Below are 110,211 nucleotides of genomic sequence, written 5' to 3'. Positions count from 1 at the left end.
GTGCCCCGGACCGCGACGAGGACGTCCTCGGGCGGCCGAGTCGAGTTCGGGACGAGGACGGCCAGACAGTCGTGTTCCGCGATCGTTCGGTCGATCGTCTGCTGGCCGTCGTGGGTGAAGACGAGGCGTCGCTCCGTGGTCGCGCCGACGCTCTCGAACAGCGACTCGAACTCGTCGAGGCGCTCGGTCGCCCGGTCCTCGAACTGCAGCCGGGCCTGACCGGGGGCAGTCTGTTCGGGTACGACGTGATATCCCAGCAATACGACGTGGGCGTTCGCGAGCAGTTCGGGCACGCCGTCGGGAATCGGTTCGCCTTCCAGTACGCGGATCGGGACGAGTATCGGTGGTCTGGTCATGTTAGACAGCTCCTTTGAGGGATACGTCACCGGCGTAGTACCGGTACCAGCCGTACGAGACGACCATGATCGCGACCCCGATCACGATCGAGGCCGGTTGCATGAACGCGATCAGTGCGACACTCGCGAGCGCGCCCAGTGCCGGCACGACCGGGTAGCCGGGGACCGTGTAGCTGGGCGTGTACCAGGGGGGATCTCGCCGTCGCAACACGAGTAACGCGACACACAGCAACGCGTACATGACGAGATGGAGGAACGAGGCGACCTCCGCCAGTAGCTCTACCTGCCCGGTGGCGACGAGCACGAGAATGGGGCCACCGGCGGCCAGCAGCGCCACGTGGGGCGTTCCGTACCGGAGGTTGATCTCGCTGGCCTTGCGGGGCAACAGGGCGTCCCGGCTCAGTGCGTACACGGCCCGTGACGCACTGAGGATCGAAGCGTTCGCGCTCGAAAACGTCGCCAGCAGGCCGGCAAAGAGGATCGCGATCGCACCGGGCACGCCCAGGAAGTCCCGAGCGACCTCCACCATCGCCGTCTCCCCGAACCGACCGAGCTGCTCGGCTCCGAACGCGCTCGTCGCGACGAAGATCGTCACCACGTAGAAGACGGTGACGATCACGACCGAGCCGACCATCGCGAGCGGGAGGTTTCGCTCCGGGTCCTTGATCTCGCCCGCGACGGTCGCGACCTGTGCGAACCCGAGGTAGGACGTAAACACGAGGGCGGCCGTCGAGAACACCGCCGGGAAGATCCCCTGTGAGAAGAACTGCTCCGGGGCGCTCTCTCTGCCGAAGACGCCGACCGCGTCGAGGACGCCGTAGGTGAGAAAGACGGTCAACACGACGAGCAAGATGCCGACCACGGCGTTTTGCAGCGTCGCCGTGTTCTCGGTCCCGCCGATACTCAGCGCGGTCAGCGCGACGCCGAACACCAGCCCGACGGCGATGACCGGATTCACCGAGAGGACGACGCCGACTTCCGCGAGGACGGCGGTCGCGTAGTGGCCGAGACCGACGAGGTAAAACGCCGAGGCAAACACCAGCCCGAGCCACAGCCCCAGCCCGACGACCGAGCCGTAGGCCGTCCCCAGCCCCCGAGAGATGAAGTAGTAGCCCCCACCGCTGCGGGGCATCGCCGTGGCCAGCTCCGAGGTCGGCAGCGCCACCAGGAGCGCGACGACGCCGCCGATGGCAAAGGAGAGCGTGGCCGCCAGCCCGGCGTTCTGTGCGGCGAGGCCGGGAAAGACGAAGATCCCCGCTCCGATCATGGTCCCGATCCCGATGGCGAGTCCGCCGACCAGACCGATCGTCCGCTCCAGTTCGGTGTCGTCGTGGACCGTCGTCTCGTCGGTCACTCGCTCCGGTGGTGCCGTCGGTGACTCCCCGTCGACGTTCGCACCGCTCGCCTCGTCTCCCGGACCAGGCTCGCCCATACGTGGACTGTCTCCCAGATAGCTGATAAATCTGGTCCCGGTGCGTGACGTTCAAAGCCGCCCAGTGCCAACGACACTGCGATGGACGCGACCGGGGTCCGCGAGGCCGCCGACGCCCTGCCCCGAGAGCCCGGGGTCTACCACTTCGTCGCCGATCGCGTGCTGTACGTCGGCAAGGCAGTCGACCTGCGCGACCGGGTCCGCTCCTACGCCGACCCGCGGTCCGCGCGAATCGCACAGATGGTCGAGCGCGCCGAGTCGATCGAGTTCAGCGTCACCGACACGGAGACGCAGGCGCTCTTGCTGGAGGCGAACCTGATCAAGCGCCACCAGCCGCCGTACAACGTCCGGCTCAAAGACGACAAGTCGTATCCGCTCGTCCAGCTCACCGACCACCCGGTGCCCCGGATCGAGGTCACCCGCGACCCCGACGAGGGCGCGACCGTCTACGGCCCGTTCACCGACAAAGGCCGGGTCGAGACCGTCGTCAAGGCCCTGCGCGAGACCTACGGCCTCCGGGGGTGTTCCGACCACAAGTACGAGGGCCGCGACCGGCCGTGTCTGGACTACGAGATGGGGCTCTGCACCGCGCCCTGTACCGGCGAGATCGGTCCCGCCGACTACGCAGAAGACGTGGCGAGCGTCGAGCGCTTTTTCGGCGGCGAGACCGGCGTGCTGGCCGATCCGCTCCGCCGGGAGATGGCCGCCGCGTCGGAGGCCCAGGAGTTCGAGCGCGCGGCCAACTGCCGGGACAAGCTCGAAGCCGTCGAGGCGTTCCACGGCGACGCCGACGACGCGGTCCAGACGACCCGCGACGAGCGGGCCGTCGACGTACTGGGAGCCGTCCGCGAGGGCGAACGCGCGACCGTCGCCCGCCTGCACGCCGCCGACGGCCAGCTGGTCGATCGCGAGCGCCACGGGCTCGACGCGCCCGACGGCGACGGCGTCGGCGAGGTCCTCTCGGCGTTTATCACCCAGTACTACGCCGAACGCGAGTTTCCGGAGGCGGTGCTGTGCTCGGAACGCCCCGGCGAGGACGTCGTCGAGTGGCTCGCGGGCGAGGGCGTCGACGTGCGCGTCCCCGGTGCGGGACGCGAGGCGACGCTGGTCGATCTCGCGCTGAAGAACGCCCGCCGTGGCGGCCCGGCACGCGACGACACCGCCGCGCTGGCCGACGCGCTCTCGATCGACGCCGCCGACCGGATCGAGGGGTTCGACGTGAGCCACGCACAGGGGCGGGCCGTCGTCGGGTCGAACGTCACCTTCGTCGACGGCGACGCCGCCAAGCGCGACTACCGCCGCAAGAAGCTCACGGAGCGCAACGACGACTACGCCAACATGCGGGAGCTGGTTCGCTGGCGGGCCGAGCGAGCGATCGAGGGGCGGGACGACCGCCCCGACCCCGACCTCCTCCTGATCGACGGCGGCGACGGCCAGCTCGGCGCGGCGCGGGACGCGCTGGCCGAGACCGGCTGGGACGTGCCGGCCGTCGCGCTCGCCAAGGACGAGGAGCTGGTCGTGACTCCCACCGGCACCCGCGACTGGGACGACGACGACCCGAAGCTCCACCTCTGTCAGCGAGTGCGCGACGAGGCCCACCGCTTTGCCGTCCAGTACCACCAGACCGTCCGCGACGAGGTCGCGACGGCGCTGGACGAGGTCCCCGGCGTCGGTCCCGAGACCCGCAAGCGACTGCTCAGGCGTTTCGGGAGCGTCGACAACGTCAGAACCGCCTCGACCGAGGAGCTGCTGGCCGTCGAGGGCGTCGGCGAAGCGACCGCGGCGACGCTCCAGTCGCGACTGTCGTGAACGTTTTTTGAGGATCGAGACGACGAACGGCGTTCTACAGCGTTGTACCGGGGAGAGTGACTTCCGTAAGATGGGTATTCTGCACTGATCCAGCTATAGTAGCCATTGAAAATCAATGCACACCCGATCGCACGACAGCAGTGCGATCGGTGTGTAAATCGTTTCAATTGTTACTATAGTTGCCTACTTCCCGGATCAGGATAGTAGCCGAAAACGCGACAACGAGACCAGTGACGAGTATACCAACCACAAAATATGGATTGGAGAGGTCAAGGTCTATCAGAAATAGCGCCAATATGAACGTTGAACCCAGTAGGGTAGTCCACAATGCTCGAACGTCGGGATCGTACATGTTGTGGAGAGTCTCTGACATCAATCTGGACGTTCGTATCATCCTGATGTAATATTTTCGTACGGGCTCGTAGATCGAGAATCACCTTCGATTCCTGCACGGCGCAGGACCCATCGATCGTCACGGGACATTCCCAGCACCAAAGACTGCAAGCTGTGTATATGCCTATCTGTCTTCCTCGGCTCACGCTTTTCCGGTTTCAGGCCGTAATGAGCCACTTCTCTACCGGGCCGGCCGTTCGAGTTCGCCGGCCACGTCCAGGTGCAAGGTCCCCTTCGCGTACCCCTCGGTCGTGCCGTCCGGTCGCATCCGGAAGACGACGGCGGGTTCGTGGCCCACGTCTGGGCGCTCGCCGAGAATGCGTCGCCAGTCGTCGTCGGGGAACGACGAGCAGTCGACGAACAGCGCGGCGTTGCCGTGGATCGCGATCTGGTCGCGGGTCTTGGCGTCGCCGCTGGCCTTGACCGCGTGGATCGGCGAGTCGATCTTGCGGCGGTTCGTCGGCTGGGGACGGGTCACCTCGACGAGGATGTCGTCGACCTGGAAGTCCAGCGCGTGGCCCGACCCCAGTTCGACCTCGGGCTCGAAGTCGTGGCCCGCGTCGGCGAGCAGCTTGGCGGCGTTGAACTCGCCCATCGTCGCCTGCATTCTGGTCAGGTCGACGCCATCGCTGGTCCCGAGCTTGCTCGCCATCGTGTAGCGGTGGTCGTCGAGCAGCCCCGTCGAGAGCAGCTCCTCGTAGAAAGACAGCGCCGCCTCGCGGTCGGCGTCGGGGAACCCACCGGCGTGGTCCCGGAAGAACGCTCGCGTCGACTCCCGGCCGTCCTTCGAGAAGAAGACCGGCAGGAAGAACCACGCCAGGTGGTCGTATTCGGCCAGCCACGGGTCCTCCTGTTCGAGCTGGGCGAGCAGTTCGCGCTTCCCCCAGCGGGCGACCCCGTGTGATGCTTCCTCGAAAGTACACTTGTTCGTCCGCCACAGCGTCTTCGGCGTCTCGGTGTTGCCCAGCCAGTAGGCGTCGGCGTCGGACCAACAGAACAGCGCGAGGTCGCCGTTGTCCATCGCGATGCGGCGCGCTTCGTAGCCGTCGGGCGGGCGGTACCACGGATCGGCCATGGTCGCGCCGAACTTCGCGTCGAGGGGCTGGTAGAGGGCGTCGTGTACTCGTCCCGCGTTCCAGCGTTCGGACGAGTGTCGGAATCGAATCGGGCCTGCCACGGATCACCGTACGCGCCCAGCCCGTTTGAGGGTTCTGCATGGGCGCAACTGTCAACAGTATTTCAGCCGACCGTTACATTGATAACTACTACCACATTACATTGAGTGTGGTAAGCAATGTCGATGGGCGCATATGACGAAGACGAACACGAACGCCGCGAGCGCAAGAACAGCGACGTCGATCTGAGCGAAGACGACGACCGGACAGCGTACCACGGCGAAGTCGAGTACGACTCCAGCGATTCGACCGAAGAACTGCTCGATCAGTTCGAGCAGATCAAATCCTCGTAGCTACGCCGTCGTCTGTCGGCCGAGCAGAAACACCGACAGTGACATCACGACCGTCACCGCGACGACGTGTGCCACGACGGCCGCGAGCAGTACCCGAAACTCCAGGACGAATGGGACCAACACGAGCTGGAGCAGTCCGAACCCGAGGATCTCCAGGTCCGCCCGGCGCAACACGGCGGCGGTCTCCGGGTCGAACCGGTAGCGTGCCGACCGCCACAGCGACGTGATCGCGGCCCACCAGCCGGTGCCGATCCGGTAACACACGTCCCACAGCACCAGCAACATCAGGTAGACGACCAGTATCGGCTGGTCTGGGCCGAACAGTCGCCCGACCAGCGTCTCCCCGCCCTGCTGGGGATCGAAGACGAACAGGTGGGTCACCAGCGCGATGTAGGCGAGCACCGAGAGGACGACCTCGACGTTCGAGCTAAAGAGGAGGTCGCGGTAGTCGCCGGGAACGTCGATCCGACGGACCAGCGTCCCGATCCGCAGCATCTCGACGCTGCCGATCGCGGCGACGACGACCGCCGCCGTGCCGGCGACCGCGGCCGCCCAGAGGTCGTAGTACGCCGCCAGAACGAGCACGCCGAGTTCGAAGACGAGCAACTGGATGGCGACGGCGGCCCACGCCGGCAGGCTGATCCCCGGTAGCGCCCCGACGATGCTCTCGTAGACCCACGTCTCTCCGTACCGGAGCGGTCGCGGGTCCTCGCTCACCGGGACCGGACCTCCGCCGGGAGCTGCTCGACGGCCAGCCGGGCCTCGCGCTGGCCCAGTGCCCGCTCGACCGCGGTCTCGAACGGCGTCAACTCGACGGGCAGCAGTTCGCGGATCGGCTCGTCGTTGGCGACGACGGGATTTTTCAGCCCCTCGATCAGCGGCCGTGCGACGCTGGTGGGCACGTCGGTGACGAAGCCGATCCAGTACGAGGACAGCCGCGGCGAGAGGACCGGGATCGGGATGATGTAGGGCTCGCCGGTGCCCATCACCTTGCCGGTCCGCTTGAGGATCTCCGCGTAGGAAAGTACCTCCGGCCCGCCGATGTCGTAGGTCTCGCCCGCGGTCTCGGGCACGTCCAGTACCCCGACGAGGTAGGCGATCACGTCGTCGATGGCGATGGGGTGACTGGGCGTCTCGACCCACTGTGGCGTCGTCATCACCGGCAGCCGGCGGTCCATCTGGCGCACCATCTCGAAGCTCGCCGAGCCGTCGCCGATGATGATCGCCGCCCGCAGCGTCGTCAGGTCGTAGTCGCCGTCTCGCAACAGCTGTTCGACCTCCCGTCGCGATTCGAGGTGCGAGGAGAGCTTCGTTGTCTCCTCACCGAGGCCGCCGAGGTAGACGACGCGGTCGACGCCCGCCTCGCTGGCCGCGTCGGCGAAGTTCCGCGCCGCGGTCCGGTCGCGCTCCTCGAAGTCCTCGCCGGCCCGCATCGAGTGGACGAGGTAGTACGCGGCGTCGATCCCGTCGAGCGCGTCGTCGAAACTGCCCGGTTCCAGCAGGTCGCCGACGGCGACCTCGACCCCGTCGGGGCCGTCGTACCCCGTCGGATCCCGAACGAGTGCCCGGACCTCGTGGCCCCGCTCCAGCAACGCGGGCACGAGGTTCCCGCCGACGAAGCCGGTCGCACCGGTGACCAGAACGTGCATGGTCCTACTGTGTGCCAGGCTACCGTAACTGTTGGGCCTGCCCCCTCACTCGTCGGGGAAGGGCACGTCGATCCGGCGGCCGTCGTCGGGGACGAAGGCCTCGCCGTCGAAGGCCTCGCGGGCGTCGTCGAGGATCGGCCGGGGGTTGCCGCCGTAACGCGTCGAGATGTGGGTGAGCGCGAGTCGCTTCGCGCCGGCCTCCTGTGCGACCTCGCCGGCCTCGCGGCCGGTCGCGTGTGCCGTCGTGCGCGCTCGCTCCGCCCAGTCGTCGGCGAAGGTGGCGTCGTGGACCAGCAGGTCGGCGTCCTCGCTGGCTTCGACGACGGCGTCGGTCGGGCGGGTGTCGCCGGTGTAGACCAGCGTCCGGCCGGGTCGGTCCGGACCGACGACTTCCTCGGGCTGGATCGTCCGGCCCTCGTGTTCGACCGGCTCGCCGCGGTGGAGCTTCGAGTACTTCGGGCCGGGCTCGATCCCGAGTTGCTCCTCGGCTTTCTCGCGGTCGAACCGGCCCTTGCGGTCGTCCTCGACGACGGCGTAGCCGACCGACTGACAGCGGTGCTGGGTGCGGATCGCCCGCACGTCGTAGCCGTCGCCGTCGAGTACGGTATCGCCCGCCGAGACCTGCGTGATCCGGACCGGGAACGAGGGCGTGTCGCCGGTGACCGAGACGAGGTCTTCGATGGTGCCTCGCGTCCCGGCGGGGGCGTGGATCGCCAGGGGCTCCTCGCGGTCGTTGAAGTCGAACGTCTGGAGGAGGCCGGAGATCCCCAGCACGTGGTCGCCGTGGGTGTGCGTGACGAAGAGGTGGTCGACGGCGAAACCGGTCCCAAAGCGCATCATCTGGCGCTGGGTCCCCTCACCGCAGTCGAACAGGAGCTTGTCACCGTCTCTGTTGACGAAGAGCGCGCTGGGGTTGCGCTCCGTCGTCGGCACCGCTCCGCTCGTTCCGAGAAACGTCACGCGCATGCTCTGGTTCTGGGTGAGCGTGGATAAACCCGTGTCGAATTTCGAAACGCTCCGTGGGTCCGCGGGGGAGAAGCCCGCCGATCAGTCGTCGGCCGGAGCCGTCCCCGTCTCGTCCAAGTCCTCGCCGCCGACGGAGGAGCGAAGCTGGTCCATCCCGTCGTCGCGATCGATGCCGAAGTTGTCCGCGTACAGCTCCTGGACGCGCTCGTACTCCGCGTCGGACAGCGCCGGGGTGGCCGGCGCGCCAGCCCACTCGTCGATGTCGGCGGCGGTCCGGAACGTCGGCGTGACGCTCGCGACTTCGTCGTGGTACAGGAGCCACTGGAGGGCGGCCTGGGCCATCGTTCGCTGGCCGTCGGCGTGGTCTGGGTCTTCGAGGAACCGGACGCTGTCGACTTTCTCCCAGCCGGTCTCGTACCACTCGGTCGGGCGGTGAGAGCGGTGGTCGCCCTCGCCGAGTTCGGTGTCGGGCGTGACCTGCTCGTTGAGCAGTCCCGAGGAGTGGGGCACGCGGGCGATGACGGAGGTGTCGGCGTCCAGTTCCCGGATGGTGTCGAGGAAGTGCTGGCCCGGCACCTGCTCGAACATGTTGAAGACCGTCTGGAGGGCGTCGAACTCGTTTTGTACAGCGGCGTCGCCGTCGGCCAGCCAGCCGATCGAGGGGCCGAGCGCCCAGCCGATCGCCTCGACTGTGCCCTCCTCTCGGAGCTCGTCGAGCGTCGCCAGCACGTCCGCGTCGACCTCGTCGGCGTTGGCGTTGTGCAACATGAGCAGGTCGACGTAGTCCATGTCGAGTCGCTCAAGAGAGTTGTCCAACGCCTCGCGGATCCACTCGCCGTCGATCCGCTTGGGGAGTTCGCCGTGGCCGGCCTGTGGGTTGTTGTAGAAGTCGTAGCCGACCTTCGTCGAGACCGTCACGTCCTCGCGGTGCTGGGACAGCGCCTCGCCGATCAGTTCCTCACTCGCCCCGTGGCCGTACACGTCGCCGGTGTCGAAGTAGGTGACGCCCTGGTCGATGGCGTGCTGGACCATCTCGATGGCCTGGTCGCGGCTGCGGTCGCCCCACCAGTCGGTGCCGACGACCCAGGCCCCGAAACCGATCTCCGAAACCTCGACGCCAGACGTTCCGAGTTCCCGCTCGTTCATGTTCCGACGTTACGGATGCGCGTACTTAGCCCTCTTGGTCCCGGCACACCCGAGGACACCGGCGCTGCTTGGGTCTCATACTGCCGGCCGTACGTCTGTCACGAATGTTGCGACCCCGTGGTCGCGAATCGCTCCCAACAGTGACAGCCGGCAGTATCACTCGGGCCGGGGCGGATCGCGCAGATCGGGGTCGGCGATGTCGGTCCGGAAACGCACTGGGCCGTCCACTCGGCGGACCCACCACCAGGTGAGCGCGATCCCGACCGCGAGCCCGAGATAGAGGATCAGTCCGCCCTCCGGGCCGAACGTGCCACCGGTCACTACGTCGGCACCGGTCTGGCGGACCGAGAGGACGGTCCCCGGCATCGCGAGTCCGCTGACTGGGAAGCCGTACAGCGAGGACAGCGAGAAGTTCCACGTGATGTGGATCCCGATCGGGATGCCCAGATCGTCGGTGACGACGTAGGTCGCGGCGAAAAACAGGCCGACGACGGTGATGTTGAGCGTCGAGAACAGCGTCGTGCTGGGGTTTGTCAGGTGCAACAGGCCGAAGACGGCGCTGGTCAGGGCCGCCGCAACCGCGATCGCGCCCCGCTTGCCGATCGGTCCGACACCGCTCAGTCCCTCGGCGACGTTGTTCAGGAGGTAGCCACGCGTCAGCACCTCCTCGAAGACGCCGACACCGACGAAAAAGAGGAGCGTGACGGGAACGGCGACCAGCGCCGGCAGGGCGACGCCGAGCTGGTTCGGTTGTCTCGCGACGAGCACGCCGTCGACGGCGATCAGCCCCAGGCTCAACTCGACGAGGAAGATCGTCGTCGTCATCGCGACCCCGACGAGGAGTCCGAACCCGAGGTTGCGCCACCAGCCGTCGCCGCCCAGTCCCAGTCCCGCGAGGGTCCGCCCGCCGAGCCACCACGAGAGCCCGATCAGCGTGCCCGTCCCGGCACCGTAGGACAACAGCGCCCCCGCCAGGACGGCCCCGCCCGCGAGCACTGGCACCGTGAGCGGTGCGGCCTGTAACGCCCGCTGACCGACGCCCGCGACCGCCAGCACGAACAGGAGCACCGGCAGTCCGACGAGCAGTCGCCACCCCGCTCGCAGGCGTCGTTCCTGCGGGTTCACGAGCACGCGGCGTACGTCCATGATGAGATCCGATCGCGCCATTGGCCGACGGTGCGGGCGGCGAGGGCAAAGTAGCTCCCCTTCTCGGAACCCCACATTCTTCGGGCCCAATCGCCACGTTACGGCTACGTCGCCGGGTTACTCGGCGGTAACGGCGACGCAACGGAAACCCATATCAGCGGGCATCGCTATCCTCGCAGTATGACGAAGCGCCACGTCTCGCTGCCGCCGCTGGCCGAGGAGGGACTGCGCGCGTTCATCTCCGAGGTCGACGAGCGCCTCGCGAGCGACGAGGACACCTGCGACGTCGTCGAGGACGTACTCGTCGACCTCCACGGCGACCGGGAGGCCTACGAGCGATGGCAGTCGGGCGAGGACGTGTCGCCGGCCGAACGGGTCCGTCTGCAGGGGTACGACCCCTGTAACGCGACCCTGGAGAGCGAGTACTACGCGGAGAAAGACGAGGACGCGTTCACCGAGTCGAAGTACCTCCAGTGGCTCTGGCGGCAGTTCGACGCGACGCCGATGGCCGACAACGTCGAGTTCGCGCTGCGCTTTCGCCGGATGATCGCGGAGCACCTCTTCGAGGAAGTCGGCGACGGCTGTCGATTTTTCAAGGGGATCACGTTCACCTACGGCCACAACATCACCGTCGGTGACAACGTCGTGATCCACGACGACGTACACCTGGACGACCGCGGACGGTTGACGATCGGTGACCGCGTCTCCATCTCCGACGACGCCCACGTCTACACCCACGACCACGATTCGGTCGACCAGACCCACGTCGACAACTACCACACGATCGTCGAAGACGACGCTCGGGTCACCTACGACTCGATGGTCCGGGCCGGCGTCCGACTGGGCGAGAACTCGATTCTCGCGGCCAAGTCGTCGGTCAGTCGCGACGTGCCCGCCCACCACATCGCGGCCGGCACCCCCGCGGAGAGCGTCGCCATCAAGGACGGCTGGGAGTCCGTCGCCGACTCGCTCGACGGTGCCAACGTCGACCGGCGCGACCAGCGCAAACTCGACACGACGGTCCCCGACGACGTCACGCAGTTCGACGAGTTCGGTCGCGATCTGTCCCCGCCCGATCGGTGAGGAATCCGTTCGACGGGATCCGTCGAAATATCACTCCCGAGAACTCGGCGAAACAGCCAAGTTCCTCGGTACCGAATCACACGGTATGGACGTGGTGTTCTGGCTCGTCGCGTACGTCCTCGGGTTCGGGCTGGTGCAGTTGCTGCTCTACCGGTACTTCCAGCGTGACGATCCCGCGCCCGACACGACGCCGAGCAGAGTGGACACCGCCGCACCGGCGTCTGTCGACCCCGCTGCCGGTGGCGGTCGCTGTCGCGAGTGTGGCACGCACAACGAGGACGACCCGGCGTTCGTCTACTGCCGGCAGTGTGGAGCCCGTCTCCAGTGACCGACGAGGTCGGCCATCGTCGCTCCGACCGACGTGACCGTCGACGCCCGCGCCTTCGTTCGGTTCACGTCTGTGAGTTATCAGGCGTGAAAACGGAGCGAAAACACCTATTACGTGATTCGCTGTGACTAGCGGTATGCGACTCGAGAGTGGTGTGCCGGGATTCGACGAACTCGTGGAAGGTGGGTTGCTGGAGAATCGGCTCTACGTGATCAGCGGTCCGCCCGGGAGCGGCAAGACGACGTTCAGCGCACAGTTCATCACACAGGGAGCCAAGCGGGGCGAGGACTGCCTCTACGTGACGATGCACGAGACCAAAGAGGAGCTGATGCAGGACATGGCCGGCTACGACTTCGGCTTCGACCGCGCGATGCAGTCCGACGCGATCCAGTTTCTCAACCTCGTCACCGAGAGCGGCAAGCGGACGATCACCCAGTTCGGTTCCGAGGGCGGACTGACGAGTCGCCTCGTCGCCTTCATCGAGCAGAACAACGTCGAACGGGTCGTCGTCGACTCGACGATGTTGCTCCAGCACTTTCTGACGGACGTCTCCGAAGAGATCACCGGCTTTCTCTCGGCGCTGAAACAGACCGACGCGACCGTCTTGCTCATCTCCGAGATGACCGACCCCACGTCGTACTCCGACGAGCACTACCTCGCCCACGGCGTCGTCTTCTTCCACAACTTCCTCGACAGCGGAAGCATGACCCGCGGGCTTCAGGTCATCAAGATGCGGGGCACCGCCATCGACTGTGACATCCGCCGGATCAGCTTCTCCGACACCGGTCTCCGGGTCCACCCGAGCGAGAAAGTGGAATCATGAGCCTGTACCACGCCGAGTACGACGAGTGGGACGCCCTCGACAAGGACGAGGCCACCGAGCGGGCCTACGCCATCGGCGTCGCAGAGCGACTCGGCGAGTACAACCGCGAGGAACTGGAGGCCATCTACGACGAGATGGGGACCAACTACAACCGGAGCATGGTCGAACTCGCCTACCGAGAGGGCCGCCAGGAAGCCCGTGCGGCCGCCGAGTCGACGGACGCCGACGGCGACGCGGTCTGGGCCGACCTCGTCGAGGGCGAGACGATCCTCGTCGACCCCGACGAGCGCCCGACCGGCGGTCGCGACGGGCTCCCCTCGGCGCTCGATCCGACCGAACTCCTCGATCGGCAAGACGTCGACAGCACCGAGGCGCTCGATCTGCCGGACTTTCTCGATCGCTAACGCTCTTAGGAGCGCCGGACCGAACGGTTGGTGTCTTTCTGTGGGAGATACACCACGAGGTACGCGACGAAGAACACGCCCGTGACGCTGCCGAGCACGAGGTAGATCCGTACGTCCAGCGCGAGCAGCAGGGCCGCGATCTCGTCGGCGGTCGCGAGCGGATCGGCGAGCCCGTAGACGTGGACGTACGCGGCCAGCGACACCCCGACGACGAGTAGCAGGTCGAAGACGTCCCGTTCGTCCATCACCCGCATTCGGTGAGGCAGGTAGTTAGCTCTTGTTGCCGAGCTGGTCGGCCACGATCTCGTCGGCGGCGTCGACGAAGGCCTGCTCTTTGCCCGCCGGGACAGTCGCGCCGGCCGCGATGTCGTGGCCGCCGCCGTCGCCGCCGACCGAACGAGCCGCCTCGCGCATCACCGTCGAGAGGTCCAGGCCACGCCCCACGAGCGGGCCGGTGCCGCGCGAGGAGACTTTCGTCTCGTCGTCGTCCTTGCTGGCGAACGCGAGGATCGGCTTGTCGGCGTCCACGCCGGCCGTCCCCAGCGCCATGCCGGCGACGATACCGACGATCGTCTCGCGGATCGCCGAGCCCGCGTCGAACCACTGGACGTTGTCCTCGTGGGTCACGCCCCGCTCCTGGATCAGCGTCAGTCCCTCCGAGAGGTTCCGCCGGTGGTTCGAGAGCAGCGTCTGGGCGCGGTCGAGCGCGGCCTCGCGGTCGCCACGACACACCGCCAGGCCCACGTCGGCACGCTCGTAGCGGGCGGTCGCGTTCAGCAGCGTCGAGAACTCGCTGGCGTCGCGCAGCTCCGTCCCCGTCGGCTCCTCGGTCAGCGTGTACGTCGTCCCGATCAGCGTCTGGATGTCGTCGGCGGGCACGCCCCGCTCGACGGCCCGCTGGACCAGCGCGCTGGCGACGGTCTGGCGTTCGTCGTCGGTGAGGTCCGCCCACGTGCGCCACTCGCCGGACCGCTTCAGGTCGAGCCCGAGCGATTCGAGAAACCGGATCGCGCCGGCCTCGTCGTTGGAGATGCCGGGGATCGGGACCTCCGTGGCGTACTCCAGTAGCTTCGGCAGCGGGCGGGTCTGCTTGCCGTACAGCGTCAGGTCGGTCCCCTCTTCGAGGACGCCGGCCGCGACGCCCTCCTCGACGATGTCGGTGTTCGCGCCGACGAGTTCGCCGTCGACGGCCTGCATGTCGCCGACAGCGCCGACGACGGCCAGGCCGGCCAGATCCCGGTTCCCGTCGGGTGGCTCGGTCTCGCCGACCTCGGCCAGCGCCCGCGCGAGGACGTAGCTCGCGCCCGCACCCGACAGCTCCGAGGCCCCGTCGAGGCCGACGAGCAGCGGGTTCAGGTGAAACTCCGTCTCGGCAGCGCGGGACTCCGTTCCACTGGCAGACGGGCTCTGCCCGTCGACGACGGCCGGCTGGTGGTGGTCGGCGATCACGGGCTCGAAGTCGCCCGCTCGCTCGTGCTCGCTGATCACGTCGAGTTGCCCGCTGCCGAAGTCGGTAAACAGGACGGTGTCGTACTCGCGGGCGGCGATCGAGGCGATTTCGGTCTCGTCGAGTTGCTTCTTGAACACAACCTCGAAGGGGATCCCCGCCCGCTCCAGTGCCAGCGAGGCGACGGCGGCACTGGTCAGGCCGTCGGCGTCGATGTGTGACGCCAACAGTACGCGGTCCGCGCGACAGAGGCGCTGAGCGCACGCGGTCGCAGCGTCGTCGAGGTCGGGAACTGGTCCCATCGGCGCGAGGTTGGTCCCTGATCGGGTTTAAATCTCCGGTCCACTCCTCGCGAGAGACGACAGCGAGACGACCGCCGACCGTGGCGTGGGAGCCCCCTGGCCGTCGTCTGGCACGAGTGTCGCGTACTCGGAGCCGCGAACGGTTCCCGACGAGCGGCGAAAGAGTGGAGACGCTGGCCGACGAAGGGGGCGTATGGGTTTCGGAAAGCACCTCGTCAACGGAATCGTCTCACTGGTCGTCAGCGTCGGCGTCACGGTCGCATTGGCCGACGACGACGACGGACCGTGGGGACTGGGCGACATGGCGCTGGCAGTCGCCATCTCGTCGTTCCTCTCGGGCTTTTTCACCAGCTACTTCGCCGAGTAGTCGCGGGTAGGCGAGACGGTCGCGACGGGCCGTCTCGCGTCGGCTGTCTGTCCGTGACGAATAGTTGTAGCGGTGCCGGCCGACAGATTAGTCGTCGGCCGGGGCCGTCCCGTCGGAGTGGGTGCCGAGGGTCGGCTGTCCGACGACGTCCTGGTTCGCAGCGACCCAGCGCAACAGCAGGAAGGCGAAGAGGTACTTCGCGCCGATGTCCAGCGCCGAGTACCCCCACGACGTGAGCCCGACCGACTGGACCAGCGCCAGCCCTTCGATACCGACGGCCCAGATGATCGGGTAGCCGAGCCACAGGACCACCGTCAGGGCTCGCAGCGTCCCGAAGATCTCGTCGGTACCCGCCGCCGTCGCGCTCTGTGGCCACTCGACCAGGATGGCGTACAGCACGACGAGGAAGAAGGCACAGCTGACGAGGTAGAACGCCCACCGGAGCCCGTAGGAGGACGTGATCAGCGCCGCGGCCAGCCCGGTCACGCACATGCCGATATCGGCCGCGATCACGACGAACAGGTCACCGACGTCGACGTCCGCCAGGAGCCCCAGCGCCAGCAGGATCATCGGCGTCGACAGCGCCCACGTGAGGTAGCGCCCCCACTGGCTCATGACCTCCTCGCCGGCCAGTGCGTGTCCCGCCGGCATCTCGATGAATCCGACGGTGAGCCCCGAGAGCAGGCCGAGGTAACTGGAGATCGACACCAGCGGGATCAGCAGCGTCGCCCCCCAGATGAGCTTCGCCCGCGGGGCCTCGACGTTGCGTCCCATGTACACGAACAGCAGGATCGCCAGCCCGGCGAGGGCGACGTTCGCCCACAGCGACGAACTCAACAGTACGTCGTTCTCGATCGCCGTGACCGCCTCCGACTGTGTGGCCTGCAAGAGGGTGGTGGTTGCTGGCATGTGTGTATCAGTGTCGTCCGGCTGACTTAAGTAGGCGATACCAAACCGGCAGTATCGGGCGCGTATTTTTCCCGTTCGGGGATCGGAGCTACCCGTCGATGGCGACGAGGTGGTCCTCGTGTCTCCGGGAAGGGCAGCACACAGCGGACGGAGCCGTCGGCGACAACGCGGTGACGGACCACCACAAGACGTTTGCCGCTGGTAGCCGGGTTGTGTTTAGTTAAGCGTGGAAAGTGGGGCGGACGGATTTCTTGGTGTCCACGCCAGAAATCAGCCGCTTCAGCGGTGGTAAAGACTAGATCGATTTGGATTTTGTGGGGCGCGACGACACCTGAACCGGCGACGGCGCTGGGTATTCAATCGCACTGAGCAGGACTTTCACTGTCGAATACCGTCAATCTGCTCGCTCCTTTCGGTGTCCAACGAAGTCGGAAAGTCATCTATGACTGGGTTCAGAAGGCCGATCGACAGCCAGATTCTGGTCGGTCTCCGAATCAGGTCGCGCTGGACGAAACCATGATTCGGATCAACGACCGGCAATTCTGGCTGTACGCCGCCGCAGATCCCCCCACAAACGACTTGCTTCACGTCCGCGTCTTTGCGACGACGGCCACCGTTCTCACCGATATCTGTTCTCCGTGAACTGCAGCAAAAACACGACATCGAAGCTGCCATCTTCCTCGTCGACGACGCTCAACACCTCCAGACCCCACTCCAACGATCAGGACTCCGGTTTCCAGATATCTCGCCACGGAAATCGGAATGCTGACGAACGAATCTTCCCAGAGCTGAAGCCCCGTATCTCGTCCTTTTCGAACTGCTTTAGCCACGTTGAACAAGAAACAGCCGAAAATTGGCTCGGGGCCTTCGCCAACTGGCACAATGCTCCAAACTAAACACTACCGCGCTCGTTGTCCAAACGTCTTGATCGGCCGTTTCTAACGTTTCTCTGAGCAGGTCTGCGAGTTCCATGATCAGTTCTCGCTACGGCCTGCTCATTCCTCAAACCCTCAACTAGGCAGTGCCAAAAAGCTCATCCAACTGTGAAATTACATGAAAAACATGAGCAAGACTGAATCCAGATCGTTCGGCGGAGGGTCAATTAAACCGCCGCTTCAGGTTGGCCTCCTTTTGGGACTGGCCCTTGGGATCATCCGCCGAGCATTTCTTTTCGATCTCAAAACGGTTGGGATAGCTGCGGTTATTTTTGGTGTAATTCTCTATCAATTCGGGGACGATGACCAGTTTGCCGTTAGTCAAGCAATGATATTCACTGGAGGTTTTGGTATAATATCACATAATCTACTTATTCTTATTTTGAGCTAAACGAACTCGGCGCGGATAGGTGGGACGTCGCCGCCCCGATCACCGACAAGACCGGCGAGACGGTCAGTCTCCTGCTCCAGCGCGAGATGTAGGGACGACCCCGGCCGGGCGTCTCGGCGTGTCCCGCCGAAGGGGTCACACACAACCGATTGTCCTTTAGTCCCGGCGTCGCTGTAGTCGGGTATGGACCGCTTCGCCCCCGTCGACGACCAGTACGACCCCGCCGCAGTCGAAGAGCGGGTCTTCGAGTACTGGGACAATGTCGACGCCTACGAGAAGACAGTGGAGCACCGGGCCGACGGCGAGGACTTCTTCTTCGTCGACGGACCGCCCTACACCTCGGGCTCGGCCCACATGGGCCACGCCTGGAACAAGAGCCTCAAAGACGTGTACATCCGCTACAAGCGGATGTGTGGCTACGACGTGACCGACCGGCCGGGCTACGACATGCACGGCCTGCCCATCGAGACCAAAGTCGAGGAGGAGAAAGACTTCCGGAACAAGAAAGACATCGAGGCGTTCGGCGTCGAGAACTTCGTCGACGCCTGCCGGGAGTTCGCCGAGAACAGCCTCGAAGGCCTGCAAGAGGACTTCAAGTCGTTCGGCGTCTGGATGGACTGGGACGATCCCTACCGGACGGTCGAACCCGAGTACATGGAAGCCGCCTGGTGGGGCTTCGCCAGCGCTCACGAGCGCGATCTCGTCGAGCAGGGCCAGCGCTCGATCACCCAGTGTCCCCGCTGTGAGACCGCCATCGCCAACAACGAGGTCGAGTACGAGGACGTGGAGGACCCGTCGATCTACGTGAAGTTCGACCTCGCCGACCGGGAGGGGAACCTGGTCGTCTGGACGACGACGCCGTGGACGATCCCGGCCAACACCTTCGTCGCGGTCGACGGCGAGGGGAGTTACGTCGGCGTCGAGGCGACACAGAACGGCGAGACCGAACTGCTGTACGTCGCCGAGCCGAAAGTCGACGAGGTGCTCCGGGCGGGTCGGTACGACGACTACGAGATCGTCGAGGAGCTGAGCGGCGAGGAGCTGCTCGGCTGGGAGTACGACCACCCGCTTCGCGAGGAAGTGCCCGACGCACCCGACGGCGAGGGTGCGGGACAGGTGTACGAAGCGCCGTACGTCGACACCGAGGGCGAGGGGACCGGGCTGGTCCACTCTGCACCGGGCCACGGCGAGGAGGACTTCGAGCGCGGGCGCGAACTCGGGCTGGAGATCTTCTGTCCCGTCGGTCCCGACGGCGTCTACGACGAGGCCGCCGGCACGTACGAAGGTCAGTTCGTCAAAGACGCCGACGAGCAGATCATCGACGACCTCGAAGCCCGCGGCCGGATGCTGGCCGCCGAGACGACGACACACAGCTACGGCCACTGCTGGCGCTGTGACACGGGCATCGTCCAGATCGTCACCGACCAGTGGTTCATCACGATCACGGACATCAAAGACGACCTGCTGGACAACATCGACGACTCGGAGTGGTACCCCCACGAGGCCCGCGAGAACCGGTTCCGGAACTTCGTCGAGGAGGCCCCCGACTGGAACGTCTCCCGCCAGCGCTACTGGGGGACGCCCGTCCCGATCTGGCTGCCCAGCGAGGACGCCGACGGCGAGCCCGTCGAGTGGAGCGGCGACATGGACGACGCCATCGTCGTCGGCGACCGCGAGCAACTGGCCGAGCGCGTCGACCAGGAGATCGACCCCGAGACCGTCGACCTCCACAAGGACACCGTCGACGACCTGACGATCACCGAAGACGGGATCACCTACGAGCGGGTGCCGGACGTGTTCGACGTGTGGCTCGACTCCGCCGTCGCGACGTGGGGGACGATCGACTACCCCTCCGAGAGCGAGGCCTTCGACGAGCTGTGGCCCGCCGACCTCATCATCGAGGCCCACGACCAGACCCGCGGGTGGTTCTGGTCCCAGCTCGGGATAGGGACGGCGGCGGTCGGCGCGAGTCCCTACGAGCGCGTCGTGATGCACGGCCACGCGCTGATGCCCGACGGGCGCGCGATGAGCAAGTCCAAGGACATCCGCGTCGATCCCGGCGAGGTCATCGACGACTACGGCGCGGACCCGATGCGAGCATTCCTCCTGTCGCTCGCGGCCCGCGGAGAGGACATGAACTTCTCGTACGACGGGACCCAGGAGATGCAGCGACGGCTCAACATCCTCTGGAACGTCTTTCGCTTCCCGCTGCCGTACATGCGGATGGACGGGTTCGACCCGGAGGCGACGACCGTCGACGACCTGACGCTGGACCTGGCCGACGAGTGGGTGCTCTCGCGGCTCCAGACGGTCGAGGCCGAAGCGACGGAGGCGATGGAGGAGTTCCGGCAGGACGACGCCATCGAGGGCGTCCTCGAGTTCGTCGTCGAAGACGTGTCCCGCTACTACGTCCAGCTGGTCCGCGAGCGCATGTGGGAAGAGGACGACAGCGAGTCCAAGCGAGCCGCCTACGCGACGCTGTACCGCGTGCTCCGCGAGGTCGTCGCGCTGCTGGCACCGTTCACGCCGTTCGTCGCCGAGGAGATCTACGGCACGCTCACCGGCGAGACCGGGCATCCGACGGTCCACATGTGCGACTGGCCGACGGCCGACGACGACCTGCGAGATCCCACCCTCGAAGACGAGGTCGCCGTCGCCCGCGCCGTCGAGGAGGCCGGCTCGAACGCCCGCCAGCAGGCCGAGCGCAAGCTCCGCTGGCCGGTCACGCGCGTCGTGATCGACACCGACAGCGACGACGTGACCGATGCCATCGAGGCCCACACCGACCTCGTCGCCGACCGGCTCAACGCCCGCACCGTCGAAATCGTCGGCGGCGGCGACGCCTGGGGCGAACTGGCCTACTCCGCAGAAGCCGACATGAGCGAACTCGGCCCGGCGTTCGGCGACGACGCCGGCCGCGTGATGAACGCACTCAACGAGGCCCGCGTCGAGGAGGCCAGCCTCGAAACGCTGGAAGCAGCCGTCTCGGACGCGCTCGGCGAGTCGATCGAGCTCACCGACGAGATGGTGTCGTTCCGCCGCGAGACTCCGGAAGGCGTCGCGAGCACCGACTTCGAGGCACTGAGCGGCCACGGCGTCGTCTACGTCGACACCACGCTGACCGAGGACATCGAGAGCGAGGGGTACGCACGCGAGGTCATCCGCCGCGTCCAGGAGATGCGCAAGGACCTGGAACTGGACCTCGAAGAGCGGATCCGGCTGGATCTGGCAGTGGCCGACGACCGCATCGACGACCTCGTCCGGGAACACGAGACGCTCATCGCCGAGGAAGTTCGTGCCGACGAGTTCGCGACCGTCGACGACGGTCACCGCAAGACCTGGGACGTCGAAGGCGTCGAGATGGAAATCGCAATCGAGGCAATCGCCGCGGCCGACGCGAGCGACTAGCACAGCACCCGACCACCGAGAGCGTGCTGCTTTTTCGCCCACGTTTTTGCGCGAGTGGTTCGAGAGCAAAGCGAGCGAACCCGAAGCGGAAAAAGGTGGATGCGAGATCACAATCGAGGCAATCGCCGCGGCCGACGCAAGCGACTAGCACAGCACGCGACCACCGGGAGCGTGCTGCTTTCGTCGCCGCCTGCGAAGACGAACGACTCGGAGAGTTAGCGGCGGCCCAGAGGAGGGATCGGTCGGAACGTGGTGGAGGGGAGGCGTCAGCGGTTGCGAGCGGCTATGGGGGCGTCGACCGATCGTCGGTCGCGATACGCAGGGAGTAGGCGATCAAGAGGAGTCCGCCAAACTGGAGCAGGCGGACGATCAGCCGGAACACGTTCTGGTAGCGGATCGGAGCGATGCGGAACATGAAGAGTCCCTGTCCAGCCACCGCCAAGACGTACGTCACGCCGAAGAGCAGGATCATCCCGATCGAGAGGTACCGCATGGAGGGGTCGTCGTTGCGTCGGAGCCCGCGATAGGCCTGGCCGCCGATGTAGAGGCCAACGAGGGCAGAGCCGGTCGCTGCCACCCCGGCAGCGAGGCCGACAATACCGAAGAGGTCGGTGAGCGCGCTGAAGAGGTCCATCTCAGAGTTTTCCCCACATACGCGAGAGTTCGTCGGCCGGATCGCTCTCTGCCCGGTCGATCGTCCAGTCCAGTTCGCCGTCGCGGATCGTCAGCTCGAACCGATCGAGCGTCGAGACGTACACCGTCTCGTGGTGGCCGTCGCGGCGCGGTCGCGTTCGCTCGATAAGCAGATCACAGTCACAGAGTTCGTCGACCCGTCGATAGATCGACGACACCGAGAGATCGCAGCGCTCGCCGAGTTCCTTGGCCGACAGCGGTTCCCCACTCGTCGCGACGAGGATCGACCGAACGTGCTCGTCGTCCAGCAGAGCGACGATGTCGGCAACGTCTGGGTCCTCGTCCACAGCGTCGTCTGACATACGTGGAACAAGTATCTTGTCCTCGGCTGTCCGAGGGCGTGCCGCTTGCGAGGGTGTGAGACGTGGCGCGATCGTGGCGCTCATCGGTCGTCCTCCAGTGGCAGCGTGAATAGCATTCGGAAGCTAACGTCGTCTTGCGGACCGTACACCACGCTGATTCCCTCTGCGGTGGGCTCGTCGCTCAGGTCGACGGTCGTCTCGTCACCGGCACTCACGGTGTGCTGGTCCGGCCAGAGCGGTTTCTTCTCGACCTCTCCCCTGTCCTCGGGCGTGTCGATGTCGTAGCAGATCAGATCCGAATCGGCCGACTCACCGGCCTCGTGACGAAGGGTGACGGTTCGAGTCGCGGCATCGAAGCGTCCACCCCACGTGATCTGAGGCGGGTCGTCCATCGGATCACGCTCGCCACCCGGCCGGGTCGGTACCCGAGCAGTGACCGTCGTGAAGTGGCCGTCGTCCTTGATATCGATAGTTTTTGCCTCCTTCGTGAGTTCGTGTTGCTGCTGTTCGAGGGCACGCTGCATCTGATCTTCGGAGCCTGTGCTGGCGTTTTCGTACCATTCGATCAACAGCTGGTAGGCGACACCGTCGTCGATCCGAAACGCGTCGGCACCGAGTTCGGCGATGCCGGAGTTGAGTCCCGGATGGGTGCCGCCGATGTACAGCAGTCGGCTCGCGCCGACCGCGTCGGTGACCGCCGCGAACGCCTCACTCGCTTCGTGGTACTGGCGACTGTGGCCGTGTCCGGCTTCGATCGTCGCCTCGATGTCGGGGTCGTCGTGTCTGTACGCACTCGCCCACACGATGACACCGTCGCGTATTGCAGCCCGTCTGCGCACGTCCGAACGGGCGTACACGTCGTAGCCGCGATACGAGCCGTCCGGCTCGTAGCCGGTGTCCGCGAGCGTCGACGCCACGTCGTCGGCCGTGAAATCCGCCTCGATCACCGTGGCGAGGTTCGTAGTCGTGAGGCTGTCGTAGTTCTCGTAGCCGATCCCGAAGTGGTCCAGTTCCATCTTGAGGAACCCTCGTCTGGCGACGAACTCCTCTGGAACGGGGCCGTCGAATGGACCGGGTTCGGCGTAGGTGACGATCCAGCCCTCGTCGGTTTCGCTACCCCGCTCTGCTGGGACCCAGCGACGGTACTTCGGTGGACCGGCGTCGGGAACATCGACGTTTCCGTACCGGAGCTTGCTGCTGAGCGGTGGTAAGTTGCCAGTGCAACCACTCAGAGCAGTAGACACACCGATCGCAACAGCCGTCGCGCCGCGGTGGAGAAACGAGCGACGCGTCGACCGGGAGGAGTCGTCTAGTGGAACCATCGTGGTACGTAATCGATGACAGCCGGTCACCTTTATACCGGGTCGTCGACCGCGCGCCGGCAAGCATCGGCGAAGGATTTATACGCCGTCTGAGAAGCAGCCCGAACGTATCGGACGATCCGTCCTCACGCTCGAACCGTCACCGTCCGCTCTCGTGGCCCGTCACACTCCACGAGCAACACGGACTGCCAGGTCCCGAGCGAGAGGTCGCCGTCGTCGACCGGAACGGTCTCGCCCGGTCCGAGCAGCAGCGTCCGCAGGTGGGCGTCGGCGTTGCCGTCGAGTCGATCGTGGTCCCACCCGTCGTCGGGCACGAGATCGGTCAGCATCGACTCGAAGTCACCGAGCAGGCGAGACTCCGCCTCGTTGACGGCGACGCCGGCCGTCGTGTGTCGCACGAAGATCGTCGCGGTTCCGTTCGCGTCGGCGGGCAGCGCCGACTCGACTCGTTCGGTCACGTCGACGGCCTGACAGCGACGGTCCGTCTCGACTGTGAACGTCGGCATATCCGTGACGTGGACGGCAGGGACCGTGAACCGGTCGATATCTGCGAGCGACCGTCGCGAGCACCGACGGGCGAGTGGCGAACTTTGATTTGGTCGCCGGACGCACGGGAGAGTATGAGCGAGGACTGCATCTTCTGTTCGATCGTCGAGGGCGACATCCCCGGCCGAATCGTCCACGAGACCGACGACGCCGTCGCGTTCCTCGACGCGAACCCGCTGGCTCGCGGCCACACGCTCGTGATTCCCAAAAACCATCACGAGCGCCTCGACGACGTGCCGGCCGCGGAAGCGACGGGCCTGTACAGCGCGCTTCACGAGGTCGTCCCGGCCGTCGAGGCCGCCGTCGACGCACCGGCCACGACAGTCGCCTTCAACAACGGCGAGGACGCCGGCCAGGAGGTCCCCCACGTCCACGCCCACGTCGTCCCCCGCTTCGAGGGCGACGGCGGCGGTCCGATCCACGCGATGTTCGGCTCCCGGCCCGACCTCTCAGACGAGGAACTCGACGAGATCGAAGCGGCGATCGAGCCGTAGCCTGAGTCCGGCTCTTTTTATCCTGTGGCGAGCGACCGAAGATTACGATGGCAGACACGCTCGCGTTCGTCGGCGTCGCTGGCGGCGTCGGCACGACACGCACCGTCGTCGAGACCGCGGCGACGCTGGCGCGGGACGGCCACTCGGTCGCCGTCCTCGACGCCGCGCTCGGCACACAGGGACTGTCGACCTACGTCGAGGGGCGACTGGACCCCGATCTCACGGCGGTCCTGGTCGAGGAGACCGGCTTCTCGGAAGCGGCCATTCCGGGGTGGCCCGAACTGGACGGCGAGGTGGCACTGTACCCCGCTCACGCACCGTTCGAGCGACTCGCACGCGCCAAGACGGTCGACGCGGCACAGCGACTGGAGACGTGTATCGACCACGCCGCGGGACAGTACGACCACGTGTTGCTGGACGTGCCCCCGGTGGCCGACAACCAGGCCGTCGCAGCGGTCCGGGGGGCCGATCAGCGAGCGCTCGTCGCACCGGCGACGCGGCGCGGCAACGACCACCTGCCCCGGATGCGCGGGCGACTCGTCGACCTTGGATTCGACGCCGACGCGGTGGTCGGGACGTTCGCCGACGGCGAGACAGCGCTGTCGGCGGACTACGAGCTTCCCGCCGCCGAACGTGGCGTGACGGAGCCGACCGCGATCGATCCCGACACCGAGTTCGCACCCGCCGTCGCGACCATGACCGAAGCGCTGTGTCGCTGTTCGCTCGATCTCGACTTCCCAGAGGAGGGACTGCTGAGCTGACACCGCTGGCTCGCCCGCGGTGTCGAATCGCGACCGGCAATCGGACGGCGGTGACAACCACAGCTTCGTACGGGTGACTGTCTGTCCCGGATCGACCACACGAGAGTGTCCATTCAGCCGGGAAAACGACGACAACGATCCGCCTCAGAGCAGATCCGACGGCTGTTCGACGGCGTCGCCAAGCGACGCCTGTCGGTCGGTCCCCTGCCCGTCTGTCAGCGCGCCTTCGAGCGCTTCGCGTGCGTCGGCGATCGGTTCGTGCGTGGCGACGTACGTCGCCAGCGCGAACTCGCGTTCGCTCGCGCCGGTGAGTGCGACCGCCTCGCTGCGGGCGAGATCGCCCGAGAGCCAGTCGTCGAGCACGTCGCGCTGGCGCGGGCTGAGCGGACAGACGTGTTCGCCACACAGGTGGAGCGTCTTGGCTGCCGTAAGCGGTGTGAGTCCCGCCGCCCGCCCGGCGTCACCGACGCTCTCGCCCGCGGCGTAGGCCTCGACCATCGTCGCCGCCCGCTCGGGATCACAGGGGAGCCGAGTCGCGACGCCGTCGAGGCGTTCCGCGAGCGTCCCCGCCGTTCGATCGACCGACGCCACGCCGTGCTGGCGCTGGGTGGCGGTCACCTCGATGCCGGCCGCGATCTCGGAGAGACCCATTACCATCACATCACCCCTCTCGTAATTTAAACCCATTGAACGTCGAAAGCCATCGCTGGTCGAGGGCGAGTTCGACCGGCTCTACGGGCGCATTACCTACCGGTTACCGGTCGGTAAAATTCGCTCGAAACCGCCGATCACCGTCCGAACGACCCGGTTTTAAATATTCCATCCGGACGAATCTCGAAATAGAATGAGCCAAACGGCACAGCGATGTCCGGAGTGTGACGGCGCGATCGACGCATCGACACGCGAAGCAGTGTGTACCCAGTGTGGCCTCGTCGTCGACGAGGACCAGCTCGACCGCGGCCCCGAGTGGCGGTCGTTCGAGGACGACGGAGAGCAGAAGGCACGCACCGGCGCGCCTCTGACCCGCTCGCGCCACGACCGCGGGCTCTCGACGGAGATCGGACGGTCGACTCGTCTCAAGGGTCGCAAGCGCCGCCAGATGGCGCGCCTCCGTCGAGAGCACAGCCGCGCCCAGACCGGCTCGAAGCGCGACCGGAACCAGCGCATCGGTTTCATCGAGATCCGGCGGCTGGTGAGTCGGCTCGACCTCTCGTCGACGATTCGGGATCGGGCCTGTGTCCTCTTCGAGTCCGCACAGGAGGCCGATCTCCTGGTGGGACGGTCGATCGAAGGGTTCGCGGCCGCGGCGGTGTACGCGACCTGTCGCACGAGCGAGATCGCACGGACCGTCGAGGAGGTCGTCGCCGACGCTCAGGCCAGCACCGGCGAGTTACGGGTCGCCTACGACGCGATCAACCGCGAGCTGGGACTGCCGACGGGTCCGATCGATCCGCGCGAGTATCTCCCGCGGTTCGCAAGCGAGCTCGACGTTCCCCACGAGATCGAACGCCGAGCGACGGCACTGGCCGACCTGGCAGCAGAGCGAAATCTGATCGCGGGCAAGAACCCCGGTGGCGTCGCCGCCGCGTGTCTCTACACCGCCGCCCGAGAGGCGGACTACGAGCTGACACAGGCTCGGGCGGCCGCCGTCGCAGACGTGAGTCCGGTGACGCTGCGGTCGACGTATCAGGCCCTCGAAGACTGACGGTCGGCGACAAACGGTACAGAACCGCGGCTACGGGCGGTGACCGCGACAGACCCGTTCGACGGCGTCGGCGAGCGATCGAAACGCCTGACAGGCGGGCGTTCCCGGCGACGCCCGACAGACCGGCTGACCCGCGGCCTGTGCGTCCGCGACGGCTGCGTCGTCGGGCACCGTGCTCACCGGCGCGCCAAGCGTCGCCGCGACGGCGTCGGGGTTCGCGCCGTCGTCCGCGCGGTTGAGGACGACGCGTGCCAGGCCGGCGTCGAGTTCTCGTGCGAGTTCACGAACCCGGACCGCGTCCGTAACGGCCGATTCTGACGGGGTGGTCACCAGCACACACGCGTCGGCGACGTACAGCGGGAGGCCAACGTCGGCTCGCAATCCCGCCGGGGAGTCGACGATCACGTCGCCGTAGGCGCGCTCGACGGCTTCGATCGCGGCGACGAGCGCCGTGGGATCGCCGGCACGAGCACCGGCCAGACTGCGTCCACACGGTAGGATCGAGACCGGAGGCCCCTCTCTGACGGCCTCGACGGGATCCGCACGTCCGGCGAGTACGTCGTGCAGATCCGGCCCGTGGTCGGCGGGCAGGTCTGCCATCCCGAGGTCGCCATCAATGACGACCGCGTCGAGGTGGGCGGCGAGGTTGTACGCGACCGTCGACTTCCCGACGCCACCCTTGCCGCCCGTCACGGCCAGAATCATGCTAGCCGCTCCAGCGACGACAGCGGCGGATCGGTCGCCTCGATCCGATCTGCGAGCCTGCGTGCGCGGTCTGCGACCGCCAGGAGCCGGCGTCGGTCGGCGGCACACGCTCGGGCAGACCGCCGGCCGGCAGCGAGTCCCCCCGTCGACTGGAGGGCCGTCGTCGCCTCGGGGACCGTCTCGACGGCGTCCAGTCGTTCGAGTGTCGTCACCCGCTCCTCGACGCCGTCGAGCCAGTCGGTCACCGGATCTGTCGAACCCGCTCGTCGGTCCGGCACTGTCTGGGCTGTCGACTCGTCGCGCACGCGGTGCTCGGGAGAGGGGCTGTGGTCGGGTGCGTCCGGCGTCTCCTCGGCCGCGGTGGCCGTGTCACAGTCGGGACGCGGGTCGGCTCGAACGGCTGCCGGTTCGGGCACCCCATCACGGGGCGGTGACGGATCGCCGAGCCGCTGGAGAACCGTCGTCGCGTCCTCGTCAGCGGCGTCCGCCGTGTCCGGGACGACCTCGCGTTCCTCGACCACGACCGGCTGTTGGGCCGGTGGTGCCGGCGTCGCGTACCCCAGCGCGAGCCGTCCGTCGGCCGGCACGACGCCCTCGTATCCCGACTCGTCCCAGCCGCGCTCGGGTTCGCCCTCGCAGCGGGGCGGCCAGACCGGCCCGTCGAGTCGCTGTTCGACGCGGACCCGACGGGCGGGCCCGTCGCTGGCCAGCGAGACCGTCACGAGCGTCACACCGTCGATCGCCGTCGCACTCGCATCCACCGAAACCATACGGTCGGTGGCCCCGTCACGCGATTTAAACGTCCGGGCCGCAGGCGACGACGGGGCCCTCCACCCAGGCGGCCGCGGCGGCCGGCGTCGGGAACTGCTCCGTCGCGAGCACGACCGGCGCTCGCTGGGTCCCGACACGGAGAATCGCCAGAGCGGCGGTCGTCGGGTCACAGTCGAACGGGTCGGCACCGGGATCGAGCGCGAACACGGCCCGTTCGTAGGGGTCGCGGACGCGCTCGACCAGCCACGAGCGCGCGTCGCGTTCGCGGTTGGCGATCCGGTCGTCGAGGCGGAGGCGACGCTGGCGTCGGTCTCGCTGTTCGCGTGTCGCCTGCCGGGTCTGTGCGGCCGCGAGACGGGTCGTCTGTGCCTCGGACAGCCGTGTGGCAGCCTCACGCAGTGCCGCCCGCTCGTCGCTGGCGTCTATATCGTGCGCTCGCAGTGCCGAGATCCGACCGCGGAGTTCGGCGACGCGCTCTTCGAGGGCCGCCGGATCCTCTTCGGGTGGTGTCGCGTGCTGTGGCACGCGCTCGTCCACGTCGATCGCGTCGCGTTCGGCCCGCAGTCGCTCGATCTCGTCGTCCTGCGGTGGCGTGAGGCCGCGAGTCCTGGCAGCGACGGCGAGTGCCGGCCGGACCCGGAGTCCCATCTCCGGATGGACGTGTCCCACGCGGTCGAAGAGCGGCCCCGGTGGGGGACAGTGGACGCGACAGGCGGCGTCGTCGCCGCGGACGGCGTCGACGACCTGGTGGCCGGAGACGCCGGTCGCCCGGAGGTCCGCGACGCTGCCACACCACGTTCGGTCTGCCGTCCGGACGATCACAGGTCTCGCTCCCGGAGCGCCGACGGCCCGGGGTGGTCGGTCCCGGCGGAAAACTGGCGATAGGGAACCGACGGCTGGTCGCGGTCCTCGTAGGCATCGGCAGCCTCGCGAACGTCGGCGGGGACGTCCGCCGGAACGAACGGTTCGACGCGCTCGATCTGTACGTCCCGTCCGTGCTTCTCGCGGAGCCGACACGCCTGAAACGCCCCGAAGGCCGTCCCTGCGAGCAGTGCCGCGCGACCGAACTGCCGGACGGTCGTCTCCTCGTGGGCCCGCGTGACGTTGCGCAGCGACGACCGTGCCGACCGCGAGTACGTGATCACGAGGAACATACGCCCACGATCTTCGCTTTCAGTGTTTAAATTTACGAACTAAAGGTCGTTTCGAACGCGGACCGGTGGCGTGCTGTCGAGGTCGACACGAGCGTCGCACAGCGACGTGATCGAGGCGACCGTCTGTGCGTCGTGGGCCGCCGGATCGAGGTGAAAGTGGGCCCGAGCGTCCGCGAGGTAGCACTGTCGGGTCACCGTGTGCAGGAACTCGTAGGTCGTTTCGACCGCGACGTGGCCGAGCAGTTCGGTCAGCGAGTCGAAACACACCGTCAGCTCGCCGTCGGTCTCCGCGATGAACTGGCTGAGTTTGATCCCCAGCGCCGCGAGGTCACTGGGCGTCGAGATCACCTCGACGGTGACGTCGTCGTCTCGCTCACCCGTCGGCGTCGTGCCGACCGCGAGGACGGCACGGTCGGCGTCCGCCGCGACCGTGTCGTCGAGACACTCCGACGGCGACTGTCCGAAAGAGACCCACAGCACCGTCCGGCCCGCAGCACCGCCGTCGGCCAGCAGTCGCCCACAGAGTTCGTCGGTCCGCGCACACGACCCACAGAGCAGGAGCGTCGTCACACCGTCCAACCGGTCGATCACGGACTGCATTACCGGAACCACAGGGACTACACCCGCAAATCCCTTTCTACTGCCAGGTCAGGGATCGACCGGCGTCACCTCGAAGCGGCCCGGCGACTCGACGAGCGACTGGACTCGGTCGCGAGCGTCCGGGCGCGAACTCGCCAGGACGACGACGCCGTCGGCGTCGCCGCCGTCGGCACGGTAGGCCTGCAGCTCCCCGTCGAAGTCGGTCGCGTAGGTTCGCAAGACGCCCCGGACTTCCGCTTCGAGGTCGGCCAGCGAACACTCGCCCTGCTCGAAGCGAGCCAGTGCGTCCTCGACGTTCCTGAGTGCTGAGATGCGGTCCATCTACGTCGTCCTCAGGTGATCGGTACGTGGTTCGTACACCTCGCCTTTCTGCTTGAGCTTCTCGATCTCGTGTTCGGCCTTGGACTCGTCAATCCCGACCTCCTCCGCTCGCTCGACGACCACATCGACCGGCGCACCCTCGTCGTACTCCTCCTCGATGTCGGAGATGATCCCCTTGAGGTTCTGGATCCGGTCGCGCTGGCTCTTCGAGGTCCCGGTCTCGACAACGTCGGCGTCGAACTCGCCCGTCTCGGGATCGACGCCGATCTGCTCCATGCAGTAGCGAGCGATCGTCGTCGCCCGCTCGGCGTCTTCTTTCTCGACCGTGTCCGAGAGTCGGATCCGCGCCGACGCCTCCGAGAGGCGGACCAGCGCCTCCAGCTTTCGGGCCGTCACCGGCACCGCAGCGTCCTCGTCAGTCCCCTGGACCCGCAGATCGACGTAGAAGTCCTCGATCTCGGTCTTTGCCTCCTCGGTCATCGTCGGGAAGCAACTCGTCTTCGCGTGAGCGATGTACTTGCGCAACAGGTCCGGTTCGATCGTCGGTGCGACCTCCTCGGTGACGGCGTCGACCTGGTCCTGGCTGTAGTCCGACGTGGGGTTCTCCGTGCGGTGGGTGTGGAGTTCCCCCGCGTAGTTCGTCTGGATGATGTGACTCGCCAGATTCCGGTCTTCCTCCTCGTCGGGCTCGTCGGTGACCGTGAAGATGAGGTCGAACCGCGAGATCAGCGCGGGTTCGAGGTCGATCTGCTCGCCGATGGGCTCGAACTGGTCGAACCGGCCGTACTTGGGGTTCGCAGCTCCAAGCAGCGAACACCGGGACTTCAGCGTCGCGTTGATGCCCGCCTTGTTGATGCTGATCTCCTGTTGTTCCAGGGCCTGGTGCATCGCGCTCCGATCGTCCGGATTCATCTTATCCAGCTCGTCGACAGCGGCGATCCCGAGGTCTGCGAGCACGAGCGCACCCGCCTCCAGGGTCCACTGCTGGCCGTCGCCGAAGTCGTCCCGAACCGCCGCTGCGGTGTTGTGTGTGACGATGCCGTTGCCGACGAAGTTGTGCGTTTCCGGAACGGTGAGGTCGAACACTTCTTTCTCGCCAGTGTCCACGGCGGCGACGACCTCGTCCCATCGCAGATCGGCGTCGACCGCCTCCTTCACGAGGGGTTCTGTCGGTCCCAGATCGACATCTTCGAGCATCGATCTGGCCCGCGAACGGCCGGGATCTTCACTCCGGTTGATGTTCTGATAGTACTGGCCGGCGGCCCCCTCGACTGTAGCGAGGGTTGAACCGATCGGGAGCGTCTCACGCTGGCGTCGCTCGACAGCGGTTATCTCGGCGAGCGATCGCTGTTTCTCGACACTGTCGAAGCCGATCGCCTCGGCGTATCGATCGATGTCTGCACCGTAGATCTCGACGAACTGCTGGACGTGTTTGGACTCGATGACGTACCCGTCCCCACGTTCGTAGCTCCCGCGACGGTCGCGTTCGCGCGTCCTCGCCCGCACACCGTAGGTTTCGAGCATGAGCTGGAGTTGTCGAGCGAGTTCGTCGCTGATCGTCGACAGAAGAACGCTCGAACCGCCGTCGTCTCGGTTCGAGACGGATCCGTCGGCATCCATGAGGCCACGGATGAAGGCGTCCGCGTGTTCACTGACCGTCAGGGAGTCGGCCAGTGCGAGATCCTGTTTCGGCGTCTGCATTCCGGCGTTGGCGAATATCCGAGCGATCGGCGCGCTGTTGACTCGAATGCAGGGGACCCTCTCGTCTTGATATTCGATCTCTGGCCGCTTATCGAACTTCGCATCGAAAATCTCGATAGCCCGTTCCAGTAACGCCTCGTCGCTGTTCGAGATGCGGACCATTCCTCTGTTTCCGCCGCGACGATCCAGCGAGATGTCGCCGTCTCCGAACACGAGCCCCAGCAGGTACATCAGGTCCTCGTCGAACGTCTCCGGGAGCGTAGTCGAGTCTCCGTGCCTGATCATGAGGCGATCGAAATCTACGTCTTCACGTGTCGCTCCGATCGCATCGAGCATCCGGTCGAGTTTCTCCAGCGGGACGTGGCGGTTCTTGAGCTGCAGATATATGAAGTCCTCCGAGAGATCCAGCGCGGCGGCTGCATCTCTGAGCGTCCCGAACTCTGCCTGTAACGACTCGCGGAGGAACTCGATCGAGTCGTCCGTGAGCAGGACCTTCTCGGTCGTCAGTTGGAGGAACTCTCTCACTGGCACCTCCGACCGGTCGATAGCATCGTATCGCGGGACTGCGACGTGATCGCCCTGTTCGACCTCGGAGATCTCGGTCCACTCGATCCCGTCGGTGCCACACGTCAGCACCGGAGTGTTCACGGACGCTTCGAGTTCCTTGCCGTGGCTCGTTTCGATCCGTCGACACGTCTTCTCCGGCATCCGCCACGCACGCGAGGAGGTCCCATCTTGCATCTCCTCTGCATCGCGGTCGAACGTCTGGAGGTCGATCTGCTTTCGCACCGACGTTTCCTCGGACACTGGCTCTGGGAGTTCCGACGACACGAGATCACGAATCGGTCGGAATCCCTCGTCGGTGTGGATCATCGTGTCACCAGTGACACAGAGCCCGGCGCTGCTGGACCCCTTCCCGGAGGTGTAGACCGAACGAGGGGCGATATTTTGGATGTAGGAGAGCATCTGGGACTTCCCCGTTCCCGGATCACCTATCAGTAGCATGTGGAGGTCGCCACGGATTCGGGAGCCGTCTGGGAGGTGTTTGGTGACTCCGGAGAACAGTTGGAGCATCATCGCGAGTTTCTCGCGCTCGTAGCCGTAGATCGACGGCGCGATCGCGCCGACCATCTTGTCGTAGAGGTCGTCCTCGTTGGACAGCTCGATGATCTCTTTTTTGTCCTCTTCGGTGATGTTCATGTCCTCGAACTGTTCGTCCTCGATCGAGACGTCGATCCCGTCCATGTAGAGGTCGAACATCGGGGACTGATTGCGGTCGTCGCCCTGCTGGTCGAGTTTGAGGACGCCAGTCACGCGGACGTGGTCGCCGGCAGTCACCTCGCCGGTGATGTCGTCTTCGATGTTCACGTCGATGGCCTGCGGGGTCTCGCCGCCGCGCAGTCCTTCGGGGGACTCCTGGACGCGGATCTTCTGGGCGTCGACGAACTCCGACTGGTCCATGTTCAGGCGGAACGGCCCCTGGCGCTCACAGCCCTGGCACTCGTGGGGCTCCTGGAAGTCGCCGGCGACCTGGGGAATCCGGGTGAGAGTGCCACAGCGCTGGCACTCGAAGGCGGCGTTGGTCACTTTGGGCCGCACGTCGGTCGCCTTGCGGACGATCCCCTGGACGGCGATGAGCATCCCGTGGTGTTCGTGGCGGATCTCCCGGATGTCCTCGGCCTCGGGGAGGTTGTGAAAGCGAACGTGGGCCTGGCCGAGCTTCACGTCGACCGGGAGGTCGTAGAGTCGCAGCGCCTCCTCCGCGTAGTCCTGCATCTGCTCGGGGCGGTTGCGCACGTCGTCGGCGAGGTCGGGGTCGAAGCGATAGAGGTCGTCCCAGTCGACCCACAGCGACTTCTGGTCGTTGGGGTACTTCTGGGCGAGTTCACCGATCTCGTTGCGGTAGTAGTCCCGGTAGAACTCCTCGAACGCGTCGGTGAGTTCGGTGTTGTCGACGCCGGTAGCCATTGGAACCGAGATAGTGCGTCCTCGCTCAAGAAGGTTCGCAAACCGGGGTGGAAGTGGTCGGACCGAACCGGGAAGCGCCCGTATCAGTCAGTACGGACCACATCGACGGCTGCAGTGGTCGTTATACTGCCGGCTGTAAGTCTGTGAAGAATTTCGCGACCACGGAGTCGCGAATATCTTGAAACAGTTACAGCCGGCAGTATTACTTGGCGCTCTCGACGAGATTCTCCTGCGTGAATTCGTCGACCGAGATCCCGTACTCCTCTTGAAGCGTGTTCCGTCTCTCGATGAGATCGGCCCTCAGCCGTCGTGACTCGGCGAGCGTTCGACTCTTCTCGTCGCGGAGGTGCTGGCGCTCTTCGAGAGCGACCTCGTCGAGGAGCCCCCGGAATTCGTCTCCGTGGTGTTCGAGTAATTGCGACCAGCCAGTGTGGAGGTCGCGGTACTCTCGCCCCTCGCCGTCTAAGAGATACGACAAAAGCCGCGGCGGGTCGACAGACATACTCCCCCGAGAGAAGTCGAACCGAGGCACGTCACGTTCGACTTTTTTCGTCAGGTCGGGACCAGCTGTCCCCACCACGTCGTGTACCGCTGCAGTCAGGTCTTCGACCGTAGTGTCGTACGACGCCAGTTCCGAGTGTAGCTCCGGATGGCGCTCTTTCGAACGCAACAGTGCAGCCTCGTCTGTTTGCGTCTTCGAGAGGGGTTTCTGAATCGAAAGCCCACCGTCGGGCTCCCACTGCTCGTGTTCTGGAAATGCTTGGGCTCCCGGTTTCCAACCGACGAACCCCGATTCGAGTTTCTCGATATTCCCGGCGAGGCGATCGATTGCGGGCTGGATGACGTACTGGAGTTCGTCGATGACGACCTGTTTTTCTCGATCCTTTCTGAGCTCCTGGATCGTCTTTCGGTTTTGACGGACCGTGAGAAAGGTCGCTCCGACGAAAAGGAGGGTGGCAACAGTCCCGAGCGCCTGGATGAGAAACGTTGCAACGCCGTCGCCCAGAGTGCCAGTGAAATAAGAGACGAGCACGTCCACGATCAAGAGCACCAGTGCGAAGGTGAGACCCAAGAGCAACTTCGTCGTGTTGACCATCCCTGCCACACTTCCGTACCCGGTTACAAACGCTTTGTCCACTCATGCGGAGAGTCTGTTTCGCCCACGTTTTTCGAGGAGCCCTCACCGCAGGCTCGCGAGGAAGGGCGACGATGGAAAAAGTGGATGGGATCGCCCGGATTTGAACCGGGGTCACGGGCACCCAAGGCCCGAAGTATACCAGGCTAACCCACGATCCCGTACCAACAGATGCGGCCGTCGCTGAGTAAAGGGTTTCGTTGCGGTGGCACATCGACACACCCTGTCACGGAGTCAGGCCCCAGAAGTAGGCGATGCCCAGCGTCGTGACGACGGCAAAGATCGCCTGTAGCGGCGCGCCGACCCGCAGATAGTCGGTAAAGCGATAGCCGCCGGGGCCGTAGACGAAGAGGTTCGTCTGGTAGCCCACGGGCGTCATGAAGGCCGTCGAGGCGGCGAAGGTCACGGCCAGTACGAACGCGAAGGCGTTGGCCCCGAGCTGGACGGCGGCCTCGGCGGCGACGGGGATCATGAGGACGACGCTGGCGTTGTTCGAGATGATGTTCGTCAGGACCGCCGTGACGACGTACATCAGTCCGAGCACCACGAGCGGTGGGAACGACGGCGCGGCGAGCACGAGGAGGTCAGCCAGCAGCGCCGCGCCGCCGGTCGCCTCCAGGGCGAGCCCCAGCGGGATGACGCCCGCGAGCAGGAAGATCACGTCCCACTGGACGGCGTCGTAGATCTCCGAGGAGCGCAGACAGCCAGAGAGGACCATCCCGAGCGCGCCGGCCAGCGCCGAGACGACGATCGGGACCGGCGTGAGTGCCGCGACGGCGACGACGGCGGCGACGATGCCGACGGCGACGGGGACTTTCGACTTCCGGAAGTCGGGGCGTTCGACCTCGCGGGCGACGATGAAGTTCGGGTTGTTGTTCAGGCGGTCGATGCTGTCGCCGGCTCCCTGGACCAGGAGCGTGTCGCCGACGCGAAGCGTCGTCCGGTCCATCCGCTGGCGGATCAACTCGCCGCCGCGCCGGAGCGCGAGGACGCTGGCGTCGTAGCGCTGTCGGAAGTTCGTCGACCGGAGCGACGCGCCGACCAGCTCCGAGCCCGGTGCGATCACGACCTCGACGAGGTTCTGTCGCTCTTCGGCCTCTTCGAGTTCTGCCTCGTCGACGACCACGTCGGGCACCACGTCCAGGCCCTCGGCGTCGAGCAGTTCGACGAGCGTGTCCCGGTCGGTCCGGATCGCGAACACGTCACCAGCCCGGATCGACTTCGCACCGAGCGGTTCGAGGAAGGTCCGGCGATCCCGGATCAGCTGGACGATGTCGATGTCCAGTTCGGTCGCTTCCAGCGCGTCGTGGACGGTCTGGCCGACGATCGGCGAGTCCTCGCGGACGACGACTTCGGTGAGGTAGTCGGCCATCTCGAACTCCTGGGTCAGATCGCCACGCGGTTCGATCCGTTCGGGAGTGAGCCAGCGGCCGACCGTCATGAGGTACAGCGAGCCGACGACGAGCAGGATGACGCCCAGCTGTGTGAACTCGAACATGGAGAACACGTGGAGGTCGCCGTAGCGCGCCGGATCCTCGATCGCCAGTCGGCCGGCGAGATCACTGGCGAGGATGTTCGTCGAGGTGCCGATCAGCGTGAGCATCCCCCCGAACATCGAGGCGAAAGAGAGCGGCAGCAACAGCTTCGAGGGCGAGGTCCGACCCTTGTGTGCGAGGTCGGTCACCATGGGCAGCAGGATGGCGACGGCCGCCGTGTTGTTGATGAACCCGGAGATCGGCCCGACGATGCCGACGGTCGCCCCGAGCTGTCTGGTCTCGCTGTCGCCGGTCAACGCAGCGACCTTAGCCCCCAGGATCTGGATCACGCCGGTCCGCTGGACGCCCGCCGAGAGGACGAACATCGCGAGGACGGTGATCGTCGCCGGAGAGGCAAAGCCCGAGAGCCCCACGGCCACCGGATCGACGGCGTCGCCGGGCTCGTGGAGGACGTAGAGTCGCTCGGCCAGCAGTCCGGCGTCGGCCAGCAGCGCGGTCAGCGGTTCGACGACCAGTAGCGCCACCATCACGCCGATGGCGGTCACGTCGACGGGCACGCGCTCGGTCGCGAAGAGAACGAGCGCACCGGCGACGACGGCGAAGACGAACGCCATTGCCGGCGTGATCGGTGGCAGTGTCACAGCAGAGGAGGGGGCCGGCGGGGATAAAAACGTCACCCTCGCGAAGCGCCACGCGTTCAGCGCAGTGTCACTCTCGGAACGCCTCGCAGTTCACGGGTCGTACACGCCCCGCTCACACACTCCGAGAGCGCACCGATCAGTCGCGCTCTCGGAGCTCCATCTCGGCGACGATCTCGTAGGGGTGCAGGTCCTTTCGGATCCCGTCGAGAATCGCGAACGCCTGATCGGGTGCGAGGAAGAACCGCGTCACGGCCCGGCCCAGCGGCGTCGGCTCCAGCCCGTCGATGAACTCGTACTGGAGGAGTTTGCCCAGCGCGTGCTTGGTCGGGACCTCGCCGATCATGCGGTCGTTGAGCCGCTTTGCCTGGTCGCCGGCGACGGTGACGTTGGCCAGCGTCTCCTCGACGGCCGCGGCCTCGTCGTACTCGGTGATGACCGGCTCCATGTCGCCTTTGAGCAGTTTGAACGCGACCTCGTCTTCCGACATCTCCATACTGTTGTGATAGGAGCAGTCGGGTTCGACCAGCAGGTAGACGGTCCCCTTGTCGTGGTAGTCGGGCCGGCCGGCGCGGCCGAGCATCTGGCTGAACTCCTGGACCGACAGCCACTCGATGCCCATCGCCAGCGAGTCGAAGACGACCTGCGAGGCCGGGAAGTCCACCCCGGCGGCCAGCGCGGCGGTCGTGACGACTGCCGCGAGGTCCTGGTCGGCGAACTGCCGCTCGACGCGCTGGCGGCGTTTGTTGTCCAGACCGGCGTGATACGGTGCCGAGTCGTACTCCAGTTTCCGAGAGATCTCGTGACAGCGCCGTCGGGAGTTGGTGAAGATGATCGTCTGGCCCCGGTAGCCCTTGCTCGATTTCGTGTCGAAGGCCCGCCTGACGAGTTTGTTCTCGATGCGGGTCTTCTCCTGCCCGTCGGCGAAGGTGACGTGCCGTTCGATGGGGACCGGACGCTCCTCGAACTCGACCAAGTTCGCCCGGAGCTTCTTGGCGAGGTCGCTGGCGTTGCCGACCGTCGCCGAGAGATAGATCCACTGGGTGCCGTCCGGCCCGACGCTTTGCTCACGGGCTCCGCCCGTTCGCCCTTTCCGAGACTGTTCCGCAGTCTCGCCCTGCTCGCAGTAGTACTTCAGCCGCGAGATGAGGCCGTCGAGGCGATGGCCACGCTCGCCCTCGCCCAGCGTGTGGACCTCGTCGATGACGACCGTCCCGATGTCGCCCAGATCCTTGCCGGTCCGCAGCGCGTGGTCGATGCCCTCGTAGGTGCCGACGATCACGTCGGCGTTCGGGTCGAAGCGGTTGCCGTCGCCGTCGATCCGGCTCGATCCGACGCGCAGCGACACGTCGACCATGTCGCCGTAGCGCTCCGTGAACGACTCGTACTTCTGGTTTGCCAGCGCCACCAGCGGGACGAGAAAGAGCATCTTCCCCTTGTTGTTCAGCACGCGGTCGAGGCCGGCCATCTCGCCGATCAGCGTCTTCCCGGTCGCGGTCGCAGAGACGACGAGCTGGTCTCTACCGTCGGTCGCGCCGTTCTCGACGGCGAGACTCTGGACCGGCAAGAGCGTGTCGAAGCGGCCTTCGAGGTGTTGCTGGATGCCGGGGTGGAGATCCAGCGAGTCCACCGGCACGAGGTCGATGTCGTCGACGGTCGCCGAGATCTCGTCGAACTTCGTCAGGTCGGGATCGAGTTCGCCAGCGAGCAGGTTCTCGATGCGATCGAGGTCCTGAACGTCGAGCAGGAGCTCTTCGAGGCGAGCCTGGGCGTCGCCGGTGATCCCGCCGTTGAGTGCGAGTTCGCGGTCCAGTTCCTCGCGAGCGCAGTCCGGACAGATGTGTTCGTCGTCGGCCTTGATCGCCGTCTCGCTCGTGATCGGCGAGTACCGGCCACTGGAGGCACAGTACCGGCAGGTGCGCACGACCTTCGCCGAGAGCTGGTAGCCGTCGAGCATCGCCTGTAACTCCTCGCGGCCCCGTCCGGAGGTCTGCTCGGAGATACGGATCCGCGAGGCCCGACGCGCGAGTTCGACGAACTGGTCGGGACTGCGCAGGTCCTCGCTGGCCCCCCGCTTGATCCGGAGCCGGCGAGGCCGTGGCCCGGCGTCGGTCTGTTTGAGTTCGAGCACGCCGTGAAACACTCGATCACCGTCCCGCCGAACGACGACCCGGTAGTCGTCGCCGTGCTCGTGGAGGAACAGCGTATCGACGCGTGCGACCTGCTGAGACACGCCTGGACGAACGCGACGGAGCTATTTGAGCGGTTCGGAACCTCGCCGGACGCGGCTGTCGCCAGTCGACCCTGGACGACGAGAGGGTGTCGCAGCTTCGGACCACAGCGTTATCAGTTCAGAGATAGAATAATTCACAATGGCAGACAATAAGAGCGGACGAGACGATCAGGCAGACAACGCCGACCGACGCCAGCGCGAGCGGGACATCCTCACCGCGCTCGAACGCAACGACGAGACGGAGCCGCCCGTCGACGAGCGGGCGCTGGGCGAACTGGAGACAGAACTGGACACCTTGTCGTTCCCCGTGACAGCGCGGGAAGTCGTCGAAACCCTCGGAGATCGGACCGTCGAGTCGGACGCGGGCGTCCACACGGTCGCGGATCTCCTCCCAGAGACAGATCAGGAGACATTCGACGAACCGGCGACCGTCCGGACCCGCGTCCAGCGTCCGACCATCGCCGCGGCGATGAAGCGCATCGTCGAACACTGTCAGTCGATCCAGCAGACCTCGCTTGGCACCTCACAGCGAGAGGCCTACGAGAAGACGTTCCGGGCACTCAAAGCGGTCGACGCCGACGACGACGACGAAGGGATCCAGTACGTCGCCGACTGGATCGTCGAACGGATCGACGAGACGGGCACGCTGCCGGGATCGCGAGCGGTGCGCCGGGAAGCCGCGACGTTCTGTCGTTCGAACGGGTACAGCGTTCGCAACGACGAGTGGCTCGGCGTCTGAGGCCGGTCACGCAGGGGGCTTAAGCCCCTCCCACGACAAGCGACGACTATGCGACGATTCCGTATCGGCAGTGCCTTCGGCATTCCGATCCAGTTGGACCTGACCTTCCTGCTGGTGTTGCCACTGTTCGCGTGGATCATCGGCTCGCAGGTCGAGCCGACCGTCGAGTTGCTCAATCGGTTCGGTGGGAACCTCGATCCGGCAGTCCTCACCACCGATCTCCTACCGTGGCTGCTGGGCATCGCGGCCGCAGTCGGCCTGTTTACCGGCGTCGTCCTCCACGAGCTGGGCCACTCACTCGTGGCGATCCGCTACGGCTACCCGATCGAGTCGATCACGCTGTGGCTGTTCGGCGGCATCGCACAGTTAGACGAGATGCCCGAAGACTGGCGACAGGAGTTTCTCATCGCGCTGGCCGGCCCCGTCGTCAGCGTCCTCGTCGGGATCGTCTCGCTGGTCGGGTTCGTGCTGGTCCCCAGCGGGACGACGGCGTTCGCTGCCGTCCGCTTCGTCCTTGGCTACCTCGCGCTGATGAACGTCGCGCTGGCCGTCTTCAACATGCTACCGGGGTTCCCGATGGACGGCGGCCGCATCCTCCGGGCGCTGCTGGCCAGGACGAACCCCTACGCGCGCGCCACGGAGATCGCGGCCGAGGTCGGGAAGGGCTTCGCGATCCTGCTGGCGCTGTTCGGACTGTTCCCGCCGTTCAATCCGCTCCTGATCGGGCTGGCCTTCTTCATCTACATCGGCGCGGCCGGCGAGTCCCGCCAGACGGTCATGCGAGCGGCCTTCGAAGGCGTCACCGTCGCCGACGTGATGACGCCCGCCGACCGCGTGACCACCGTCGACCCCGACACGAAGGTCCGCGATCTCATCCGGACGATGTTCGAGGAGCGCCACACCGGCTACCCCGTCGAACGCAACGGTGAGATCGTCGGCCTCGTCACGCTGGAAGACGCCCGCGCCGTGCGGGAGGTCGAACGGGACGCCTACACCGTCAGCGACATCATGACGACGGAGCTCATCGTCCTCTTGCCCGAGGAAGACGTGATGACCGCGCTCTCGGAACTGGAGGGGAACAACGTCGGCCGCCTGATCGTCCTCGACGAAGCCGACGAGTTCCGCGGGCTGCTCACCCGCAGCGACATCATGACGGCACTGACGATCATCAAAGAGAACCCCGACTACAAGGCCGACGACGAAGGCGAAGCGACCGTCTTCGAGCCACAGGCGTGACGGCCGTTGGCCGGCCCAGCGAGCCCCGCCCGCCACCGGAGTGCTTCGCGCGAAACGTGGCCGAACTCTGCCCGCCGGTGATAGGGCGGACAGAGTGATACTGCCGGCTGTAACTTCGTGAAGATCTTCGCCACCCCGGGGTGGCGAAATCGTTCACAGATTTACAGCCGGTAGTATGAGACGAGTCACAGTACGTGCGCTCGTACTCACGGCGACGACTCTCTCGAGGGTCGTTTGTCAAAAATCAATCAGTCCGGGTGCGGGAATTGAACCCACGTCCCAGCCACCACAAGGCTGGAGGATACCACTACCCCAACCCGGACACGCTTGCATACGTCGATAACCGGGACTCGTGCATATACGTTACGACTCCGTACGGCCTTCGAGACGCTTTTACACGCCACACCCCAACAGTCTCTAAGCGTGGCCATCACCGACAAGATCTACGTCAAGAACCACCGCCAGCTCGCCTCACAGCTGGAGACCTCGTTCCCGAAGGGCGCGTTCAAGGGGGCGACGCTGGACATCCTCTTCCAGGGCGAGGGACTCGCGAAGCTCAACGAGGCAAGCCAGGATCGAGTCCTCGACTTCGCCGAGGACTTCCTCGACTGTGACTGTCAGGCGAATCCCCACTGTGGCTGTCCCGAGGAGAAGTTCGTCCGGTACCTCCTGGAGCTTCGGGCACAGGGACTCGGCCCCGACGCCATCGTCGACGTGATGGGCGACGACTACATGCTGTACGCCTACCCCGGCGACGTGCTCTCCTTTCTGGACGACTCAGTCAGGACGCTCGAAGCGGTCGAGGCACTGGCAGACGTAGACGCAAAACCGGACGTAGAGAAGCAGGCACGCGAGAGCAGAGACGAATTAGTCTAGATCGTCGAAGCTACCGATGCGGTAGGACGCGTCGTCGTCGTCTTCGCCGTCGAGATCTTCGAGCTGGACGATGTCTTCCTGGTCGTGCTCGTCGAGTTGCTGGCGGAGCTGGGTGACGTAGCGCTTGTGCTCTTCGAGCTGTTCGCGGAGGTGGTCGGCCTCCAGTTCCAGCCGCTCGTGTTCTCGGACGAAGCTCTTCGGGACCTCGACTTTCGGCGGGAAGCTCTCGGTCGTCTCCTCGGTGTCCGTCGCTTCGTTGAGTTCGTGTTCGGGGACGACCTCGACCTGGCCGTCGTGAGCGACGAGGAGATCCACGTAGTCACGGAACACCGCAGACAGCGAGATGTCTCGTTCCTCGGCGATGCCACGGAGGGTCTCGAACTTCTCCTGGCTGACCCGGAACGAGATCGTCTTGTTTTTGTTGCTCATCCTTGTGTTCAGTTTGTCCCCGCATCATACTTAACCGTTTGTCAGACGATCGCACGGCTGACGGGGGATCGAAAGAAAACGAACGGGTGCCGGAAGTCGGCCTACTGCTCGGCGCTGGTCGTCTCTCGCTGCTCACGGGTCACGCTGTTCCCCGCTCGCAACTCCGAGACCCGCCTTCGCTACGCTTCTGGCGCGTCTCGCTGCTCGCCTTCGAGACTCTCCAGTGCGCCGACCGCGGCGCGGCGGTAGTTCTCGACGGGCAGGTCGTACTGCTCGCTGGCCATCTGGACGTACTCGTCCATCTCGGCACCGTCCTCGTCGTCGAACGCCTGGATCCGGTCGAGCGTTCGCTGGGCGGTCTCGACGACCCAGCGGTCGCGGGTCGCCTCGTCGACCTGTGAGATCGACTCCGGACGAACAGAGACGTTGACCTCGCCGTCGTCGGTCTCGTACGTGCGGGGCTTGCCGACGACGGCGACGTAGGCCGGCGGCTCCAGTTCCCGCAGCATCGAGGCGGCGTCGGGCTGGTACTGGCCGGCGTACATGAAGAACGTGTCGCCGTTGGGGTCGACGACTCGTCCCTGCCAGTACTCGCTGTCTTCACCGACGTCCTCGGTCTCGGTCAGCGTACCGACGAGGAACACGCGGTTGGCCCGCTCGCCCGTCGGCAACAGGGCGTAGACGGGAGCGCGCTCGTCGTCGGACTCCTTGAACGTGTAGCTCGCGTCGTTGAACTCGCTGGCGAAGACGCGGCGTGCGACTTCGCGGGTGGGTGTTGCAGCCATCTCAGATCGACCTCGCTTTGATGAGCATCGCCTCGGCGTCCACTGGCCCGTCCAGTCGCTCCTGTTCGTTCGCCAGGACGTACCGTCCGAGCGTCGGGCCGGTGACCCGGTAGTACCGACCCAGCACCTTCTGGCGCATCTCGTCGGCCACGACGGTCGTGTCCAGCGCGTCCATGGCCATCTCTTTGCCCTCTTCCAGCGAGATGCCGGTCAGTGCCTCGGTCGCCTCCTCGTCGAAGATGACCTCGGTGACCTCCTCGCCGTCGTCGAGGACGCCCTTGATGCGGAGGTCGAACTCGCCTTCGACCTCGCCGTGCTCGTTGCAGCGGCCGTTCTGGAGGACCCGCGTACAGTCCTCCTCGGGACAGCGCTTGATGAGCCCGCTGCCCGACTGGATGTCGACCAGCGCGCCCTCGACCTCGACGGCGTCGTCGCCGACCTCGATCTCTTCGTCGACGGCCTCGATGGTCGTCGTCCGGTTGAGCTTCACGGAGAAGCGGCCCTGGTACTCGTCGGTGACGACGTTTCGAAGCTCGTAGACCTGCCCTTCTTCGAGTTCCGGGAGGTCGGACTTGGACCACTTGGTGAACTTGATCGTCCCAGTCTCGTCGCCCAGCAGGCCGACCTGCGCGACGGCGTCGGCCGTGGCGTCCCACAGCTCGACGACCTTCGCGGTCACGTCGATCCACTCCTCGGGAGCGTCCACGTCGGCGATGTCGACGTGCTCGTTGCCGCCACCGCCCGAGAGCTGGTCGCGGTCCATGCCGGCGTCGTCGAGGTACGTGTTGACGACGCTGCGGCGGGCCTCGCTGAGCGGGACCTTGTACTCCTCGACCAGCGTTTCGAGGCGCTCCTCGATCTCGTCGACGGTCACGTCTAACTGGTCGTCGAACTGCTCTTGTATCTCTGTCGCAGGGGTATGCAAATCGGTCATTGGTGTCTCTGTCTCCGCGTGTTTTCGATGGGAGACACCTGTCGATTGGTCGTCTCGGTACATAAACCCTCGTCAACCACACCGAAAGTGAAAGCGACGCCCGGCGTGATGAGGGCTTTCGGCGTCTCTGCTCCAACACCCTCTGCCTGTCTGAACACGATCCTTCGTTGCCAGAGAAGATTCTTGAGGCGCGAGCCGAAACGGTACGTATGGCCGACGACGACCGGACGAGCCTCTTTCAGCAGATGATCAGGACGACCCTCCGGTCGGCGGGCCGCCAGGTCGAGGACGCCAAACAGGCCTACACCGACGCCAAGCGGTCCGCGCTCGCGGATCTCCCCCAGAACGACGACGGGAAGGCTCGCATCGTCTGTCGACGCTACGCCGAGCGCCGGGCAGTCCGCCTCGACGACCAGGCGCGCCCGGCCTGCTTCGACCCCGACCATCCCGACTGCCAGGGCTGTGCCGAAGACGTGAAAGCTGGCAGCGTCGAGACGTGGTGACCGGCCTGTTTCCGCTTCGGGTCGCACACTCCGTTCGCACGGTCTGTGGGACCGCCGGTCCCGCACTACTCGCGCAAAACACGAACAGAGGCGCTGGCCGACGCCGATCCGAGCGAACGCAGCGAGCGAGGGGATGTCTGCCAGCGTCCGCGAGCGTGCGCGGGCTTTCAGTCGTCGTCCGTGAAGTCTCACCGACACCGGCCGAAGCAACGTCACTCCGCGGCCGGCGTTCTGGCTCGCGACACCCGTCGACGAAGCCAGTGTTCGACCGCACCACCCGCGATCGCGACCGCGGTGACGACGGGCCAGCCCACGAGATACCAGCCGAAGGGCGTCGGGCCGACCGGTGCCGGCGGCGTCTGGGGGGCAACGTAAACGAGCCACGTCCGGGCCGCCGTCGCAAGGCCGATCCCGCCGACGACGACGGCCGGAGACGCGAGCCGTCTCGCCGCGATCAGCAGCGTCGGTCCCGCTCCGAGCGCCAACGCGCCGAGAGCGACGTACGCGAGGAAGGCTTCGTTGTCAGCGACGCGCGTGGTGAATCCGAACCACAGCCAGAGCGCGGCGACCAGCGCCAGGTGACCGATCCCGCCGACCACTGCGAGCGCGACCGATCGGCGATCGAGGGTGAGAGGAGAGATGACGGGGACCATATTCGAGAGACTGACTGCCACGACACTCAATCCTTCGGCGGTCGCGGACTCGGCCGACAGTCTCTCGGACAGAATTTTTGAGAGCGGCCGGCGTCCAAGCGGATACATGGATCGCCCCATCGTCGCTCTGGTACTGGCCGGCGGGACGGGGACGCGTCTCTACCCAGCCAGTCGCTCGGACCGGCCCAAACAGTTCCGGTCGTTCGGCGGTGACCGGTCGCTGCTGACCAGCGCCATCGAGCGAGTCGGTTTCGCCGACGAGACGTACGTCCTCACTCGCGAGGCCTTCGCCGACGAGGTCCACGACCACGCGCCCGAGGCGGCCGTCCTCACCGAGCCAGCGCCGAAAGACACCGGGCCCGCGCTCGTCTACGCCGCCCACCGCATCCGCGAGCAGGTCGGCGACTGCGTCCTCCTTGCGGTGCCAAGCGACCACGTCGTCGGCGACGGCTTCGAGGGCGTCGGGCGGCGGGCGGCTCGCACCGCAGTCGAAACGGAGGGGCTGGTGACCGTCGGTGTGGAGCCGACGCGTCCCGAACCGGGCTACGGCTACATCGAGCCCGGAGAGAGCCGAGAGGGCTACGAGACTGTCACGCAGTTCCGCGAGAAGCCGGACCGCGAGACCGCCACCGAGTACGTCGACCGCGGTTGCTACTGGAACGCCGGCATGTTCGCGTGGACGCCCGAGGCGTTGCTGTCGGCCGCGCGGGCGTCGCCGCTGTCGGGCCTCGTCGACGCACTGGAGCGGGGTGAACCCGAACGGGGGTTCGACGCCGTCGATCCGGTCAGCGTCGACTACGCCGTCCTCGAACGGGCCGAGGAGGTGTTGGTCGTGCCCGCCAACTTCGCCTGGGACGACCTGGGCGCGTGGGACGCGCTGGCGCGGCACTTGCCGACAGAGGACGACGGTAACGCCGTGCTCGGCGACGCCGTGACCGTCGACGCGGCGGACAACGTCGTCGCGACCGACGGCCACGTCAGCCTCGTGGGCGTCTCCGATCTCGTCGTCGCGAGTTACGGAGACCGAACGCTGGTCGTCCCCGCCGACGAGAGCCAGCGCGTCCGCGAGGTCGTCGCTCGCCTCCGAGACGAAGACGCGTTCTGAGGGGGCCGACGACTGGCACTGCCGAAAAAGTCTTCCCATCGCCGGCAGTAGGCGGCGCTATGGCAGGCGCTGCCCGGCAGTTCTGGCTGTTCGTCATTCCGTTCATCGTCGGCTTCGCGGCCGTCGGGCTGTTGGCGCTGTCGTTTTTCTTCCCGGGCGAACTCTACACCGTCGACAGCACGGGCTACCTGCTGACGGCGATCGTCGCGGTCGCGTCGCTTGGAATCGTCGTCTGGCAGTCGGTCGTCAGCGAGCGCACCGTCGTCGGCGGGATCGACGAACCCGAGCGGCGCTAGCTCCGCATCGACCCGCCGTCGATGGGCAGTGCCGTCCCGGTCACGTACGATGAGCGCACACTGGAGAGGAACGCGACCACGTCGCCCAGCTCGCGCGGGTCGGCGATCCGGTCGAGGGGCGCGTCGGACCACTCCGCTCGGCCCTGCTCGTAGCTGTCGTACTCGCCGCGTTCGACGGCGTCCTCGATCAGCTCCTGGATGCGCGGGGTCTCGTGAGCGCCGGGGAGGACCGCGTTGACCCGGACCTCGGGAGCGAACTCGCGGGCCTGTGTCTTCATGAGGCCGATGACGGCCCGCCGGACCGAGTTCGACAGCACGAGGTCGTCGATGACCTCTCTGACCGAGCGGGAGGTGATGTTGACGACCGTGCCAGCCTCGGAGTCCCGGAGATGCGGGTAGGCAAAGCGAGTGGTCCACACCGCGCTCATCACGAGGAGGTCGTAGGCGTGGTACCAGTCGTCGTCGGTCGTCGAGCGGAAGTCCCCACTGGATGGGCCGCCGGCACTCGTGACGACGTGGTCCAGCCCGCCCAGTTCGTCGACGGTCTCCTCGACGAAGGCGGCGACGTGATCCTGGTCGGTGATGTCGGCCTCGACGGCCAGCACGTCGCCGTCGCCGGTCGCTTCGAGCTGTTCGCGAGCGGCGTCGACGTGGGACGCCGTGCGGCCACAGACCGCGACGTGAGCGCCCTCTCGGGCCAGCGCCGTGGCACTCGCCAGTCCGAGGCCGCTGGTCGCTGCGGTACACAGTGCGACGTTGCCGTCGAGTTCCAGATCCATGTGGCCCGGTGCGCGCGGCAGCCCCAAAACGTCGTCGTCAGCGCCTCGACAGCCGAGTGCGATAGCGGTCGAGCAGCGTCTCGGCCAGCCGCCGCTCGGTCGGCGTGAACCCCAGCCACCGCAGGACGGCCGCGTAGGCCACAAGCCCCGCGGCGGTGCCGACGACGAGCGCAGTCGTGGACGGGAGCGTCGCCTTCGCCCCGAGCGTGACGGCCGCGAGGACGGCCCCAGCGGCGATCGGTTGCAGGTGCAACCGGGTGAACGGCTGGAGGCCTTCGAGCCGATAGAGCACGGCGACCTCGAACCCGTTGTTCAGCGTCAGCATGAGCAGGTAGCTCGCGACCAGCCCGGGCAGGTCGTAGGCCAGCGTGAGCGGGACCGCGACCGCGATCAACAGGAGCGTAACGACGGTGTTGACGATCAACAGTGCGCGCTGGTTGTCGGTCATCGTCAACAGGATCCCGACGCTGCCGGCCGCACACGCGCCGTACTGGGCGACGACGAAGCCCGGCAGGAGCGGCGCGTACTCGACGAACGTCGGCCCGAACAGCGCCATGACGGCTTCGCGATACACCACGACGGGGACCGACAGCGCCGTCACGCCCACGAGGACGATCCGGCTGGTCACGTGATAGAGCCGCGACAGCGCGGCCCGCGACTCTTCCTCGTGCAGGGCCGCCGCGACGGGCGGGATGAACTGATTGATCCCCATGAGCGGAAGTCTGACCAGCGAGCCGAGCAAGACGCCGACGGCGAAGACGCCGCCCGCGACCCCCGAGAGCAAGAGCGCGATCAGCGGGTAAAAGCCCAGGCGCTGGACGACCGTCGCGAACCCGCCCGCGAACAGCGGCGCGGTGTAGCGGACGTAGCGCCGCCAGATGGAGCCCTCGCCGTCGGTTCGCAGTCGCGGCCGGACGCCGCGATCACGGGCAAGCCACACGGCGGCGACGACGCCGACCAGCCCCATCACCGCGACCACGCCCAGCGCCACCGCCGCCAAGTCGCCGAAGAGGATCGTCCCGGCGACACCGACCAGCAACTGGCCCGTCGGGACGGCGATCCGGAGCGTCAGCGTCAGCGGCCCGACGGCCTCGAAGCCGCGGAACATCTCGGCGACGGTAAAGAGCCAGACGCTGGCCGGCAGCCCGACGGCGAAGATTCGCAGGAAGGTCCCGAACCGCTCGCCCTCGCCGGTCACCGTGACGGCAAGCGGCGTCGCGACGTACAGGGCCGCACCGAACAGCGTCGCGACGCCGAGCAACAGGAGGCTCGCGACGGTCAGCAACGCGTCGCGCTCCGCGTCGCTGTCGGCGTTCGGGAGGAAGCGACTCAGGCCGGAGCGAAACCCAAGCGCGAGGTGCAACAGGAAGCGCTGGAGCCTGCGTGCGACCGCGAAGACGCCGTAGGCTCCGGCGCTGAAGCCGTTCGTCAGGACGGCCGTGAACGCCAGCGTGAGCGCGCGCTGGAAGAGAATCCCCGGAATCGAGACCGTCGCACCGTGGGCGACCCGTTCCAGCGCGTCGTCGAGGGTCGCCTCGACGGACGCCTCGCTGTGCTCGTCACTGCGAGCGGTGTCTGAATCGGGCGAGGACGCCGATGGCACGGGCTACCGTGTCCGACGGGCTCGAATAAATCCGATGATCCACTCTCCGTGGCTGGGAAAAAACGGGTGACTGTCCACCCCGGCGGCGCTATCCGCCCCAGAAGTTGTCGCGACTGCCGAGACGCTCGTCGTCGTCGTCCTCGCCCTGGTACCCCTCGTCTTCGTCGTCTTCTCCGTCGTCCTCGTCCAGTTCGAGGCGCTCGACCTCGTCGGCGCGGGCGTGGTTCGACCGGACCTTCGTGATCCGGACGCGGGCCTTCGCCGGTGGGAGGAGGCCGTCAACCATCACGATGAAGCCGTCCTCGGTGCGGCCGACGCCGGCACCGCTCTCGTGGATGTCGTCGACCTCGACGACGACCTCCTCGCCGAGTTTGACGGGCTGGCTCTTCAGATCCGAGATCGGCTGGTTGTAGTGGTTGCACCACTCGGCACCACCGCGGTCGCCGTAGTGTTGACACCCCATCCCCTCGATGCGCTCGCTAAACTCGGGGCAGTCGTCCGCGAGTGGACAGTCGGCCATGCGACTGGTTACTGTGGCCGTCGGCAAAACGCTTACGAGCGACGGTTTCTCGGGGCCGAACGGCGTCGTGTGGGCGCGTCGGGGCCTGGGGACGGCGCTCGGTCACGCGAGCAGCGCCGCGTCGTCCGTTCGCCGGAGCCGCGACCGGGGGAACGAGTACCGGCGGTCGCCGTCGCCCAGATACGCCACCTCGACGACGACGTCGTCGGCCGGATACCCCTCGTTGGTAGGGTAGGCTGCGACCGTACAGTCCGCGGCGTCGACGCGGACGTCGTCGGCCCGACGATCGGTGACGCGGACGACGATCAGCCGGTCGCCCGTCTCGCGGTCGAGGACGACCGTCCCCGGATCGAGCGCGCAGGTCGCACAGAGATGGGGCGTCGGGGCGTCCTCGGGAACGAACGTTTCGGTCCGGCAGGCGTCACACGCCGCCCGGACCTGTCCCGGCGGTGGGACCCAACCGGCGGTGATCTCGATGGCCACCCGGCGGACGTGCTTGCACCGCCGGCCTCTGATCTCGTGGTCGGGACAGGTACAGCTGCCGGTCGTCGCGTCGACGACGTAGGTCGCACCGCTCTCGGAGTCGACGGCGTAGCGCGAGCCCGGAAGCGACCGCACCGCCATCGCTTCCGTCCAGGCGCGAGCGGCCCGCTCGTCGAGTCGTCGAAGGTCGGGAGCCAGTGCAGTCTTGCGCGGCGCGTCGGCGGGATCGATGAGCGTCATAGTGGTGGACACGGGTGTTTGGGGAGGTGTGTCGGTACAAACAGGTAGGTGTCGAACGCACCTAAATCGCTCGGCGAACCCTCCGAAAAGCTACTCGCCGATCGGTTGTGCGAAGCCGAAGTTCGGCTTCACGTCGTCGACCCGGACCGTGACGGTGTCGCCCGTTTCGGTCCCGGAGACGAACAGCGTGTACCCCTCGACCTTGGCGATGCCGTCGCCTTCGCTGCCCACGTCCTCGATGGTGACTTCCACCGTGTCGCCCTCGCGGACCGGCGCGGTGAGAAAGCCCTTCGCGACGAGGTACAGCTCCGACGACGAGTCCCGAGAGGCGTCGGGCCGGACCTGCCGGACGTACTCGAACTCGCTCTCGATGTCGGCCTCCAGGTCGGCGAGGTCCTGGCCGTCGAACACCTTCACCGCGAAGTCGCCGCCGGTCGCGAGCACGTCTTCGGCGACCGCGAACGCCTGGCGTGCGAGGTGGATCGAGCGGGCGTGATCGAGGTCGTACTCCCCGGTCATGTTCGGCGCGAGGTCGGAGATGACCACGTCGACCGGCCGCTCGTCGCCCTCGGCACCGACCACGTCGCGCACCTCCGCTTTCGTCGCCTCGTCGGTCATGTCCCCGCGGATCGTCTCGACTTTCGGATCGGGGTCGTCGAGGTCGTCGATGCGCTGGCGGTCGACGCCGATCACGACACCGCCGCTGCCGACGCGTTCCGCGGCGACCTGCATCCAGCCGCCGGGTGCGGCCCCGAGGTCCAGCACCGTCCGGTTCTGGCCCAGGAGGCCGGCGGTCTCGTCGAGTTGCTGTAGCTTGTAGGCCGAACGGGCGCGATACCCCTCTTGCTTGGCCCTGTTGTAGTAGTCGTCTTTCCCGGACATGTTACGGTTGCCTCCGTGAAACTCGCTCTCCGTGTCGGGACGTACTGGTGGTCATACACTGATGGACGCGGCCGAAGGGGAAAGGGACATCGAATGAGCGATCGGAACCGAAGCGACACACCACCGTACGGATGGCTGTCTGTTCGTCTCGCGTGGTCGGGGCGGCTCTCTGGAGCGACCATACCAGTGTGAGTGAGTGACTACCATATATATTATCAATTACGATATTGGTGAGATACACTCTTTATCGAACAGATCCGTCTAAAAGGTAACGTGCAATGAGTTTCCCACGCTTTACCAGACGACAACTGCTCCAGGCGACCGCCAGTGTCGGCGCGGCCGGGCTCGCAGGCTGCTCGGACATCACGGGGGATAACGAGTCGACAGGTCGACAGACAGAGACCGAACAGGTCGACGAGGATGTCACGCAGGTCGGCATGATATACGCCCTCGCCGGACTCGACGATCGATCGTTCAACGACGCCGCAAACAGGGGTATCCAGCGGGCGCGACTCGACTACGGGATCTCGTTCTCGAATCACGAACCCGAGACTCGAGACGACATCGCACTGCTCCAGCAACGACTGGCCGACAGCAAGGCACCTGACTACGATCTTCTCTGTTGTATCGGCTTCGTCCAGGAGGGATCACTGAGCGACATCGCATCCGAGTCTCCCGAGCAGCGGTTCATGATCGTCGACAGTGTCGTCGACGCCGAGAACGTGGCCAGTTACGTCTTCAGTGAGCACGAGGGGTCGTTCCAGGCCGGCCACCTCGCGGGCGAACTGACGAGTAGAGAGATCGATCTCGGTACCGGCGCGACAGTCCCCGACCAGCGGACAGTCGGCTTCGTCGGCGGTGTCGAGAATCCGCTGATCGAGCGCTTCGAGGCGGGATACCGGGCCGGGACGAACTACGCCGATTCGGACGTGACCGTCCGCTCGTCGTATCTGGGGAACTTCAGTGACATCGAAGGGGCGTACGATACTGCGAAGGCGATGTACGACGAGGGCGCAGACATCGTCTATCACGCCGCAGGCAGTGCAGGGCTCGGGGTCTTTCAGGCCGCTCAAGCGTCGAACCGGTACGCGATCGGGGTCGACGCCGACCAGTCTCGGAGCAATCCACAGTACGCCGACGTGATCCTCGCGAGCATGGTCAAGCGCGTCGACAACGCGGTCTACAGCGCCACCACCGACGTGGTCGAGAACGACTTCCAGGGCGGCAACGTCGTCTCGTTGGGCCTCGAAGCCAACGGCGTCGACCTGGTCTACGGTATCTCGCTGGAACCCGCCGTCCCCGACGAGGTCACCGCGGCACTCCAGCAGTCGAGAGACGACATCGTCGCCGGAGAGATCACGGTTCCGACGGAGGTAGAGGGGTGACGACAGATGAGTGATCGACTCACGCGCTACGGCCGTCTGCTCACGCCGTCGTTCGTCCGACAGCGGTACGCCGCACAGTTCGCGATCGCGTTTCTCGCGGTCATGATCGTCATTGCCGGGGTCGGGGGGATGACCTACGTCCAAGCCGAGGAGACGGTCGAGCGCAGTACGACGCAGCAACTGGAAGAGACCAGCAAACTCCAGGGCGAGTCCATCGGTTCGTGGGTCGCAGAGATGCGAACGAGTACCCGGTCGGTATCCAGTGGCGAACCACTCCAGTCCGACCGGACGGCGGCGGCACACATCCTGTTGCAGGATCAGTTGCTCTCGGAAGACATCGTGAGCATGCACTACGTGAACACGAGCCAGAACCGGGTCGTCGCGAGCACGGAGCTACCGATCGAAGATCGCTCACTCGACGAGGTCGACGCTCCGTGGACCGACGCAGAGGTACCCGAAGGGCCGGGAGAGAACAGCCGCGTTTGGCAGTCGGACCGCTCGTACCGCTCACCGGTTCTCAACGATCGGCCGGTGATGGCGTTCGCTAGTTCCGTCCCACAGCGGCCCAACTCCTACGTCGTCGTCGTCAGTCGGATCCAACCACAACTCGAACGGATCCAGGGGGAAAACACCGACCAACGGACGACGATCGTCAACGAAAACGGAGAGACAGTCCTCGACATCGACCGGACAGTGTCGACGACGGAACACGCCCAGCAGTTCGGGGCGATCCGGAACGGAACCGTGAACGGCACGACGACCCGGATCGGGACTGACCGTGTCTACGCGTACGCGACCGTTCCCGGCACCGACTGGGTCGCCATGACTGACATCGAGACTTCGACGGCCTTCGCCGTCCGTAACGACGTCGCCCAGTCGGTCGGGCTACTCGTGGTGCTCGGACTCCTGTCGCTCGGCGTCGTCGGAGTCGTGCTCGGCAAGCGGACGATCAGCCCGCTGACGCGACTCCGAAGCCGAGCCGAACAGATGGAGGCTGGCGACCTCGACGTCGATCTCGACACCGGGCGGGAAGACGAGATCGGCAGACTGTACGACAGTTTCGACGCGATGCGTAACTCTCTCCGGCGACGTATCACCGAGGCCGAAGAGGCACTCGAAGAGGCCGAACAGTCTCGTTCGGAGGCCGAGTCGGCACGTGAGGAAGCCGAGGCCGCGAAACAGCAGGCAGAAGCAGTCAGCCAGCAGCTCAAAGAGCAGGCCGCGGCCTACAGCGACGTGATGCGGGCAGTTGCGGACGGCGACCTCACTCGTCGGATGGACCTCGACACCGATCAGGAAGCGATGGTCGAGATCGCGACGGAGTTCAACGCGATGATCGACCAACTCGAATCGACCGTCGGCAGCGTGATGGCCTTCGCAGAGGAAGTCGCGACAGCGAGTGAAGAGGTCTCGAGCGGTGCCGGTGAGATAGAGACCACGAGCCAGACCGTCGCCGAACGGATCCAGCAGATCTCCGACGGTGCACTCCGGCAAAACGAGACACTCGAAGAGACTGCCGGCGACATGAACAACCTCTCGGCGAGCATCGAAGAAGTGGCGTCCGCGTCCGCGACGGTCGCCAACACGGCAGGCGAGACGGCAGAACGCGGAAAGGAGGGGCGAGAAGCGGCCCGCTCTGCCATCGACGACATGGCCGAGATCGAGTCACGCTCGGATGCCGCCGTCGAACAGATGCTCGAACTCCAGAGCCAGATGGACGAGATCGGCAAGGTCGTCGACTTCATCACCGACATCGCAGAGCAGACGAACCTCCTGGCACTCAACGCGAACATCGAGGCTGCCCACGCCGACGGCAGCGGCGAGGGATTCAACGTCGTCGCCGACGAGGTCAAGAATCTCGCCGAGGAGACGAAGACCGCGGCAGAGCAAATCGAGACACAGATCGACGAACTCCAGAACGCGACCGACGAGACAGTCACAGACATCCGAACGACGAGAGATCAAATCAGTAACGGGGTCGAGACCGTCAGAGAGGTCTCCAGCACGCTACAGGAGATCGTCGACGCGATCGAAGACACCAATCAGGGCGTCCAAGACATCAGCACGACCACAGACGAACAGGCCGACGCCACGCAGCGCGTCGTCAGTCAGGTCGACGAGGTCACGGAGATCAGTCAGGAGGTGACCGAGAGTGCAGAGCAAGTCTCGGCCGCCGCCGAAGAGCAGACGGCGTCGGTCGCCGAGATCGCGAGCAGTGCCGCCACGCTCAACGAGCGTGCGACGACGCTCGCAGACTCTCTGGACGCCTTCACCGTCGACGACGAATCCGAAACCGACGGCAGGGACTGATACGGATTAGTGTAGCCGTTTTCCCGGTCGACCGCACCACGGTGTGCGGTCAATCCGGTAAAGATCTACAATAATCCGTGTGAGACTGTTACCTGTCATTGCGTCACCGCGTCAACCACCTCTTGACGACGAACGCCGTTACAGGCAGACGGCCCGCGGTACGAAGGCATAGCTATCGTCGTGTAGTAGTACGTGTTTTCTGTACATCCCGAACTTGTTCGGGCGCTTCTGACGGCCTGAGAAGCCGCTTCTGTATATATGTGGTCTGGGCAGAAAGGTGCAGATGTCGGAGGCAAGCTCAATGTCATCCATTCCACGCTCGACGCGTCGCCGCGTGCTCAAGGCGCTCGGCGTCGGCGGGACGGCCGCCCTCGCTGGCTGTACCGCGCCGAGCAACCAGGAGGCGACCGAGGTATCGACGACTGATCGCGCGACCCCACAGGAGCCAAGCATGAACCCAGCTAAGGAGACCGACGTCGACCGTATCGCCGCGGACCCGACCGACATTCCCGAGCCGATCGATCGGGACGAACCCGAGACGGTCGAGGTCGAGTTGACGACCAAGGAGTTAGTCGCCGAGGTCGAGCCCGGCGTCACGTACACGTACATGGCCTTCGAGGACCAGATCCCCGGGCCGATGATCCGCGTTCGGAAGGGCGACACCGTCGAGTTGACCATCACGAACGAGGAGGGCAACTCGATGCCCCACAACATCGACCTCCACGCGGTGCGTGGCCCCGGCGGCGGCGCGGAGGCGTCGATGGTGGCACCCGGCGAGACCGAGACCTTCCGGTTCAAAGCGACGTACGCGGGCTCGTACATCTACCACTGTGCCGTGCCGAACCTCGACATGCACATTTCCTCGGGGATGTTCGGCATGATCCTCGTCGAACCGGAAGACGGGCTGCCCGAGGTCGACCACGAGTTCTACTTCGGGCAGCACGAGCTGTACACGACGGGCGAGACCGGCGAAGAGGGCCACCACGACTTCGACTTCGAGTCGATGAAGGCAGAGGACCCGACCTACGTCCTCACCAACGGGGAGAAGTACGCGATCACGCCCGACGTCCACGGCGCGCCGACGATGCAGGTGGGCGACACCGCGAGGGTGTACATGGCGGTTGGCGGTCCGAACCTCGATTCGAGCTTCCACCCCATCGGCTCCGTCTGGGACGAGGTGTACCCACAGGGTGCCATCGAGAGCGATCCCCACGTCAACGTCCAGACGACGCCGGTCAAGCCCGGATCGACGGTCATCGCGACGCTGCACGCCGAGGTGCCCGGTGCGATCAAGCTCGTCGACCACGCGCTCACCCGAGTCGCTCGCAAGGGCAACATGGCCGTCATCATGCGGGAAGGCGACGAACAGCCCGACGTGTTCGACCCCGAGCCCTGACGACGGTCGTCGCCGCACGCGCACGCGATGAATGGCGTCTTTTTTAATGGATGGGGGCGTAGCCGTGGCCAAGATGTTCAACGCCATCGTGAGCGCAGACACGCTCCAGGCGACACTCGACTCCGTGAGCGTGCTGGTGGACGAGTGCAAGATCCACCTGAACGAGGAGGGCCTCGAAATTCGCGCCGTCGATCCCGCAAACGTCGGGATGGTCGATCTCACACTCGAAGCCGCAGCCTTCGAATCCTACGAGACCGACGGCGGCCTCATCGGTGTCAACCTCTCGCGGCTCGAAGACATCGCCGGCATGGCCGACGCCGGACAGCTCGTCCACCTCGAACTGGACGAAGAGACGCGCAAGCTCCACATCGCCATCGACGGGCTGGAGTACACGCTCGCGCTGATCGACCCCGATTCGATCCGACAGGAGCCGGACCTGCCGGATCTCGACCTGGCGGCCCACGTCGTCATCGAGGGCAAAGACATCGACCGTGCCGTCACCGCCGCCGACATGGTCTCCGATCACATCGCGCTGGGTGTCGACGCCACCGACGAACTGTTCTACGTCGACGCCGAGGGCGACACCGACGACGTCCACCTCGAACTCGACCGCGAGGATCTGATCGATCTCACGCCCGGCGACGCTCACTCGCTGTTCTCGCTCGACTACCTGCAGAACATGAACAAGGCGATCCCGAAAGACGCCGAGGTCCGGATGGAGCTTGGCGACGAGTTCCCCGTCAAGATGCACTTCGACTTCGCCGAGGGACAGGGATCGGTCACCTACATGCTCGCGCCGCGCATCCAGAGCGAGTAACGCTGCCGACTACGTCTGGGGAGAAGCTCGCCAGATCGCGAATACCGCGTCGCAGTGACGGCCAGCAGTGTCAGCCGCCTTTTGCTGCTGTCTCCCGATATCGCCCCCAGTCAGAGCGATCGATACGCAGCCTGTCGAGATCGGTCGGGGAGACGACATCAGAGCCCGCCGACGCTCCGGAGCAGGCCGAGGACGCCGACGGCACCGCCCGCGATCCCGGCGAGAGCGTAGCCAGCGGCCCGGCGGCGGTACCGCCGCGCGACGCCGGCCGGCGACCCGGCGACGATCGTCGTCTGGGGACCCCGGAGGACCGGTCCGTCGTCGTCGCTCACTACCGCACCCCAGACGGTCGCGGTGTCGCCGGGCCGGAGCACGGCCTCGGTGTACTCGCGTGGCCGGTCGGCGTAGTCGGCTTCGACGCTGGGTGCGGGGTCGGCGAAGCCGTCGGGCGGCTCGCTGTCCGGTCGCCGGACGACCGACCGCTCCCCGTCGAGAGCGAGCGTCGCGTCGGTGGGATCGACACACAGCGGGCCGGAGCCGTCGTCGAGGACGAAGGGACAGCCGCCGGTGCCGCCGTCGACGGTCCCGTGGGGGTCGTCCTCGTCGTAGCGTCGCAGTCCCGGCCCGGTGACCGAGACGGACCACGACCAGCAGACCGCCGAGCGACCGGTCACGGGCGCAGCGTCGGCGTGGTCGTCGGTCACCGTACCGGACACCGCCGTCGTCCCCGTCTCGGCCCGCCCCGTGGCGTCGACCTGGTCGGGCCGGCACCGCCACCACCGGCGGGCGAAGCCGTAGCCCCCGGCCACTGCCTCGCAGGCGCCGACGAGGACGACCACCCAGAGACCGACCCGGAGGACGTATCGTCGGCTGGCGAACACCGCCTCGAACGAGACTCGCCCGCCGACAGCGACGACCAGCACGGCGACGCCGACGCCGACAGCGACGGCGACCGCCGATCGCCCCGGCGTCAGTCCGTGGCGGGTGCGGAGAGGTGCCGGTGCGCCGGCACTCTCGTAGTAGGCGTACACCGCGAGGAAGGCCACGGCCAGGAGAGCCACGAAACCCAGAAAGAGTCCGAACGGATCGGCCATAGCGGGGGTTCCGGCGGGGAGTACCTAACCGCTACGGACCGTCGACCGCGAGGGGGACCGAGCCCGCTCCGTCTTGCGACCGTCTGACGGACCCTTTTGTACGACGACCACGAGTAGCCGCGTATGGAGAGTCTCGGCGACGCCTACGGCGGTTCCCGCTGGAACGGGCGCGATCCGAGACGCGTCTACGCCGGGGTCGTGCTGTTCGCGATCGGCGTGCTCGCCGTCGTCGTCGGCATCCTCATCGTGACGACGCCGCTCGGGACGCTACTGGGAGCCGACAGCGCGACCGAGGCCCAGTCGCTGGCCGGCGTCCTCGCGGGACTTGGCGTCCCGGCGTCGCTCGCGTCGGTCGTCGTCGTCCTGCCAGCGACGCGCCGCGAACGCGTCGGCGTGCTCGCGGGCACGCTCCTCTGTGTCGTCGGCGTCGGCCTGTTCGCCTACGCCTACCCGGCCCGGTGGACCGGGACCGCCCAGTCGCTGGCCTTCCCGACCACCACGGTGTACTTTCTCGGGGGGTCGCTGGCGTTCTGGTTCGTCTTCACCGCCGTCGCGGGCTACCGGATCCGCAACAACCCACACGGCACCGTGCGGCTCGAACTGCGGCGGGAGGGCGAGACCAAGACGGTAGAACTCTCTCGCGAGGAGTACGCGGAGTACAAGCAGGTCGTCCGGGGCGACGGCGGCGAGACCGAGCAGGTCATCCGGGAACTCGAAGAGCGAGTCGACGAGTAGCGAGAGCGCGCGGCGAAGACCAGTCCGAGCCAGTCAGTCACCAGTTCGAGACGGGAAGACCGGGAGCCGACGCTGAAGTGGGTCCCGCCCGACCGTCGAGTATGCGAGTGTCGGTGATCGGCGGTTCGACGGTATCGAGCGAGGAGTACGAACTGGCCCGGCGAGTGGGGCAGTGCCTCGCCGAGCGGGGCCACCGGTCGTCTGCGGTGGACTGGGTGGAGTGATGGAGGCGGTGTGTCAGGGCGCACGCGAAGAGCGCGAGTCGACGGCCGGGCGTCGAGACGACGAGCGATCGACGACCAGCCCCGGCGCTGGCGGTCACACGATCGGCATTCTGCCGGGCGAGCGCCGGGCGGCGGCCAACGAGTACGTCGACACGGCGTTCACGCCGAGGTAGGTGATGCACGCAACGCGATCGTCGTGATGAACGGCGACGCGGTGATCGCGATCGACGGCGGTGGCGGGACGCTCTCGGAACTGGGGTACGGTCACGTCTTCGACCGCCCCATCGCGGGGCTGGGAACACACCAGATCGAGAGCCTCGACGAGATCGAACACGTCGCGACGCCGGAGGCCGCCGTCGACTACGTCGAGAGAGCGTAACTCCAGCCGTCACTGTCTGAGCTACTGTTAACAATGTATCGTCCTAGAATAATAGTTCTTATTAACTAGTGTGATAGAGTTAATAACAGAGATGACGAGACACACGACACGACGACAGTGGCTCGGAGTGCTGGCAGGTGCGACGGCCGCGGGAACGGCGGGCTGTCTGGACAGTACGGCCGGTGGGACCGACGAGACGCTCTCGGTCGCGGCGTCGTTTTTCGTCCTGGGAGATCTGGCGTCGAACGTCGCGGGCGATCGGGCGAGCGTCGAGACGCTGGTACCGGTCGGTCAGCACGGCCACGGCTGGCAGCCGGGTCCCGACGTGACTCGGCGAGCCGTCGAGGCAGACGTGTTCGTCTACATGGCCCCCGGATTCCAGCCGTGGGCCGACGACGTTGTCACCAACATCGAGTCCGGAGACAGCGACACTGCGATCATAGAGGCGAGGACCGGCGTCGACCTGCTTACGGTCCCCGAAGAGGGCGGGCACAATCACGGGAGCACCGACGAGCAAGGAGAGAACCACACCGAACACAGCGGCCACAGCGACGACCATGCGGACCACGACACCGCTCACGACGACGGCCACCACGCGGACCACGACGAGAGACCGGTCGATCCGCACTTCTGGCTCGACCCGCGGCGTGCGAGGACGGCCGTCGAGACGATCGAATCGGAGCTACAGGCAGCCGACGAGGGCAACGCGGGAGCGTACGCGGACAACGCCGAGCGATACCGAGAGCGACTCTCGGAACTCGACGAGACGTTCGAGACGGCGCTGTCCGATCGGGAGCGCGAGACGGTCCTCGTCGCGGGCCACAACGCGTTCCAGTATCTCGGCCGTCGATACGGCTTCGAGGTCGTGGCACTGACGGGGCTCTCGCCCGACGACTCGCCGACGAGCGACGACCTGCGGCGAGTCGAACGCGTCATCAGCGACCACGATCTCGACCACGTGCTCGCACCGGTGATGGAGTCAGAGCAGGCAGCAGCAGGGATCGTCTCCGACACGTCGGCACGCGAGCGACTCCCGATCACCGCGTTGCCGGGACGCCACAGCGAGTGGGCCGATCGGGGCTGGGGCTACGAGCAGATCATGTCGGAGGTGAACCTGCCGACCCTCGAGACGGCACTGGGGTCACGATGACGGCCGCTCGGCTGGACGACGTGAGCTTCGGCTACGGAGCGACACCGGTCGTCGAGTCGGTGAGTCTCCGGATCGAGCGCGGCGAGTTTCTGGGCATTCTCGGCCCGAACGGATCCGGCAAGAGTACGCTCGTCGAGCTGTTGCTGGGGCTACGCGAGCCGGACGCGGGGACGGTGAGCCTGTTCGGAGAGCCCGCCGCCGACGCCGCCGGCCGCGTCGGCTACGTCCAGCAGGACGTGACCGCGACCGCCAACGGCGTGCCATTGACGGTCACAGAGCTCGTCGAGACGGGCCGAGACTGTCGTTTCGGCGGGCTCGATGCAGACGACCGAGCGGCCGTACAGCGAGCGATGGAGCGAGTCGGAATCGAGGACCTCGCTACCGATCGGCTCGACCGGCTCTCAGGTGGACAGCGCCAGCGTGCGTTCATCGCGCGGACACTCGCAGCCGCAGCCGATCTGCTCGTCCTCGACGAGCCGACAGTCGGAATCGACGCGACGGCACGCGAAGCGTTCTACGGTCTCCTTCACGAGCTGAACGCGGACGGGATGACGATCGTACTCGTCGAGCACGACATCGGTGTCGTCACAGAGTATGCGACACGGGTCGCCTGCCTGAACCGGCGACTCCACTTCCACGGGCCACCCGACGAACTGGACGACAGCGGCGGGTTCGAGCGTACCTACGGCGACGACCAGCGCGTATTGCGACACGATCACGCATGAGCGCCAGCAGAACGGCCACGGTCGTCGTGGCGTCGGTGTTCCTGGCTGGCGTCGCACAGCTCCGACCAGCAGCGCTGTTCGAGACAGTCGACACCGTCGCCTGCGGCGTCGGGGCACCGCTCGGGATCGAACTGCTGTGTTACCCGTTCATGCAGCGGGCACTGGTCACAGCCGTCTGTATCGGCGTCGCAGCGCCGCTGGTCGGTAGCTTCCTCGTTCACCGACGGATGGCGATGATCGGTGACGCGCTGGCACACACCGCCTTTGCCGGGGTCGCCGTCGGACTTCTGGTCGGCTCTGTCACCGGGCTCCCGGTCTCGCCCTACGTCGCCGCGCTCGTCGTGGCTGTCGTCGCAGCCCTCGTCATCGAAACGCTCACAGCACGCACCGAAACGAGCGGCGACGTGTCGATGGCGATCGTTCTCGCGGGTGGGTTCGCACTCGGGACAGTGTTGATCAGCGCCACCGGTGGCGGACTGTCGGTCGGCATCAAGCAGTACCTGTTCGGATCGCTGGCGACGGTGACACGGCCAAACGCGGCACTGCTGATCTCGCTAACGGCCCTCGTCGTCGCCGTCGTCGCCCTCGCGTACCGCCCGCTGCTCGCGGTGACTGTCGACGAGACTGCCGCCCGGATCACCGGTCTCGACGTGCGACGATACAATCAGCTGCTGGTCGTGTTGACAGCCATCGTAGTCGTCGCTGCGATGCAGATTCTCGGGATCATCCTCGTGGCTGCGATGCTCGTCGTCCCGGTCGCGACCGCGACGCCACGAGCCCGGAGCTTCGTCGATGCACTCGCTCGGAGCGTCGTCGCGGCACAGGTGGCCGTCGTCGGAGGCGTGACCGTCGCGTATCTCGGCGGCATCGCAGTCGGCGGGACCATCGTACTGCTGGCGATCGGGCTCTACGCCCTGGAGACGGTCCGAGCCGGACAGACGTTTACAGCCAGTCGGTGAAGCTTCCGTCGAGCAGCGTCTCGGACTGGTGGTCGACGTAGCGTGACTGCATCCCCCAGATCGCCTCCGTCAGCGGGACGCCCTCGTCGACGGCCGTCTGGACCTGCTCGTGTTTCCAGCGGGCGGGAGTGAGCCGCCGGTCGACGCGCTCCTTGAGCGGCTGGATGTATGCGAGGGCCTGCTCCGTCGAGAGCCCCCGTCCCTCCAGTCCCTCGCGGGCGAGTTCGAACAGCTCACCGTAGATCTCGTCGACGGCGCTGGTCTCGGTGCCGTCGGCGGTGATCCACTCGAAGTCGGCCCGGAGTCCGTCGCGAGCGGCCGCGTAGAAGTTCGCCTCGGCCGTTTTCCAGTCCAGCGAGCGCACGGGGTGTTCCAGCCGGGGGAGGCTCTTCATCAGGCCGGCGAACACGGCCTGGAAGGCGACGGCGTCGCTGACGGTCGGTTGCCCGGGCAGGGGCCGAAACTCGATGCGGGCGTTGGCGGCCGACCGCGTCGCGCCGTCGAACACCGGTCGGACCCACCGCCAGTACGAGCCGTGTTTGTGCCGAAGGTGTGCGAAGGCGTCGTCGAAGCGCTCGCCCGTCGACACCGACATCGGGACGATCGTGGTGTCGGCGACCACGTCGTCGATGGCCGCCTCGACGGTCTCGAAGTCCGTCGGGAAGGTGACTTTCGGCTGCGCGTCCGTCCCGGAGCCGGTCTCGCGCGGGTTCAGCACCGACTCGAAGACGCCGATCCGGTGTTCCATGTGGGCCTCGTCGACGATCTGGCTGTCGGGCACGTCGTCGTAGAGCTCCGGCGGGAAGAACGGGGAGTTGACCCCCAGCGCGACCAGCGGGCCGGCGATCCGCAAGGCGTACCGGAAGTACTCCGGGAGATCGGGCGCGTGCGGGATCTGGTAGTGGGGCTGAATCGAGGTGATGAGGCTCTCGGGCATCACGGTGTCGGCCTGGAGCGAGACGTTGGGCGCGTCCAGGGCCATCCCCGACGGGTAGTCCGTGTTCGCCATCGCGTGGTAGCGTACCGCGGCGGACATGTTGGTCGCGATGCGGATGCCCTGCTCCTCGACAGAGTCACAGAGGTAGCCACTCGCGGTCTCGCCGTTCGGCGGGACCGTCCACATTCCGTCGGAGACCAGCTGGATGTTCTCCGTGTGTGTCTGTTCGAGCGCGGGCGCGAGGTTGGCCCGCAATTCTGCGAGCTGGGCCTCCAGTCCGTGTTCGTTGAGCGGTTGGGGGCTGGTCTGCATCTCGGCGTTGTGCAGCCCCAGCTCCTTCTCGAAGCCGATCAGCTCCAGGAGGTTCCGGGGCACGCGCTGGAGAGCGTCGGTCCGATCGTCGACGGCGTACAGCTCCAGTTCCAGCCCGACGATCGCTTCGGTGTTGTCGAAGGTGCCATCGCGGACCTCCGCTTTGAGCCACTCGGCCTCTTCGGCGGCGCGATCCTCGAACTCGTCGCCGTCGACCGACAGTGCCGCTCGCACTCGTTGCGCCAGTTCCGAGGCAGACATGCAAGCGGCTTCTCCGGCCCCAGTGTTAAAAAGGCCGTCCCGGCATCCCTCAGCGTTCGGGCAGCGGGACGACGACGACCGGAGACCCCGCCCGTTCGAGGAGCGCCCGGACAGTCGAGCCGACGCCCTCGGCACCTTCGACGCCCCGGTTCGGCCCGGCCAGGACCACGTCGGGGGCTCGCCGTTCGATGGCGTCGAGCAGCGTCTCGGTCGGCTCGCCGTCGGGAGTCTCTACCGTCGGCGCGACGGCGGCCAGTCGCGACCGGGCGACGTTGGCCGCGTCACCGGCGTCGCGGTCGGGACTGTCGGCCTCCCGGACCGCCACGACGACGACCTCGTCGGTCGCCGGATCGAGGCGCTCCTGGAGGTAGTCGGCGGCGGCGGCCGTGACGTGGACGGACGACGTGGCGACGAGATACTCCGTCATGCCCGCTCGGTCGACCGCTGTCGGCAAATCCGTTGGGATCGCGACGAGCGGGAGACTTTTTTCCGCCGGGGTGCAGGAGTCGGGTAGATGGAGCTCGAATCGGTCTCCGGCGTTGGGGAGAAGACGGCGGCGGCACTGGCCGAACTCGACGATCCCGAGCGGGCGCTTCGCGAGGGGGACGTGGCGACGCTGGCCCAGGCCCCGGGGATCAGCGAGGGACGGGCCGCCCGGATCGCGCGAGCGGCCATCCGGGACGAACACGACGATCCCGGCGGGTGGGCTGCGACGAGTCGCGCACGCGAGATTTACCGGGAGGCACTGGGGCTCTTACAGGACCGGACCGTCACCGACTACGCCGAGAAGCGCCTGGAGACGATCTATCCCAGCGTCGTCCCCGAGCGCATCGCGGCCGTCCGGGAGCGAGCGCGGGCGGCGATGGAACGTGAACCCGACGAAGCGGTCCGCGACGCGCTGTCGGCCGTCGAACCCCTGGCAGATCCCAGCGACGTGCGCGTCCGAGACCGGTGTCTGGCGACGACCGACGCCGAGCGCTACGCCGAGGCACAGGCGGCGATCCCAGAAGTCACCGTCGAGGTGGTCGACGACGCCAGACAGCTCGCTGAGCTGGGTCGCAGCTACGCGACCGTCGTCGCGCTGGACGAGTCGTTCGCCGGCCTCGACGTGGACGGTGACGTGCGCGTCCAGCCCGACGCACTGGAGAACCCCGCCGACGTGGTCCCCGAGCGCCCGCTTGCGTTTTTCACGCGCAACCGGGACCGAATCCGGGCGGCCGTCGCGGTACACCGTGTGGTCGACCTCGATGCCCCCTGTGATCTGGACGCCCTGGAGAGCGCGCTGGACCGGCTCGCCGAAGACGGTAGCGTGCGGGGCGACGACGAACTCGATCGGCTGACCGTCGCCGTCGACGACCTCGACGCGGCGGTCTCGACGGCCGAATCCGCCGCCAACGACCACCTCCGGGAGGCAATCGAAGAGCGAGACGTGACCATCGAGGGGACGGACCTGCTCTCGCTGGTCGAGCGGGGGGCCGGAGTGGACTCGCTGCTGTCCAGAGAGCTGGCCGACGAGTACGACGCCGCCGTCGGGAAGGCCCGCGACCGCCTGATCGAGACGCTGGGTCTGACAGACACCGAGGCGGTCGCACGGCGGGCCTTCCCCGACGATCCGACCTACCCAGTCGAACACAACGAGGAGGCCGTCTCGCGCCTGCGCGAGGAACTGACCGCCGCACGAGACCAGCGGGCAACGCGGCTGAAACGAGCGCTGGCCGACGACCTCGCAGAGATGCGCGGGGCCGCCGAGACGCTCGTCGAGAACGCGCTCGAACTGGACGTCGAGCTCGCGATCGCCCGGTTCGCCGCCGACTTCGACTGTACGATGCCCGAAGTAGGAGGAGTCGGCGGGACCGGCGACGATCCCGGCTTCGCCATCGAGGGCGGGCGCTCACCGCTGCTGGACGTGGCCTTCGAAGCCGTCGAGCCCGTCGACTACCGCGTCGACGGCGTGGCGCTGCTGTCGGGGGTCAACAGCGGCGGGAAGACCTCGACGCTGGATCTGGTGGCGCTGGTGACGACGCTGGCCCACATGGGCCTGCCCGTCCCGGCCGAGCACGCCCGGATCGGCCGCGTCCGGGAACTACACTACCACGCCAAGACACAGGGGACGCTGGACGCGGGGGCCTTCGAGGCGACGCTGCGCGATTTCGGCGCGCTGGTCGACGGTGTCGACGGGAGTCCGGGCGACGCTCGCGCCGGCCGCGTGATGGTGCTGGTCGACGAACTGGAGTCGATCACCGAGCCCGGCGCGGCGGCGACGATCGTCGCCGGCATCCTCGAAGCCCTCGCCGAGCGCGACGCGACGGGCGTGTTCGTCTCGCATCTCGCGGGCGACATCATCGAGGCGGCGGACGCGGAACTGAGCGTCGACGGCATCCAGGCCGAGGGGCTGGTCGACGGCGAACTGCGAGTCAATCGCTCGCCGGTTAAGGGCACGCTGGCCCGCTCGACGCCGGAGCTGATCGTCGAGAAGCTGGCCGACGACGCCGAGGGCGACTTCTACGGCGACCTGCTCGGGAAGTTCGAGTAGCGAACCCTATTTGTAGCGCCGGCACTGCGTCTCGGACGATGCGACGACGCACGTTCCTCCGCGTGACCGGCGTGAGCGCGACCGGCGCTCTGGCCGGCTGTGCCAGCAGCGGCGACTCAGAAACGGCCACGCCCGGCGACGACGAGGTGCTGGTCGGACCGAACGGCAGGTACGTCTTCCAGCCCGATCCGCTGACCGTCACGACGGGGACGACGGTCACCTGGCGGTTCCAGAGCCCGAACCACAACGTCAGCTGTCGGCCCGACGGGTGGGACAGCGCCTCGCTTCCCGAGGGGGCCGAACCGTTCTCCAGCTACGAGGCCGGCAACAGCTACGAGACCCTCCAGGAAGGCGAGACCTTCGAGCACACCTTCGAGGTCCCGGGCACGTACGACTACATCTGTACGCCCCACGTGGCAAACGGGATGGTGGGGACGGTCGTCGTCGAAGAGTGAAGCGGCGACGCGGCCACCCTCAAAGCCGGTTCCACGCGGACTGGACCGTCCCCGCCGGATCGTCCGCGAGCGCAAGCACCGCCGGGAGCAGGTCGTACTTCACCGCCCGGAGCCCCACGATGCCGAGGCCGCCCGCCAGCACACCGGCACCGACGATACCCGGAACGGCCCCGAAGCCGTTCGTGAACTCGGGGACGATCACCGCGAGCACGCTCACGAACGCGATCAGCGCCAGCCCGATCTTCAACAGTGCGTCCGAGAGGCGTTTCCACCGACCCGGGCGGTAGCTCTCCGCGAGGTCGGCCGCGACGCGCTGTCGGCGCTGTTCGCTCGTCTGGATCGAGAGGGCTTCGAGTGACGGCGTCTCGTCCGTCTCGACCGCGCTCCGACGCTGCTGTGCCCGTTCGAGCAGGTCGTCGCGGTCGACGTCGTTGATCGCTCTGCATCGCTCGACCGTCAGATACGCGTCGGCGAGGCGCGCTTCGAGCAGTTCGTCGGAGTGGTCCTCGAAGGCCAGCTCGAACTGCCGGTCCGGGTAGTCGACGAGCAGTTCGAAGTCCTCGACGCCCGCAGCGACGCGCGAGCGGATCTTTCGCTGATCCCGGCGACGTTTCGCCTGCTCTACGTCCGCGAAGTCGGTTCGGACGCGCTCGCGCTGGGTCCGCGTGAGCAGCGAGGAAACCCGATCGGCCATGTGTCGTCGTAGAGCGATAGCACATTTCACTCTACTGTTCGACGCGGCCGTCCGGTCGTGGACGCCGCTCGTTCGGGGCGAGTGTACGGGCGTACACGATCAGCCAGAGTGAACAGAGACGGGCGTACACGCCGATAAAACGGCGTCAACTCTCTGTGGCGTTGATGTGGGCGTCGACCGTCGAACGAGACGCACATGGTCCAGATAGCACATTGGTTGCACAGCCTGTCTCGACGCGTCGGCCCGGACACTGGCGTCGGGACGGTGATCCGGATGACCGGTCTGACGCTGTTCGCGTCGGTCCTCTCGCTGTTCGTGTTCCCGATACACCGATCGCTGCTCGATCGCTTCGTCGCGCCGTGGTCCGCGGATCTCGCGTCGCTCGCGGGCACGAAGGGATCACAGGTGGCTGTCGCCGTCGTCGTCGTGGGCTATCTCGCGACGACGCGACGCTGGAACGTCGTGCAGATCCGGCGACCGACACTCCACGACACGCTGTGGATGGTGCTCGGAGCCGCCGGCCTCGATCTGATGGCCGAGGCCATCCAGTTCGTGTTGCCGCTCGCGGGGCTCTCGATCGAAGTCCTCAGCGGCTCCGGTGGCTCCGGCTCGGCCGTCGGCCTCGGGACGTGGCCGCTGCTGTGGCCACTCGTCTTCCTCGGGCTGTACCTGCTGCCCGCACTCGTCGAGGAACAGTTCGTTCGCGGAATCGTCCAGGGACGGCTCGGAGAGCGGTTCCATCCGGCCCTGGAGGTCGTCCTGGGCGCGGCTCTCTTCGCGCTCATGCACGGCCTGTACGGGCTCGGTGGCGGGCCGGAGTTCCTGGCGACGTACCTGATCGTCCTGTTCGGCCAGGGGCTGGTGTTTTGTCTCACCTACGAGCGGACGCGGAACCTCCTCGTGGTCGCACTGATCCACGCGCTCTCCTGGACGGCTGTCGACGTTCCCTTCTTCGGGCTCCTCTGAGCGTGCGAGAGAGTCTCTGAAAGTGGTCGAACGACCCCGAAGACGGCCGGTCGTCAGTCGTCGGCCGGCGCGGCAGTCCCAACCAGAACGGTTCTACCTCGCCGAAGATTCGAGGGCGTTATTCGCTGCCTGCGGCGAACGGCCGATCGGTCTGTCGAAGACTGCGACGCAAATCGACGAGCACGGTCAGGATTCGCAGCAGTATCACGGCGATGATACCGAGAAGAAGCTCATCCGTAACGACGGCCGTGCCGATGATAGTCAGGACGGCAATAATATTCACCAACTGATTTCCCTCGACCATACCATCGGTTAGATGACACCATCAAATGTCAGTTGTGATCGAAGGAGTGGCCGTCATCAGCGTCCGACATCAGCCTGCGATTTCACTTTCACCACCCTGGGGAATCGTTAAGTGGCGCGCGAACCCCGGTGAAAGTGATGAGCGACGACCCGGAGGAGGGGATGCTCTCCTGGGACGAGTCCGTGTTCCGGGACGAACACGTCTTCGAGATCGACTACGTCCCCCAGACGTTCGAACACCGGGAGAGCCAGATGGAGAACCTGAAGTACGCGCTCAGGCCCGCCGTCCGCGGCTCTCGCCCGCTGAACGTCATCGCACGCGGGCCGCCGGGGACGGGCAAGACCACGGCGACCCAGATCCTCTTCGACGAACTGACCGCCCAGACCGACGTGCAGGCGGTGCGGGTCAACTGTCAGGTCGACTCGACGCGCTACGCCGTCTTCTCGCGGCTGTTCGCCGAAATCTTCGACTACGAACCCCCTTCCTCTGGCATCTCCTTCAAGAAGCTGTTCTCCCAGATCACCGACCGCCTCGTCGAGCGCGAGGAGGTGCTGGTGGTGGCGCTCGACGACGTGAACTACCTCTTCTACGAGTCCGAAGCCAGCGACACGCTGTACTCGCTGTTGCGCGCCCACGAGGCCCACTCCGGAGCCAAGATCGGCGTCATCTGTATCTCCTCGGACCTCGATCTGGACGTGATCGACGCGCTCGATACGCGCGTCCAGAGCGTCTTCCGGCCCGAGGAGATCTACTTCAACAGGTACGACGAGCCCGAGATCGTCGGCATCCTGCGAGAGCGGGCCGACCGCGGGTTCCACGACGGCGTCGTCGACACGACAGTGCTCGACCGCGTCGCCGAACTCACCGCCAAGCAGGGCGGGGACCTCCGCGTGGGAATCGACCTGCTGCGTCGGGCGGGGATGAACGCGGAGATGCGAGCCTCCCGCACCGTCGAGCGCGAAGACGTGGAAGCGGCCTACGACAAGTCCAAGTACGTCCACCTCTCGCGACGCCTGCGGGAACTGTCGGACTCCGAGGCCGCACTCGCGGAGGTGATCGCCCAGCACGACGGCCAGCGAGCCGGCGAGATCTACGACGTGTTCAACGACCAGACCGATCTGGGCTACACCCGTTACTCCGAGATCATCAACAAGCTCGATCAGCTGGGCGTCATCGAGGCCAGTTACACGAACGTCGACGGCCGCGGGCGCTCGCGAGAACTCACGCTGCAGTACGACCCCGAGGCCGTCCTCGAACGGCTCTGATACCCGCGGCTGTACGTCGACCCCCAGTCCAGACCGCCATTTTTTGTGCCAACAGTCCGTACGAACTGTAATGCGACGACGACTCCTGGGGAGTCCGACGGTGATGACGCTGGCTGCGTTCCTCGCGGTGTTTCTCTGTCAGGAACTCGTGTCGCTGGTCTCCGGCCGCGTCGCGATGCAGTCGCTGTTCGTGCTGACGACGCCGGTGACTCACAACCCCTGGACGGTCGTGACGAGCGTCTACGCCCACAGCGGCGTCTCGCACCTGATCGCGAACGCGGTCGCGCTGGCGGTCGTCGGAATCTTGCTGGAACGCCAGACGACGCCGGCCCGCTTTCACGCCTTCTTCGTGGTCGCGGGGGCGCTCTCGGGGCTCGCCGAGGTGTGGCTCGCACCGCTGATCGGCGCGGTGCTGGGCGGCGCGGGCCAGGTGAGCGTACTGGGCGGGAGCGGGGCGGTCTTCGCACTGGCGGGGTACCTGCTGACCAGCAACCGACTCACGGATCGCGTCGTCGGGACGATTCAGCTCAGCCCCAGGCTACAACTGGCCGCCTTCGCGGCGATCGCGATCATCGTCACGCTGGCCACGGCCCGGCCACAGGTCGCGCTCGTCGCGCACTTCACCGGTCTGTTGCTGGGGCTGGTGGCCGGCCGCGTCCACGTGTTGCGCCCACGGCAGAAGGGAACCCAGCCAGAGCCAGCGTGATGCTGCCGGCAGTACGAGACGGCTGCGAGTGCGGTACGAGCGGGCGTCGACTGGACCAGTCGACCATCCCCACAGCAACCGACGGCACTCGATGTGTGTCGGTGGGTTCTGCACTCGAAAGAGAGGGGTGGCGCTACTGGCTGGCCGGGTCGACGAACACTCGCTCGTCGAGGCGGGTCGTCACCCGGTCGGCCAGCGTCCGGAGGTTGACGGCGTCTTCGCGGTTGTAGGAGACGAGCGTCTCCAGGGAACCGTCCTCGCCCCGCTCGTGTTCGCGCCACAGACGGACGGCGTCCTCGCCGGAGATGTCCGGACGGTCTCGCTCGATGCCGATGTCCTGCTCGATCTGTTTCAGGCCGCCGCTGAGGCCCAGTTGCTTGCAGGTGTACATCAGGTCGAGGTGGGGGCGGTCCAGATCCACGTCGAAGTTAGCTTCGAGGAAGGGCACGTCGAAGCGCTTGCCGTTGAACGTCACCAGCAGGTCGGCGTCGCCGACCGTCGCCCGCAAGCGCTCGGCGGTCAGATCGTCGCCGGCCACGAGCGTCTCGGTGTCGCCGTCCCGGTGGAAACTCACCGTCGTCACCTGATTGCGGTGCTGGTCCAGCCCGGTGGTCTCGATGTCGAAGAAGCAGGCCCGATCGGCGAAGGTCTCGTAGACGCGCCACTGCTCGCCGGAGGGGAACTGCTCGTCGAAGTACGCCACGTCGTCGTTCGCGAGACGACGGCGGCCTTCGTCGATGAACGTCTCGATCCGGTCGGCCGTCGTCGGCCCGACCGGGTCCGGTTCGAAGGCGTCCCAGTGGGTGATTCCGGCCTCCCACAGAGTGCGTTCGGTCTGCTCGCCGACACCGCGAACCCCGATGAAACTGTTCTCGACGCGCACGCTCCCCTAGGCGGTGTGGTCGCTCATAAATGAGTCGGTCCGGTCGGTCGGCGTCCCGGTGACCGAAGCGCGAGTCTCACCCGCCGCCGGGAAACTCCCACCGAAGCGTCAGCGGTGCTACCTTCGGTCGTGTCAGCGATCGACCCTGTGAACGGCTAACGCAACGGGCTTTTGCCCGTCCGCACCGAACGACGGTGCATGACTGCCGTCGAGACCAAGCTCGACGCCGCACGGGCCGATCTGGCCGACCGAGAGGGCGTCCTGATCGCCTTCTCGGGTGGCGTCGACTCCAGCGTCGTCGCCGCACTCGCCCACGACGCGCTGGGCGACGACGCCGTCGCCTGTACCGCAAAGAGCGAGACGCTCCCCGAAGCCGAGCTCGTCGACGCCAACCGCGTCGCCGACGAGATCGGCATCCGCCACGAGATCGTCGAGTTCAGCGAACTCGACAGCGAGGCGTTCGTCGCCAACGACGACGAACGGTGCTATCACTGCCGTTCGATGCGCCTCTCGGCGATGTACGACGAGGCCCGCCGGCTCGACATCGACGTGGTCTGTGACGGCACCAACGCCTCGGACCCCGGTGAGGGACACCGTCCCGGCCTCCGGGCCGTCGAAGAGCTGAACGCCTACTCGCCGCTGCTGGAACACGACATCACCAAAGAGGAGGTCCGCGAGATCGCTCGCGAGTACGACCTGTCCGTGGCCGACAAGCCCTCGATGGCCTGTCTCTCCTCCCGGATCCCGACGGGGCTGGAAGTGACCGAGGACCGGCTCTCCCGCGTCGAGAAGGCCGAGCAACTCCTGCGGACCTGGGGCTTCGAGCAGTTCCGCGTGCGCGACCACGACGGGCTCGCTCGCATCGAGGTCGGCGACGACGAACTCGACGTGGCACTGGATCCCGACTTCGTCCGGGCCGCCCGCGACCACGTCGCGGATCTGGGCTTCGACCACGTGACGCTGGATCTCCACGGCTACCAGACCGGGAGCGTGAGCCCCGACGACGTGTCCGAGGACGACGACGCCGTCGTCGAAGACGTGTTCTCGACGGAGTACCCGACCGGGGAGTGAGACGGCCTCGCCGAGCCATTTAGATTTCCTACAAGAGAAATGCGAGATTAAACCACCAATCATTTAGCTCCGGCGTCACCTCGGACAGGATATGCCCCCGGTCGTCTACGTCGGTCCACAGGAGCGAGGCCTCACCTTCGAGCGTGCCGTCACCGGGTCGGTGCTCGCAGTGGAGACACCCGACGAGCGCGTCCTCGACGATTCCCGCACGACCTTCGTGGTCGTCGATCCCGTCGGCGAGGTGGACGCGACACGCCTGGCAGACGCCCCCGTGACGGTGCTGGCCGCCGAGACCAGCGACCTCCCGGACGGCGTCGTCGACGAGCGCGTCGCCGTCGACGGAGAGCCCACGGCGGCGCTTGCCAACCACGTCGATACGCTCGCCGACGAGAGTCTCGAAACGGTCGACGAGCAGGGAGAACTGCGACGCCAGAGCGAGCGACTGGACACGCTCACCAGCAGCATCTCACACGACCTCCAGACGCCGATCCAGCTCGCGATCACGCAGCTCGAACTGTACAGAGAGACCGGCGACGAGACCCACCTCGATCGGCTCGCAGACGCTCACGAGCGGATGCAACGCCTGATCGACGATCTCCTGACCCTGGCGCGACAGGGCGACACCGTCGACGAGCCCCAGCGGGTGTCGCTGGCGTCGGTGTGTGAAGACGCCTGGCGCGGCATCGACACCGGCGGAGCGCGACTTCGGGTCCGTGCCGACGCGACGCTCACTACCACGCCCGGACGGCTCGACCGGCTACTCTCGAATCTCTTCGTCAACGCCGTCGACCACGCCACAGACGACGTGACCGTCACGGTCGGGCTCCTCCCCGACGGCGACGGCTTCTACGTCGCCGACGACGGCGACGGAATCGGCCCGGCCGACCGCGACCGGATCTTCGAGCGGGGGTACACGACGAGCGACGAGGGGACCGGCTTCGGGCTGGCGATCGTCGCCGAGATCGTCGACGCCCACGGCTGGTCGATCGCGGTCACGGACCAGCAGTCGGCGGGAGAATCGTCCGGGACACGCTTCGAAGTATCCGGAATCTCGTCGCTCGAAGACGCCTAGGCCTCTTCTGTCGTCGGCGTCTCGGCGGCGTCGTCGTCCTCACGCCAGCGAAGCACGGCGACGAACAGTTCGTACAGGACCACCAGGCCGACACCGACCAGCGCCGCCCGCGTCGGCGAGAGGGCCAGATCGCGAGCAGCGGTGACGAGCGTCGGCGTCGGGCTCCCGAAGTAGCCGACGACGACCGCACCGAGCCAGACGGGAATCCGGGCGTCTTCGACCGCGAGCCGCGCCTTGAGCGCCCGCCGCGAGCGGCCGTAACGCCGGAGCAGGAAGGCTCCAATCTCGAACAGCGCGATCAGCGCACCCGCGATGATCGCCGGGGTCGCGATCGGTCCACCCGCACTCGCGAGTTGGTCGATCACGACCTGTGGCAGCGCGTCGTAGTAGCCCGGCGGGATCGGGCCGCTGCTGGCGACGTAGCCGCCGAGCGCCGCAGCGAGGTAGGCGACCGGTCGGCGGTCGGCCGCCTCCTCGGCCGTCGGAACCGGCGAACCGGTGCCGGTCCAGCGAAGCAGCGCCAGCGTCCCCTCGAACAGGAAGATCATCGTCACCGCGACGATCAGCGGTGCCATCCCGGTCGGATCCGGGCTAAAGAGGAAGGCGACGGCAGCGAAGCCACCCCAGAAGTACAGCCGCCGGTCTTCGAGCCACTGGCGGGTCGTCACGCCCATCATGATCGCCAGCATCACCAGCAGCGGGATCTGGAAGACGAGCGCGAAGAACCCGAGCATCAGGACGATGAGGTTGAACGTCTCGGTCAGGCCGAAGGCCGTCGTCGCCGCCTGCTCGCTATACTCAGTGAAGTAGGCGAACAGCGAGGGGAGGACGGCGAAGTACGCGAAGCTGACCCCGACGGCTGCCAGCACGAGGCTCGTGGGAACGGCCGCGAGGTAGTAGCGTCGCTCGCGAGGGTAGAGGCCGGGGCGCATGAACCGATAGGTCTGGTAGACGCCGACCGGCAGTGCGATGATCAGCCCGACCAGCGTCGACACCTTCAGACGCGCAAGCACCAGCGAGAGCGGGTGATAGACGCGGGGCTTGACGCCACAGTCCGGGCCGGGGCAGAGCGCCGCATCGCCTAGGAACGAGTACCACAGGAAGTTGATCAGGTCGTTGGCGTAGAACACGACGATCCCGGCGACGCCGAACATGACAAGTCCGACCGCCAGGAACCGCAGCGCCATCTCCTCGACGTGTTCGGTCAGGGGCATCTCCTCGTCGTCGGGAGCCGTCGACGGCCCGACATCGTCCGGCGGGGACGGCGGTTCGCGATCGCGCGTCGGCCGCGCCGTCGCACTGGCGGCGGCACCACCGCCTTTCGGCGACGGGCCTGGCGCGTGGACCTGCTTTGGCTCCTCCGAGTCGTCGCTGTCACCGTCGTCGGTGTCCGACGCCGTCTCGGCGTCCGCGTCACCGTCCTCGGAATCGTCGGTGTCCGTGTCACCGTCACCGGTCTCGTCCGCCCGGCGAGCGTCGCCGCGTGCCTGCGTCTGGTCTCGGCGGGCGGCCGGCGGCAGCTCCTCGTCGTCGTCGGACTCGTCGTCGCCGGACTCGTCGACGTCGTTCGCGGGGTCGTGGTCTTTCCACCACTCCTGTGGATCGTCGTCCGAGTCGGGGGCTCCGTCTTCGTCTTCCGTGTCGGCTGACGAGTCCGAGTCCGCTCTCTCGCGGTCGTCGTCTGCCGGGTCGTCCGCCGAGTCCGCCGTCGCGTCGGACGCGTCGTCGGCTTTCGCGTCGACGGCGGTCGACGAGGGTACCTGCTGCTCGTCGGCCGGCGACTCCTCCGAGTGGGAGTCGGCCGGCTCCTCGCTGGCTCGCTCGTCGTCGCCGTCGCGGTCGCCCATCTGTGGCCCCCTTGGCTGCTCGTTGTTGTAAACTTTCTTTTCGCAGTCCCGACGGGAGCGTTCGCGCGATGAACAAATTGATAACGCAGAGTCGGCAAGTCTCCGACCAGATGTCTACGGGGCTCGACGAAGACACGATGCGGTCTGTCCAGAGCGGCCGCGAGACGATGGGCTCGATGCTCAGAGCCGCGCAAAAACACCTCCAGAAGGTGTTCATCGTCTGGGTCGTCGGCCTCGTCGGAACGATCTACGCGCTCCAGGAGTTCCTGTGGGATCGGTTGAAGGCGGACATGATCGAACGGACCGCCGAAGAGGCCGACATCGTCGCCGTCACGCCCTTCGACGTGATCCTCTTGCAGGTGAAAATCGGGGCGGTCATCGGTATCCTCCTCGCGCTCCCCTTCCTGATCTACTACAGCCGCGACGCGTTGCGCGAGCGGGATCTGTGGCCCGCCGACAGGGTGCCACTGTGGAAGCTCTGGAGTCTGCTGTTGATCGCTATCGGCCTGTTCGCCGGCGGGATCCTCTACTCGTACAACCTCTTTTTCCCGCTGATGTTCGACTTCCTGGCGGAAAACGCCGACGCCGCCGGCTTCCGGCCGGACTACTCGATCACCAAGTGGGTCGGCTTCGTCGCCTTGCTCGGCTTCTCGTTCGGGCTGGCGGCGCAGCTCCCGCTGTTTATGAGCGCGCTGAGTTACACCGGCATCGTCCCCTACGAGACGTTCCGTGACCGCTGGCGGGTCGCGGTGGTCCTGATCTTCGGGTTCGGTGCGCTGTTCTCGCCGCCGGACCCGTTCACGCAGGTGATGTGGGCGCTGCCACTCGTCGGGCTGTACGTCGTCAGCCTCGGTATCTCGAAGATACTGGTGTTGACCAAGCGGGCCGGCGAGGAGGTCGGTGCTGCCACCGTCGCGCGCACGCGCTGGAACAAGCTCGCGGCCGGAGCGGTCGTGGCCGGCGGCGCGGTGTACTACCTGCTCGCGACGCCCGCGTTCCAGTACATCCAGGCGTTCGCTGCGTGGTTCCCCTCCGACCGGCTCACCGGCGACATCGCTCGCCCGGACCTGCTCGGACTGGGAACGGAGACGACCGCGATCGCCATCGCCGCCGTGTTCGGCGTGGTGGCCGCGATCGTCGTCCTGTACTACTACATGATCAAGGCCCTCGACGTGGCGGCCGCCGAAGCGGGCAACTACGGCGATCCGACGGCCATCGACATCGAACCGCTGAGCGCCGGTGCCGTCCGGAGCGCGCCGGTCCAGCGGTTCCAGGAGATGGAAGAGCAGGAAGCGCTCGAACTGGCCCAGTCGGCGATGGACGACGGAAATCCGGACAAAGCCGAGGCGATTCTGGGCCGCTGGGACTTCGCTCAGGACACGATGGCGGGCACGGGTGAGGCAGCCGACGACGGGGACGAGGAGGACGCCGACGTGGTCACCTCGACGACGGCCGGCGTGATGAACGCCTTCACCGAGGAGGAGACCACCGAGGACGACATCGGCGGCTACTACCACGACATCGCCTTCATCCTCGACTCGCTGACTTCGAAGGCGATCTGGTTCGTCGGCACGTTCATGGCGATCTCCGGGGCCGCCTTCGTCTTCCTGTACTCCGGTGGCATCGGAGACATCCGGAACACGTTCGTCAGCAACCTCCCGCCGTCGATGCGGGCCGACGTGACGTTCGTCAACCTCCACCCGGTCGAGCACCTGATCTTCATCGTGAAGTTCTCCGCGATCCTGGGCGCGGTGTCGGTGTTACCGCTGCTCGTCTACTTCGCCTGGCCGGCGCTGAAAGAACGGGGCTTCGTCGGCGGCCAGCGGGGCGTGCTCGGGATCTGGAGCGGGACCGTCATCGCGTCGATGATCGGCGGGAGCCTCGTCGGGTTCACCTACGTCGCGCCGACGGTGATCTCCTGGCTGGCCTTCGACGTGCTCCAGTCGGGGATGATCATCTCCTACCGCGTCGCCAAGTTCGGCTGGCTCGTGCTCGCGCTGACGGTCGGGATCGGACTGCTGTTCGAGATCCCGGTGACGATGTTGCTGTTCCACCGCGGGAACATCATCACCTTCCAGTCGGTCCAGGACCGCTGGCGGACCGTCACGCTCGGGGTGTTCGTCGCCGGAGCCCTGTTCTCGCCGAAGGGCATCTTCACGATGTTCCTCGTCTCGATCCCGGTGACGATCGCCTTCCTCGTCGGTCTCGGGGTGCTGTGGCTCTACACCCTCGGTGGCAGACGGGCACCCGAGGGTGCCGAGCCGGCGGACTGATACTACCGGCTGTCACTTCGCGAAGGGCTTCGCCACTCTGGGTGGCGAAATCGTTCACAGATGTACAGTCGGTAGTATAAGACCGACGACAGGAGACGCGTCGGCGAACACGTCACCCGACGCCGCAGCGAGCCGGGCCGGAAACCTGTTTTTATGTGCGGCGGCGTCCCTACCCTAGCTATGCCCAAGATCAGCGTGGAAGTGCCCGCGGAGCTACTGGACGACCTGGACAAGCACGTCGGCGACGAGGGGAAGTTCGTCAACCGCAGCGAGGCGATCCGAGCGTCCGTTCGCAAGACGCTGGACATCCTAGACGAGATCGACGAGCGAGAGGGGCGACTGGACGACGAGTACTGATGACGTCGGAGCTAGAGAAGATGCTCGCCGGAGAGGCCTACGACCCCAGCGATCCCGAGCTGGTGGCCGGCCGAAACCGGGCCAGCGAACTGACGCGGGCGTACAACGAGACGCCGCCCGACGCCGGGAAGCGCCGCCAGGAACTGCTCGATGAGCTGTTCGGGACGGTCGGCGAGGCGACGGTCGAACCCCCCATCCGGTGTGACTACGGCTTCAACGTCCACGTCGACGACGGCTTCTACGCGAACTTCGACTGCGTCTTGCTGGACGTGTGTGAGATCACGTTCGGCGAGCACTGTCTGCTCGGACCCGCAGTCCACGTGTACACGGCGACGCACCCGCTCGACGCCGCGGAGCGCGCCGACGGACTGGAGATGGGAGAGCCCGTGACCGTCGGCGATCACGTCTGGATCGGCGGCCAGGCCGTCCTGACGCCGGGGGTAACTGTCGGGGACCGCGCGGTCGTGGCCGCCGGAGCCGTCGTCACCGACGACGTGCCGTCGGACGTGGTCGTGGCCGGCAATCCGGCGACGGTCGTCAAAGAACTGTGAGCCGGGCGGCGCGGGCTTCGAAGCGCTTTTGCCGGCCCCGGGGATACGGACGAGCATGTCCCTCGATCGGGAGACGGTCACGCAGATCGCGCTGTCGGCCGTCGCCGTCTTGCTGTTCATCGCCGGTACGGTCGTCGTGAGTACGAACTACGGAGCGAACGGCGACCTCACGCAGGAGGGTGGCATCGCACTCGTGGCAGCCATCGCGGCGTTCGTCGTCGTCATGCTTGCGGCCGGCCTCTTCCTGGAGCGCCGGGAGTTCTGAACGCCGATCGCCCTCAACTGCGTCGTCAGGCCTCGCTTTCCTCGTCGTTCTCGCGCCAGTCTTCGATCTCGTCGTCGTCGGTCTCGTCGAGTCGGTGTTCGTAGTAGTTCAGCGGATGTGACTCGTTGATCTCGTCCTCGCAGATGTCGTCTTTCCCCTTGCAGTCGCCGTAGGACTGCATCGTCGCACACGAGGGCGTCGAGTACTCCGTCGGACTCGTGTCACCGCGGATGTGGTCGACCTGGTAGCGGGTGGCCTCCTCGCCGAAGCCCGGATTGACCTGGAACAGCTCGACGATCTCGTCGGTCGTCATCCCGATCGAGGTCAGGAAGGCCGCCAGCGCGAACCGCGAGTGGTGCTCCAGGTGCTCGCCCTTCTGGACCGCGTCGAGGAGATGCTGCATGCAGGGCGGGAACAGGTCCGGAACGACCGTGTCGATCTCGCGGGTCAGATCCATCTCCGACAGCGTCGTCTGGATGGACTCGACTTCCGCGTCGAGTTCGTCTGCGATGGCGTCCGGCACGTCGAAGGGCAGGCCGTCGTCGATCCGGTGGCGAATCGCCTGCTTGAGCAGCGTGTGGAGTTCCTCGGTCGTCACCGGCACCTCGCCGTCGGTCAGCGCGCGGTTGACCAGTCGCCACTCGTCGCCCCACTGATCGGCCGCCAGTTCGAGGTAGGTCCCCACGTCGATCCGGTAGCCGTCCGCAGTCTCGTGGACAGCAGCGGTGAGGTCGAACTCCGCGAGCAGGGCCTGCAGAGACAGCGACTCGGTGTCGCCGTAGCTGAACGACTCCCCGGCGGTGAACTCGTCGACGAACCGCTCGCGTGCGGCCTCGGCCTCGGCCTGTGCGTACTTGCGCGTACAGACCGGCGTGTCCACGAGTGAGACGAGCACCCGCGCGACCGGGTACGACAGCAGTTCCACGCGCGTGCGCCGGTGGGGGTCGCCGACGCTCCCGTCGGTGATCGCCCACTCGACGCGTTCGCGGGCGCGCTCGACGACCACCTCGTCGGTGGCGACGACCTCGCCCAGATCGACCGCCGCTTCCTCGACCGCGTCGCGGGCCGACTGCAAGAACGGGTAGCGCGCGTGGAGCGGTTGCATCGCCCGTCCCTATCACGCGGGGGCGAATAAATTCGGTGGTCACACCGTCGGCGTGCTACCAGTCCATGCCGCCGTTGACGCCGATCACCTGCCCGGTCATGTAGCGCGACTCGGGGCTGGCGAGGAAGCGAACGACGGGGGCGATGTCCTCGATCGTGGCGAACCGGTCCAGGGGAATCCGCTGGAGGATCCGCTCCTGGACGCGCTGGGGGACCTCGTCGAGCATGTCCGTCGCGACGAACCCCGGCGCGACGCAGTTGGCCGTCGACCCGGTGGCTGCCATCTCCAGGGCCAGCGTCCGAGTGAACCCGAACAGGCCGGACTTTGCGGCCGCGTAGTTGGCCTGTCCGTAGTTGCCCTGCTGGCCGACGACCGAGGAGACGTTGATCAGGCGGCCGTCCTCGGCCTCGCGGATGTCGTCGTAGAAGCAGTGGCTGACGTTGAACACGCCGCCGAGGTTCACGTCGATGACGGCCTCCCAGTCCTCGCGGGTCATCTCCCCGAAGGTCCGGTCGACCGTGATCCCGGCGTTGTTGACGACCACGTCGACCGGGCCGACGGCGTCGTGGATCGTCGTGCGCATCCGTTCGACGGCGTCGTACGCCGACACGTCGCCCTGGACGGCCACCGCCTCGCCGCCAGCGGCCTCGATCTCGTCGACGACCGCCTCGGCGGCCTGTTCGGAGGAACGGTAGTTGACGACCACGGTCGCTCCGTGGGCCGCCACGTCCGTGGCGATCCCGCGTCCGATCCCGCGAGAGGAGCCGGTCACCAGACAGGTCTGTCCGTCGAGCATATCAGCCAGTTCACACCCAGTCGTGAAAAGCGGTCCGCCGGACGGTACCCACGAAGGTAAGTACGGTTCCGAGCGACGCGTCCGGCTACAGCTGGTCGAGCCAGTCCTGGACCCGAGACTCCGTCGTTTCGGCGATCTCGGCCAGCTCGGCCACGTCGTGCGTTGCGAGGTCGTCGACGGTCTCGATGCCGGCCTCGCGCAGGCGGTCGGCGTAGGTCGGACCGATGCCGTCGACAGACGCCACGTCGGGAGCGTCCTCGCTCTCATCGGCCACCGCCTCGTCCTCGCTCTCGGCGGCGTCGTCTGCCGGCGACTCCACGTCGATCGGGACGGCCTCCTCGCTCTCGTCGGCCGCCGCTTCGGCCTGTCGGTTGCGTTCCTTGTACCAGTCACACACGTCGGGCCAGAGGTTCTCGTGGGTGCTCGACGAGACCGAGAGGCCGATGTGGCCCGTCGAGAACTCCATCGTGGTCACGTCATCGGAGCCGACGACCTCGTTGAACGGCTTGGAGGCCTCCGGCGGGATGAGGTGGTCGTACTCGCCCATCAACTGGAGCATCGGCATGTCGATGTCCGCGAGGTCGATCTGTTCGCCGCCGATCTCCAGTCGGTCGTTGTAGAGGTCGTTGTCCTGATAGATCTTCTCCAGGAACTCGACGTAGGCCTCGCCGGCCACGTCGACGCCGTCGGAGAGCCACTGCTCCATCCGGCCGAAGTTCCGGACGAACCCCTCGTTTTCGATGTTTTCGGCCAGGCGGATGTACTTCGAGACGTAGTTGTCGACCGGGTCCATCAGGGCAAAGCCCACGTCTAACATCTCGGAGGGGACGTTGCCGAACGTCTCGGTCACGTCTTCGGGATCGTAGTACTCGTCGGAGCCCCACTCTTCGAGGACGCCGCCAGTGTGGTCGAAACAGAGTCCCGCGGCCATCAGCCCCAGCGCGTTGACCTTCTCGGGGTTCAGCGCCGTGTAGATGACCGACATCGTTCCGCCCATACAGTATCCCAGGATATTGATGGCGTCCTGGCCCGAGCGCTCACAGACCTCGTCGACGCAGTTCTCGATGTAGCGGTTGACGTAGTCGTCGAGCGTGAGGTGCTGGTCGAGCCGTGAGGGCTCGTTCCAGTCGATGAGGTACACGTCGTGGCCCGCCTCCAGCAAGCGACGCACGACGGAGCGTTCCTTCTGGAGATCGAGGATGTACGGGCGGTTGATCAGCGCGTAGATGATGAGGATCGGGATCTCCTCTTTGTCCTCCTCGGGAACGTCGATCCCAGCGGCCTCGGCGTCGTAGTGGAGCAGTTCGAGCTTGTTCTCCTCGTAGACCACATCGCTGGGCGTCTCGCCGACCTCGACGGACTGCATCGTCTCGATGCGTTCGGGCGCGACGCTGGCCTGGTCGGTGGCCTCCGTCATCGCCTCCAGGGACTGGCGCTGCCAGTCGAGTGCTGCCGTGAAGGGATTTGCGGGCGTCATGTGTTATTCCTCGAGGTGGTCGAGGATCTGATCGAGTTTCTGTTCGACCTCGTGCTGGCGACGCTCCAGCTCGACGAGCCGTTCACCGACTTCTTCGACGTCCTCACGCGTCGAGAAGCCCATCTGGGCGATCGAGTCCTGCCCGATGTCGTCGGCCTGCTGGCGCATCTCCATCATGGTCTCGACGAGCTGGCCGTTGGCGGCGGCGAAAGCCGACGTGCCCATCACGTGCTTGAACGCCTCGTTTGCCGACTGGAGCCAGATGTCGCGAAACTCCGTCGGATCCACGTCTTCGCCCTGGGCGGCGTCGCCGGTGCGTTCGAGCATCTTCTCGGCGGCGTTCATCCACTCCTCGTAGGCCTGGTTGTACCCCTGGATGCCCTCGGTGACGTTTTCCTCCTCGGGGATCGAGTCCTCGACCGCATCGGCCCACGACTCGACGAAGGCGGCCTGTGCCTTCATGTTCTGTTCGACCGACTCGGAGACGGCCTCGTTCATCTGTTCGACCATCTCCGTCCACTCGTCTTGCATCTGGTTCGTATCACTCATGGTAAGTTGTTAGTATTCAGAACGAAAAGGTGCGGCGATTTACGCCTCGACGGCGTCGGCGGCCTGCTCCTGAACTTCGCGGACCTGCTCTTGGACCTCTTCGACCTGGTCCTGGAGGTCTTCGAGCTGGTCGCCCCACTGCTCGACGGCCTCGACGGACTGGTCTTCGAGGTCCTCGTGGGCCTCGACGAGCAGGTCGATCTGCTCGTCCAGCGCGGCGACGACGTCGCCGGTCATCTCGTCGTAGGTCTCCGCGCCTTCGTGGAACTCCGCCTCGACGTTCTCGAAGAGTTCGGCGTGGTTCTCCAGCAGGAACTCGTACTGCTCGTCGACGGTCGTTCGGATCTCCTCGACGGTGGGTGCGACGCCGGGGACCGTCGACTCGATGGTGTCGAGGTAGTTGTGAACGGCCGTCTGTGCGAGTTCGACGCCGCGTCGCTGTGCCGACTCCTGGCTGTCGAGGCTGCCGAGCATGGCCTCGTTCATGTTCTTCTGGAACTCGATGCTCTGTTTGAGCGCCTTCTGGCTCTGCTCGATCGTCGCGCGCTGCATCTCGAACGCCGTGGTGACTGGGGTTGTGTACTGGCTCATGGGTTACTCCGTGCGGTTCCGCTTGACCGGGAGAACGACTGTCTGGACGATGTCGCCTTCCTCGATGTCGAGGGCCTCTCGCTCGGCGTCGGGAATGGAGATGCGTCCGCCGCTCTGGACGCGGGTCTTGAACGTCGCCATCTGGCTCATCGCACCGAGCTGGTTCATGTCGAAGCCAGGCATGCTGCTGCCGGCAGACATCATCTGCTGGAGCATCTCCTGCTGGGATTCGATCGCCTGCTCGCTCGCTTCCTGCATCCCCTTGAACATCGGGGGCCACATCGTGACATCGTTCTCGTCGGTCATCGGGTACTACACTCTATTCCTTTCAACGACATAAAGCTTCCGCTCATCACCATCTGTTACCATCAGATGTCATCGGTTGGCAGCCGATCTGGCAGCGAGACGGGAATTCGTGGGCGGAAATGCGCCGTTGTCGGGCGGTAGGAGGCGTCTGAACGACGAACAGCGGCTACCACCACCCTTTAATATCGGTGGAACCAATGCTTTTCCAGCAATGAGTTCTGAATCTCACGACAACCCGCTGCTGGACACGTGGACGGAAACGTCCTCACACATGTTCAACAGCGTGGTGGCGGCCAATCGGGCAGCGTTCGCGGCGTTCGGCGTCCGACCGGACGGCGACGGGGACGGCAAGCCACTCCCAGCAGAACGCATCGAGGCCGACGAAGACCTCCCCGAGTGGCACGTCGAACTGAACGCCGACAACCCAGACCGGCTCGGGGTCGGTGATCGCGTCGAGTTCACGAAGCGGATCTCCGACAACGACGTCAAGCAGTTCGCCGCCGCCAGCGGCGACACGAACCCCCTCCACCTCGACGACGACTTCGCCGAGCAGACCCGGTTCCGCGGCCGGATCGCGCACGGCACGCTCGTCGGCGGACTCATCAGCGCCGCCCTCGCGCGGCTGCCGGGGTTGACGATCTATCTCTCGCAGGATCTGGAGTTTCACAACCCGGTCCGCATCGACGACCGCCTGACGGCCGAAATCGAGATCGTCGAGGATCTGGGCGACGACCAGTACCGCCTGACGACCCGCGTCGTCGACGACGGCGACGTGGTCATCGACGGCGAGGCCGTCGTCCTCATCGACGAGATGCCCGACGAAGGCCAGAGTAGCAATTGAAACGATTTACACCCGATCGCACTGCTGTCGTGCGGTCGGTGTGTAAATCGTTTCAATTGTTACTATTGAGAAACGCCGTTACCGCCCGATTGAACCGCTCGGGTCGTTCCCTGTGGGGCCAGTGCCCACACCCCTTCGCCGCCAGGAACTGCCCGTCTGGCAACAGCTCACTCGCTCGTTCCGACCACGACACCGGGAGCAGCGGGTCCTCCGAGCCGTGGACGAGCAGCGTCGGAACGTCGAGCTCCGAGAGCCGTGCCGTGTAGTCGGTCCGGAGGCCGTCGGCCTGGAACTCGTGGCGCTGCCAGCTCCGGAGCGTCCGCATGGTCGCCGGTGAGATCGTCTCGTACACGTCGTCGACCAGTTCGTCCGGCAGCGTCGCCCCGGACATCGTCCGCAGGCTGGTCCGGACCGCCGCGCGCGAGCCCATGCTCCCCCAGAGCAGGCTGTCCGCGAACGGGACCCGGAGGGCGAGACTGGCACCGGTCCGCCAGTAGGCGTCGGCACCGAGGCCGTAGCTGTCGACGAGCACCAGCCGCTCCGGGCGACCGCCGTCGAGCGCGTGGCCGAGCGCGACCGCACCGCCCATCGACACGCCGACGACGCTCGCGCCGGAGATGGCGAGTTCGTCGACGAACGCCGACAGCGTGTCTACGTAGTAGTCCGTCGTATACGTTCGGCGGGGTTTCTCGCTCTCGCCGTGGCCCGGGAAATCGAGCGCGTAGACGGTGTACTCCTCGGCCAGTGCGGGGAGCGCGTACCGGCCGGACACCGCCGCCGCGTCGAGGCCGATTCCGTGCAAGAAGAGCAGTGGCGGTCCGTCACCGGCGGTGAGATATCGGACGGTGACGTCGTCGCCGTCGACCGACAGCGTCGTGGCGTTCGACTCGATCGACTCGTTCATCGCATCGAAGTCGGGGACTGGGAGACATGAGCCTTCGGACTGCTGACAGCGACGGCCGTCGACGCCAGCGGTGTCGGGCGAGGGGCGGTCGGGGACAGTCGTCTTTTTCAGGCGGCCGTGCGAGGCGTCGGTATGGTCGTCGGAGACGTAACGACAGGAACGGAACTGCTGGTCGTCGGCGGCGGGCCGGGCGGGTACGTTGCCGCCATCCGGGCCGCTCAGCTCGGCGTCGACACCACACTCGTCGAGCGAGACGCCTACGGTGGGACCTGCCTCAACCACGGCTGTATCCCCTCGAAGGCCCTAATTTCGGGGGCAGACGTGGCCCACCGGGCCGGCCAGGCCGAGGAGATGGGCGTCTACGCCGACCCCGCGGTCGACCTGGCCGGGATGGTCGAGTGGAAAGACGGCGTCGTCACCCGGCTGACGCGGGGCGTCGAGTCGCTGGCGAAGTCGGCCGGCGTCGAGCTGATCGAGGGCGAGGCGACGTTCACTGGCGAACACACCGCCCGGATCGCCCACGGCGGCGACGGGCAGGGCTCGGAGTCCGTCGAGTTCGAGCACGCGGTCGTCGCCACGGGGAGCCACCCGATCCAGGTCCCCGGTTTCGAGTTCGACGCCGAGCCGATCCTCTCCTCGAAGGAAGCACTCGCACTGGAGTCGCTGCCCGAGCGGCTGCTGGTCGTCGGCGCGGGCTACATCGGCATGGAGCTGTCGACGGTGTTCCAGAAGCTCGGCAGCGAGGTGACCGTCGTCGAGATGCTGGACGAGGCGCTGCCGGGCTTCGAGGACGACATCGCCACGCTGGTCCGGGAACGGGCCGAGGAGATCGGCGTCGACTTCTACTTCGGCGAGGCGGCCGACAGCTGGGAGCAGGCGGGCGAGGAGATCGTCGTCCACACGGAAGACGAAGACGGCGATCTGACGCGGTTCGACGCCGAGAAGGCACTCGTCGCGGTCGGTCGCCAGTCGGTCACGGACGGGCTGGGACTGGACGAGCTGGGCATCGAACCCGACGAGGACGGGTTCCTGGCGACGGACGAGCAGGCCCGGACCGACGCCGAGCACGTCTTCGCCGTCGGCGACGTGGCCGGCGAGCCGATGCTGGCCCACAAGGCGATGGCCGAGGGCGAGGTCGCCGCGGAGGTCGCCGCGGGCGAGCCGGCCGCACTGGACCACCAGGCGGTCCCGGCCGCGGTCTTTACCGAACCGGAGATCGGGACCGTCGGCATGACCGAAGCGGAAGCCGCCGACGCCGGGTTCGACCCCGTCGTCGGCCAGATGCCGATGCGGGCTAACGGTCGCGCGCTGACGATCGACGAGAAAGAGGGGTTCGTCCGGATCGTCGCCGACGACGAGACCGGCTTCGTCCTGGGCGCACAGATCGTCGGCCCGGAGGCCTCCGAGTCTATCGCCGAGGTCGGCCTGGCAATCGAGATGGGCGCGACGCTCGAAGACATCGCCGGCACGATCCACACCCACCCGACGCTCTCGGAGGCCGTCCACGAGGCCGCGCTGGCGGCCCGCGGCGAAGCCATCCACACGCGGTGACGAACCACCGGAACTGGCCTGTATCCGTATTCTTTCGGCAACAACCGGCGAATATTGAAGGGAAAGCGTTAAGGCTGAGATTAAGAAAGGCATGCCTAACGAGACGACAGATGTCACCGGAACAACAGCGCAGCGACGGAATCACCGACGCCGTCCTCTCGGATTCGGCCTACGAGCGGGTGCGCGTCCTGCGGGACTCGCTTTTCGCACAGCCGATCCCCTGGAAGTTGCGCGTCCAGGGACTCCTGCTCGCGGTGCTTGCCGCGACGGTGCCGCTCTACTGGCTCTATCCCGACGGTGTCGCCAGCTATCTGACGACGACCGACCCGATGACCGCGACGCCGAGGGTCGCGCTGCTGGGCGCGTTCGGCGGGACGATGGTGCTTTTCTCGGCCGTCTTGCTCGTCGGGGCGGCGCTGTACCGCGTCGAACACGCGCCCCTGACCGAACAGCAGGCCTACCAGGTCCTCACCGTCGAGGACTTCGCCGGTGGAGTCAGCCTCGCGATGGGCGGGTTCGCGATCGCGATCACGACCGGCTCGATCGCCATGGGAGTGTTCGGCGGCGACGCCGTCGGGTCCTACGTGGCGACCATGGGACAGAATCCCCTCGCTGGCTCGGTGTACGGGCTGTCGCTTGGCTCCGTCGGCATCGGGGCGCTGTCTGCCAGCGCCGTCGTCCTCGTGGCACACTGGTACGTCGACCGTCGCTTCCGGCGACTGTAGCCACGCGACCACGATTCTTTTCACGTCGAGCGCTGTACCGGCTGGTATGAAGATGCTCACGCTGGGGCCGGCCGGAACCTACTCCCACCGGGCAGCCCGCTCGGTCGCCGACGACGACGAGATCGAGTTCCGAGAGTCGCCCACAGCCATCGTCGAGGCGGTCGCGGGCGGCGAGGCGGATCGCGGCGTCGTCGCCGTCGAGAACAGCATCGAGGGCTCGGTCACGGAGAGCCTCGACGCCTTCGCAGGCTACGAGGTCGCCGTCGTCAAGGAGATCATCACGCCGATCCGTCACGCGCTGCTGGCCCAGCGCGACGACTTCGAACTGGTCGCCAGCCACGCCCAGGCGCTGGCCCAGTGTCGGTCCTACCTCGACGCCAACTACCCCGACGCCGAACTGGAGGCCGTCGCCTCCACCGCTCGCGGCGTCGAGCGCGCCCGCGACGACCCGTCGGTCGCCGGCATCGGCCACCCGGACAACGGCGGCGAGGGCACCGACCTGCAGGTGCTTGCCGAAGACATCCAGGACCAGTCCTCGAACGCCACGCGCTTCGTGGTCGTCGCGCCGCTTGCCGAGCGGTCCGACGCCGGCTCGAAGTCCTCGCTGATCGTCTACCCCAACGTCGACTACCCCGGACTGCTGCTGGAGATGCTGGAGCCGTTCGCCGACCGCAACATCAACCTCACTCGGGTGGAGTCTCGCCCCAGCGGCGAGCGACTGGGCGACTACGTCTTCCACGTCGACGTGGAGGCCGGCCTCTACGAGGAACGGACCCAGAAGGCACTGGCAGACATCGAAGCCATCGCCGAGAAGGGATGGGTGAAGCGGCTGGGCTCGTACGACTCCGAGACCGTCCTGAACTGATACTGCCGGCAGTACGAGACGGATCGCCGTCGCCGTTTGCCCGGTCGACCACGGCGTCCGGCCGACGCTGTGTGGACGGCTCGGGAGACGACGGAGCGAGTGTCCCCGTGGCGTGGGGTTGGTCTGGTGAAAGTCTACGACACTCTGTGAGGACGGCCGGCGACCGCTTTTATCCCGGCTCCCGACCTACGGTGACACATGGACGACTCGAAACCGACAGACCCCTTCGAAGAGCTGGAACGGGCCTTCGACCTCGTGAGCGAGCAGTTCGGCACCAAGCGCACGGGCGTTCCCGTCGACGTGCTCGATACGGGCGACGAGATCGCCGTCCGCGCCGACCTCCCAGGCCGGTCCAGCGACGCCATCGACGTGACCCTCGAAGACGACACGCTGCTGACGATCAGCGCGGCCGACGACGAGCCCGATCGGGACGGTCGCTACGTGAAGCGGGAACGACCCCGGCAGGCCGCCCGTCGGACGGTCCGCCTCCCGGAGGCCGTCGCTCCCGAGGCGACGACCGCCAGCTACGACGACGGCGTGTTGACCGTCGAGTTGGGCAAGCAGTCCACAGACGGCGGCACGTCGATCACGGTGGAGTGACGATGGTGCTCGATACGGGCTCGGACGCCCCAGCAATCAGCGCCCGGAACCAGTGGGGCGAGCGCGTCGAACCCGACTTCGGCGGTGCGACGGTGCTCTACTTCTATCCGCGAGACGACACCGACGGCTGTACGACTCAGGCTCGCCAGTTCGACGACCACTACGACACCTATCGCGACGCCGGAATTCCCGTCTACGGCGTCTCGACCGACGACGTGGACAGCCATCGCGCGTTCGCCGAGGACCACGACCTCGCGTTCGACCTGCTGGCCGATCCCGACGGCGAGATCGCCGACGCCTTCGACGTGCCCCTCGACGACGGGCGTGCAGTCCGGACGACGTTCGTCATCGCCGCGGGGCGCGTCGTCGGCCTCTACGAGGGCGTCCGACCGGACGGCCACGCTCGGGACGTGCTCCGGGATCTGGCCGAACTCGGTCTCGTCGATCCCGCCGAGTGACGCTCACCGCCCGCGCCAGAACAACACCGCACCGGCGGCCAGGACCAGCAGCTCCATCGACGCTGGCGGGAGGCCGACGGGACTCGTCCGGACGGCGCTGCGAATCGTCATCGAGACGGTCCCGAGCCCCGACAGTGAGACCACGCGCCCGTCGACCGCGAACACCTGCGCGACGATGCGGTCACGCGAGACCGGCGGTTCGCCGGCCTGCTGGTCGGTGACGGGGTTCGCGTCGCCTTTCGTCACGAACCCCTCGTCGGTCCGGGCGACGATCCGATGGGTGACCAGTCCGCCGGCCTCGATCTCCTGGGAGCGATAGACGATCACGTCGCCGGGCGCTGGATCGTCGGCGACGGCCGCCGGCACCGCGACGAACCCGTCACCGGTCGACAGCGCCGGGTCCATGCTCCCGCTGTTGACGTAGCTGATCGGGGCGATCTGTCCGAACACGCTCACGAGGACGAACGCGGCGAGCAAGAGCGCGACCGTCCGCCAGACCACGCGCGAGCCGGGGACCGGCGACTGGGACTCGGGAGGACGCGCGGGACCGCGACCGTGGCTCGGGTGTCGATCACTCACACCGTACATATGTGGTCGAAACTACATAATTGTTTGTGAGTGACTACCACAGACTGGCGGCGTGTCGTCGATAGAACCCGAGAGCATTATCAACGCAGGCGTCGAACGTCGAGACATGGCAGCAGAAACCGACGGCGGCTCCGGACTCCGGACGGTCACGCCACTGGCCGACGAGAGCGACGATAGTCAGATGAACGCGATCGGCTGGCTCATCTTCGCCGGCATGCTCGTCGTCCTGCTCCCGGTGTTGCCGATCCTCGCACTGATCTGGTTGGTCGACAAGCTCACGAACTGAGGTCGGTCCCGACGAGTTCGAAGTCGGTCCCCGATCCCCCGTCGCTGGCGTTCTCGTAGGCGACGTGGGCACAGGCCACGTCCTGAATCGCCAGCCCGGTCGAGTCGAAGACGGTCACGCCGTCGATCCCGTCTCGACCGGGTCGGTCGCCGACGACGAGATCACCGAGTTCGGCGTGGATGTCGTCGTCGTCCAGTCGCCCCTCGCTCCAGGGGACGTTGATCTCGCCCGAGTGGGTACACTGCTCGTAGTCGTCGATCACGATGGTCGCGTCGAGCAACACCTCGTCGGCGACCTCGTGTTTCCCGGCGGCGTCGGCTCCGATCGCGTTGACGTGGGTCCGGTCGCCGACGGCGTGGATGATCGGCTCCGAGACGGGCGTCACCGTCGAGAGCACGTCGCAGGCGGCGGCCTCCTCGATCGTCCCGCCGCGCACGTCGAATCGATCCGCGAAGTGATCGACGAACGCCTGCACCGCCGCCTCGTCCTGATCGGCGACGACGACCGTCTGGATGTCACGGACCTCGGCGATGGCTTCGAGCTGGGTGTAGGCCTGCACGCCCGCACCGACGAGTCCCATCGACGAGGCGTCGGGGACCGCGAGGTGGTCGGTCGCGACCGCCGACGCCGCGCCGGTCCGCTTCTGGGTGAGGAGTGTCCCGTCCATCACGGCAAGCGGGAAGCCGTTACGGGGATCTGAGTAGATCAGCGTCCCCAGTACTGTCGGGAGATCGTACGAGTCGGGATTGTCCGGGTGGACGTTGACCCACTTGAGCGCCGCGGCGTCCCACTCGTCGGCGGCGACGTAGGCCGGCATGGACCGAAAGTCGCCGTTGTACTGGGGCAGATCGACGTAGGACTTGGCCGGCATGACGACGTCGCCGCGTGCGTACGCACCGAACGCGTCGGAGACGGCGGCGATCACGTCCGCGAGCGGCGTGTGTTCGTCGACGGCATCCGGACCGAGCAGTAAGGTCTGCATACGTGTGCCTGTGTCCCCCTCTCACTTAGTCACTGGGCGGTCGGTACGGAACGACTTACTATACGCTCGCCCGCCGGAGGTTTCGTGAGGTACGATAGCAATGTACGACGTTCTCATGCCGATCGACAGCGACGAGGAGCGTGCGATGGGGCAGGCCCGGGCCGTCAGCGAGTTGCCGGCCGCCCGCGACCAGATCACGGTGACGCTGTTACACGTCTTCGACGACGAGAGCGTCGCCGAGAACACGTCGCCGACACAGATCACGGCCGGTCGCAACGTCCAGGAGTGGTTCCGCGACCGTGGGATCACCGTCGAGACGATGAGCACCAGCGGCGACCCGTCGAGCGAGATTCTCGACGCGGCCAGTCGGATCGGTGCCGACCAGATCGTCCTCGGCGGTCGGAAGCGATCGCCGCTGGGCTCGCTGCTCTTTGGCAGTGTGAGTCAGGCCGTGACGCTCGATGCGGCAATCCCAGTGACGATCACCGGCGGGCTCGACGAGCGAGCGCAGCCGACCCATCGGTGTCCGTCCTGTGGCGAAGAGTACTACGACGACCCCGGAACCGAGATCGCGACGTGTCGCAGTTGTGGCGGTTCGAAGGTCGAGGCCGTCGACGCGTAGCCGGGATCGAGTCACGCCGATGTCTCACCGCGGTGTGGCCGAGTGAGAGCGAAACCAGGCGACGACCGGCCCGACGCGTCCGAGCCACAAGGAGACGGAAAATAGTTATTCGTCGTCACACACACCCCGGTATGGTCCCCCTCCAATCGCTGTCGACACAGATCGCCGACTGGCTCGGCCTCGTCGCCACGCTGTTGGCACCGGGCGTCGTCGCGACCGTCCTCTGGACGCCCTTTCTCGTCGCAAAGCGCGTTCGCTCGCTGTTCCGGACGCTCCCGCCCACGGAGTCGCTGCTCCCGTCGTACGTCCTCGCCGGCCTCTGTGGGTCGATACCGTTCGTCGGCGGACTCCTCGCCGTGTTCGCGAGCGGTGCGTCGAACGACCCTCAGACGGGCGCACAGTTGAGCAACAGTCTGATCGACGTCGCGGTCGTCGGAACGATCGGCTACGCCGTCGGCCTCCCGGCCGTCGCCGCGCTCGGGCTCCCACGAGCGGGCCTGGACTGGGACCCCACCAGCTACGGGGCGTCGACGTGGCTGTTGCTGGCGGTTGGCGGCGTCTGGTACGCGCTGGTGTTCGCCGTTCCGCTCGTGTTGCTCGGCGTCGTCTTCGCACTCCCCACCTGACGGAAAAGAGCGCCACGCTCGATCGGGAGTCCGACGGTCCGACTGTCGGCGGCGTTTGGTCGCTTCGTCCCCGTCTTGCTCCTGGATGTCTCGCCACGGTCCGCGGGTGGGTTCGCCTTTCGACACCGATCACTCCGGTTCGGCCAGCCCCCACTCGATGTTGCTCCACAGCCGTTCCCACACGTAGTACAGCACCGTCTTCGCGACCGCCGCGGAGAGCCCGATCTTCGCCGAGGCTCCGAACTCGCCGGTAAAGAGGAAGGCGACCGCGAAGACCACGCTCGTGGCGAACAGGCGATAAGAGGCAGCTTTCACGATCGATCGACGGTGGGTCTCCACGGTGTCACACCTCCCAGATCACGGAGCGTGATCGCAACCGGTCCGTCGCCGACAGTAGGCACTGAAAACGAATCACAGGAAAACCGTTTGGACCGCCGACACTAAAGTCTAATTAAATGTAATTAGAGCGGTGCCATCCAGACGATCGACACTTCGCCGTCTCGATTGCCTCGACACACCCACCCACTCCGTTTGGGCAGCTACACCGAAACCGGCCGGTCGGCGTACGCGTCGGAACCACGTTCGAAGATGGCCGCGACGTGGACGACGAGCATCGCCTCGGCGTCGGACGGTGTGGCCGGTCGGATCTCGGAGTCGGTAGTCATCGAATCGCTCTCACTCGACGTATCGTGCGGGAGCCGAGAGCCCGAACTCCGCGGCCGTGGTCGCGTCGATTCCCTTCTTCGTGTAGATATCCGGTTTGTAGTACAGTTCCCCATCCTCACCGTACTCCCTGCGGAGGTGGTCTCTGATACGGCGAACGTCCTCGCGGTCGAAGTAATTCGGCGTGTAGACAGTCAGGAGGTACTCGTCGTACATGGAGAGGTTCTCGAAGCCGAACGTCGTCATGGCCTTGACCGCCCAGACGATCCCGTCCTCGGCGTCGGCGACGAGCTTCGGAAACAGGTCTTCGACCCGCTCTGGCGACCCCGTGATCTGCCACTTGCCGGTGAGCAATTCCTGATCGAGTGCCTCACGGTCGATCTCCCGAACAGTGTCGCTGTCTGCTGGCGGGAGGGCTTCGACGGTCGTCTCGTCAGCGCAGGCGATACTGTACTCCGAGAAGTAGGCGTCGCCAGCGACCGTCGGCGAGTCGCTCACGTCCCGGCTGCGGAGCCAGTACTGTTCCTCGTCTGTAATTTCGAGTGGCGACTGCATACACCGATTGTTTCAGAACGACTGTATAAATACATCGTCCTGCCGGAGTGAAAGTGAAAGCAAGCATACAGCGAGCATTCGCGCGAACGAGCGGGTCCTTCGGACTGCTCGTTCGAGCGATTCACCGAGCGCGAAGCGCTCGGCCTCTTTCATCGACGTTCGATAGAGCGGAGCTCTATCGCAGCCCATCAGAAGTCTTCGACTTCTGAGGACGTTTTTGCGCGAGTGGTGCGCCGAAGGCGCGTGCGAAGCGGAAAACGGTCGTTTTACATCATGCCGCCCATGCCGCCGCCCATGCCGCCCATGCCGCCGCCCATTCCGCCGGGCGCGCCGCCGGGGCCGCCGGGTGCGTCGTCCTCGTCGTCGTCGCTGCCGCCACCCTTGAGGTCGCCGGCAGCGATCACGTCGTCGATGCGCAGGATCATCACGGCCGCCTCGGTGGCGGACTCGATGGCCTGGGTCTTGACGCGGAGGGGCTCGACGACGCCGTCCTCGGTCATGTCGACGACTTCGCCAGTGTAGGCGTCGAGACCGGACGTGGTCGCGCCGCCGTCGTGCTTGCTGCGCAGGTCGACCAGCGAGTCGATCGGGTCGAGACCGGCGTTCTCGGCGAGCGTGCGCGGGACGACGTCGATGGCGTCGGCGAAGGCCTCGACGGCCAGCTGCTCGCGGCCACCGACGGAGTCGGCGTGGTCACGCAGACCGAGTGCGAGCTGTGTCTCGGGGGCACCGCCGCCGGGCAGGACCTTGCCGTCCTCCAGCGTGGCGGCGACGACGCCGAGCGAGTCCTCGATGGCGCGCTCGACCTCGTCGGCGACGTGTTCGGTGCCACCGCGGAGGATCATCGTGACGGACTTGGCCTCGTCGACGTCCTCGACGAAGATTCGCTCGTCGCCGGCCACGTCCTTCTGGGCGACCGAGCCCGCGAAGCCGAGGTCGTCCTCGGTCACGTCGGCGATGTTCGAGACGATCCGAGCGCCGGTCGAGCGCGAGAGGGCCTTGATCGTGGACTTCTTCGCACGGCGGACGGCGAGGATGCCCTCCTGTGCGAGGTAGTGCTGGGCCATGTCGTCGATGCCCTTCTGGGCGACGACGACGTCGGCACCGGCCGCTTTGAGATCGTCGACCATCTCCTTGAGCTGTTCCTCTTCCTGGTCGAGGAACTGCTGGAGCTGGTCCGGGTCGGTGACGTTGACTTCGGTGTCGAGTTCGGTCTCGGGGACCTCGATCGCGGTGTCGAGCAGCGCGATGTCGGCGTCCTCGACGGCGTAGGGCATGTTGTCGTGGACGCGCTCCTTGTCGATGATGACGCCCTCGACGAGCTCGGACTCGTCGGTGGAGCCACCGACGACGACCTCGAGCTGGATGTTGTCGGTGTCGACCTCGCCGTCGTCTGCGACGGACTGTGCGGCGCGAACGACGAGATCGGCGAGGACGTCCTTGGAGGACTCTGCGCCCTTGCCGGTCATCGCCGTCGCGGCGACCTTCTCGAGCATCTCGGTGTCCTCGGGGCCGACCTCGATGGCCTGCTCTTCGAGGATCTCCTTTGCCTTCTCGGCGGCCTGGCGGTACCCCTGTGCCAGGATGGAGGCGTGGATGTCCTGGTCGATGAGGTCCTCGGCTTCCGAGAGGAGTTCACCGGAGATGACGACCGCGGTCGTCGTGCCGTCGCCGACCTCGTCTTCCTGGGTCTGGGCGACTTCGACGATCATGTTGGCCGCGGGGTGCTCGATGTCCATCTCGTCGAGGATGGTGACACCGTCGTTTGTGACGACGACGCCGCCGGAGTCGTCGACGAGCATCTTGTCCATGCCCTTCGGGCCGAGTGTCGTCCGTACGGCCTCCGCGACGGCCTGTGCGGCCGTGATGTTCATCGACTGTGCGTCCTTTCCGGAGGTTCGCTGGGAGTCCTCTCCCAGCACGATCATGGGCTGACCCTGCATCTGGCGCTGACTCATACGTCCGATTGATTGAATGTGCTTCTATATAAAGATTGTGGACCCGGAAGCCAGACCGCCGGAGAGACAGCCCAGCCCGCATTTGACAAGGGTTGTCACAGTGGTTTTAAATACGATATCGCGAGCGGCCACGAGCGCGCCTCGTGGCGGCGCTGTGGCTGGGCACAGTCGAGACCGGGAGAAACGGCGCGAGAGTCAGCCGTGGAACTGGTGGTAGTTCAGTCCCTTCTGTTTCATCTCGTTGTGCTTGCGTTCGAGGAACGAGTAGACCGAGCCGTGTGGTGCGCCTTCGAGCAGCATCTCGGCGGCCTCACGGACGGCGTCGACCTGTTCCGGGCCACCGATGATCCCCAGCGTCGAGCCGTAGATCACGACAGACGCGCCGGTGAGTTCCTCCATGAGCTCCCGGGTCCGACCGCCCTCGCCGATGAGGCGTCCCTTCTGGCGGGTGAAGTCGTTCTGGTTGCGGGAGGCGGCGTCGATGTCGACCACGTCGAACATCATCATCTCGTCGTCGAGCAGGGCGAGCGCGTCCTCCGGGTTGAAGCCGCGACCGATCGCTTTCACGATGTCGGGGCCTTTCAGTCCCGTGATCGGGTCGCCGACAGACTCGACTTCCACCGAGCCGGATTCGGAGTCGATATCGAGGCGAACTTCGGCTCGGTCCTCGATCTCGCGCATGGTCTCACCCCCTTCGCCGATGAGTGCGCCGATGCGGTCCTGCGGAATCTTCACGTGTTGCATAATATGTTGCGAGCTACTGTATCCGGACAGTTAAGCGTTCGTCTGTGGCCGTCAGCTACCCGTCGGCCGCCCCGTCGGCCCGCGTGACCGTGGCGAGCAGATCCTCGGCGGTCACGTCCACGCCCTGTCGTGCGAAGAAGTTCGCGACGTTCTCACAGTCCCGTTCGAGGTAGTCCCGCGCGTTGCCGTGGTGGACGGTCACGGCCTGGCCCAGGTCGATGACGACGAGCTGGCCCTCGTGGAACACGATGTTGTACTCCGAGAGGTCGCCGTGGACGAGCCCAGCGTCGTAGAGGCGGCGCATGTACTCCCGGACGACCTCGAAGGCCGTCTCGGGGTTCTCGATGTGGACCTCGTTGAGCCGCTTGGCACGGCCGTCCTCGGTCGCGATGTACTCCATCACCAGTACGTTTCGCTGGACGGCGATCGGTTCGGGCACGCGGACGCCGGCCTTGCGTGCCCGCTGGAGGTTGGCGAACTCCTTGCGGACCCACGCGGTGACGACCTTCTTCTTGTCCGAGCCGATCCCCTCGAAGCGCGGGTCGCCGTCGAGATACCCCCGCATGTCGCGGAAGTCCGAGGCGTTGATCCGATAGATCTTGACCGCGACCTCCTCGTCCCGTGGTGCCCCGTCGCCGCCCGACTGTCCCGAGGCGCTGCGTGCCTCGCTGTCGCCGGCCAGTGCGGTGTAGACGTTCGCCTCCTTGCCCGTCGAGATGGGGCCGCCGAAGGCGTCGATGTGCCCGTCCTGGACCAGTTTGTACAGCGCGCCGTAGGTGGCGTCGTCGAACACCGACGCCGTCACTTTGAACTGCTCGGTGTTCTTGATCCGCTTGCGAAACTCGCTGAACTCGCGGTCGCGCGTCCGCGCGATCTCGTCTGCCTCGGTGTCAGAAACGTCGATCGACTCCCACTCGTCACCGACGCCGTCGGCCTCCTCGGTGTCGACGAGCCCGAAGTCGCCGTCGTCGCTCATCGGTCGCCCCCGAACGGTGGCGGCGTCATGTGTGCGTGGCCATCGTTACTCCTGGATGTGTCCCTCTTCTTTGAGCTGGTCGGCCTCCTGCTTGTCGTAGCGCCAGGTGATGTCGGCCTTCTCGTCTTGCCAGTCCCACGGTTCGACGAGGACAACGTCGTCTTCCCGGATCCAGATGCGCTTTTGCATCTTCCCGGGGATGCGCGCGGTGCGTTCGACGCCGTCCATACAGCGTACTTTCACGCGGTTGGCTCCGAGCATGTTCGTGACGATGGCGAACACCTCGTCGTCTTCGGGCATCCGGAGGTTCTTGCGGCCTTCGTTGTCGCTCATACGCCACCTTTTGATGGCGAACGGTTTAAGGCTTGTACGGTTTTGACCGAATCGACCGGTCCAGCGAGTGGCAACGCACAAGTTCCCCTTGGGCCTACGACCGGGCGATGAGTACGACGCTGCCCGAGGACGCCGACGAGTGGGTCACCGAGTGGCACGGTGCGCTGGCCGACCGACCGGCCTTCGCCGAGGCGGCCGCCGACTTCGCCGCGACCTTCCGCTTCGAGATCACGCCGGACGACGCGTACGACGGCGATCCGATCGTCGTCCGCCTGGTCGTCGACGACGGGGCGTGTCCCGTCGCGGAACTCGCGACGGAGTTCGACCACGACTTCGCGCTCCGTGGCCCCTACGAGGCCTGGAAAGCGATGTTGCGGGGCGAACTCGACGCGGCCGAGGCCGTCATGGACGGCCCCTTCACCGTCGAGGGGAACACGATCGAGTTGCTCCAGCGCCAGGCGGCCGTCGCACAGTTGGTCCAGGCGGCCCGAGACGTGGAGACGACCTTCGCGTACTGATACTGCCGGCTGTACGTCTGTGAAGAATTTCGCGACCACGGGGTCGCGAATCTCTTGAAACAGTTACAGCCGGCAGTATGAACGTCGAGTCGGACCACAGCCCTTACCTCCCTCCCTCGCACCAGTCGGAGTATGCTCGACAAACTCGGCATCGCCGGAATCCTCGGCGTGGTCGTGATGCTCGGCGGGATCGCGCTGGTCGCGTGGGTGGCACCCATCGTCGCCGCCGGCATCGCCTTCGTCGTCGCCGGTCTCGGACTGATCGTCTACGGGATGGTCAAGAACCTCATGACTGCCTTCGGCCTCGGTGCGGGCGGACTCCCCTAGCTCTCCGGTCGGTCCGCGCGGTGCTCGCTGATGATCTGGTCGACCAGCTCGGCGTTTTGCTCCCGTTTCCGTGCTTCGGCGCGCTCCTCCCAGTCCTCGATGGCGGCCTCGACCTCGTGTTCGCGAGCCACCGCGAGTTCGTCGACCTCCTGGACGGTCACCATCTCCGCGGGCGCGACGGGAACGTCGTGCTCGAAGAGGATCTCGTCGGCCACGTCCGAGAGCCCGCCGTTGCGCAGGACGATCCGCGGGTTCACCGCTGCCAGCCGCTGGGCGGTCGACCGGCCCGCGCCCGAGGCGTCCCGCAGCAAGATCACGTCGTCCTCGACGAGGCCGACGGCCTCGTCGGCGGTCGCGATCGCGTCGCTGGTGAACTGCTCGATCACTTTCACCGACACCAGCCCCTCCTGTTTCTCCGACACGTCCGCGAAGTTCGAGTGGTCGAGCTTCCACAGTCCCTTGAGCCGTTCGAGCTTCGATTCGAGGGCCTCGCGGTCCTCGCGTTCGGCTTCGAGTTCGCGTTCGAGGCGCTCGTTTTCCCGCTGGAGGCGCGTGACCTCGCGGTCCTTGCGCACCTCGCGACGTTCCTCGCTGCGGGCCTGTGAGAGTTCCCGCTCTTTCTCCGCGAGCTGGTCGTCTTTCTGCTGGATGGTCGCCTCCAGGTCGTCGACGTGGCCTTCCAGGCGCTCGACGCGGGCCCGGAGCCGTTTGATCTCTTTTTCCTCCTCGGTGAGTTCGCGGGGCGTGTGTTCGGTCTGTTCGTCGCCGTCGCCGCCGTCGTCGGCCAGATCGTCGAGGACGCTCTCGACGGACTCGCCCCCGGCGACGACCCGCGCGGTCACCTCGCCCACGTCCTCGCGGGGCGGCACCTTCTCGGCGATGCGCTCGAACTGGTCGGCGTGGTCGTCGTAGGCCCCCAGCGCCGCCGCCATCGCGTCGCGCTCGTGGTCGTTGTCGTACCCCTCCTCGCGAGTGCGGTGTTGTTTCACGTCGATCGCGAGGTCGCTGTCGGGCGTCCACCCCGCGGCACTGAACGAGCGACGCAACTTCTCGACGGTCTCTGGCATCGGCGTCACGTCCGCCGCGACGACGATGGGCCGGCCCCGCTCGACGATCCACTCGGTGACGCCAGCGGCGTCGACGGTCCGCGAGGAGTACACGTCCAGGACCTCGCCGTCGAGTCCCACGACCGCGACGGCCGTCGTCGTCCCGGGATCGACGCCGACGACGACGTGGTCGCGCCGCTTGGCCAGTGGCCGGAACTCGATCCCGTCGCGGCGCTCGCGTTCGATCTCGACGCGCACGTCGCCCGAGCGCATCCGCGAGACCGGGATGTCCTGGGGCCGGGCCGAGACGGTAAAGAGCGCCTGCGAGAAGCCGCCGTACTTCTCGGTGACCTCGCGCTCGTAGTCGAGGCCGGCGTCGTCCAGTTCCGACTCGACCGCGCGAGCGCGCTGCTTGACCGAGCCGTGGATCCGGCGAGTGTAGCGGTCCTCGGACCAGCCGCCACCGCCGCCCGTCGAGCGACCGCGGGCGACCTTCACCTCGGTCGTGTCGGTGAAAGCAGACACCTCTTGGCCGACGTTGGCCGCGGCGAGCCGTGCGGCCGCTTCCGCCTCTTTCATCGGCTCCTTCCCGTAGGGGACCCCGTGGCGAGACGCCACCCGAGAGAGGGGTTCGGGCTGCTCGGCACCGGTCACCTGAACGAGCGTGGTCTCGTCGGGGAGGGTCCCGAGGAAGTGGACGAGCGCGTCCTTGTCCTCGGCCAGTTCGTACATGTTGTCCGTCGCGACGATCGACGGCTCCACGTCGTCGATCAGCCGCCGGAGCTTGCGCAGACTCACCACGTCGCGCTCGATTCCCTCGCCGTCGAACACGACCAGCGCGTAGGAGGGAGCGTCCCCGCGCACGTCGCCACTCTGGATGTCGACACCGAAGACAACCGCGTCGAGCGCCCCGGTACGCGTGTTCACGGCCGTGGGTTAGTGATCTGTGACTATAATCCCCACGCCGGGAGCATCATCGGTCGCTGGCGGTCGCTGCCCACACGAGTACAGAGCGGGCAGTGGCTGTCAGTCGCTGTCAGTCGTCGGCCACGGCGGCCGTCGGCTCGTCGGTGAGGTCGGCCTCGCGCCAGGTGCCCCGCGAGAACCACGCCCACGCGAGGACCGCGGCCAGCACGTTCGAGACGGCGAAGCCGAGCCAGATCCCCCGAGAGCCGAGCGAGTACGCGAAGGCGTCGGCCACCAGCGTCCCCGCGAGGATGTCGGTCGTGAAGGTACCGAATCCGGGCACCGAAAGCGAGAGAGTCGAAACGTCGACGACGCGGGACGCGACCCACGACACCGGCAGGCGGATGAACCCGAGCATCAGGATCGCCAGCGCGGCGGCGGTGAGCGTCTTGCCCGAGCCACGGAAGCCCCCGGAGTAGGCCCTGACGACGCCGATGAAGCCGAAGGTCGGGGCGACCCAGCGGAGGAACTCCGCCCCGATGCGGACGACCTCCTGGTCGGGGCTGAACACGTTGACGATCGTCGGGGCGGTGAAGAAGACGACGACGCCGACCGCGGCGAGGATGAGGAAGGAGGCCTTCGCGGCGAAGTGGTTGGCAGTGTTTGCCCGTTCGGGCTTGTCTGCGCCGATGTTCTGGCCGGTCATCGTCTCGACGCCGCGGTCGACGGCGATGGCGGGCATGAAGATCAGCGAGAAGATCCGGGTGCCGACGCCGAAGGCGGCGACGACCGGCGTCGAGAACGTGCCGACGACGATCAGCATCAGGTTGACCGAGATCGAGCGGCCGGTCCCCTCGACGGAGGCGGGCACGCCGATGCGCAACAGCTTGCGGACGTAGGCGGGGTCTGGGACCATCTCGCTGGGGGAGATCTTGACGCCGCGGGTTCCCGAGAGCATGATGGCGAGGCCGACGGCCATCGCCACCCCGCGGGAGAAGATCGTCGCGATCGCCGCTCCCTGTACGCCAAGCTCCGGGAAGGCGATCGTGCCGACCACCGGCGCGGACTCGACCAGCGTCCACCCGAAGATGAGGAACGGGTCTAACACGACGTTCAACACGACCGTCCCGAACATCACGAGCATCGGCGTCACGGTGTCGCCAGCGCCCCGCATCAGCGAGATGAACACGAGGAAGCCAAAGAGGAAGGCCAGTCCCAGCGCCATCACCTGCAGGTACGCCGTCGCGCCGGGCAGCACCGATTCCGAAGCGCCGACGAACCGGAGGAAGTCCTCGATGAAGAAGTAGCCGGTGACGCCGAAGAAGACGGACGCCAGCACGGCGAAGGTCACCGTCTGGGAGGCGGCGTACTGGGCCTTCTCGGGTTCGTCCGCGCCCGTGTACTGGGCCACGAGGACGCTGCCGGCCACGGAGATCCCCATGGCCAGCGAGATGAGGAAAAAGACCATCGGGAAGGCAAAGGAGATCGCCGCCAGCGCCTCGGTGCTGTACTGGCCGAGCCAGAAGGTGTCGGCGAGGTTGTACGCGACCTGCAGGAGGTTCGTGATGATGATCGGCAAGGAGAGGAAAAAGAGCGGCGTCCCGATCGAGCCGCTGGTCAGCTCCAGCTCTTCCGGGCCTCGAAAGACCACGGAGAAGGCACGCCGCAGTTCGTCGAGTAGCGTCACGTCTCGATCACTCCCCGTCTGGGCGACGATGGGGGCCGCGAGGGAGGGACCGGGGGCTGGGCGGTAACTGTCATTACAGCTATTAACTGACTATTCAGTCAAGAATGTTTGGATATCGATTTCGCGAGGCCCGAACCGCGACGGCGACGGTCGCTTACTCTTCGAGTTCGAGGTCGAACTGCTCGTGTTCGCTGGCGGCGTTGAGCACGACGCTGGTGTTGGACTCCTTGATCTCGGGGTCGGTCAGCAGCTCCTTGATCTGGGCGTTCATGCCGTCGGTGTCGGAGAACTTCCCGACCGCGATGATGTCGTAGTCGCCGGTGACCTCGTAGACGGAGATCATCTGTTTGTGTTCTCGGAGCGACTCCGTGACCTCGGGCAGCGAGGAGCCCTCGACCTTGAGCTGGACGATGGCGGTCACGTCGTAGCCCAGTTCGTCGTAGTCGACTTTCGGCGTGTACCCCTGGATGATCCCCTGCTCTTCGAGGTCCGAGAGGTGGTTCGAGACGGTCGTCACCGAGACGTCGAGGTCCTCGGCGAGGCTCCGCAGGCTGGCCCGCCCGTCGCCCAGAAGTTCATTCACTAGCTTCCGGTCCAAATTTTCGTACGTCATTACATCGTGGAACGATCCCCAGGGATTAGAATTTTACGAATATGCAATTCCTCCCCGTAGGCCCGGAAGCTTTGCGCAAAGCAGCAGGATTTTAGTGATAGCAGTGTTCCTCTCGGGTGTCCAAAAATGACAAGCGAACTCTCGGCGGAAGCACAAGACGTACTGGAAGAGATCGAAGAGAAGAACGTCGACTTCCTGCGCCTGCAGTTTACAGACATTCTGGGGACGATCAAGAACGTCTCCGTGCCGGCCGATCAGGCAGAGAAGGCCTTCACCGAAGGGATCTACTTCGACGGCTCCTCGATCAACGGCTTCGTCCGCATCCAGGAGTCTGACATGCGCCTGGACCCGGACCCGGAGACCTTCTCCGTGCTCCCGTGGCGCAACGACGACGAGAGTGCCGCGGCCCGTCTCATCTGTGACGTCATCGACACCTCGACGGGCGAGCCCTTCGCTGGCGACCCGCGTGGCGTCCTCAAGCGCGCCATCCAGCGCGCCGAGGAGATGGGGTACACGGTCAACGCGGCCCCCGAGCCGGAGTTCTTCCTGTTCGAGGAAGACGAGGAGGGGCGTGCAACGACCAAGACCAACGACGCCGGTGGCTACTTCGACCTCGCGCCCAAGGACCTCGCGTCCGACGTGCGCCGTGACATCATCTTCGGCCTCGAAGAGATGGGCTTCGACATCGAAGCCTCCCACCACGAGGTCGCCGAGGGCCAGCACGAGATCAACTTCACCTACGACGACGCGCTGAGCACGGCCGACAACGTCGCCACGTTCCGCGCAGTCGTTCGCGCCATCGCGGCCGAACACGACCTGCACGCGACGTTCATGCCCAAGCCGATCCCGAAGATCAACGGCTCGGGGATGCACACGCACTTCTCGCTGTTCGAAGACGGCGAGAACGCGTTCCACGACGAAGACGACGAGTTCGACCTCTCGGAGACGGCAAAGCAGTTCACCGCCGGCATCCTCGAACACGCCGAGGCCATCGCCGCGGTGTCGAACCCGACGGTCAACTCCTACAAGCGACTCGTCCCGGGCTACGAGGCACCCGTCTACGTCGCCTGGTCCGACCGCAACCGCTCGGCGCTGATCCGCAAGCCCGCGGCCCGCACGCCCGCGGCCAGCCGGATCGAGGCCCGCTTCCCCGACCCGTCCTGTAACCCGTATCTCGCCTTCGCAGCGCTCATTCACGCCGGGCTGGACGGCATCGAGAAGGAACTGGACTGTGACGACCCCGTCCGCGAGAACATCTACGAGTTCGACGAGGCAAAGCGCGAGGAGTACGGCATCACCACGCTGCCGTCGAACCTCGGCGAGGCCGTCGACGCACTCGAAGACGACGAGGTCGTCCAGGACGCGCTGGGCCAGCACGTCTACGAGAACTTCGTCGACGCCAAGACCCAGGAGTACGACGACTACCGCGTCGACGTCTCCGACTGGGAGCTCGACCGCTACCTCGAGAAGTTCTGATACGACCGGCTGTACATCTGTGAACGATTTCGCCACCTCGGGGTGGCGAAGATCGTCACGAAGGTACAGCCAGCAGTATGAGGCCACGGCACCCAGTCGTCTCGCCGTCAGTTCGGACGGGCCGGCGAGAGCAAGCACAGGCCCGCGACGACCGCCGACTACGCGCCTTTTTTATCGACGCCGTGACCGACCAGCGGTGCCGCCACGGTGACGACGCCGCCGACCAGTCCACCCGCCAGCGCGAGCGGGACCGACGGGGCCAGCAGGCCGGTCACCGCGAGCGCCGGCCCCGCGACCGCGAGGCCGAGGAGCGTGGCGAGGACACCGCCACGACGGGTGTCCGAAAGCGCCAGGAGGCGATCGCCAGCGATCAGCCAGGCCGCCGTCCCGCCGACACACAGCCCGACGGTGGCGACCAGTTCCGGATGGGGACCCACGACCAGGAGGCCGAGCAGCGCCACTGCCGTCGCGAGGCCGAAGGCCCGTCGGGGCGTCCCCAGGACGCCCACCACGACGAGGAGATACGCGAGACCCACCCCCGCCCCGGCGAGCACGTCGACGAGGTAGTGGACGCCGAGCGCGAGCCGAGAGAGGGAGACGAGCGCGACGAGGCCGGCAGCGAGCGCGGCGCGGCGACGGAGGGGACCCACGCGGACGGCCCACGCGAGCCCGCCGAAGACGACTGTCGTCCCCAGCGCGTGGCCGCTGGGGAAGCCGAAGCCGTCGCCGGTCGCCAGCCACGCGTACACCCCCTCCAGGGCCGCCGGGACGAGCGCGGCCTGGGGAGCCACGCCCGCGTCGGGCGGCCGGGCCAGGCCGAACAGCGGCTTGAGCGTCGTGAGCAACGCGACGGTCCCGAACAGGAGCGCCACGACCGTCGCCGCCCGCTCGCGGTCGACGCCCGCGCCGACCTGTGGCGTGGACCGGCCGAGCCAGTAGAGCAGCCCCACGACGACTGTGAGAAACCAGAGGTCACCGAGCTGGGTCACCAGGGCGAAGGGAACGACCGCGGGACCGAGGGCCTCGCCGAGCCACTCGGAGACGCCGATGGCGCGCACGGTCAGCCCCGCAGCCGATCGAGCAGGCGTCGTGGAATGCCCGCGGCACCGATCCCCAGACCGGTGACGAGCATCACGACGTAGAGCCCGAGCGTCGAGAGCCAGATCACGATCATCGCCAGCACGGCCCACAGACCCTGGTCCTGGAGGTAGTAGAAGGCACCGAGGGTCATGGCGGTGCCGTACAGCAAGACGAGGTACGGCCCCCAGCCACGGGCGTGGCCCCGCCGGAGTTCGCGGCGAACGTACCGGCGGAGGTCGTCTTTGACCTCGTCGCGATGGAGCGTCCGGTCCTCGACGTCCTCGCGGAACGACTCCAGTTCGGCGCGCAGTTCGTCGAGTTCTTCCTGTGTCGGATTGTCCCGCCGCGCGGGATCGTCGGGCGGGGGCGTCTCGCCGCCGCTGCCAGCCGCGTGGCGCTCGCTCGACGGCGTGCTGTCGGCGTCGTCCCCGTCACCCGCGTCCGGTGGGGGCGTCTCCCCGTCGTCGGCTGTCATCGTTGGACCGATGTGGGCGGCGGCCTGTTGTAGCTGCCGGTCCAGATTCTCGTGGCCGCCGGCCCGGGAGGCGGAACCCATATTGTGGGGGCCCTCCTTCGGCCGGACATGCAACGCGTGTTCGACGAGCGAGCGATGGAGGCGACCGCGCTCTTGCTCGTCGCCAGCGTGCTCCTGATCGGAGCCAGCCTCGCCGGCATCGGCGGTGGCGTCCCACTGGTGGCGGTACTGACGCTGATCGCTGTCACGCTCGCCGCGGGCAGAGAGCGCCTCCCCCGGCCCGGTCGGCGACTCGGCCAGGACCTCGACCGCTACGTTCGAGACCTCTGGATCGGGCCGGCACTGGCAGCGGCCGCGAGCGCGTTCGTCTTCGGGGCGACGCCCGCGGAGATCCAGACGGTCGGCGGCCTGCTCGGGTTCGTCGGCATGGTCAACTACTTCCTCCGGCCGGTGTACCACGCCGGCTACTCGCTCGTGACGCGATTCGTCGAGACGCTGGCCTAGAAGGAGTCGACCGTGGCGTCCCTGATCTCGGTCACGTCGGCGGCGGTCTTGAACGTCGTGCCGCCGTAGTGAGTGCGTGACGCGTCGTGTCCGGCCGCCCGCAGCGCGTCCAGAAAGTCGTCCATCGCGGGCGCGCCGACGCCCCAGCGCTTGCACAGGCGGTGCTGGTCGTAGTGAGTCGGCGTCGGGAGTTCCGCAGCGAGCGTCGCCAGCAGCTCGGCGGCCTGCTCGGCCGTCCCCATGTCCTCGGAGAGGTACTCGCTCACGGCCGCGGCGAAGTCGGGCTCGCAGGCCCCACCCAGCCAGAGCGGGCCGGCGGTCTGGAGGTGCTGGCCGCAGTTCGGGCAGGCGTCGGGCGCGTCGGCGTGGAGCCCCGCCTCGTGGGTCCGGTAGAGACACTGCTGGCAGTGGTAGACGTGGCCGATCTCGTCGAGGGCGCGGTTGGCCACGGTCGCGCCGTGGTCCAGTTCGAGGTACGTCCGGGCGTAGTGCTTGGTCGCGTGGCTGAGGATCGGGCGAGCGGCCACGTCGTAGCGGGCGGCGGTCCGGACCATCGCACCGAGCAGGATCCGCATCCCCATCTCGGCGTGGTACTCGGTGTTTCGGGGAACGGCGCTGTAGCTCCTGACGCCGCTCTCGAAGTGTGCGCCACAGAGCGGTGCGGTGTCGGTCGCGGTCACGCAGACGAGATCGCGGGTCCCCTGAAAGGCGGCGTCGGCGAAGGGGATCGGCGTCCCGAAGGGGTCGATGTCGACCACGTCCCAGGGATCGCTGTGCATCGCGACGTTGGCGTCCTCGTGGCGGACCGTCCCCGAGAGGTCGTTGCGATCGAGATTCCGTTCACAGAGGGCAACGGCGTCGGGATCTACGTCACACAGCGTCGCCTCCCAGCCGTCGGCGGCGGCCCGGACGCCGCGGACGCCACTGGCTGCCGTCGCGTCGAGATAGTGCTCGGCGCGGGGCTCGCGCTCTCGGAAGGCCCGCAGCGTCGCGATCGTCAGGTCGCGGTTCAGCTCCTGAACGGGGTTGAAAAAGACGTTCTCGCCCTTGCCGGCGTCGGCCTGCTCCGGTACCTCGACGGTGACCTGCCCCTCTGTGACGCGCATACCGCTACTGGAAGGCGGGGAGCGAAAAGCGCCACGCATCGGGCGCTCACCGACGGTGTTTTCACCCGTCTCACGCAAGTGGGGCCAATGAGCGCGGTCGAGGAGTGGGTGTCGATGCTCGAAGCCGCGGGAGAGCTGACCCCCGACGCCGTCGACCGCATCGTCTCGGTCCACGGTGACCGCGGCCAGCAGGCCATCGAAGCCGTCGGCGAGCAGCGGGTCAAGGCCTACCGGGACTTCACGATCGTCGTCGGCCACGACGACGAGTACGTCGTCGAAGACGGCGGCTGTACCTGCGCCGACAGCGAGTACAACCTCGACGCCACCGACCCCGAGCAGCTGTGCTGGCACGCGATCGCGGTCCGGATCGCCGAGGCCATCGAGGCCACCGACGACCACGACATGTGGTACTCCGACGTGCGCGATTTCCTCTGAGACGGACGGTTGTAGCAATGTTCCGGTGAGCGTCTCCCCCGTGGCGACGCGCACCGGTAAGTAACTACAACTTTCCGTATGAGACGGACGGTCGTCGCGATTTGCCGGTGAGCGTCTCCCCCGTGGCGACGCGCACCGGTACGCGACGACAGCTTTCCGTACGAACCGAGAGCCGAACGACCAGCACCGGTAAGTGACTCGCTGTCCTCCTGTCTGTAGATGATCGCCGGCAGCTGGATCGTCGTCGCGTCGCTGGCCTCGGGGGTCGGGACCCTGACCCTGCTGGGCCGACTCTGGCGCTACCGCGAGAAGCCGGGCGCGAAGTGGTTCCTGCTGTCGCTGGCCTGCCAGGCGCTGTGGAGCGTCAGCTACGCCGTCTCCCTGCTGGTGTTCGACGAGACTGTGCGGCTGGCCCTGGAGGTGCTTGGCTGGGCGCTGCTGGCCGGGATCGCGGTGTACTTTCTCGCGTTCGCGCTGGCCTACACCGGACGGGGCCACCTCGTGGAGACGCCGTGGTACCGCGCCCTGTTGACGCTGCCGGCCGTCGCCGTCGTCTTGCTCGGCACCAACCCCTGGCACGGGCTCGTCTGGGACGAGTTCTCCGTCGTCGCGATAGCCGGACTGGCGGGAACGGCCTACGAACTGCGGCTGTGGGCGGTGGTGGTCGCCACCGGCGGCGTCTTGATCGCGCTGCTCGGGAGTCTGGTGTTGTTCGACACCGTCGCCAGCTACGGGCGACTCTACCGCCGAGAGGCGATCGCCGTCGGCGTGAGCACGGTGCCGCCCCTGTCGGCGGTGATCGTCTGGCTCTACGAGATCGGTCCGGTCCCAGAGTTGAACTTCGCGACGGTGCTTTTCTTGCCCCACATCGCGCTCGACGCCTACGCGTTCGTCCGCAGCGACATGTTCGAGTTCCACCCCGCGACCCGCCGAGAGGGCGAACGCGCGGCCATCGAAGACCTCGGGAACCCCGTCGTCGTCGTCGACGAACACGACCGGATCGTGACGCTCAACGCCGCGGCCGAGTCGGTGCTTGGCGTCGAGAAGGCGCGGGCGCTGACGGAGCCACTGGCCGCGTTTCTGACAGACGAGACGTTCGCCGGTCCCGACGAGACGGACCGCGTGACTGTCGACATGGACGGTCGGCGACGAACCTACAGCCTCGCGACGACGCCCCTGACCGCCAGCGGTGACCGGCTCGGCTCGACGATCGTCCTGCAGGACATCACCGAGGAGATCCAGCGCGAGCAGCGACTCCAGGTGCTCAACCGCGTCGTCCGGCACAACCTCCGCAACGACATGACGGTCGTCCGCGGGTTCGCCGAGGCCGCGAACGAGGCGACCGACGACACCGAAGTCTCGGAGCTGCTCGACACCGTCGAGGGCAAGGCCGACGACCTCGTCGATCTGGGCGAGAAGGCCCGTGCCATCGAAGGAATCCTCGGTGCCGATCGGCGAGCGACCACCGTCGAACTCGCCGCGCTGCTTTCCGACGCCGTCGACGACGTGGACGCCGACGTGCCCATCGCCACGGACGTGCCCGACGTGACCGTGACGGTCGACGCCGACACGCTCCGGGTGCTGTGTGTCGCGCTCGTGGAAAACGCCGTGGAACACGGTTCCACGAGCCCTGACTCGAAC

115 protein-coding genes, 2 tRNA genes and 3 pseudogenes (2 of these 120 cut by a window edge) are annotated in these 110,211 nt (G+C 66.5%); 54 read left to right on the top strand and 66 right to left on the bottom strand.

Translation table 11 applies throughout. The annotated features are described in order from the left end of the window. Positions 1-356, bottom strand: the start of a protein-coding gene (locus tag IL252_RS08695; protein WP_208627667.1) for a universal stress protein. Its footprint begins 370 nt before the window's first position; only the first 356 of its 726 coding nucleotides appear in the window; it begins with the start codon at positions 354-356; its stop codon lies off the left edge, out of view. A gap of 1 nt (position 357) precedes the next feature. After that, positions 358-1,788 (bottom strand): APC family permease, encoded by a 1,431-nt coding sequence (locus IL252_RS08690; RefSeq protein WP_208627666.1) that lies wholly within the window; start codon positions 1,786-1,788, stop codon positions 358-360. Positions 1,789-1,869: 81 nt separating this feature from the next. Here IL252_RS08690 and IL252_RS08685 point away from each other — a divergent pair, with 81 nt between their 5' ends. Further along, positions 1,870-3,597: an excinuclease ABC subunit C gene (locus tag IL252_RS08685; protein WP_208627665.1), complete on the top strand. Its 1,728-nt coding sequence runs from the start codon at positions 1,870-1,872 to the stop codon at positions 3,595-3,597. 574 nt (positions 3,598-4,171) lie between these two features. Here IL252_RS08685 and IL252_RS08680 read toward each other — a convergent pair. After that, on the bottom strand, positions 4,172-5,167 hold the full coding sequence (locus tag IL252_RS08680; RefSeq protein WP_208627664.1) for a DUF5784 family protein: 996 nt from the start codon (positions 5,165-5,167) through the stop codon (positions 4,172-4,174). A gap of 117 nt (positions 5,168-5,284) precedes the next feature. On the opposite strand from IL252_RS08680, the gene IL252_RS08675 reads away from it, so the two are divergent. Then, positions 5,285-5,458: a DUF5786 family protein gene (locus tag IL252_RS08675; RefSeq protein ID WP_015762043.1), complete on the top strand. Its 174-nt coding sequence runs from the start codon at positions 5,285-5,287 to the stop codon at positions 5,456-5,458. Here IL252_RS08675 and IL252_RS08670 read toward each other — a convergent pair whose 3' ends face one another. The 5 genes from IL252_RS08670 to IL252_RS08650 form a co-directional block, all read right to left on the bottom strand. Beyond that, the gene (locus IL252_RS08670) at positions 5,459-6,175 is read right to left on the bottom strand and encodes a hypothetical protein (RefSeq protein ID WP_153552137.1); all 717 of its coding nucleotides are present in this window, start codon (positions 6,173-6,175) and stop codon (positions 5,459-5,461) included. Continuing rightward, positions 6,172-7,107 (bottom strand): NAD(P)H-binding protein, encoded by a 936-nt coding sequence (locus IL252_RS08665; protein ID WP_208627663.1) that lies wholly within the window; start codon positions 7,105-7,107, stop codon positions 6,172-6,174. The genes IL252_RS08670 and IL252_RS08665 overlap by 4 nt, the downstream gene beginning before the upstream one ends. 45 nt (positions 7,108-7,152) lie before the next feature. Then, positions 7,153-8,073: a ribonuclease Z gene (rnz, locus tag IL252_RS08660; RefSeq protein WP_208627662.1), complete on the bottom strand. Its 921-nt coding sequence runs from the start codon at positions 8,071-8,073 to the stop codon at positions 7,153-7,155. An 81-nt stretch (positions 8,074-8,154) separates the two neighbouring features. Then, complete coding sequence (locus IL252_RS08655) at positions 8,155-9,219, bottom strand: aldo/keto reductase (protein ID WP_208627661.1); 1,065 nt, start codon at positions 9,217-9,219, stop codon at positions 8,155-8,157. A gap of 156 nt (positions 9,220-9,375) precedes the next feature. Then, positions 9,376-10,386, bottom strand: a complete 1,011-nt coding sequence (locus tag IL252_RS08650) for a CPBP family intramembrane glutamic endopeptidase (protein ID WP_170093269.1) — start codon at positions 10,384-10,386, stop codon at positions 9,376-9,378. Between the two features lie 159 nt (positions 10,387-10,545). Between IL252_RS08650 and IL252_RS08645 the strand changes: the two genes are divergently transcribed. The 4 genes from IL252_RS08645 (at position 10,546) to IL252_RS08630 (ending at position 13,003) form a co-directional block, all read left to right on the top strand. After that, positions 10,546-11,448 (top strand): acyltransferase, encoded by a 903-nt coding sequence (locus IL252_RS08645; RefSeq protein WP_208627660.1) that lies wholly within the window; start codon positions 10,546-10,548, stop codon positions 11,446-11,448. Positions 11,449-11,533: 85 nt separating this feature from the next. Further along, positions 11,534-11,776, top strand: coding sequence for a hypothetical protein (locus IL252_RS08640; protein WP_170093267.1), 243 nt, complete (start codon positions 11,534-11,536; stop codon positions 11,774-11,776). A gap of 136 nt (positions 11,777-11,912) precedes the next feature. Beyond that, complete coding sequence (locus IL252_RS08635; RefSeq protein WP_015762035.1) at positions 11,913-12,599, top strand: ATPase domain-containing protein; 687 nt, start codon at positions 11,913-11,915, stop codon at positions 12,597-12,599. After that, positions 12,596-13,003, top strand: a complete 408-nt coding sequence (locus IL252_RS08630; protein WP_170093266.1) for a hypothetical protein — start codon at positions 12,596-12,598, stop codon at positions 13,001-13,003. The genes IL252_RS08635 and IL252_RS08630 overlap by 4 nt, the downstream gene beginning before the upstream one ends. Positions 13,004-13,008: 5 nt before the next feature. Here IL252_RS08630 and IL252_RS08625 read toward each other — a convergent pair whose 3' ends face one another. Continuing rightward, entirely contained in the window at positions 13,009-13,248 is a 240-nt protein-coding gene (locus tag IL252_RS08625) for a hypothetical protein (RefSeq protein ID WP_153552145.1), read from the bottom strand. 25 nt (positions 13,249-13,273) lie between these two features. Further along, positions 13,274-14,752 (bottom strand): DHH family phosphoesterase, encoded by a 1,479-nt coding sequence (locus IL252_RS08620; protein WP_208627659.1) that lies wholly within the window; start codon positions 14,750-14,752, stop codon positions 13,274-13,276. A gap of 193 nt (positions 14,753-14,945) precedes the next feature. On the opposite strand from IL252_RS08620, the gene IL252_RS08615 reads away from it, so the two are divergent. Continuing rightward, on the top strand, positions 14,946-15,119 hold the full coding sequence (locus IL252_RS08615) for a hypothetical protein (RefSeq protein WP_170093264.1): 174 nt from the start codon (positions 14,946-14,948) through the stop codon (positions 15,117-15,119). Positions 15,120-15,206: 87 nt separating this feature from the next. Here IL252_RS08615 and IL252_RS08610 read toward each other — a convergent pair whose 3' ends face one another. Beyond that, complete coding sequence (locus tag IL252_RS08610) at positions 15,207-16,028, bottom strand: bacteriorhodopsin (protein ID WP_208627658.1); 822 nt, start codon at positions 16,026-16,028, stop codon at positions 15,207-15,209. A gap of 299 nt (positions 16,029-16,327) precedes the next feature. Between IL252_RS08610 and IL252_RS08605 the strand changes: the two are divergent. The 3 genes and pseudogenes from IL252_RS08605 (at position 16,328) to ileS (ending at position 20,762) form a co-directional block, all read left to right on the top strand. Further along, positions 16,328-16,924, top strand: a pseudogene (locus IL252_RS08605) (IS6 family transposase). 166 nt (positions 16,925-17,090) lie between these two features. Beyond that, positions 17,091-17,354, top strand: a complete 264-nt coding sequence (locus tag IL252_RS08600) for a hypothetical protein (protein ID WP_208627657.1) — start codon at positions 17,091-17,093, stop codon at positions 17,352-17,354. 183 nt (positions 17,355-17,537) lie between these two features. After that, a complete protein-coding gene (ileS, locus tag IL252_RS08595) occupies positions 17,538-20,762 on the top strand; it encodes an isoleucine--tRNA ligase (RefSeq protein WP_208627656.1) in 3,225 nt (1,074 codons plus the stop codon). A gap of 283 nt (positions 20,763-21,045) precedes the next feature. Here ileS and IL252_RS08590 read toward each other — a convergent pair whose 3' ends face one another. From IL252_RS08590 to IL252_RS08575, 4 genes are all read right to left on the bottom strand, one after another. After that, entirely contained in the window at positions 21,046-21,396 is a 351-nt protein-coding gene (locus tag IL252_RS08590) for a hypothetical protein (RefSeq protein WP_004061491.1), read from the bottom strand. A 1-nt stretch (position 21,397) separates the two neighbouring features. Further along, positions 21,398-21,757, bottom strand: a complete 360-nt coding sequence (locus tag IL252_RS08585; RefSeq protein ID WP_208627655.1) for a winged helix-turn-helix domain-containing protein — start codon at positions 21,755-21,757, stop codon at positions 21,398-21,400. A gap of 80 nt (positions 21,758-21,837) precedes the next feature. After that, positions 21,838-23,001: a hypothetical protein gene (locus IL252_RS08580; RefSeq protein ID WP_244256976.1), complete on the bottom strand. Its 1,164-nt coding sequence runs from the start codon at positions 22,999-23,001 to the stop codon at positions 21,838-21,840. A 203-nt stretch (positions 23,002-23,204) separates the two neighbouring features. Next, complete coding sequence (locus tag IL252_RS08575; RefSeq protein ID WP_170093258.1) at positions 23,205-23,585, bottom strand: secondary thiamine-phosphate synthase enzyme YjbQ; 381 nt, start codon at positions 23,583-23,585, stop codon at positions 23,205-23,207. 114 nt (positions 23,586-23,699) lie between these two features. Here IL252_RS08575 and IL252_RS08570 point away from each other — a divergent pair, with 114 nt between their 5' ends. Both IL252_RS08570 and IL252_RS08565 read left to right on the top strand, forming a co-directional pair. Further along, on the top strand, positions 23,700-24,119 hold the full coding sequence (locus IL252_RS08570) for an HIT family protein (RefSeq protein ID WP_153552151.1): 420 nt from the start codon (positions 23,700-23,702) through the stop codon (positions 24,117-24,119). A gap of 47 nt (positions 24,120-24,166) precedes the next feature. Beyond that, positions 24,167-24,880: a ParA family protein gene (locus IL252_RS08565; protein WP_208627653.1), complete on the top strand. Its 714-nt coding sequence runs from the start codon at positions 24,167-24,169 to the stop codon at positions 24,878-24,880. Positions 24,881-25,024: 144 nt separating this feature from the next. Here the strand turns inward: IL252_RS08565 and IL252_RS08560 are convergent, their stop codons facing one another. Further along, on the bottom strand, positions 25,025-25,531 hold the full coding sequence (locus IL252_RS08560; RefSeq protein WP_208627652.1) for a hypothetical protein: 507 nt from the start codon (positions 25,529-25,531) through the stop codon (positions 25,025-25,027). A 193-nt stretch (positions 25,532-25,724) separates the two neighbouring features. On the opposite strand from IL252_RS08560, the gene IL252_RS08555 reads away from it, so the two are divergent. After that, positions 25,725-26,585 carry a transcription initiation factor IIB family protein gene (locus IL252_RS08555; protein WP_208627651.1) on the top strand — a complete coding sequence of 287 codons (861 nt, stop codon included), beginning with the start codon at positions 25,725-25,727 and terminating at the stop codon, positions 26,583-26,585. A gap of 30 nt (positions 26,586-26,615) precedes the next feature. On the opposite strand, the gene IL252_RS08550 is transcribed toward IL252_RS08555, so the two are convergent. The 11 genes from IL252_RS08550 to IL252_RS08500 all read right to left on the bottom strand — a co-directional run bounded on the left by IL252_RS08550 (position 26,616) and on the right by IL252_RS08500 (position 39,307). Beyond that, positions 26,616-27,290, bottom strand: a complete 675-nt coding sequence (locus IL252_RS08550) for a MinD/ParA family protein (RefSeq protein WP_208627650.1) — start codon at positions 27,288-27,290, stop codon at positions 26,616-26,618. Further along, the gene (locus IL252_RS08545) at positions 27,287-28,060 is read right to left on the bottom strand and encodes a hypothetical protein (RefSeq protein WP_208627649.1); all 774 of its coding nucleotides are present in this window, start codon (positions 28,058-28,060) and stop codon (positions 27,287-27,289) included. Before IL252_RS08545 ends, IL252_RS08550 begins: the two co-directional genes overlap by 4 nt. 25 nt (positions 28,061-28,085) lie before the next feature. Further along, on the bottom strand, positions 28,086-28,883 hold the full coding sequence (locus IL252_RS08540) for a hypothetical protein (protein ID WP_208627648.1): 798 nt from the start codon (positions 28,881-28,883) through the stop codon (positions 28,086-28,088). Beyond that, entirely contained in the window at positions 28,880-29,215 is a 336-nt protein-coding gene (locus tag IL252_RS08535; RefSeq protein WP_208627647.1) for a hypothetical protein, read from the bottom strand. Before IL252_RS08535 ends, IL252_RS08540 begins: the two co-directional genes overlap by 4 nt. 39 nt (positions 29,216-29,254) lie before the next feature. After that, positions 29,255-29,815 carry a hypothetical protein gene (locus tag IL252_RS08530; protein ID WP_208627646.1) on the bottom strand — a complete coding sequence of 187 codons (561 nt, stop codon included), beginning with the start codon at positions 29,813-29,815 and terminating at the stop codon, positions 29,255-29,257. 48 nt (positions 29,816-29,863) lie between these two features. Next, positions 29,864-30,136 carry a hypothetical protein gene (locus tag IL252_RS08525; protein ID WP_208627645.1) on the bottom strand — a complete coding sequence of 91 codons (273 nt, stop codon included), beginning with the start codon at positions 30,134-30,136 and terminating at the stop codon, positions 29,864-29,866. Then, complete coding sequence (locus IL252_RS08520) at positions 30,137-33,805, bottom strand: LAGLIDADG family homing endonuclease (RefSeq protein ID WP_208627644.1); 3,669 nt, start codon at positions 33,803-33,805, stop codon at positions 30,137-30,139. It abuts the gene before it with no gap. 202 nt (positions 33,806-34,007) lie between these two features. Further along, positions 34,008-34,901, bottom strand: coding sequence for a hypothetical protein (locus IL252_RS08515; protein ID WP_208627643.1), 894 nt, complete (start codon positions 34,899-34,901; stop codon positions 34,008-34,010). A gap of 127 nt (positions 34,902-35,028) precedes the next feature. Next, positions 35,029-35,101, bottom strand: a tRNA-Pro gene (locus tag IL252_RS08510). Between the two features lie 65 nt (positions 35,102-35,166). Continuing rightward, positions 35,167-37,050: an SLC13 family permease gene (locus IL252_RS08505; RefSeq protein WP_153554875.1), complete on the bottom strand. Its 1,884-nt coding sequence runs from the start codon at positions 37,048-37,050 to the stop codon at positions 35,167-35,169. 163 nt (positions 37,051-37,213) lie between these two features. Next, positions 37,214-39,307 (bottom strand): DEAD/DEAH box helicase, encoded by a 2,094-nt coding sequence (locus IL252_RS08500; RefSeq protein ID WP_208627642.1) that lies wholly within the window; start codon positions 39,305-39,307, stop codon positions 37,214-37,216. A 139-nt stretch (positions 39,308-39,446) separates the two neighbouring features. Between IL252_RS08500 and IL252_RS08495 the strand changes: the two genes are divergently transcribed. Next, positions 39,447-40,046: a hypothetical protein gene (locus IL252_RS08495; RefSeq protein ID WP_208627641.1), complete on the top strand. Its 600-nt coding sequence runs from the start codon at positions 39,447-39,449 to the stop codon at positions 40,044-40,046. 48 nt (positions 40,047-40,094) lie between these two features. Next, positions 40,095-41,282, top strand: coding sequence for a site-2 protease family protein (locus IL252_RS08490; protein WP_208627640.1), 1,188 nt, complete (start codon positions 40,095-40,097; stop codon positions 41,280-41,282). 251 nt (positions 41,283-41,533) lie between these two features. Here IL252_RS08490 and IL252_RS08485 read toward each other — a convergent pair. Then, a tRNA-His gene (locus IL252_RS08485) sits at positions 41,534-41,604 on the bottom strand. 101 nt (positions 41,605-41,705) lie between these two features. Here IL252_RS08485 and IL252_RS08480 point away from each other — a divergent pair. Continuing rightward, complete coding sequence (locus tag IL252_RS08480) at positions 41,706-42,158, top strand: DUF5814 domain-containing protein (RefSeq protein WP_208627639.1); 453 nt, start codon at positions 41,706-41,708, stop codon at positions 42,156-42,158. On the opposite strand, the gene IL252_RS08475 is transcribed toward IL252_RS08480, so the two are convergent. The 3 genes from IL252_RS08475 to IL252_RS08465 all read right to left on the bottom strand — a co-directional run bounded on the left by IL252_RS08475 (position 42,150) and on the right by IL252_RS08465 (position 44,306). Then, positions 42,150-42,587, bottom strand: a complete 438-nt coding sequence (locus IL252_RS08475; protein ID WP_015762002.1) for a hypothetical protein — start codon at positions 42,585-42,587, stop codon at positions 42,150-42,152. The two genes, IL252_RS08480 and IL252_RS08475, sit on opposite strands and share 9 nt — an antisense overlap. Before the next feature lie 179 nt (positions 42,588-42,766). Continuing rightward, positions 42,767-43,372: an RPA family protein gene (locus IL252_RS08470; RefSeq protein ID WP_208627638.1), complete on the bottom strand. Its 606-nt coding sequence runs from the start codon at positions 43,370-43,372 to the stop codon at positions 42,767-42,769. A gap of 1 nt (position 43,373) precedes the next feature. Continuing rightward, positions 43,374-44,306, bottom strand: coding sequence for a replication factor A (locus IL252_RS08465; RefSeq protein ID WP_153552169.1), 933 nt, complete (start codon positions 44,304-44,306; stop codon positions 43,374-43,376). Positions 44,307-44,515: 209 nt separating this feature from the next. On the opposite strand from IL252_RS08465, the gene IL252_RS08460 reads away from it, so the two are divergent. Beyond that, on the top strand, positions 44,516-44,809 hold the full coding sequence (locus IL252_RS08460) for a hypothetical protein (RefSeq protein WP_153552170.1): 294 nt from the start codon (positions 44,516-44,518) through the stop codon (positions 44,807-44,809). Positions 44,810-45,021: 212 nt separating this feature from the next. Here IL252_RS08460 and IL252_RS08455 read toward each other — a convergent pair whose 3' ends face one another. Then, the gene (locus tag IL252_RS08455; protein WP_208627637.1) at positions 45,022-45,462 is read right to left on the bottom strand and encodes a hypothetical protein; all 441 of its coding nucleotides are present in this window, start codon (positions 45,460-45,462) and stop codon (positions 45,022-45,024) included. A gap of 106 nt (positions 45,463-45,568) precedes the next feature. Between IL252_RS08455 and IL252_RS08450 the strand changes: the two genes are divergently transcribed. Together IL252_RS08450 and IL252_RS08445 are read left to right on the top strand one after the other, a co-directional pair. After that, a complete protein-coding gene (locus IL252_RS08450) occupies positions 45,569-46,567 on the top strand; it encodes a mannose-1-phosphate guanylyltransferase (RefSeq protein WP_208627636.1) in 999 nt (332 codons plus the stop codon). A 59-nt stretch (positions 46,568-46,626) separates the two neighbouring features. Then, positions 46,627-46,863: a hypothetical protein gene (locus IL252_RS08445; protein ID WP_153552173.1), complete on the top strand. Its 237-nt coding sequence runs from the start codon at positions 46,627-46,629 to the stop codon at positions 46,861-46,863. On the opposite strand, the gene IL252_RS08440 is transcribed toward IL252_RS08445, so the two are convergent. The 5 genes from IL252_RS08440 to IL252_RS08420 all read right to left on the bottom strand — a co-directional run bounded on the left by IL252_RS08440 (position 46,860) and on the right by IL252_RS08420 (position 51,370). Further along, positions 46,860-47,642, bottom strand: a complete 783-nt coding sequence (locus IL252_RS08440) for an SDR family oxidoreductase (protein ID WP_208627635.1) — start codon at positions 47,640-47,642, stop codon at positions 46,860-46,862. The two genes, IL252_RS08445 and IL252_RS08440, sit on opposite strands and share 4 nt — an antisense overlap. A 37-nt stretch (positions 47,643-47,679) precedes the next feature. Further along, entirely contained in the window at positions 47,680-49,245 is a 1,566-nt protein-coding gene (locus IL252_RS17590; protein WP_244256972.1) for a lipopolysaccharide biosynthesis protein, read from the bottom strand. Positions 49,246-49,333: 88 nt separating this feature from the next. Further along, positions 49,334-49,765: a TRAM domain-containing protein gene (locus IL252_RS08430; protein ID WP_208627634.1), complete on the bottom strand. Its 432-nt coding sequence runs from the start codon at positions 49,763-49,765 to the stop codon at positions 49,334-49,336. Positions 49,766-49,867: 102 nt separating this feature from the next. Next, positions 49,868-50,488, bottom strand: coding sequence for an SWIM zinc finger family protein (locus IL252_RS08425; RefSeq protein ID WP_208627633.1), 621 nt, complete (start codon positions 50,486-50,488; stop codon positions 49,868-49,870). Positions 50,489-50,578: 90 nt separating this feature from the next. Further along, positions 50,579-51,370, bottom strand: a complete 792-nt coding sequence (locus IL252_RS08420) for a 23S rRNA (uridine(2552)-2'-O)-methyltransferase (RefSeq protein WP_208627632.1) — start codon at positions 51,368-51,370, stop codon at positions 50,579-50,581. A 278-nt stretch (positions 51,371-51,648) separates the two neighbouring features. Here IL252_RS08420 and IL252_RS08415 point away from each other — a divergent pair, with 278 nt between their 5' ends. The 4 genes from IL252_RS08415 to IL252_RS08400 all read left to right on the top strand — a co-directional run bounded on the left by IL252_RS08415 (position 51,649) and on the right by IL252_RS08400 (position 57,278). Beyond that, positions 51,649-52,755 (top strand): BMP family protein, encoded by a 1,107-nt coding sequence (locus IL252_RS08415; protein WP_208627631.1) that lies wholly within the window; start codon positions 51,649-51,651, stop codon positions 52,753-52,755. 6 nt (positions 52,756-52,761) lie between these two features. Next, positions 52,762-55,065 (top strand): methyl-accepting chemotaxis protein, encoded by a 2,304-nt coding sequence (locus IL252_RS08410; RefSeq protein WP_208627630.1) that lies wholly within the window; start codon positions 52,762-52,764, stop codon positions 55,063-55,065. A gap of 301 nt (positions 55,066-55,366) precedes the next feature. Continuing rightward, positions 55,367-56,461, top strand: coding sequence for a copper-containing nitrite reductase (gene nirK, locus IL252_RS08405; protein ID WP_208627629.1), 1,095 nt, complete (start codon positions 55,367-55,369; stop codon positions 56,459-56,461). Positions 56,462-56,534: 73 nt separating this feature from the next. Continuing rightward, positions 56,535-57,278, top strand: a complete 744-nt coding sequence (locus tag IL252_RS08400) for a DNA polymerase sliding clamp (RefSeq protein WP_153552181.1) — start codon at positions 56,535-56,537, stop codon at positions 57,276-57,278. 158 nt (positions 57,279-57,436) lie between these two features. On the opposite strand, the gene IL252_RS08395 is transcribed toward IL252_RS08400, so the two are convergent. Beyond that, positions 57,437-58,372, bottom strand: coding sequence for a GIDE domain-containing protein (locus IL252_RS08395; RefSeq protein ID WP_208627628.1), 936 nt, complete (start codon positions 58,370-58,372; stop codon positions 57,437-57,439). A gap of 123 nt (positions 58,373-58,495) precedes the next feature. Here IL252_RS08395 and IL252_RS08390 point away from each other — a divergent pair, with 123 nt between their 5' ends. The 5 genes and pseudogenes from IL252_RS08390 to IL252_RS08370 all read left to right on the top strand — a co-directional run bounded on the left by IL252_RS08390 (position 58,496) and on the right by IL252_RS08370 (position 62,544). Further along, positions 58,496-59,107 carry a hypothetical protein gene (locus IL252_RS08390; RefSeq protein WP_208627627.1) on the top strand — a complete coding sequence of 204 codons (612 nt, stop codon included), beginning with the start codon at positions 58,496-58,498 and terminating at the stop codon, positions 59,105-59,107. 101 nt (positions 59,108-59,208) lie between these two features. Continuing rightward, positions 59,209-59,710: pseudogene (locus IL252_RS08385) on the top strand (TIGR00725 family protein). 91 nt (positions 59,711-59,801) lie between these two features. Further along, entirely contained in the window at positions 59,802-60,860 is a 1,059-nt protein-coding gene (locus tag IL252_RS08380; protein ID WP_208627626.1) for a metal ABC transporter substrate-binding protein, read from the top strand. Beyond that, entirely contained in the window at positions 60,857-61,585 is a 729-nt protein-coding gene (locus IL252_RS08375) for a metal ABC transporter ATP-binding protein (RefSeq protein WP_208627625.1), read from the top strand. Before IL252_RS08380 ends, IL252_RS08375 begins: the two co-directional genes overlap by 4 nt. After that, a complete protein-coding gene (locus tag IL252_RS08370; RefSeq protein ID WP_208627624.1) occupies positions 61,582-62,544 on the top strand; it encodes a metal ABC transporter permease in 963 nt (320 codons plus the stop codon). The genes IL252_RS08375 and IL252_RS08370 overlap by 4 nt, the downstream gene beginning before the upstream one ends. On the opposite strand, the gene IL252_RS08365 is transcribed toward IL252_RS08370, so the two are convergent. Both IL252_RS08365 and IL252_RS08360 read right to left on the bottom strand, forming a co-directional pair. Beyond that, a complete protein-coding gene (locus tag IL252_RS08365) occupies positions 62,528-64,054 on the bottom strand; it encodes a hypothetical protein (RefSeq protein WP_208627623.1) in 1,527 nt (508 codons plus the stop codon). The genes IL252_RS08370 and IL252_RS08365 overlap by 17 nt on opposite strands. Positions 64,055-64,103: 49 nt before the next feature. After that, positions 64,104-64,481, bottom strand: coding sequence for a universal stress protein (locus IL252_RS08360; RefSeq protein WP_208627622.1), 378 nt, complete (start codon positions 64,479-64,481; stop codon positions 64,104-64,106). A gap of 87 nt (positions 64,482-64,568) precedes the next feature. On the opposite strand from IL252_RS08360, the gene IL252_RS08355 reads away from it, so the two are divergent. Beyond that, positions 64,569-66,587, top strand: coding sequence for a helix-hairpin-helix domain-containing protein (locus IL252_RS08355; protein ID WP_208627621.1), 2,019 nt, complete (start codon positions 64,569-64,571; stop codon positions 66,585-66,587). Positions 66,588-66,625: 38 nt separating this feature from the next. Next, on the top strand, positions 66,626-67,042 hold the full coding sequence (locus IL252_RS08350) for a plastocyanin/azurin family copper-binding protein (RefSeq protein ID WP_208627620.1): 417 nt from the start codon (positions 66,626-66,628) through the stop codon (positions 67,040-67,042). Between the two features lie 19 nt (positions 67,043-67,061). Here the strand turns inward: IL252_RS08350 and IL252_RS08345 are convergent, their stop codons facing one another. Further along, a complete protein-coding gene (locus tag IL252_RS08345) occupies positions 67,062-67,736 on the bottom strand; it encodes a hypothetical protein (RefSeq protein WP_208627619.1) in 675 nt (224 codons plus the stop codon). A gap of 195 nt (positions 67,737-67,931) precedes the next feature. Here IL252_RS08345 and IL252_RS08340 point away from each other — a divergent pair, with 195 nt between their 5' ends. Next, positions 67,932-68,702 (top strand): CPBP family intramembrane glutamic endopeptidase, encoded by a 771-nt coding sequence (locus tag IL252_RS08340; RefSeq protein ID WP_208627618.1) that lies wholly within the window; start codon positions 67,932-67,934, stop codon positions 68,700-68,702. Between the two features lie 118 nt (positions 68,703-68,820). Here IL252_RS08340 and IL252_RS08335 read toward each other — a convergent pair whose 3' ends face one another. Next, positions 68,821-69,006 (bottom strand): hypothetical protein, encoded by a 186-nt coding sequence (locus IL252_RS08335; protein ID WP_208627617.1) that lies wholly within the window; start codon positions 69,004-69,006, stop codon positions 68,821-68,823. A 137-nt stretch (positions 69,007-69,143) separates the two neighbouring features. Between IL252_RS08335 and IL252_RS08330 the strand changes: the two genes are divergently transcribed. Together IL252_RS08330 and IL252_RS08325 are read left to right on the top strand one after the other, a co-directional pair. Further along, positions 69,144-70,271, top strand: coding sequence for an ORC1-type DNA replication protein (locus tag IL252_RS08330; RefSeq protein WP_208627616.1), 1,128 nt, complete (start codon positions 69,144-69,146; stop codon positions 70,269-70,271). A 70-nt stretch (positions 70,272-70,341) separates the two neighbouring features. Next, on the top strand, positions 70,342-70,977 hold the full coding sequence (locus tag IL252_RS08325; RefSeq protein WP_208627615.1) for a rhomboid family intramembrane serine protease: 636 nt from the start codon (positions 70,342-70,344) through the stop codon (positions 70,975-70,977). 133 nt (positions 70,978-71,110) lie between these two features. On the opposite strand, the gene IL252_RS08320 is transcribed toward IL252_RS08325, so the two are convergent. After that, positions 71,111-71,860, bottom strand: coding sequence for a ribonuclease H-like domain-containing protein (locus IL252_RS08320; RefSeq protein ID WP_208627614.1), 750 nt, complete (start codon positions 71,858-71,860; stop codon positions 71,111-71,113). A 198-nt stretch (positions 71,861-72,058) separates the two neighbouring features. Here IL252_RS08320 and larE point away from each other — a divergent pair, with 198 nt between their 5' ends. Together larE and IL252_RS08310 are read left to right on the top strand one after the other, a co-directional pair. After that, positions 72,059-72,931, top strand: a complete 873-nt coding sequence (gene larE, locus IL252_RS08315; RefSeq protein ID WP_208627613.1) for an ATP-dependent sacrificial sulfur transferase LarE — start codon at positions 72,059-72,061, stop codon at positions 72,929-72,931. A gap of 91 nt (positions 72,932-73,022) precedes the next feature. Further along, the gene (locus IL252_RS08310) at positions 73,023-74,003 is read left to right on the top strand and encodes a HAMP domain-containing sensor histidine kinase (protein WP_208627612.1); all 981 of its coding nucleotides are present in this window, start codon (positions 73,023-73,025) and stop codon (positions 74,001-74,003) included. On the opposite strand, the gene IL252_RS08305 is transcribed toward IL252_RS08310, so the two are convergent. Further along, entirely contained in the window at positions 74,000-75,850 is a 1,851-nt protein-coding gene (locus tag IL252_RS08305) for a twin-arginine translocase subunit TatC (protein WP_208627611.1), read from the bottom strand. The two genes, IL252_RS08310 and IL252_RS08305, sit on opposite strands and share 4 nt — an antisense overlap. A 110-nt stretch (positions 75,851-75,960) precedes the next feature. Here IL252_RS08305 and IL252_RS08300 point away from each other — a divergent pair, with 110 nt between their 5' ends. The 4 genes from IL252_RS08300 to IL252_RS08285 all read left to right on the top strand — a co-directional run bounded on the left by IL252_RS08300 (position 75,961) and on the right by IL252_RS08285 (position 79,296). Then, positions 75,961-78,123 carry a twin-arginine translocase subunit TatC gene (locus IL252_RS08300; RefSeq protein ID WP_208627610.1) on the top strand — a complete coding sequence of 721 codons (2,163 nt, stop codon included), beginning with the start codon at positions 75,961-75,963 and terminating at the stop codon, positions 78,121-78,123. Between the two features lie 180 nt (positions 78,124-78,303). Then, a complete protein-coding gene (locus tag IL252_RS08295; protein ID WP_015761970.1) occupies positions 78,304-78,480 on the top strand; it encodes a ribbon-helix-helix domain-containing protein in 177 nt (58 codons plus the stop codon). After that, complete coding sequence (locus IL252_RS08290; protein WP_170093172.1) at positions 78,480-79,031, top strand: maltose acetyltransferase domain-containing protein; 552 nt, start codon at positions 78,480-78,482, stop codon at positions 79,029-79,031. Before IL252_RS08295 ends, IL252_RS08290 begins: the two co-directional genes overlap by 1 nt. 55 nt (positions 79,032-79,086) lie before the next feature. Beyond that, positions 79,087-79,296: a hypothetical protein gene (locus IL252_RS08285; RefSeq protein ID WP_153552197.1), complete on the top strand. Its 210-nt coding sequence runs from the start codon at positions 79,087-79,089 to the stop codon at positions 79,294-79,296. Between the two features lie 25 nt (positions 79,297-79,321). Here the strand turns inward: IL252_RS08285 and priL are convergent, their stop codons facing one another. From priL to IL252_RS08255, 6 genes are all read right to left on the bottom strand, one after another. Next, positions 79,322-80,401: a DNA primase regulatory subunit PriL gene (priL, locus tag IL252_RS08280; RefSeq protein ID WP_208627609.1), complete on the bottom strand. Its 1,080-nt coding sequence runs from the start codon at positions 80,399-80,401 to the stop codon at positions 79,322-79,324. A 55-nt stretch (positions 80,402-80,456) separates the two neighbouring features. Beyond that, positions 80,457-81,197 (bottom strand): beta-ketoacyl-ACP reductase, encoded by a 741-nt coding sequence (locus IL252_RS08275; RefSeq protein ID WP_208627608.1) that lies wholly within the window; start codon positions 81,195-81,197, stop codon positions 80,457-80,459. 85 nt (positions 81,198-81,282) lie between these two features. Then, positions 81,283-82,674 (bottom strand): class III poly(R)-hydroxyalkanoic acid synthase subunit PhaC, encoded by a 1,392-nt coding sequence (phaC, locus tag IL252_RS08270; RefSeq protein ID WP_208627607.1) that lies wholly within the window; start codon positions 82,672-82,674, stop codon positions 81,283-81,285. Positions 82,675-82,677: 3 nt separating this feature from the next. Next, positions 82,678-83,223 carry a poly(R)-hydroxyalkanoic acid synthase subunit PhaE gene (locus tag IL252_RS08265; RefSeq protein WP_170093168.1) on the bottom strand — a complete coding sequence of 182 codons (546 nt, stop codon included), beginning with the start codon at positions 83,221-83,223 and terminating at the stop codon, positions 82,678-82,680. A 39-nt stretch (positions 83,224-83,262) separates the two neighbouring features. Next, complete coding sequence (locus IL252_RS08260) at positions 83,263-83,814, bottom strand: hypothetical protein (protein WP_170093167.1); 552 nt, start codon at positions 83,812-83,814, stop codon at positions 83,263-83,265. 3 nt (positions 83,815-83,817) lie between these two features. Then, positions 83,818-84,120, bottom strand: coding sequence for an AbrB/MazE/SpoVT family DNA-binding domain-containing protein (locus IL252_RS08255; protein WP_015761963.1), 303 nt, complete (start codon positions 84,118-84,120; stop codon positions 83,818-83,820). 271 nt (positions 84,121-84,391) lie between these two features. Between IL252_RS08255 and IL252_RS08250 the strand changes: the two genes are divergently transcribed. Then, positions 84,392-84,961 carry a MaoC family dehydratase gene (locus IL252_RS08250; protein WP_208627817.1) on the top strand — a complete coding sequence of 190 codons (570 nt, stop codon included), beginning with the start codon at positions 84,392-84,394 and terminating at the stop codon, positions 84,959-84,961. A 52-nt stretch (positions 84,962-85,013) separates the two neighbouring features. Here the strand turns inward: IL252_RS08250 and IL252_RS08245 are convergent, their stop codons facing one another. Next, entirely contained in the window at positions 85,014-85,865 is an 852-nt protein-coding gene (locus tag IL252_RS08245; protein WP_208627606.1) for an alpha/beta fold hydrolase, read from the bottom strand. Positions 85,866-85,997: 132 nt separating this feature from the next. On the opposite strand from IL252_RS08245, the gene lpdA reads away from it, so the two are divergent. From lpdA to IL252_RS08220, 5 genes are all read left to right on the top strand, one after another. After that, positions 85,998-87,416, top strand: a complete 1,419-nt coding sequence (lpdA, locus tag IL252_RS08240; protein ID WP_208627605.1) for a dihydrolipoyl dehydrogenase — start codon at positions 85,998-86,000, stop codon at positions 87,414-87,416. Positions 87,417-87,526: 110 nt separating this feature from the next. After that, the gene (locus IL252_RS08235) at positions 87,527-88,141 is read left to right on the top strand and encodes a hypothetical protein (protein WP_208627604.1); all 615 of its coding nucleotides are present in this window, start codon (positions 87,527-87,529) and stop codon (positions 88,139-88,141) included. 46 nt (positions 88,142-88,187) lie between these two features. Next, positions 88,188-89,006, top strand: coding sequence for a prephenate dehydratase (gene pheA / locus IL252_RS08230; protein WP_153552208.1), 819 nt, complete (start codon positions 88,188-88,190; stop codon positions 89,004-89,006). Between the two features lie 198 nt (positions 89,007-89,204). After that, entirely contained in the window at positions 89,205-89,606 is a 402-nt protein-coding gene (locus tag IL252_RS08225) for an Hsp20/alpha crystallin family protein (protein ID WP_208627603.1), read from the top strand. Between the two features lie 2 nt (positions 89,607-89,608). Beyond that, entirely contained in the window at positions 89,609-90,064 is a 456-nt protein-coding gene (locus IL252_RS08220) for a peroxiredoxin (protein WP_153552210.1), read from the top strand. A gap of 3 nt (positions 90,065-90,067) precedes the next feature. Here the strand turns inward: IL252_RS08220 and IL252_RS08215 are convergent, their stop codons facing one another. Further along, entirely contained in the window at positions 90,068-90,652 is a 585-nt protein-coding gene (locus IL252_RS08215; protein ID WP_244256969.1) for a signal peptidase I, read from the bottom strand. Between the two features lie 106 nt (positions 90,653-90,758). On the opposite strand from IL252_RS08215, the gene IL252_RS08210 reads away from it, so the two are divergent. Further along, a complete protein-coding gene (locus IL252_RS08210) occupies positions 90,759-90,938 on the top strand; it encodes a hypothetical protein (protein ID WP_153552211.1) in 180 nt (59 codons plus the stop codon). On the opposite strand, the gene IL252_RS08205 is transcribed toward IL252_RS08210, so the two are convergent. Continuing rightward, positions 90,928-91,920: an ornithine cyclodeaminase family protein gene (locus IL252_RS08205; RefSeq protein ID WP_208627602.1), complete on the bottom strand. Its 993-nt coding sequence runs from the start codon at positions 91,918-91,920 to the stop codon at positions 90,928-90,930. The two genes, IL252_RS08210 and IL252_RS08205, sit on opposite strands and share 11 nt — an antisense overlap. 100 nt (positions 91,921-92,020) lie before the next feature. On the opposite strand from IL252_RS08205, the gene IL252_RS08200 reads away from it, so the two are divergent. Further along, a complete protein-coding gene (locus IL252_RS08200; protein ID WP_208627601.1) occupies positions 92,021-92,542 on the top strand; it encodes a universal stress protein in 522 nt (173 codons plus the stop codon). A 131-nt stretch (positions 92,543-92,673) separates the two neighbouring features. Continuing rightward, complete coding sequence (locus IL252_RS17585; protein ID WP_244256967.1) at positions 92,674-93,168, top strand: hypothetical protein; 495 nt, start codon at positions 92,674-92,676, stop codon at positions 93,166-93,168. Positions 93,169-93,297: 129 nt separating this feature from the next. Here IL252_RS17585 and IL252_RS08185 read toward each other — a convergent pair whose 3' ends face one another. From IL252_RS08185 to eif1A, 7 genes are all read right to left on the bottom strand, one after another. Continuing rightward, positions 93,298-93,507: a DUF2061 domain-containing protein gene (locus IL252_RS08185; protein ID WP_170093154.1), complete on the bottom strand. Its 210-nt coding sequence runs from the start codon at positions 93,505-93,507 to the stop codon at positions 93,298-93,300. A 200-nt stretch (positions 93,508-93,707) separates the two neighbouring features. Next, a complete protein-coding gene (locus IL252_RS17735) occupies positions 93,708-93,833 on the bottom strand; it encodes a hypothetical protein (protein WP_279634284.1) in 126 nt (41 codons plus the stop codon). 10 nt (positions 93,834-93,843) lie between these two features. Then, positions 93,844-94,386, bottom strand: coding sequence for a putative phosphothreonine lyase domain-containg protein (locus tag IL252_RS08180; RefSeq protein ID WP_208627600.1), 543 nt, complete (start codon positions 94,384-94,386; stop codon positions 93,844-93,846). Positions 94,387-94,652: 266 nt separating this feature from the next. Beyond that, entirely contained in the window at positions 94,653-96,329 is a 1,677-nt protein-coding gene (thsA, locus tag IL252_RS08175; RefSeq protein ID WP_153554947.1) for a thermosome subunit alpha, read from the bottom strand. Positions 96,330-96,539: 210 nt separating this feature from the next. After that, positions 96,540-97,088 carry a KH domain-containing protein gene (locus IL252_RS08170; RefSeq protein ID WP_153554778.1) on the bottom strand — a complete coding sequence of 183 codons (549 nt, stop codon included), beginning with the start codon at positions 97,086-97,088 and terminating at the stop codon, positions 96,540-96,542. Between the two features lie 55 nt (positions 97,089-97,143). Next, positions 97,144-98,064, bottom strand: a complete 921-nt coding sequence (gene rio1 / locus IL252_RS08165) for a serine/threonine-protein kinase Rio1 (protein WP_208627599.1) — start codon at positions 98,062-98,064, stop codon at positions 97,144-97,146. Between the two features lie 45 nt (positions 98,065-98,109). Further along, on the bottom strand, positions 98,110-98,397 hold the full coding sequence (gene eif1A, locus IL252_RS08160) for a translation initiation factor eIF-1A (protein WP_015761681.1): 288 nt from the start codon (positions 98,395-98,397) through the stop codon (positions 98,110-98,112). Between the two features lie 107 nt (positions 98,398-98,504). Between eif1A and IL252_RS08155 the strand changes: the two genes are divergently transcribed. Both IL252_RS08155 and IL252_RS08150 read left to right on the top strand, forming a co-directional pair. After that, complete coding sequence (locus tag IL252_RS08155) at positions 98,505-98,915, top strand: SCP2 sterol-binding domain-containing protein (RefSeq protein ID WP_208627598.1); 411 nt, start codon at positions 98,505-98,507, stop codon at positions 98,913-98,915. Between the two features lie 132 nt (positions 98,916-99,047). Continuing rightward, positions 99,048-99,242 carry a hypothetical protein gene (locus tag IL252_RS08150; protein WP_153554781.1) on the top strand — a complete coding sequence of 65 codons (195 nt, stop codon included), beginning with the start codon at positions 99,048-99,050 and terminating at the stop codon, positions 99,240-99,242. Here the strand turns inward: IL252_RS08150 and IL252_RS08145 are convergent. The 3 genes from IL252_RS08145 to lrp all read right to left on the bottom strand — a co-directional run bounded on the left by IL252_RS08145 (position 99,239) and on the right by lrp (position 103,494). Beyond that, complete coding sequence (locus IL252_RS08145; protein WP_208627597.1) at positions 99,239-101,215, bottom strand: DUF460 domain-containing protein; 1,977 nt, start codon at positions 101,213-101,215, stop codon at positions 99,239-99,241. The genes IL252_RS08150 and IL252_RS08145 overlap by 4 nt on opposite strands. A 109-nt stretch (positions 101,216-101,324) precedes the next feature. Then, positions 101,325-102,881 (bottom strand): MATE family efflux transporter, encoded by a 1,557-nt coding sequence (locus IL252_RS08140; protein WP_208627596.1) that lies wholly within the window; start codon positions 102,879-102,881, stop codon positions 101,325-101,327. 154 nt (positions 102,882-103,035) lie between these two features. Beyond that, positions 103,036-103,494 (bottom strand): HTH-type transcriptional regulator Lrp, encoded by a 459-nt coding sequence (lrp, locus tag IL252_RS08135; protein WP_015761687.1) that lies wholly within the window; start codon positions 103,492-103,494, stop codon positions 103,036-103,038. Between the two features lie 126 nt (positions 103,495-103,620). Between lrp and glnA the strand changes: the two genes are divergently transcribed. Beyond that, positions 103,621-104,970 (top strand): type I glutamate--ammonia ligase, encoded by a 1,350-nt coding sequence (glnA, locus tag IL252_RS08130; RefSeq protein WP_208627595.1) that lies wholly within the window; start codon positions 103,621-103,623, stop codon positions 104,968-104,970. A 158-nt stretch (positions 104,971-105,128) separates the two neighbouring features. Here the strand turns inward: glnA and IL252_RS08125 are convergent, their stop codons facing one another. After that, entirely contained in the window at positions 105,129-106,028 is a 900-nt protein-coding gene (locus IL252_RS08125) for a phosphatase PAP2 family protein (protein ID WP_208627594.1), read from the bottom strand. Between the two features lie 2 nt (positions 106,029-106,030). Beyond that, a pseudogene (locus IL252_RS17780) lies at positions 106,031-106,381 on the bottom strand (ribonuclease BN); the annotation flags it as partial. A 252-nt stretch (positions 106,382-106,633) separates the two neighbouring features. Here IL252_RS17780 and IL252_RS08115 point away from each other — a divergent pair. Further along, positions 106,634-107,029: a hypothetical protein gene (locus IL252_RS08115; protein ID WP_170093145.1), complete on the top strand. Its 396-nt coding sequence runs from the start codon at positions 106,634-106,636 to the stop codon at positions 107,027-107,029. Here the strand turns inward: IL252_RS08115 and IL252_RS08110 are convergent. Then, complete coding sequence (locus IL252_RS08110; protein WP_208627593.1) at positions 107,026-108,135, bottom strand: tRNA (guanine(26)-N(2))-dimethyltransferase; 1,110 nt, start codon at positions 108,133-108,135, stop codon at positions 107,026-107,028. The genes IL252_RS08115 and IL252_RS08110 overlap by 4 nt on opposite strands. Positions 108,136-108,222: 87 nt before the next feature. Here IL252_RS08110 and IL252_RS08105 point away from each other — a divergent pair, with 87 nt between their 5' ends. Both IL252_RS08105 and IL252_RS08100 read left to right on the top strand, forming a co-directional pair. Further along, positions 108,223-108,570 carry a hypothetical protein gene (locus tag IL252_RS08105; protein WP_170093143.1) on the top strand — a complete coding sequence of 116 codons (348 nt, stop codon included), beginning with the start codon at positions 108,223-108,225 and terminating at the stop codon, positions 108,568-108,570. Between the two features lie 219 nt (positions 108,571-108,789). Beyond that, positions 108,790-110,211, top strand: the 5' portion of a protein-coding gene (locus IL252_RS08100; RefSeq protein ID WP_208627592.1) for a histidine kinase N-terminal 7TM domain-containing protein. 318 nt of this gene lie beyond the right edge of the window; only the first 1,422 of its 1,740 coding nucleotides appear in the window; its start codon is at positions 108,790-108,792; its stop codon lies beyond the right edge, outside the window.

Origin of the sequence: Halomicrobium sp. IBSBa, assembly GCF_017612575.1 — an archaeon.
GTDB lineage: Archaea > Halobacteriota > Halobacteria > Halobacteriales > Haloarculaceae > Halomicrobium.
The sequence above is the reverse complement of the archived record's forward strand: the minus strand, read 5'-3'. Positions and strand labels throughout refer to the sequence as shown.

Excerpts from the sequence above, each read along its gene's own strand:
- IL252_RS08530 (WP_208627646.1), bottom strand. The coding sequence starts at position 29,815 with ATGCAGTCCGTGATCGACCGGTTGGACGGTGTGACGACGCTCCTGCTC.
- priL (WP_208627609.1), bottom strand. The coding sequence starts at position 80,401 with ATGCAACCGCTCCACGCGCGCTACCCGTTCTTGCAGTCGGCCCGCGAC.
- rnz (WP_208627662.1), bottom strand. The coding sequence starts at position 8,073 with ATGCGCGTGACGTTTCTCGGAACGAGCGGAGCGGTGCCGACGACGGAG.
- IL252_RS08560 (WP_208627652.1), bottom strand. The coding sequence starts at position 25,531 with ATGGGTCTCTCCGAGATCGCGGCCGGCATCGAGGTGACCGCCACCCAG.
- IL252_RS08430 (WP_208627634.1), bottom strand. The coding sequence starts at position 49,765 with ATGGCCGACTGTCCACTCGCGGACGACTGCCCCGAGTTTAGCGAGCGC.
- IL252_RS08360 (WP_208627622.1), bottom strand. The coding sequence starts at position 64,481 with ATGACGGAGTATCTCGTCGCCACGTCGTCCGTCCACGTCACGGCCGCC.
- IL252_RS08400 (WP_153552181.1), top strand. The coding sequence starts at position 56,535 with ATGTTCAACGCCATCGTGAGCGCAGACACGCTCCAGGCGACACTCGAC.
- IL252_RS08395 (WP_208627628.1), bottom strand. The coding sequence starts at position 58,372 with ATGGCCGATCCGTTCGGACTCTTTCTGGGTTTCGTGGCTCTCCTGGCC.
- IL252_RS08665 (WP_208627663.1), bottom strand. The coding sequence starts at position 7,107 with ATGCACGTTCTGGTCACCGGTGCGACCGGCTTCGTCGGCGGGAACCTC.
- IL252_RS08555 (WP_208627651.1), top strand. The coding sequence starts at position 25,725 with ATGAGCCAAACGGCACAGCGATGTCCGGAGTGTGACGGCGCGATCGAC.
- IL252_RS08350 (WP_208627620.1), top strand. The coding sequence starts at position 66,626 with ATGCGACGACGCACGTTCCTCCGCGTGACCGGCGTGAGCGCGACCGGC.
- IL252_RS08520 (WP_208627644.1), bottom strand. The coding sequence starts at position 33,805 with ATGGCTACCGGCGTCGACAACACCGAACTCACCGACGCGTTCGAGGAG.
- IL252_RS08245 (WP_208627606.1), bottom strand. The coding sequence starts at position 85,865 with ATGAACGAGTCGATCGAGTCGAACGCCACGACGCTGTCGGTCGACGGC.
- IL252_RS08290 (WP_170093172.1), top strand. The coding sequence starts at position 78,480 with ATGACGTCGGAGCTAGAGAAGATGCTCGCCGGAGAGGCCTACGACCCC.
- IL252_RS08390 (WP_208627627.1), top strand. The coding sequence starts at position 58,496 with ATGGAGAGTCTCGGCGACGCCTACGGCGGTTCCCGCTGGAACGGGCGC.
- IL252_RS08645 (WP_208627660.1), top strand. The coding sequence starts at position 10,546 with ATGACGAAGCGCCACGTCTCGCTGCCGCCGCTGGCCGAGGAGGGACTG.
- rio1 (WP_208627599.1), bottom strand. The coding sequence starts at position 98,064 with ATGAGCGACGACGGCGACTTCGGGCTCGTCGACACCGAGGAGGCCGAC.
- IL252_RS08340 (WP_208627618.1), top strand. The coding sequence starts at position 67,932 with ATGGTCCAGATAGCACATTGGTTGCACAGCCTGTCTCGACGCGTCGGC.
- IL252_RS08685 (WP_208627665.1), top strand. The coding sequence starts at position 1,870 with ATGGACGCGACCGGGGTCCGCGAGGCCGCCGACGCCCTGCCCCGAGAG.
- IL252_RS08640 (WP_170093267.1), top strand. The coding sequence starts at position 11,534 with ATGGACGTGGTGTTCTGGCTCGTCGCGTACGTCCTCGGGTTCGGGCTG.
- IL252_RS08220 (WP_153552210.1), top strand. The coding sequence starts at position 89,609 with ATGGTGCTCGATACGGGCTCGGACGCCCCAGCAATCAGCGCCCGGAAC.
- IL252_RS08545 (WP_208627649.1), bottom strand. The coding sequence starts at position 28,060 with ATGGTTTCGGTGGATGCGAGTGCGACGGCGATCGACGGTGTGACGCTC.
- IL252_RS08335 (WP_208627617.1), bottom strand. The coding sequence starts at position 69,006 with ATGGTCGAGGGAAATCAGTTGGTGAATATTATTGCCGTCCTGACTATC.
- IL252_RS08105 (WP_170093143.1), top strand. The coding sequence starts at position 108,223 with ATGAGCGCGGTCGAGGAGTGGGTGTCGATGCTCGAAGCCGCGGGAGAG.
- IL252_RS08355 (WP_208627621.1), top strand. The coding sequence starts at position 64,569 with ATGGAGCTCGAATCGGTCTCCGGCGTTGGGGAGAAGACGGCGGCGGCA.
- IL252_RS08455 (WP_208627637.1), bottom strand. The coding sequence starts at position 45,462 with ATGGTCCCCGTCATCTCTCCTCTCACCCTCGATCGCCGATCGGTCGCG.
- IL252_RS08205 (WP_208627602.1), bottom strand. The coding sequence starts at position 91,920 with ATGCAGACCTTACTGCTCGGTCCGGATGCCGTCGACGAACACACGCCG.
- IL252_RS08570 (WP_153552151.1), top strand. The coding sequence starts at position 23,700 with ATGAGCGAGGACTGCATCTTCTGTTCGATCGTCGAGGGCGACATCCCC.
- nirK (WP_208627629.1), top strand. The coding sequence starts at position 55,367 with ATGTCATCCATTCCACGCTCGACGCGTCGCCGCGTGCTCAAGGCGCTC.
- IL252_RS08325 (WP_208627615.1), top strand. The coding sequence starts at position 70,342 with ATGCGACGACGACTCCTGGGGAGTCCGACGGTGATGACGCTGGCTGCG.
- IL252_RS08305 (WP_208627611.1), bottom strand. The coding sequence starts at position 75,850 with ATGGGCGACCGCGACGGCGACGACGAGCGAGCCAGCGAGGAGCCGGCC.
- IL252_RS08275 (WP_208627608.1), bottom strand. The coding sequence starts at position 81,197 with ATGCTCGACGGACAGACCTGTCTGGTGACCGGCTCCTCTCGCGGGATC.
- IL252_RS08495 (WP_208627641.1), top strand. The coding sequence starts at position 39,447 with ATGGCAGACAATAAGAGCGGACGAGACGATCAGGCAGACAACGCCGAC.
- IL252_RS08550 (WP_208627650.1), bottom strand. The coding sequence starts at position 27,290 with ATGATTCTGGCCGTGACGGGCGGCAAGGGTGGCGTCGGGAAGTCGACG.
- IL252_RS08415 (WP_208627631.1), top strand. The coding sequence starts at position 51,649 with ATGAGTTTCCCACGCTTTACCAGACGACAACTGCTCCAGGCGACCGCC.
- IL252_RS08615 (WP_170093264.1), top strand. The coding sequence starts at position 14,946 with ATGGGTTTCGGAAAGCACCTCGTCAACGGAATCGTCTCACTGGTCGTC.
- IL252_RS08635 (WP_015762035.1), top strand. The coding sequence starts at position 11,913 with ATGCGACTCGAGAGTGGTGTGCCGGGATTCGACGAACTCGTGGAAGGT.
- IL252_RS08535 (WP_208627647.1), bottom strand. The coding sequence starts at position 29,215 with ATGTTCCTCGTGATCACGTACTCGCGGTCGGCACGGTCGTCGCTGCGC.
- IL252_RS08420 (WP_208627632.1), bottom strand. The coding sequence starts at position 51,370 with ATGTCCGGGAAAGACGACTACTACAACAGGGCCAAGCAAGAGGGGTAT.
- IL252_RS08410 (WP_208627630.1), top strand. The coding sequence starts at position 52,762 with ATGAGTGATCGACTCACGCGCTACGGCCGTCTGCTCACGCCGTCGTTC.
- IL252_RS08295 (WP_015761970.1), top strand. The coding sequence starts at position 78,304 with ATGCCCAAGATCAGCGTGGAAGTGCCCGCGGAGCTACTGGACGACCTG.
- IL252_RS08515 (WP_208627643.1), bottom strand. The coding sequence starts at position 34,901 with ATGGTCAACACGACGAAGTTGCTCTTGGGTCTCACCTTCGCACTGGTG.
- larE (WP_208627613.1), top strand. The coding sequence starts at position 72,059 with ATGACTGCCGTCGAGACCAAGCTCGACGCCGCACGGGCCGATCTGGCC.
- IL252_RS08180 (WP_208627600.1), bottom strand. The coding sequence starts at position 94,386 with ATGCAGTCGCCACTCGAAATTACAGACGAGGAACAGTACTGGCTCCGC.
- IL252_RS08155 (WP_208627598.1), top strand. The coding sequence starts at position 98,505 with ATGAGTACGACGCTGCCCGAGGACGCCGACGAGTGGGTCACCGAGTGG.
- IL252_RS08225 (WP_208627603.1), top strand. The coding sequence starts at position 89,205 with ATGGACGACTCGAAACCGACAGACCCCTTCGAAGAGCTGGAACGGGCC.
- IL252_RS08265 (WP_170093168.1), bottom strand. The coding sequence starts at position 83,223 with ATGAGTGATACGAACCAGATGCAAGACGAGTGGACGGAGATGGTCGAA.
- IL252_RS08150 (WP_153554781.1), top strand. The coding sequence starts at position 99,048 with ATGCTCGACAAACTCGGCATCGCCGGAATCCTCGGCGTGGTCGTGATG.
- glnA (WP_208627595.1), top strand. The coding sequence starts at position 103,621 with ATGACAAGCGAACTCTCGGCGGAAGCACAAGACGTACTGGAAGAGATC.
- IL252_RS08450 (WP_208627636.1), top strand. The coding sequence starts at position 45,569 with ATGGATCGCCCCATCGTCGCTCTGGTACTGGCCGGCGGGACGGGGACG.
- IL252_RS08690 (WP_208627666.1), bottom strand. The coding sequence starts at position 1,788 with ATGGGCGAGCCTGGTCCGGGAGACGAGGCGAGCGGTGCGAACGTCGAC.
- pheA (WP_153552208.1), top strand. The coding sequence starts at position 88,188 with ATGAAGATGCTCACGCTGGGGCCGGCCGGAACCTACTCCCACCGGGCA.
- IL252_RS17585 (WP_244256967.1), top strand. The coding sequence starts at position 92,674 with ATGGTCCCCCTCCAATCGCTGTCGACACAGATCGCCGACTGGCTCGGC.
- IL252_RS08250 (WP_208627817.1), top strand. The coding sequence starts at position 84,392 with ATGTTCAACAGCGTGGTGGCGGCCAATCGGGCAGCGTTCGCGGCGTTC.
- IL252_RS08625 (WP_153552145.1), bottom strand. The coding sequence starts at position 13,248 with ATGGACGAACGGGACGTCTTCGACCTGCTACTCGTCGTCGGGGTGTCG.
- IL252_RS08110 (WP_208627593.1), bottom strand. The coding sequence starts at position 108,135 with ATGCGCGTCACAGAGGGGCAGGTCACCGTCGAGGTACCGGAGCAGGCC.
- IL252_RS08475 (WP_015762002.1), bottom strand. The coding sequence starts at position 42,587 with ATGAGCAACAAAAACAAGACGATCTCGTTCCGGGTCAGCCAGGAGAAG.
- phaC (WP_208627607.1), bottom strand. The coding sequence starts at position 82,674 with ATGACGCCCGCAAATCCCTTCACGGCAGCACTCGACTGGCAGCGCCAG.
- IL252_RS08445 (WP_153552173.1), top strand. The coding sequence starts at position 46,627 with ATGGCAGGCGCTGCCCGGCAGTTCTGGCTGTTCGTCATTCCGTTCATC.
- IL252_RS08375 (WP_208627625.1), top strand. The coding sequence starts at position 60,857 with ATGACGGCCGCTCGGCTGGACGACGTGAGCTTCGGCTACGGAGCGACA.
- lrp (WP_015761687.1), bottom strand. The coding sequence starts at position 103,494 with ATGACGTACGAAAATTTGGACCGGAAGCTAGTGAATGAACTTCTGGGC.
- IL252_RS08600 (WP_208627657.1), top strand. The coding sequence starts at position 17,091 with ATGAGCAAGACTGAATCCAGATCGTTCGGCGGAGGGTCAATTAAACCG.
- IL252_RS08370 (WP_208627624.1), top strand. The coding sequence starts at position 61,582 with ATGAGCGCCAGCAGAACGGCCACGGTCGTCGTGGCGTCGGTGTTCCTG.
- IL252_RS08330 (WP_208627616.1), top strand. The coding sequence starts at position 69,144 with ATGAGCGACGACCCGGAGGAGGGGATGCTCTCCTGGGACGAGTCCGTG.
- IL252_RS08675 (WP_015762043.1), top strand. The coding sequence starts at position 5,285 with ATGTCGATGGGCGCATATGACGAAGACGAACACGAACGCCGCGAGCGC.
- IL252_RS08655 (WP_208627661.1), bottom strand. The coding sequence starts at position 9,219 with ATGAACGAGCGGGAACTCGGAACGTCTGGCGTCGAGGTTTCGGAGATC.
- IL252_RS08505 (WP_153554875.1), bottom strand. The coding sequence starts at position 37,050 with ATGGCGTTCGTCTTCGCCGTCGTCGCCGGTGCGCTCGTTCTCTTCGCG.
- IL252_RS08460 (WP_153552170.1), top strand. The coding sequence starts at position 44,516 with ATGGCCGACGACGACCGGACGAGCCTCTTTCAGCAGATGATCAGGACG.
- thsA (WP_153554947.1), bottom strand. The coding sequence starts at position 96,329 with ATGCAGGGTCAGCCCATGATCGTGCTGGGAGAGGACTCCCAGCGAACC.
- eif1A (WP_015761681.1), bottom strand. The coding sequence starts at position 98,397 with ATGAGCGACAACGAAGGCCGCAAGAACCTCCGGATGCCCGAAGACGAC.
- IL252_RS08345 (WP_208627619.1), bottom strand. The coding sequence starts at position 67,736 with ATGGCCGATCGGGTTTCCTCGCTGCTCACGCGGACCCAGCGCGAGCGC.
- IL252_RS17735 (WP_279634284.1), bottom strand. The coding sequence starts at position 93,833 with ATGACTACCGACTCCGAGATCCGACCGGCCACACCGTCCGACGCCGAG.
- IL252_RS08425 (WP_208627633.1), bottom strand. The coding sequence starts at position 50,488 with ATGACGCTCATCGATCCCGCCGACGCGCCGCGCAAGACTGCACTGGCT.
- IL252_RS08260 (WP_170093167.1), bottom strand. The coding sequence starts at position 83,814 with ATGAGCCAGTACACAACCCCAGTCACCACGGCGTTCGAGATGCAGCGC.
- IL252_RS08465 (WP_153552169.1), bottom strand. The coding sequence starts at position 44,306 with ATGACCGATTTGCATACCCCTGCGACAGAGATACAAGAGCAGTTCGAC.
- IL252_RS08200 (WP_208627601.1), top strand. The coding sequence starts at position 92,021 with ATGTACGACGTTCTCATGCCGATCGACAGCGACGAGGAGCGTGCGATG.
- IL252_RS08585 (WP_208627655.1), bottom strand. The coding sequence starts at position 21,757 with ATGTCAGACGACGCTGTGGACGAGGACCCAGACGTTGCCGACATCGTC.
- IL252_RS08310 (WP_208627612.1), top strand. The coding sequence starts at position 73,023 with ATGCCCCCGGTCGTCTACGTCGGTCCACAGGAGCGAGGCCTCACCTTC.
- IL252_RS08210 (WP_153552211.1), top strand. The coding sequence starts at position 90,759 with ATGGCAGCAGAAACCGACGGCGGCTCCGGACTCCGGACGGTCACGCCA.
- IL252_RS08215 (WP_244256969.1), bottom strand. The coding sequence starts at position 90,652 with ATGTACGGTGTGAGTGATCGACACCCGAGCCACGGTCGCGGTCCCGCG.
- IL252_RS08565 (WP_208627653.1), top strand. The coding sequence starts at position 24,167 with ATGGCAGACACGCTCGCGTTCGTCGGCGTCGCTGGCGGCGTCGGCACG.
- IL252_RS08620 (WP_208627659.1), bottom strand. The coding sequence starts at position 14,752 with ATGGGACCAGTTCCCGACCTCGACGACGCTGCGACCGCGTGCGCTCAG.
- IL252_RS08490 (WP_208627640.1), top strand. The coding sequence starts at position 40,095 with ATGCGACGATTCCGTATCGGCAGTGCCTTCGGCATTCCGATCCAGTTG.
- IL252_RS08590 (WP_004061491.1), bottom strand. The coding sequence starts at position 21,396 with ATGGACCTCTTCAGCGCGCTCACCGACCTCTTCGGTATTGTCGGCCTC.
- IL252_RS08365 (WP_208627623.1), bottom strand. The coding sequence starts at position 64,054 with ATGTCTGCCTCGGAACTGGCGCAACGAGTGCGAGCGGCACTGTCGGTC.
- IL252_RS08170 (WP_153554778.1), bottom strand. The coding sequence starts at position 97,088 with ATGCAACACGTGAAGATTCCGCAGGACCGCATCGGCGCACTCATCGGC.
- IL252_RS08470 (WP_208627638.1), bottom strand. The coding sequence starts at position 43,372 with ATGGCTGCAACACCCACCCGCGAAGTCGCACGCCGCGTCTTCGCCAGC.
- IL252_RS08380 (WP_208627626.1), top strand. The coding sequence starts at position 59,802 with ATGACGAGACACACGACACGACGACAGTGGCTCGGAGTGCTGGCAGGT.
- ileS (WP_208627656.1), top strand. The coding sequence starts at position 17,538 with ATGGACCGCTTCGCCCCCGTCGACGACCAGTACGACCCCGCCGCAGTC.
- IL252_RS08610 (WP_208627658.1), bottom strand. The coding sequence starts at position 16,028 with ATGCCAGCAACCACCACCCTCTTGCAGGCCACACAGTCGGAGGCGGTC.
- IL252_RS08650 (WP_170093269.1), bottom strand. The coding sequence starts at position 10,386 with ATGGCGCGATCGGATCTCATCATGGACGTACGCCGCGTGCTCGTGAAC.
- IL252_RS08575 (WP_170093258.1), bottom strand. The coding sequence starts at position 23,585 with ATGCCGACGTTCACAGTCGAGACGGACCGTCGCTGTCAGGCCGTCGAC.
- IL252_RS08630 (WP_170093266.1), top strand. The coding sequence starts at position 12,596 with ATGAGCCTGTACCACGCCGAGTACGACGAGTGGGACGCCCTCGACAAG.
- IL252_RS08300 (WP_208627610.1), top strand. The coding sequence starts at position 75,961 with ATGTCTACGGGGCTCGACGAAGACACGATGCGGTCTGTCCAGAGCGGC.
- IL252_RS08525 (WP_208627645.1), bottom strand. The coding sequence starts at position 30,136 with ATGGACCGCATCTCAGCACTCAGGAACGTCGAGGACGCACTGGCTCGC.
- lpdA (WP_208627605.1), top strand. The coding sequence starts at position 85,998 with ATGGTCGTCGGAGACGTAACGACAGGAACGGAACTGCTGGTCGTCGGC.
- IL252_RS08285 (WP_153552197.1), top strand. The coding sequence starts at position 79,087 with ATGTCCCTCGATCGGGAGACGGTCACGCAGATCGCGCTGTCGGCCGTC.
- IL252_RS08115 (WP_170093145.1), top strand. The coding sequence starts at position 106,634 with ATGCAACGCGTGTTCGACGAGCGAGCGATGGAGGCGACCGCGCTCTTG.
- IL252_RS08255 (WP_015761963.1), bottom strand. The coding sequence starts at position 84,120 with ATGACCGACGAGAACGATGTCACGATGTGGCCCCCGATGTTCAAGGGG.
- IL252_RS08235 (WP_208627604.1), top strand. The coding sequence starts at position 87,527 with ATGTCACCGGAACAACAGCGCAGCGACGGAATCACCGACGCCGTCCTC.
- IL252_RS08440 (WP_208627635.1), bottom strand. The coding sequence starts at position 47,642 with ATGGATCTGGAACTCGACGGCAACGTCGCACTGTGTACCGCAGCGACC.